This window comes from uncultured Marivita sp., from assembly GCF_947488135.1.
Classification (GTDB): domain Bacteria; phylum Pseudomonadota; class Alphaproteobacteria; order Rhodobacterales; family Rhodobacteraceae; genus Marivita.
The window spans coordinates 1-111,832 of the sequence record NZ_CANKYW010000007.1; the positions used below are offsets into that span (position 1 = coordinate 1).

Annotated in this window: 119 protein-coding genes, 2 tRNA genes and 2 pseudogenes (1 of these 123 cut by a window edge); 49 read left to right on the plus strand and 74 right to left on the minus strand. The window is 61.0% G+C overall.

Annotation, left to right across the window (positions count from 1 at the left end; translation table 11 throughout):
* Positions 1-358: 358 nt before the first annotated feature.
* From Q1B16_RS17115 to Q1B16_RS17135, 5 genes are all read right to left on the minus strand, one after another.
* Positions 359-1,516: a hypothetical protein gene (locus tag Q1B16_RS17115; protein ID WP_299791632.1), complete on the minus strand. Its 1,158-nt coding sequence runs from the start codon at positions 1,514-1,516 to the stop codon at positions 359-361.
* A 38-nt stretch (positions 1,517-1,554) separates the two neighbouring features.
* Positions 1,555-1,935, minus strand: a complete 381-nt coding sequence (locus Q1B16_RS17120) for a hypothetical protein (protein WP_299791635.1) — start codon at positions 1,933-1,935, stop codon at positions 1,555-1,557.
* Between the two features lie 358 nt (positions 1,936-2,293).
* Positions 2,294-3,199 carry a restriction endonuclease gene (locus tag Q1B16_RS17125; protein WP_299791638.1) on the minus strand — a complete coding sequence of 302 codons (906 nt, stop codon included), beginning with the start codon at positions 3,197-3,199 and terminating at the stop codon, positions 2,294-2,296.
* 12 nt (positions 3,200-3,211) lie between these two features.
* Entirely contained in the window at positions 3,212-4,138 is a 927-nt protein-coding gene (locus Q1B16_RS17130; protein WP_299791642.1) for a GIY-YIG nuclease family protein, read from the minus strand.
* Positions 4,139-4,146: 8 nt separating this feature from the next.
* Positions 4,147-7,605, minus strand: a complete 3,459-nt coding sequence (locus Q1B16_RS17135) for a DNA methyltransferase (RefSeq protein WP_299791645.1) — start codon at positions 7,603-7,605, stop codon at positions 4,147-4,149.
* A 159-nt stretch (positions 7,606-7,764) separates the two neighbouring features.
* On the opposite strand from Q1B16_RS17135, the gene Q1B16_RS17140 reads away from it, so the two are divergent.
* The 3 genes from Q1B16_RS17140 to Q1B16_RS17150 are packed head-to-tail and all read left to right on the plus strand — an operon-like array spanning position 7,765 to position 11,347.
* On the plus strand, positions 7,765-8,385 hold the full coding sequence (locus Q1B16_RS17140; protein WP_299791648.1) for a hypothetical protein: 621 nt from the start codon (positions 7,765-7,767) through the stop codon (positions 8,383-8,385).
* Positions 8,382-9,329 (plus strand): metallophosphoesterase, encoded by a 948-nt coding sequence (locus Q1B16_RS17145; RefSeq protein WP_299791651.1) that lies wholly within the window; start codon positions 8,382-8,384, stop codon positions 9,327-9,329. Before Q1B16_RS17140 ends, Q1B16_RS17145 begins: the two co-directional genes overlap by 4 nt.
* 2 nt (positions 9,330-9,331) lie before the next feature.
* Complete coding sequence (locus Q1B16_RS17150; RefSeq protein ID WP_299791654.1) at positions 9,332-11,347, plus strand: SMC family ATPase; 2,016 nt, start codon at positions 9,332-9,334, stop codon at positions 11,345-11,347.
* 349 nt (positions 11,348-11,696) lie between these two features.
* Here the strand turns inward: Q1B16_RS17150 and Q1B16_RS17155 are convergent, their stop codons facing one another.
* Complete coding sequence (locus tag Q1B16_RS17155) at positions 11,697-13,403, minus strand: patatin-like phospholipase family protein (RefSeq protein ID WP_299791657.1); 1,707 nt, start codon at positions 13,401-13,403, stop codon at positions 11,697-11,699.
* Between the two features lie 263 nt (positions 13,404-13,666).
* On the opposite strand from Q1B16_RS17155, the pseudogene Q1B16_RS17160 reads away from it, so the two are divergent.
* From Q1B16_RS17160 to Q1B16_RS17170, 3 genes and pseudogenes are all read left to right on the plus strand, one after another.
* Positions 13,667-13,828, plus strand: a pseudogene (locus tag Q1B16_RS17160) (IS5/IS1182 family transposase); the annotation flags it as partial.
* 417 nt (positions 13,829-14,245) lie between these two features.
* Positions 14,246-15,145, plus strand: coding sequence for a zincin-like metallopeptidase domain-containing protein (locus tag Q1B16_RS17165; protein ID WP_299791661.1), 900 nt, complete (start codon positions 14,246-14,248; stop codon positions 15,143-15,145).
* A gap of 95 nt (positions 15,146-15,240) precedes the next feature.
* A complete protein-coding gene (locus Q1B16_RS17170; protein ID WP_299791664.1) occupies positions 15,241-15,522 on the plus strand; it encodes a hypothetical protein in 282 nt (93 codons plus the stop codon).
* A 162-nt stretch (positions 15,523-15,684) separates the two neighbouring features.
* Here Q1B16_RS17170 and Q1B16_RS17175 read toward each other — a convergent pair whose 3' ends face one another.
* The 3 genes from Q1B16_RS17175 to Q1B16_RS17185 all read right to left on the minus strand — a co-directional run bounded on the left by Q1B16_RS17175 (position 15,685) and on the right by Q1B16_RS17185 (position 18,063).
* Positions 15,685-16,038 carry a hypothetical protein gene (locus Q1B16_RS17175; RefSeq protein WP_299791667.1) on the minus strand — a complete coding sequence of 118 codons (354 nt, stop codon included), beginning with the start codon at positions 16,036-16,038 and terminating at the stop codon, positions 15,685-15,687.
* A gap of 286 nt (positions 16,039-16,324) precedes the next feature.
* Positions 16,325-17,278, minus strand: a complete 954-nt coding sequence (locus Q1B16_RS17180; RefSeq protein WP_299791670.1) for a hypothetical protein — start codon at positions 17,276-17,278, stop codon at positions 16,325-16,327.
* Complete coding sequence (locus tag Q1B16_RS17185; protein WP_299791673.1) at positions 17,275-18,063, minus strand: hypothetical protein; 789 nt, start codon at positions 18,061-18,063, stop codon at positions 17,275-17,277. Before Q1B16_RS17185 ends, Q1B16_RS17180 begins: the two co-directional genes overlap by 4 nt.
* 46 nt (positions 18,064-18,109) lie before the next feature.
* Here Q1B16_RS17185 and Q1B16_RS17190 point away from each other — a divergent pair, with 46 nt between their 5' ends.
* The 3 genes from Q1B16_RS17190 (at position 18,110) to Q1B16_RS17200 (ending at position 20,773) form a co-directional block, all read left to right on the plus strand.
* Positions 18,110-18,298 (plus strand): hypothetical protein, encoded by a 189-nt coding sequence (locus Q1B16_RS17190; protein ID WP_299791676.1) that lies wholly within the window; start codon positions 18,110-18,112, stop codon positions 18,296-18,298.
* A gap of 977 nt (positions 18,299-19,275) precedes the next feature.
* A complete protein-coding gene (locus Q1B16_RS17195) occupies positions 19,276-19,887 on the plus strand; it encodes a hypothetical protein (protein WP_299791679.1) in 612 nt (203 codons plus the stop codon).
* Positions 19,888-20,581: 694 nt separating this feature from the next.
* On the plus strand, positions 20,582-20,773 hold the full coding sequence (locus Q1B16_RS17200; RefSeq protein WP_299791682.1) for a hypothetical protein: 192 nt from the start codon (positions 20,582-20,584) through the stop codon (positions 20,771-20,773).
* A gap of 328 nt (positions 20,774-21,101) precedes the next feature.
* On the opposite strand, the gene Q1B16_RS17205 is transcribed toward Q1B16_RS17200, so the two are convergent.
* From Q1B16_RS17205 to Q1B16_RS17215, 3 genes are read right to left on the minus strand one after another with little or no spacing between them, the layout of a single operon-like run.
* Complete coding sequence (locus tag Q1B16_RS17205; RefSeq protein WP_299791685.1) at positions 21,102-22,700, minus strand: phage/plasmid primase, P4 family; 1,599 nt, start codon at positions 22,698-22,700, stop codon at positions 21,102-21,104.
* Positions 22,693-23,202 (minus strand): bifunctional DNA primase/polymerase, encoded by a 510-nt coding sequence (locus Q1B16_RS17210; RefSeq protein WP_299791688.1) that lies wholly within the window; start codon positions 23,200-23,202, stop codon positions 22,693-22,695. The genes Q1B16_RS17205 and Q1B16_RS17210 overlap by 8 nt, the downstream gene beginning before the upstream one ends.
* Positions 23,195-23,416 carry a helix-turn-helix domain-containing protein gene (locus Q1B16_RS17215; RefSeq protein ID WP_299791691.1) on the minus strand — a complete coding sequence of 74 codons (222 nt, stop codon included), beginning with the start codon at positions 23,414-23,416 and terminating at the stop codon, positions 23,195-23,197. The genes Q1B16_RS17210 and Q1B16_RS17215 overlap by 8 nt, the downstream gene beginning before the upstream one ends.
* A gap of 347 nt (positions 23,417-23,763) precedes the next feature.
* On the opposite strand from Q1B16_RS17215, the gene Q1B16_RS17220 reads away from it, so the two are divergent.
* From Q1B16_RS17220 to Q1B16_RS17225, 3 genes are all read left to right on the plus strand, one after another.
* Positions 23,764-24,087, plus strand: a complete 324-nt coding sequence (locus Q1B16_RS17220; RefSeq protein ID WP_299791694.1) for a hypothetical protein — start codon at positions 23,764-23,766, stop codon at positions 24,085-24,087.
* Positions 24,088-24,235: 148 nt separating this feature from the next.
* Complete coding sequence (locus tag Q1B16_RS22370) at positions 24,236-24,514, plus strand: excisionase family DNA-binding protein (RefSeq protein WP_366140161.1); 279 nt, start codon at positions 24,236-24,238, stop codon at positions 24,512-24,514.
* Positions 24,415-25,383 carry a site-specific integrase gene (locus Q1B16_RS17225; RefSeq protein WP_366140168.1) on the plus strand — a complete coding sequence of 323 codons (969 nt, stop codon included), beginning with the start codon at positions 24,415-24,417 and terminating at the stop codon, positions 25,381-25,383. Before Q1B16_RS22370 ends, Q1B16_RS17225 begins: the two co-directional genes overlap by 100 nt.
* A 60-nt stretch (positions 25,384-25,443) precedes the next feature.
* On the opposite strand, the gene Q1B16_RS17230 is transcribed toward Q1B16_RS17225, so the two are convergent.
* The 7 genes from Q1B16_RS17230 to tgt all read right to left on the minus strand — a co-directional run bounded on the left by Q1B16_RS17230 (position 25,444) and on the right by tgt (position 31,018).
* A tRNA-Val gene (locus Q1B16_RS17230) sits at positions 25,444-25,519 on the minus strand.
* A 117-nt stretch (positions 25,520-25,636) separates the two neighbouring features.
* Positions 25,637-25,711: transfer RNA gene (locus Q1B16_RS17235), tRNA-Val, on the minus strand.
* 19 nt (positions 25,712-25,730) lie between these two features.
* Positions 25,731-26,126 carry an HU family DNA-binding protein gene (locus tag Q1B16_RS17240; RefSeq protein WP_299791700.1) on the minus strand — a complete coding sequence of 132 codons (396 nt, stop codon included), beginning with the start codon at positions 26,124-26,126 and terminating at the stop codon, positions 25,731-25,733.
* A 170-nt stretch (positions 26,127-26,296) separates the two neighbouring features.
* Positions 26,297-28,702, minus strand: coding sequence for an endopeptidase La (lon, locus tag Q1B16_RS17245; RefSeq protein ID WP_299791703.1), 2,406 nt, complete (start codon positions 28,700-28,702; stop codon positions 26,297-26,299).
* A gap of 233 nt (positions 28,703-28,935) precedes the next feature.
* Positions 28,936-29,100 carry a hypothetical protein gene (locus Q1B16_RS17250; protein WP_299791706.1) on the minus strand — a complete coding sequence of 55 codons (165 nt, stop codon included), beginning with the start codon at positions 29,098-29,100 and terminating at the stop codon, positions 28,936-28,938.
* Positions 29,101-29,203: 103 nt separating this feature from the next.
* The gene (locus Q1B16_RS17255; protein ID WP_299791709.1) at positions 29,204-29,755 is read right to left on the minus strand and encodes a hypothetical protein; all 552 of its coding nucleotides are present in this window, start codon (positions 29,753-29,755) and stop codon (positions 29,204-29,206) included.
* Positions 29,756-29,890: 135 nt separating this feature from the next.
* Positions 29,891-31,018, minus strand: a complete 1,128-nt coding sequence (gene tgt / locus Q1B16_RS17260; RefSeq protein WP_299791712.1) for a tRNA guanosine(34) transglycosylase Tgt — start codon at positions 31,016-31,018, stop codon at positions 29,891-29,893.
* 99 nt (positions 31,019-31,117) lie between these two features.
* Between tgt and Q1B16_RS17265 the strand changes: the two genes are divergently transcribed.
* Genes Q1B16_RS17265 through Q1B16_RS22375 form a run of 6 tightly spaced genes read left to right on the plus strand, consistent with a single transcriptional unit; the run spans position 31,118 to position 34,140 of the window.
* On the plus strand, positions 31,118-31,480 hold the full coding sequence (locus tag Q1B16_RS17265) for an SUF system Fe-S cluster assembly protein (RefSeq protein ID WP_299791715.1): 363 nt from the start codon (positions 31,118-31,120) through the stop codon (positions 31,478-31,480).
* Between the two features lie 3 nt (positions 31,481-31,483).
* Positions 31,484-31,804 (plus strand): TfoX/Sxy family protein, encoded by a 321-nt coding sequence (locus Q1B16_RS17270; protein WP_299791718.1) that lies wholly within the window; start codon positions 31,484-31,486, stop codon positions 31,802-31,804.
* 45 nt (positions 31,805-31,849) lie between these two features.
* Complete coding sequence (locus tag Q1B16_RS17275; protein ID WP_299791721.1) at positions 31,850-32,485, plus strand: MarR family transcriptional regulator; 636 nt, start codon at positions 31,850-31,852, stop codon at positions 32,483-32,485.
* A gap of 49 nt (positions 32,486-32,534) precedes the next feature.
* Positions 32,535-33,269, plus strand: a complete 735-nt coding sequence (locus Q1B16_RS17280) for a DUF3307 domain-containing protein (RefSeq protein ID WP_299791724.1) — start codon at positions 32,535-32,537, stop codon at positions 33,267-33,269.
* 30 nt (positions 33,270-33,299) lie between these two features.
* Positions 33,300-33,698, plus strand: a complete 399-nt coding sequence (locus tag Q1B16_RS17285) for an iron-sulfur cluster assembly accessory protein (RefSeq protein ID WP_299791727.1) — start codon at positions 33,300-33,302, stop codon at positions 33,696-33,698.
* A 34-nt stretch (positions 33,699-33,732) separates the two neighbouring features.
* Positions 33,733-34,140, plus strand: coding sequence for a GFA family protein (locus Q1B16_RS22375; protein WP_366140162.1), 408 nt, complete (start codon positions 33,733-33,735; stop codon positions 34,138-34,140).
* 296 nt (positions 34,141-34,436) lie between these two features.
* On the opposite strand, the pseudogene Q1B16_RS17295 reads toward Q1B16_RS22375, so the two are convergent.
* Positions 34,437-35,078: pseudogene (locus tag Q1B16_RS17295) on the minus strand (2-oxoglutarate and iron-dependent oxygenase domain-containing protein); the annotation flags it as partial.
* A gap of 126 nt (positions 35,079-35,204) precedes the next feature.
* Here Q1B16_RS17295 and tpiA point away from each other — a divergent pair.
* The gene (gene tpiA / locus Q1B16_RS17300; RefSeq protein ID WP_299791733.1) at positions 35,205-35,945 is read left to right on the plus strand and encodes a triose-phosphate isomerase; all 741 of its coding nucleotides are present in this window, start codon (positions 35,205-35,207) and stop codon (positions 35,943-35,945) included.
* Positions 35,945-37,114: a cytochrome P450 gene (locus Q1B16_RS17305; RefSeq protein ID WP_299791736.1), complete on the plus strand. Its 1,170-nt coding sequence runs from the start codon at positions 35,945-35,947 to the stop codon at positions 37,112-37,114. The genes tpiA and Q1B16_RS17305 overlap by 1 nt, the downstream gene beginning before the upstream one ends.
* An 18-nt stretch (positions 37,115-37,132) precedes the next feature.
* Here the strand turns inward: Q1B16_RS17305 and Q1B16_RS17310 are convergent, their stop codons facing one another.
* Entirely contained in the window at positions 37,133-37,588 is a 456-nt protein-coding gene (locus Q1B16_RS17310; RefSeq protein ID WP_299791739.1) for an Lrp/AsnC family transcriptional regulator, read from the minus strand.
* Positions 37,589-37,738: 150 nt separating this feature from the next.
* Between Q1B16_RS17310 and cobA the strand changes: the two genes are divergently transcribed.
* The 6 genes from cobA to Q1B16_RS17340 all read left to right on the plus strand — a co-directional run bounded on the left by cobA (position 37,739) and on the right by Q1B16_RS17340 (position 42,623).
* Positions 37,739-38,515: a uroporphyrinogen-III C-methyltransferase gene (gene cobA, locus Q1B16_RS17315; RefSeq protein WP_299791742.1), complete on the plus strand. Its 777-nt coding sequence runs from the start codon at positions 37,739-37,741 to the stop codon at positions 38,513-38,515.
* Entirely contained in the window at positions 38,515-38,817 is a 303-nt protein-coding gene (locus Q1B16_RS17320) for a DUF2849 domain-containing protein (RefSeq protein ID WP_299791745.1), read from the plus strand. Before cobA ends, Q1B16_RS17320 begins: the two co-directional genes overlap by 1 nt.
* On the plus strand, positions 38,817-40,490 hold the full coding sequence (locus tag Q1B16_RS17325) for a nitrite/sulfite reductase (protein ID WP_299791748.1): 1,674 nt from the start codon (positions 38,817-38,819) through the stop codon (positions 40,488-40,490). Before Q1B16_RS17320 ends, Q1B16_RS17325 begins: the two co-directional genes overlap by 1 nt.
* Positions 40,487-41,254: a phosphoadenylyl-sulfate reductase gene (locus Q1B16_RS17330; RefSeq protein ID WP_366140164.1), complete on the plus strand. Its 768-nt coding sequence runs from the start codon at positions 40,487-40,489 to the stop codon at positions 41,252-41,254. Before Q1B16_RS17325 ends, Q1B16_RS17330 begins: the two co-directional genes overlap by 4 nt.
* The gene (locus Q1B16_RS17335; protein WP_299791751.1) at positions 41,251-41,646 is read left to right on the plus strand and encodes a DUF934 domain-containing protein; all 396 of its coding nucleotides are present in this window, start codon (positions 41,251-41,253) and stop codon (positions 41,644-41,646) included. Before Q1B16_RS17330 ends, Q1B16_RS17335 begins: the two co-directional genes overlap by 4 nt.
* Positions 41,647-41,762: 116 nt before the next feature.
* Entirely contained in the window at positions 41,763-42,623 is an 861-nt protein-coding gene (locus Q1B16_RS17340) for a ferredoxin--NADP reductase (protein WP_299791754.1), read from the plus strand.
* 156 nt (positions 42,624-42,779) lie between these two features.
* Here the strand turns inward: Q1B16_RS17340 and Q1B16_RS17345 are convergent, their stop codons facing one another.
* Entirely contained in the window at positions 42,780-43,514 is a 735-nt protein-coding gene (locus Q1B16_RS17345; protein WP_299791757.1) for a translation initiation factor 3, read from the minus strand.
* Positions 43,515-43,719: 205 nt separating this feature from the next.
* On the opposite strand from Q1B16_RS17345, the gene infC reads away from it, so the two are divergent.
* On the plus strand, positions 43,720-44,265 hold the full coding sequence (gene infC / locus Q1B16_RS17350) for a translation initiation factor IF-3 (RefSeq protein ID WP_366140169.1): 546 nt from the start codon (positions 43,720-43,722) through the stop codon (positions 44,263-44,265).
* A 73-nt stretch (positions 44,266-44,338) separates the two neighbouring features.
* On the opposite strand, the gene Q1B16_RS17355 is transcribed toward infC, so the two are convergent.
* The 5 genes from Q1B16_RS17355 to dksA form a co-directional block, all read right to left on the minus strand.
* On the minus strand, positions 44,339-44,755 hold the full coding sequence (locus Q1B16_RS17355) for an Hsp20/alpha crystallin family protein (protein ID WP_299791760.1): 417 nt from the start codon (positions 44,753-44,755) through the stop codon (positions 44,339-44,341).
* Between the two features lie 110 nt (positions 44,756-44,865).
* Positions 44,866-45,864: a molybdopterin-binding protein gene (locus Q1B16_RS17360; protein ID WP_299791763.1), complete on the minus strand. Its 999-nt coding sequence runs from the start codon at positions 45,862-45,864 to the stop codon at positions 44,866-44,868.
* On the minus strand, positions 45,861-46,829 hold the full coding sequence (locus Q1B16_RS17365; RefSeq protein ID WP_299791766.1) for an XdhC family protein: 969 nt from the start codon (positions 46,827-46,829) through the stop codon (positions 45,861-45,863). The genes Q1B16_RS17360 and Q1B16_RS17365 overlap by 4 nt, the downstream gene beginning before the upstream one ends.
* A gap of 76 nt (positions 46,830-46,905) precedes the next feature.
* Positions 46,906-48,084: an FAD-dependent oxidoreductase gene (locus tag Q1B16_RS17370; protein ID WP_299791769.1), complete on the minus strand. Its 1,179-nt coding sequence runs from the start codon at positions 48,082-48,084 to the stop codon at positions 46,906-46,908.
* A 73-nt stretch (positions 48,085-48,157) separates the two neighbouring features.
* Positions 48,158-48,580 (minus strand): RNA polymerase-binding protein DksA, encoded by a 423-nt coding sequence (gene dksA, locus Q1B16_RS17375; protein ID WP_299791772.1) that lies wholly within the window; start codon positions 48,578-48,580, stop codon positions 48,158-48,160.
* Between the two features lie 167 nt (positions 48,581-48,747).
* On the opposite strand from dksA, the gene Q1B16_RS17380 reads away from it, so the two are divergent.
* Positions 48,748-49,590, plus strand: coding sequence for a MoxR family ATPase (locus tag Q1B16_RS17380; protein ID WP_299791776.1), 843 nt, complete (start codon positions 48,748-48,750; stop codon positions 49,588-49,590).
* Between the two features lie 88 nt (positions 49,591-49,678).
* Here Q1B16_RS17380 and Q1B16_RS17385 read toward each other — a convergent pair whose 3' ends face one another.
* Positions 49,679-50,797, minus strand: a complete 1,119-nt coding sequence (locus Q1B16_RS17385; protein WP_299791779.1) for a class I SAM-dependent RNA methyltransferase — start codon at positions 50,795-50,797, stop codon at positions 49,679-49,681.
* 286 nt (positions 50,798-51,083) lie between these two features.
* On the opposite strand from Q1B16_RS17385, the gene Q1B16_RS17390 reads away from it, so the two are divergent.
* The 8 genes from Q1B16_RS17390 (at position 51,084) to Q1B16_RS17425 (ending at position 56,672) form a co-directional block, all read left to right on the plus strand.
* On the plus strand, positions 51,084-51,536 hold the full coding sequence (locus Q1B16_RS17390) for a GNAT family N-acetyltransferase (protein ID WP_299791782.1): 453 nt from the start codon (positions 51,084-51,086) through the stop codon (positions 51,534-51,536).
* A gap of 3 nt (positions 51,537-51,539) precedes the next feature.
* Positions 51,540-52,910: a DUF2927 domain-containing protein gene (locus tag Q1B16_RS17395; protein WP_299791785.1), complete on the plus strand. Its 1,371-nt coding sequence runs from the start codon at positions 51,540-51,542 to the stop codon at positions 52,908-52,910.
* Positions 52,907-53,074: an apolipoprotein acyltransferase gene (locus Q1B16_RS17400; RefSeq protein ID WP_299791788.1), complete on the plus strand. Its 168-nt coding sequence runs from the start codon at positions 52,907-52,909 to the stop codon at positions 53,072-53,074. The genes Q1B16_RS17395 and Q1B16_RS17400 overlap by 4 nt, the downstream gene beginning before the upstream one ends.
* 157 nt (positions 53,075-53,231) lie before the next feature.
* Positions 53,232-54,416, plus strand: coding sequence for a VWA domain-containing protein (locus Q1B16_RS17405; protein ID WP_299791791.1), 1,185 nt, complete (start codon positions 53,232-53,234; stop codon positions 54,414-54,416).
* Positions 54,413-54,772: a hypothetical protein gene (locus tag Q1B16_RS17410; RefSeq protein ID WP_299791794.1), complete on the plus strand. Its 360-nt coding sequence runs from the start codon at positions 54,413-54,415 to the stop codon at positions 54,770-54,772. The genes Q1B16_RS17405 and Q1B16_RS17410 overlap by 4 nt, the downstream gene beginning before the upstream one ends.
* Entirely contained in the window at positions 54,769-55,395 is a 627-nt protein-coding gene (locus tag Q1B16_RS17415) for a DedA family protein (RefSeq protein ID WP_299791797.1), read from the plus strand. The genes Q1B16_RS17410 and Q1B16_RS17415 overlap by 4 nt, the downstream gene beginning before the upstream one ends.
* A gap of 74 nt (positions 55,396-55,469) precedes the next feature.
* Positions 55,470-55,901, plus strand: coding sequence for an OsmC family protein (locus Q1B16_RS17420; RefSeq protein ID WP_299791800.1), 432 nt, complete (start codon positions 55,470-55,472; stop codon positions 55,899-55,901).
* A gap of 78 nt (positions 55,902-55,979) precedes the next feature.
* Positions 55,980-56,672: a M48 family metalloprotease gene (locus Q1B16_RS17425; RefSeq protein ID WP_299791803.1), complete on the plus strand. Its 693-nt coding sequence runs from the start codon at positions 55,980-55,982 to the stop codon at positions 56,670-56,672.
* A gap of 66 nt (positions 56,673-56,738) precedes the next feature.
* Here Q1B16_RS17425 and Q1B16_RS17430 read toward each other — a convergent pair whose 3' ends face one another.
* Positions 56,739-57,881: a hypothetical protein gene (locus Q1B16_RS17430; protein ID WP_299791806.1), complete on the minus strand. Its 1,143-nt coding sequence runs from the start codon at positions 57,879-57,881 to the stop codon at positions 56,739-56,741.
* Positions 57,882-57,884: 3 nt separating this feature from the next.
* Complete coding sequence (locus Q1B16_RS17435; RefSeq protein WP_299791809.1) at positions 57,885-58,664, minus strand: SDR family oxidoreductase; 780 nt, start codon at positions 58,662-58,664, stop codon at positions 57,885-57,887.
* Between the two features lie 136 nt (positions 58,665-58,800).
* On the opposite strand from Q1B16_RS17435, the gene Q1B16_RS17440 reads away from it, so the two are divergent.
* The 4 genes from Q1B16_RS17440 to Q1B16_RS17455 all read left to right on the plus strand — a co-directional run bounded on the left by Q1B16_RS17440 (position 58,801) and on the right by Q1B16_RS17455 (position 64,483).
* A complete protein-coding gene (locus Q1B16_RS17440) occupies positions 58,801-59,268 on the plus strand; it encodes a hypothetical protein (protein ID WP_299791813.1) in 468 nt (155 codons plus the stop codon).
* Positions 59,269-59,331: 63 nt separating this feature from the next.
* On the plus strand, positions 59,332-60,939 hold the full coding sequence (locus Q1B16_RS17445) for a peptide chain release factor 3 (protein ID WP_299791816.1): 1,608 nt from the start codon (positions 59,332-59,334) through the stop codon (positions 60,937-60,939).
* 83 nt (positions 60,940-61,022) lie between these two features.
* On the plus strand, positions 61,023-62,777 hold the full coding sequence (locus Q1B16_RS17450; RefSeq protein ID WP_299791819.1) for a glycosyltransferase family 2 protein: 1,755 nt from the start codon (positions 61,023-61,025) through the stop codon (positions 62,775-62,777).
* Between the two features lie 224 nt (positions 62,778-63,001).
* The gene (locus Q1B16_RS17455; RefSeq protein WP_299791822.1) at positions 63,002-64,483 is read left to right on the plus strand and encodes a DEAD/DEAH box helicase; all 1,482 of its coding nucleotides are present in this window, start codon (positions 63,002-63,004) and stop codon (positions 64,481-64,483) included.
* Positions 64,484-64,542: 59 nt separating this feature from the next.
* Here Q1B16_RS17455 and gph read toward each other — a convergent pair whose 3' ends face one another.
* From gph to Q1B16_RS17645, 38 genes are all read right to left on the minus strand, one after another.
* A complete protein-coding gene (gene gph, locus Q1B16_RS17460; protein ID WP_299791825.1) occupies positions 64,543-65,199 on the minus strand; it encodes a phosphoglycolate phosphatase in 657 nt (218 codons plus the stop codon).
* Positions 65,196-66,863, minus strand: coding sequence for a ribonuclease J (locus Q1B16_RS17465; protein WP_299791828.1), 1,668 nt, complete (start codon positions 66,861-66,863; stop codon positions 65,196-65,198). The genes gph and Q1B16_RS17465 overlap by 4 nt, the downstream gene beginning before the upstream one ends.
* A 3-nt stretch (positions 66,864-66,866) precedes the next feature.
* The gene (locus tag Q1B16_RS17470) at positions 66,867-67,640 is read right to left on the minus strand and encodes a type III pantothenate kinase (protein WP_299791830.1); all 774 of its coding nucleotides are present in this window, start codon (positions 67,638-67,640) and stop codon (positions 66,867-66,869) included.
* Between the two features lie 11 nt (positions 67,641-67,651).
* Positions 67,652-68,404 carry a biotin--[acetyl-CoA-carboxylase] ligase gene (locus Q1B16_RS17475; protein WP_299791833.1) on the minus strand — a complete coding sequence of 251 codons (753 nt, stop codon included), beginning with the start codon at positions 68,402-68,404 and terminating at the stop codon, positions 67,652-67,654.
* Positions 68,405-68,511: 107 nt separating this feature from the next.
* Positions 68,512-69,954, minus strand: a complete 1,443-nt coding sequence (nuoN, locus tag Q1B16_RS17480) for an NADH-quinone oxidoreductase subunit NuoN (protein ID WP_299791836.1) — start codon at positions 69,952-69,954, stop codon at positions 68,512-68,514.
* A gap of 12 nt (positions 69,955-69,966) precedes the next feature.
* Complete coding sequence (locus tag Q1B16_RS17485) at positions 69,967-71,511, minus strand: NADH-quinone oxidoreductase subunit M (RefSeq protein WP_299791839.1); 1,545 nt, start codon at positions 71,509-71,511, stop codon at positions 69,967-69,969.
* Positions 71,511-73,583 carry an NADH-quinone oxidoreductase subunit L gene (gene nuoL / locus Q1B16_RS17490; protein WP_299791842.1) on the minus strand — a complete coding sequence of 691 codons (2,073 nt, stop codon included), beginning with the start codon at positions 73,581-73,583 and terminating at the stop codon, positions 71,511-71,513. Before nuoL ends, Q1B16_RS17485 begins: the two co-directional genes overlap by 1 nt.
* Before the next feature lie 219 nt (positions 73,584-73,802).
* Complete coding sequence (gene nuoK, locus Q1B16_RS17495; RefSeq protein ID WP_072777106.1) at positions 73,803-74,108, minus strand: NADH-quinone oxidoreductase subunit NuoK; 306 nt, start codon at positions 74,106-74,108, stop codon at positions 73,803-73,805.
* Between the two features lie 103 nt (positions 74,109-74,211).
* Positions 74,212-74,814 (minus strand): NADH-quinone oxidoreductase subunit J, encoded by a 603-nt coding sequence (locus Q1B16_RS17500; RefSeq protein ID WP_299791846.1) that lies wholly within the window; start codon positions 74,812-74,814, stop codon positions 74,212-74,214.
* Positions 74,811-75,221, minus strand: a complete 411-nt coding sequence (locus tag Q1B16_RS17505; RefSeq protein ID WP_299791849.1) for a carboxymuconolactone decarboxylase family protein — start codon at positions 75,219-75,221, stop codon at positions 74,811-74,813. Before Q1B16_RS17505 ends, Q1B16_RS17500 begins: the two co-directional genes overlap by 4 nt.
* Positions 75,218-75,712, minus strand: coding sequence for an NADH-quinone oxidoreductase subunit NuoI (gene nuoI, locus Q1B16_RS17510; protein WP_299791852.1), 495 nt, complete (start codon positions 75,710-75,712; stop codon positions 75,218-75,220). Before nuoI ends, Q1B16_RS17505 begins: the two co-directional genes overlap by 4 nt.
* A gap of 11 nt (positions 75,713-75,723) precedes the next feature.
* Positions 75,724-76,752: an NADH-quinone oxidoreductase subunit NuoH gene (gene nuoH / locus Q1B16_RS17515; protein ID WP_299791855.1), complete on the minus strand. Its 1,029-nt coding sequence runs from the start codon at positions 76,750-76,752 to the stop codon at positions 75,724-75,726.
* Positions 76,753-76,759: 7 nt separating this feature from the next.
* Complete coding sequence (locus Q1B16_RS17520; RefSeq protein WP_299791858.1) at positions 76,760-77,161, minus strand: hypothetical protein; 402 nt, start codon at positions 77,159-77,161, stop codon at positions 76,760-76,762.
* A gap of 5 nt (positions 77,162-77,166) precedes the next feature.
* Positions 77,167-79,191 (minus strand): NADH-quinone oxidoreductase subunit NuoG, encoded by a 2,025-nt coding sequence (gene nuoG, locus Q1B16_RS17525; RefSeq protein WP_299791861.1) that lies wholly within the window; start codon positions 79,189-79,191, stop codon positions 77,167-77,169.
* Between the two features lie 197 nt (positions 79,192-79,388).
* Positions 79,389-79,784 carry a DUF5333 domain-containing protein gene (locus Q1B16_RS17530; protein WP_299791864.1) on the minus strand — a complete coding sequence of 132 codons (396 nt, stop codon included), beginning with the start codon at positions 79,782-79,784 and terminating at the stop codon, positions 79,389-79,391.
* 90 nt (positions 79,785-79,874) lie between these two features.
* Entirely contained in the window at positions 79,875-80,207 is a 333-nt protein-coding gene (locus Q1B16_RS17535; protein ID WP_299791867.1) for a hypothetical protein, read from the minus strand.
* 190 nt (positions 80,208-80,397) lie between these two features.
* Positions 80,398-81,696 (minus strand): NADH-quinone oxidoreductase subunit NuoF, encoded by a 1,299-nt coding sequence (nuoF, locus tag Q1B16_RS17540; RefSeq protein ID WP_299791869.1) that lies wholly within the window; start codon positions 81,694-81,696, stop codon positions 80,398-80,400.
* 3 nt (positions 81,697-81,699) lie between these two features.
* A complete protein-coding gene (locus Q1B16_RS17545; protein WP_366140166.1) occupies positions 81,700-81,936 on the minus strand; it encodes a DUF5337 domain-containing protein in 237 nt (78 codons plus the stop codon).
* Positions 81,937-82,785: an endonuclease gene (locus tag Q1B16_RS17550; RefSeq protein WP_299791872.1), complete on the minus strand. Its 849-nt coding sequence runs from the start codon at positions 82,783-82,785 to the stop codon at positions 81,937-81,939. It lies immediately after the preceding gene.
* An 85-nt stretch (positions 82,786-82,870) separates the two neighbouring features.
* A complete protein-coding gene (locus Q1B16_RS17555) occupies positions 82,871-84,112 on the minus strand; it encodes an NADH-quinone oxidoreductase subunit E (RefSeq protein WP_299791875.1) in 1,242 nt (413 codons plus the stop codon).
* 8 nt (positions 84,113-84,120) lie between these two features.
* Entirely contained in the window at positions 84,121-84,429 is a 309-nt protein-coding gene (locus Q1B16_RS17560; protein WP_299791878.1) for a hypothetical protein, read from the minus strand.
* The gene (locus tag Q1B16_RS17565) at positions 84,426-84,713 is read right to left on the minus strand and encodes a hypothetical protein (protein WP_299791881.1); all 288 of its coding nucleotides are present in this window, start codon (positions 84,711-84,713) and stop codon (positions 84,426-84,428) included. The genes Q1B16_RS17560 and Q1B16_RS17565 overlap by 4 nt, the downstream gene beginning before the upstream one ends.
* Complete coding sequence (locus Q1B16_RS17570) at positions 84,710-85,939, minus strand: NADH-quinone oxidoreductase subunit D (protein WP_299792339.1); 1,230 nt, start codon at positions 85,937-85,939, stop codon at positions 84,710-84,712. Before Q1B16_RS17570 ends, Q1B16_RS17565 begins: the two co-directional genes overlap by 4 nt.
* A gap of 2 nt (positions 85,940-85,941) precedes the next feature.
* Positions 85,942-86,115 carry a hypothetical protein gene (locus Q1B16_RS17575; RefSeq protein WP_299791884.1) on the minus strand — a complete coding sequence of 58 codons (174 nt, stop codon included), beginning with the start codon at positions 86,113-86,115 and terminating at the stop codon, positions 85,942-85,944.
* Complete coding sequence (locus Q1B16_RS17580; RefSeq protein ID WP_299791887.1) at positions 86,115-86,726, minus strand: NADH-quinone oxidoreductase subunit C; 612 nt, start codon at positions 86,724-86,726, stop codon at positions 86,115-86,117. The genes Q1B16_RS17575 and Q1B16_RS17580 overlap by 1 nt, the downstream gene beginning before the upstream one ends.
* A complete protein-coding gene (locus Q1B16_RS17585; RefSeq protein WP_299791890.1) occupies positions 86,723-87,256 on the minus strand; it encodes an NADH-quinone oxidoreductase subunit B in 534 nt (177 codons plus the stop codon). The genes Q1B16_RS17580 and Q1B16_RS17585 overlap by 4 nt, the downstream gene beginning before the upstream one ends.
* A complete protein-coding gene (locus Q1B16_RS17590) occupies positions 87,247-87,612 on the minus strand; it encodes an NADH-quinone oxidoreductase subunit A (RefSeq protein ID WP_299791893.1) in 366 nt (121 codons plus the stop codon). The genes Q1B16_RS17585 and Q1B16_RS17590 overlap by 10 nt, the downstream gene beginning before the upstream one ends.
* Before the next feature lie 255 nt (positions 87,613-87,867).
* Complete coding sequence (locus Q1B16_RS17595; RefSeq protein ID WP_299791897.1) at positions 87,868-88,260, minus strand: VOC family protein; 393 nt, start codon at positions 88,258-88,260, stop codon at positions 87,868-87,870.
* A gap of 34 nt (positions 88,261-88,294) precedes the next feature.
* Positions 88,295-88,666 carry a hypothetical protein gene (locus Q1B16_RS17600; RefSeq protein ID WP_299791900.1) on the minus strand — a complete coding sequence of 124 codons (372 nt, stop codon included), beginning with the start codon at positions 88,664-88,666 and terminating at the stop codon, positions 88,295-88,297.
* Positions 88,663-89,439 carry a crotonase/enoyl-CoA hydratase family protein gene (locus tag Q1B16_RS17605; RefSeq protein ID WP_299791903.1) on the minus strand — a complete coding sequence of 259 codons (777 nt, stop codon included), beginning with the start codon at positions 89,437-89,439 and terminating at the stop codon, positions 88,663-88,665. Before Q1B16_RS17605 ends, Q1B16_RS17600 begins: the two co-directional genes overlap by 4 nt.
* Complete coding sequence (locus Q1B16_RS17610; protein ID WP_299791906.1) at positions 89,436-90,287, minus strand: hydroxymethylglutaryl-CoA lyase; 852 nt, start codon at positions 90,285-90,287, stop codon at positions 89,436-89,438. The genes Q1B16_RS17605 and Q1B16_RS17610 overlap by 4 nt, the downstream gene beginning before the upstream one ends.
* A gap of 47 nt (positions 90,288-90,334) precedes the next feature.
* Positions 90,335-91,009 carry a glutathione S-transferase family protein gene (locus tag Q1B16_RS17615; protein WP_299791909.1) on the minus strand — a complete coding sequence of 225 codons (675 nt, stop codon included), beginning with the start codon at positions 91,007-91,009 and terminating at the stop codon, positions 90,335-90,337.
* Positions 91,006-92,946: an acetyl/propionyl/methylcrotonyl-CoA carboxylase subunit alpha gene (locus Q1B16_RS17620; protein WP_299791912.1), complete on the minus strand. Its 1,941-nt coding sequence runs from the start codon at positions 92,944-92,946 to the stop codon at positions 91,006-91,008. The genes Q1B16_RS17615 and Q1B16_RS17620 overlap by 4 nt, the downstream gene beginning before the upstream one ends.
* A 65-nt stretch (positions 92,947-93,011) precedes the next feature.
* Complete coding sequence (locus tag Q1B16_RS17625) at positions 93,012-94,613, minus strand: carboxyl transferase domain-containing protein (protein ID WP_299791915.1); 1,602 nt, start codon at positions 94,611-94,613, stop codon at positions 93,012-93,014.
* A gap of 1 nt (position 94,614) precedes the next feature.
* Entirely contained in the window at positions 94,615-95,103 is a 489-nt protein-coding gene (locus tag Q1B16_RS17630; protein WP_299791918.1) for a lysozyme inhibitor LprI family protein, read from the minus strand.
* Positions 95,100-96,647 carry an AMP-binding protein gene (locus Q1B16_RS17635; protein ID WP_299791921.1) on the minus strand — a complete coding sequence of 516 codons (1,548 nt, stop codon included), beginning with the start codon at positions 96,645-96,647 and terminating at the stop codon, positions 95,100-95,102. The genes Q1B16_RS17630 and Q1B16_RS17635 overlap by 4 nt, the downstream gene beginning before the upstream one ends.
* 11 nt (positions 96,648-96,658) lie before the next feature.
* Positions 96,659-96,958, minus strand: coding sequence for a hypothetical protein (locus tag Q1B16_RS17640; RefSeq protein WP_299791924.1), 300 nt, complete (start codon positions 96,956-96,958; stop codon positions 96,659-96,661).
* 4 nt (positions 96,959-96,962) lie between these two features.
* Positions 96,963-98,126 (minus strand): isovaleryl-CoA dehydrogenase, encoded by a 1,164-nt coding sequence (locus Q1B16_RS17645; RefSeq protein WP_299791927.1) that lies wholly within the window; start codon positions 98,124-98,126, stop codon positions 96,963-96,965.
* Between the two features lie 140 nt (positions 98,127-98,266).
* Here Q1B16_RS17645 and Q1B16_RS17650 point away from each other — a divergent pair, with 140 nt between their 5' ends.
* Positions 98,267-98,737, plus strand: a complete 471-nt coding sequence (locus Q1B16_RS17650; RefSeq protein WP_299791930.1) for a pyridoxamine 5'-phosphate oxidase family protein — start codon at positions 98,267-98,269, stop codon at positions 98,735-98,737.
* 9 nt (positions 98,738-98,746) lie between these two features.
* Entirely contained in the window at positions 98,747-99,202 is a 456-nt protein-coding gene (locus Q1B16_RS17655) for a CreA family protein (RefSeq protein ID WP_299791933.1), read from the plus strand.
* Here Q1B16_RS17655 and Q1B16_RS17660 read toward each other — a convergent pair.
* Complete coding sequence (locus Q1B16_RS17660; RefSeq protein WP_299791936.1) at positions 99,199-99,861, minus strand: HAD-IA family hydrolase; 663 nt, start codon at positions 99,859-99,861, stop codon at positions 99,199-99,201. The genes Q1B16_RS17655 and Q1B16_RS17660 overlap by 4 nt on opposite strands.
* Before the next feature lie 105 nt (positions 99,862-99,966).
* Here Q1B16_RS17660 and glmU point away from each other — a divergent pair, with 105 nt between their 5' ends.
* From glmU to Q1B16_RS17675, 3 genes are read left to right on the plus strand one after another with little or no spacing between them, the layout of a single operon-like run.
* Complete coding sequence (gene glmU / locus Q1B16_RS17665; protein WP_299791939.1) at positions 99,967-101,316, plus strand: bifunctional UDP-N-acetylglucosamine diphosphorylase/glucosamine-1-phosphate N-acetyltransferase GlmU; 1,350 nt, start codon at positions 99,967-99,969, stop codon at positions 101,314-101,316.
* Between the two features lie 9 nt (positions 101,317-101,325).
* Complete coding sequence (gene glmS / locus Q1B16_RS17670) at positions 101,326-103,143, plus strand: glutamine--fructose-6-phosphate transaminase (isomerizing) (protein WP_299791942.1); 1,818 nt, start codon at positions 101,326-101,328, stop codon at positions 103,141-103,143.
* Positions 103,140-103,823, plus strand: a complete 684-nt coding sequence (locus Q1B16_RS17675; RefSeq protein ID WP_299791945.1) for a DNA alkylation repair protein — start codon at positions 103,140-103,142, stop codon at positions 103,821-103,823. Before glmS ends, Q1B16_RS17675 begins: the two co-directional genes overlap by 4 nt.
* Here the strand turns inward: Q1B16_RS17675 and Q1B16_RS17680 are convergent.
* Positions 103,812-104,297, minus strand: a complete 486-nt coding sequence (locus Q1B16_RS17680; RefSeq protein WP_299791947.1) for a hypothetical protein — start codon at positions 104,295-104,297, stop codon at positions 103,812-103,814. The two genes, Q1B16_RS17675 and Q1B16_RS17680, sit on opposite strands and share 12 nt — an antisense overlap.
* An 80-nt stretch (positions 104,298-104,377) precedes the next feature.
* Here Q1B16_RS17680 and moaA point away from each other — a divergent pair, with 80 nt between their 5' ends.
* A complete protein-coding gene (moaA, locus tag Q1B16_RS17685; RefSeq protein ID WP_299791949.1) occupies positions 104,378-105,382 on the plus strand; it encodes a GTP 3',8-cyclase MoaA in 1,005 nt (334 codons plus the stop codon).
* A 328-nt stretch (positions 105,383-105,710) separates the two neighbouring features.
* On the opposite strand, the gene Q1B16_RS17690 is transcribed toward moaA, so the two are convergent.
* Positions 105,711-106,805, minus strand: a complete 1,095-nt coding sequence (locus Q1B16_RS17690; protein ID WP_299791951.1) for an anhydro-N-acetylmuramic acid kinase — start codon at positions 106,803-106,805, stop codon at positions 105,711-105,713.
* Between the two features lie 54 nt (positions 106,806-106,859).
* Here Q1B16_RS17690 and tyrS point away from each other — a divergent pair, with 54 nt between their 5' ends.
* Both tyrS and Q1B16_RS17700 read left to right on the plus strand, forming a co-directional pair.
* Positions 106,860-108,110, plus strand: coding sequence for a tyrosine--tRNA ligase (gene tyrS, locus Q1B16_RS17695; protein ID WP_299791953.1), 1,251 nt, complete (start codon positions 106,860-106,862; stop codon positions 108,108-108,110).
* A gap of 69 nt (positions 108,111-108,179) precedes the next feature.
* Entirely contained in the window at positions 108,180-109,061 is an 882-nt protein-coding gene (locus Q1B16_RS17700) for a GNAT family N-acetyltransferase (protein WP_299791955.1), read from the plus strand.
* Here Q1B16_RS17700 and Q1B16_RS17705 read toward each other — a convergent pair.
* From Q1B16_RS17705 to Q1B16_RS17715, 3 genes are all read right to left on the minus strand, one after another.
* Positions 109,019-109,984 (minus strand): DUF3179 domain-containing protein, encoded by a 966-nt coding sequence (locus Q1B16_RS17705; RefSeq protein ID WP_299791958.1) that lies wholly within the window; start codon positions 109,982-109,984, stop codon positions 109,019-109,021. The two genes, Q1B16_RS17700 and Q1B16_RS17705, sit on opposite strands and share 43 nt — an antisense overlap.
* A gap of 247 nt (positions 109,985-110,231) precedes the next feature.
* The gene (locus tag Q1B16_RS17710) at positions 110,232-110,780 is read right to left on the minus strand and encodes a peptidylprolyl isomerase (RefSeq protein WP_299791961.1); all 549 of its coding nucleotides are present in this window, start codon (positions 110,778-110,780) and stop codon (positions 110,232-110,234) included.
* Positions 110,773-111,279, minus strand: coding sequence for a peptidylprolyl isomerase (locus Q1B16_RS17715; protein WP_299791964.1), 507 nt, complete (start codon positions 111,277-111,279; stop codon positions 110,773-110,775). The genes Q1B16_RS17710 and Q1B16_RS17715 overlap by 8 nt, the downstream gene beginning before the upstream one ends.
* Before the next feature lie 126 nt (positions 111,280-111,405).
* On the opposite strand from Q1B16_RS17715, the gene Q1B16_RS17720 reads away from it, so the two are divergent.
* Positions 111,406-111,832, plus strand: partial view of a phosphoglycerate kinase gene (locus Q1B16_RS17720; protein ID WP_299791967.1) — the 5' end (the start) only. Its footprint extends 749 nt past the window's final position; the window shows 427 of its 1,176 coding nt (coding positions 1-427); it begins with the start codon at positions 111,406-111,408; the stop codon falls past the right edge of the window.

Here is a 111,832-nt window from a genome sequence, read left to right on the forward strand (position 1 = left end):
GTTGATAAAGTCGGACATAAGGTCGGACTTACCATCGGATCGATCCCGAAATCAGACGGCCGCCGCCGGAGGCTTACAATGGGTCGAACGGTTGCAGCCTGAATTAATGCGACCATTTCTACTATGCCGCCCGCGCCGCACAGGACACACAGGCCAATCAGCGGACCGCATAAAACTCACCGCGTCAGAAAGGACCAATTTTCCATATACCAGTGAGCCTCCATTTTGAGAGGGAAAGACTCTCTTTACCGCCCGGTGACGAGTGAGCAAAAACCTGCGTGGTGGTTGCAATCGCGAAGTTAAAAAATGCGACCTGAGGACACGTCGCAGAGAAGCTCTGGATCCCCAAAAGTTATAGTCAGTTGGAGGCTTCAGTCTTCGCGAAGATAGCGGCAGCACTATCACAGTTCATGATGTCGCGCCGGGACCGGCTAAAGATAGTACCGTGAGCGCGCATTATATTACCTGTCTGGAAGTGCTCCATAGCCTTCATCTCCGCAAAGTCTTCAGCGCTAAAATTGCACCTGACCTCATTCGTCCCAAGGACCTTGATAACCACATTCAACGTCCCCTCGTTTATGATAGAGATAACACCAGTTACAAACTGAGGCTTTTCGAAAAACTTTCGATGCGCCTCTTTAAGTTCTTCTGTATCATTACCATCAAACTTCAGCGTTCTCCAAGAGCCATCTACCTCGCCAGAAAACTCAATATCCGAGAAAGCATCTCGCCGATCCGGAAATATAGAGGATATATCCCTAATTAAGAACGCATAGTTAGAAACTGTAGAGTCATCGAGTTGCCCGAGATCAAGGGCGTTTTTGAGCTCTCGCAAGTTGTTCAGCGTCTTACCCTTGGTTTCCCAAAAAGCCTTGCTCAGCTCATCTTGGCTGATAGCATCGCCCTTGAAGTAATTTGATACAATTTCTTGCCTTGGAAGCTTAGGCCTCTCAATATTTATTATAAGAGATCCAAACTCTGGCTCGGTAATTTGAAAATCATACACTTGGCTCTTGGATGACTTAACTTCCGCTGGCGCCAAGAGTTTACGGGCAACAACATAAGCATTATCCACCATTTTTTTGAACTGGTGAAAAGCCATACTTTCGTGATTCAACGTGCCGCCGGAGAGACGGATTGAGAAGTAGCTCTTCGCTTGATCTACAGTATCTGCAACACCATCAATTTCCAATGACAATGCAGCTCCAGGATCGGGCAATAGTGATTGATCGAAGCGGTCAATGTCAATTGGCCAATACCGGCGGACAACATAATCTGAAGCGCATTCCACCACGATAAAATCGCCCGAGCGCAGCGCGCCTAAAATGGAAAGCTTATTGCCCTTAAGAAGAGATATAGCCTCTTCGGTTATGGAAGAAGCTACAAATATGAACCCGTCTTCAAGGTCCATAACGTTCAGGAATAAATAATCCTCGAACCCGACCTTTGAAGTGAAAAGGATAGGGTCGTCATGCTTCTCAAGAACCTCCGTGGCTCTGATCTGCATGTTTGCCATGTCAGCTAGCGCCGGATCGTCTATACTCCACATTTCTCTCACGACATCACCTTGCAAGACGGAACAACATCCGCCCCAACATATTTCCAAAAGTCGCGGTGCCCACTTCCTTGGTTTACTACACCATGATGAGTTTGCAATTGCACTTCCAGCCACAAGCCTTGCTGGCGGAACTTCTTGTATCTCTTCATCATAGCTTCAGCAGACCGCCAGCTGTCAAAGATTGAACATGCCCATGAGTCACATTTTTCAGGTGGGCGCAGAGGTTTTTTATTTGTCTTATAGTCCGACTCAAAATCGTCGTTAGTCCAGGATGGGCCGGGAACGTGGCGATAGAAGGTGCCATCGGCAGCTTGCGCATCGTCTGGAGGGCATTGCTCGGCAACGTAGTTCGGAATGTCCGGGTCAAAATGAGGCATTGGTCTTCTTTTAATCGACTACGTCTTAGCCGTTTTTAACGTTAAGCGTGTGATGTTTCAATAAGTTCTAGAGAGGGTTGAGTCAGAAATTTCCTCTTGATTACAAAATGAGTTTATTGGCCCACATTTTGAGATTTTTGGAGCAATATGTGTTTCATGACTTGCCAGTAGTCAGGCGTCGTGATCATGTCACTTAGTAACCGCGCTGCTGATGCCGATTACCTAGAGCGGGTGTCTTGATCGCACCATTCACAAGCAATTCGGTGATCTGGTCGCGTCGCGGCGGTAGGATCGTGTCGAGCCGGAAGTGACCAACAGCAGCGCGTAGCTCGAATGACCGCTTTTGGCTGTAGTCACCTCACAACCCATCAAACCAGTCCGCCTGAATACTAACCTCCTCAATCATCCTAGTCTCGACGCCCAACTTGTTGTCCTTGAGTAGCTCGCAAAGCCGATCCCCATCGATCAGATCAATGGCGATGGCCCCGTCTCGGGTCGCTTCATCAGACGCCTGGCTGGTGAAATGGCCGGTTGTTATGAACAGACCCTTGTCCGCCCTGCCCTGCAACGCTCCTCGGAAGTCACGGATTTCCTTTGACCCCACGCTACCCTTCCAGCGCTTGCATTGGAAATACACCTGGAACGAGACAAGGTTGACCCGCAGAACGCCCACCCCGTCAATACCGCCGTCGCCGGACTTGCCGCGCACCTCCACCTTGGTGAAGCCAGCTTCTCGCAGCAACCGCTGGGCCAAGCGCTCGAACGCATCCGGGGGCATCTTGCCGAGGACCGCCAACAGAACGGATTTCCAGTCTTCCTCATCTTCCGGCCCGTCATCGGCTAAGACCTCAACCTCAGAAACCTTATGTGCCTCAGCCAACTTTGCGGCCAACCGTTTCTGGCGGGCGCGCTCTCGCTCTTCCTGTGTCACTTGGTCATAGATGGCTTGGGTGCCGTCCAAACTCGAAATGCCTGATCCGGTTTCGGTCAAGGCCCAGACACCTCGGGACGAATTGTCCAACGCTCCACCACGCTTCAGGTAGGTGCGCGCCCAAGCGAGGTAGTAGTTGACCCGTGTCCGGTTCTCATCGCGTGGCATGGTGAAGGCCTGTTCAGCCTCGGTCACACCTTCAAGCTCGATGACCTTTTCATCCAACTCCTGAATAGTTGCGGACCCGCCGAGGTCTTTCAGCGCCTCGACCGTCACCAACATCATGCCGGGAAGGTCAGGGAGAGTGTCTGCATCGATTTCAAAACGTCTCACCAAGTCCTCCAATCAAAACCGTGAAACGTTCGGGATCGACGAAAACAACAAAACCGCATCCATGCTGTCACCCCAGAAAAACTCTCCACCCAAACTCTCCAGTTTGTAAGATTTGTCTTTGAACATCTGTTCTGCGGCCTCTGCTCGTTTGCGATCTGCGAAGGAAGCCTGCAATTCGATCTTCCATCGCCCCTTGGCAGCAGGTGGAATGCCTGCATTCAGTTGATCGCAGCGCGCTACTGGATCGTTGGAAACACCGATCTTCAAGGCAACCGACTTGATCGCCACGGCCTTAGGACGACCAAGCAGCGCGGCACCATCGCCATCGAATTTTGCGAGATACAGAAACGTCTGGCCATCCGTGTAGGAGGACGTGCGTTCGCCGCTCGCCCCCGGAAACGCCTTCGACGGAAAGAACTCCTCCCCGAACGCAGTGCCGGTCCGTCCGCTCTCGGACACAGGCTCTTCACCGAAGACGTTGACCTCTGTCACCCTGATCTTCAGCGCCGTCTCTATTTCGTCAGGCGTCAAAGCACGGCCCCATGTACCGATACCCTGTCCCGTCTTGCTGTCGTAGGTGTCCGGCGCAATGCGCTCTATCGACATGTTGTCGAGCGCCCGCCACGCCCGGCGGATTGGCAGGCCATAGGTCCACTTTCCGCCATCACCATTCGCCATCTTTGCTTGCTGCGCGGCTTCAGAGGCCTTCTCGTCATCGCGGATCGGGCGCGCCTCGATCTCGACGAACCCGAGGACGTGCGAGCGCATGGCCTTTTTCGTCTGACCCGATGATGCGCCGTAGATCATCATCAGGTCGCCGTCCTTCAGTTCTCGCAGGGCGCGGGCCTGACCGCTTTCCATGGTCCAGCCAACATAGCCTGCCTCTTCAGGATTGAAGTCGTAGAAGGCACGAATCCACATGTTGCGCCCGTCGAGCAAACCTCGGGTCACGTCGCATACCTCCCCTCTTCAACCTTCTCGGCCTGTCCCAGTGCGGCAAGGCTATCCAGCAGCGGTTGCACGCTCGTCGTTCTCGCCCGCATGAACCGTCGGGCAATCTGGTCGGGGCTTGCTTCGCCCATCTCGGCCAAGGCCTCGCGGACGGCGGCGATCTGGTCGGGGAGGGTTTTGGGCCAGGGGGCTTTTTCGACCTTGGCGGCGGGGCCGACGTCCAACTCGGCCTGCGTGCCCTTGGTGGTCTGGCGGCCTTCGGGGTTCTGGTAGTCGGGGCGGAGCCAGCGGATGTGGCCGCGCGCCTCTTCCTCGGCGCGTTCCTTGTTGAGGGCGACAAGACGAATGAGGATGTCTTCGTCACTCAGGTCGACGGGCCAGCCATAGGCCTCGGCCACGGCGGCGTCGATCTGGTCGTGCAGGTCCTTGAGGATGCCGATCAGGCCCTGGTCGTAAATCTCGCGGTCGTTGCCTTCGATAATGTCCCCGGCGCGGAGCTTTTCCAGCACGTTGTACATCTGGGTCAGGGTCAGCTTGGGGTGGCTGGCTTGCTGGCGCTTGCGGTGGGCGTCGAGCTCTTCACCCAAGGCGCGAAGGCGGGTGCGTTGTTCGTCGGTGAGGTTTGGGAAGGGGAAGGGGTCGAAAGTCTTGGTCTTCGCATAAACTGAATCATTCCCGACACCTAGCCAGCTTCCCGCGGCAAGTGACCAACAGACATGCAGTCGAGACGATAGGATTGCCAAGCGTTCGGGTTCCGATATGCAAAGCACGATAAGCTTGTTGTCTGGCAATACCGAGGCGTCGAGGAATTGGAAAATCCGGTGCTTCATTGTCTCTACGGTTGCGATGTATCGCGGCAAACCGTCGAGAGCGGGTCTCATATCCCGTCTTGGTTCGCCGTGAATCCACCAGTTTTTGCGATAGCCTTCACGGTTATTTTGGTCCCGCTCCGGTTTCACATTGTCCAAGACATGCTGAAAAATAGCCGGGAAGCGCTGCTTCGCTTGGACTTCGGATAGTCCGAATAGGTCGATCACCATGACACCGCGCGGGCTGGCCGTCAGGTCGCGCCCGTTGCGATATTCTCGGATGTGTCGATCTGCGCCGTCGATGGTGCCGAGGCCCAGTTCGTGGGCCTTTTCAGGCGACACAATAAAGCCAGAGCCGATGACTTGAACGCCACGATAAGCAAGTCGTTCATTGGCCAGCAAAGGCTTCGCCCCCGCAACATCCGCTCCGATCTGCAAGTTCGCAAAGACCTTCCCGATCTGGTGATCAAACGTCACTTGCCGCCCATCCGCCTCGCTCTTTTCCCTGCTTTCCGTTGCCACGGTCAACAGCCGCCCGGCCCGATTGCCCGCCGCCCCCACGGTCATGGCGATCCGCACGGCGGCGCCGTAGAGCGTATCGACCCAAGGGTGATCCGGGATCGCGAAGACGAGGGAGAGCGGCTTTTTCGGGTCGTTCAGATGCGGCTCCAGCACCCGACGGTTGAAGGTCTGGCGCAGGGAATTGGTGGTGATCAGGCCAAAGCGGCGGGTGCCCTTGCCCGTCTTGGCATTGTAGGCCCTGGCAGCCAGCGCCGCCTTTTCCCACCAGAACATCACCAGATCGGCGCTTTGCGGCATCTTCGGGTAGGCTTTCCACAGCGCCTCGACATAGCCGTCGCCCAGATTGTCCCGCAGGCGTGACGCCCCGATGAAGGGCGGGTTGCCAACGATGAACTCCGCGCGGGGCCACTGGGTCGGTTTCGGCTTGGCATAGTCAAAAACCTGCACCCGCGCGGCGGGGTCCGGCACCTCCTCCCCCGTCACGGGATGGCGCATGGTGGTCACGCCGTCCCAGCGGGTGACGGGGTTGCCGCCCTCGTCTATGCGCGGGGTGCGGTCGGACCATTCCAGCACCGCATCGGCGTTGCGGATGTTCTTGAAGTCGCGCAGCACCGGCTCGGACGGGGCGGCGGTGCCGTGAGTGCGGTAGTGCCATTGCAGGTAGCCGATCCACAGCACCAGCTCGGCCACGTTGGCGGCCCAGGGGTTCAGCTCGATCCCCAGAAACTGGTGCGGGTCCACGGTGATCAGCGGGCGCGTGTCGCCGAGTTCGATCATCAGCGATGTGACCTCGCCTTCGAGGCGCTTCATCATTTCGAGTGCGACATAGAGGAAGTTGCCCGAGCCGCAGGCTGGGTCGAGCACTGTGGTCTCGCAGAGCTTGTGGTGGAAGTCGCGGACCAGCTTGAGCGCGTCGTCGGTCTTGCCATCTTCGGTCAGGCGCTGCACGGCGGTCTGCACATCGCGCCAATCCTCGCGCAACGGTTCGATGATCGTAGGCGTGACCAGCCGTTGGACATAGGCGCGGGGCGTGTAATGCGCGCCCAGCTTGTGGCGCTGGCGTTTGTCGAGCGCGCGTTCGAGGAGCGTGCCAAAGATGGCAGGTTCGACCTGCTTCCAGTCGGCCTCCGCCGCTTCGATCAGCAGGTCCAGTTGCAGGGTGTTGAGGGGGAGCGCGTCGGCCTCTTTGAAGAGCCCCCCGTTGAAGCGTTTGAGGTCCTGCATGAGCACTTGGGAAAATCCGCCGGTGTTCATCGTCTCCCACAGCCCCTTGAGCGCAGGCTGGGCGTGTTCGGGATGGCCGCTCAGCTTGTGCAAGAGTTCGGTGAAACTGCCTTGCGGGATCAGATCAACGTCTTCGGCGAACATGGAGAAGAGGCAGCGCATGAGGAACCGGGCCACGGTTTCGCTGTCATGCCCCTGCCCTTCGAAACTCTTGCCCAATTCGGCGAGGTGGGCGGCGATGTCTCGTGTGACCTCGGCTGCCTTGAGCGATGGATCAAGGCTATAAGGTTCGGTCCAGATGGTGCGCAGGAGATCGCGTGTTTCCTCTCTGCGCAGATCGTCCAACGTGATCTGGTAGCGGTTGCCATCCGGGAACTGGTTGTAGCCCTGCCCCTGCTTTGAGAAGTCGGCATAGACCTCGATCACGTGGCCCACGTCCACGATCAACAGGAAAGGCGGCCAGCCGTCTTCCTTGGCCACAGCACGGGCGTAATTGTCAGCCTGGTTGCGCGCCTTGAGCATCGTGTCGTCAAAGCCCCGCGTGCCCCGGCGTCCATGCCCCTGTTGTTTCCGTGCTTGGTCGTCGGTCAGTAGGGCCAGTTGGTCCTGGTCTTCGCGACCGGGTTTGTGGCTGCCTTGTTTGGCCTCTAGCACACAGCATCCACGGCGGTAGAGATCGATCCGCCCCCGGCGGTCCCGGCCGGTGTGAGTGAAAGTGACCGGACGCTCGAAACGGTAGTCGTTGTTTTGACCCTCAGCATCGGCGACCTTGACCGGCTCTACACCGAGGAGCTGAACCAACTCACTGGCAAAACTCTGAAAATTCGCCATCTCGTTGCCGCCGGACGCACTCCAACGGGAGATGAACTCGTCCAAGTGTTCCGATGTAACGGTCGTCAACGCCTACAGCCCCACAACTTTTGAGAGAACCCTAGTCCGGCTCTTTGGCTATCACAACGGGGTTTTTCAATCGCGTCACACAGAACCGGATCAGCCAACGCCGTTCTTGGAAACAGACCACTCAATCCCTCTCACCTCCACCTGAAAGTTCCCAAAAAAATGACCCACTCCCCTGACCAAGGGCCGAAGCCCCCTGCCCTGACGAACGGCCACGACCGGTCTGCTCTACCACCCGCCGCACCTCTGACTGTCGATGACATGCTGATGGGTGGGCTGGCCATCGATGCCTGGCTCAAGGTATCCAAATTCGGCATGACCTTCGGCGAGGACGCAACCATCTTCGACAGCATCCCGGTCGAGTTGCACTTCGCGGAGGTGCAGTATTGCTTCGGCGTCCGCTACGGCAACCCGGCTGTCTATGCCCGGACCTATGACCACGTGACAGACACCAAGGGACGGTATTGGCACGAGGTCCTTCGCTTGGCCCGCGACGTCGATCCGGAGGCGGCAGAGTTCCCGACGGCGGACGTGCCGTTTGTCGTCTTGTCAGACCTGCGCGACCGCAGAGGCGATCTGCTGGCCGAGACCGGTAACGTTCTGGGCCATTCGATCTCGATCACCGGCTGGAAGTTCTTCCAGCGCTTCCTGCGCACGGCTCAGCGATCCGGGATCGACATCCATGTCGGTGCGGTTCGGCTGGACCTTGGCTTCGAGGCACAATCGAACCAGAAAGGCGACTGGGGTGTGCTCACCTTCACCAATATCCAGAGGCTCAAATGACCTACATCGACATCATGGGGGACCCGCACCTCGGAAAAACCTTTGTCCACGGCGTTCCCCTGCACCGCCGTGGCGACCGTGAGGCCATGGTCTGGGAGGCGTTCAGAGCCAATCTGGAGGCCGCTGAGAGCGATCTTCATGTCTGTGTCGGCGATCTTTTCGAGCGCCCTATCGTGCCCTATGACGCCATTCTGAAGGCCGCAGACATCTATCGGAAGGTGGCGTCCGACAAACCGCAAACCAAGTTCGTCATCCTGAGGGGCAACCACGACTGCCTTGTCCGTGATCTGGAGCGCGCCTCCGCTTTCGATCTCTTCGCCCGACTGGTCTCCGACGTACCCAATATCATCGTTGTCTCGGACGTGGTGATGATCGACGGGTATCTCTTCGTCGGCTACGACCCGGTCACACCTCTGGCAGATCGCATCACCGAAGATCACCGAGCGGCAAAGGCGGCCTTTTTCCATGCCGAGACGGAAGGCTATGGCAAGGACTTCAATGTTATCCCCTTCGAGAGGCTCGCTGAGCTGGACATCCGGCAGGTCTACAATGGCCATGAGCACAAACCGGCCCGGTGCATCAAACATGGCGTGGACGTGACTGTGGTCGGCTCTCTCCAGCCATATGCCCACGGCGAGGAGATCGATGACACGCTTTATGTCACACTCACCCTGTCCGAGTTGGCAACAGCCGGTGACCTTTCAAAAAAATGCGTGCGCATCCTGTTGGAGCCAGGAGAGACGCTCGACCAGGAGATCGATTGCCTGCAGCTGACCATCAAGCGCAATGCCGATGTCGAAGCCGAGGTCGGCGAGGTCACGCTGGGCGAGTTCGACATCGACGCCCTCTTCAAACAGGCTTTTGCGGAGGCCAATGTCTCAGAGGACCTGACGAATACCATGCTTCAGCGCTTCCATGAGCGCCGTCTGGCTGGAGAGGTGTAGCCATGCTAAGCGCCGTCTCCTATTCCGTCACCTTCGCCACCACGGGCCGCACTTTGGAGGAAGACATCACCTTCCGGTCTGGTTTTGGCATTCTCACCGGGGCCAATGAGACCGGGAAAAGCTTCGCCGTCGAGATGATCCGCTGGTGCCTCTTCGGTTCCGCCGCGCTCAGGGGCAAGATCGGCGACTACAAGACGGCGAAGGCCCGTTTGACATTCTCCTTGAAAGGCGATGCCTACGCCGTCGAGCGGACAGCCTCCAATGCCATCCTGTGCCGGGGGGAAGACGAGATTGCGGTCGGAACCACGGCGGTCAATCGCAAGGTCTGCGAGCTCTTCGGCTTTGGCCTCGATGTGTTTGACGCCTCCTGCGTGGCTTTGCAGGGCGAGATCGAAGCCCTCGGGCTGATGAAGCCTGCCGAGAGGAAGCGGCTTGTGGACAGCGTCATCGGTCTGGGGGTCATCGACGAGCTGGGCAAGTCCGCGGGCGACGAGGCAAATGCCCTGAAACGGCGCGCCCGTGATCTCAGCCAGAACCTGCGGGAGCCGGAACCGCCCGCACGACCTGACGGCTACCGACCGCTCTCAGAATTGGATGGCGAACTTGCAGAGCTCAAAGCTGCCAAGACCCGATTGGACCAGCTGCGCGGTCAGACCGCCGAGCATCGCGACCCACCCACGCCGCCAGTGGAGACGATCACAACGCCCGCCGAGGAGCTCGGCAGGCTGGCGGAGGTACAAGACCAGCTGACAGCGCGTCTCAAGTCCGCCGAGCTGGAACTGAAAGCCTGTCCCGAGCCCTCGCCCTACAGCGAGGTAGAGCTGGCGCAGATGGAGGCGCAGCATGTGGCCCATCAGAGATGGGTCGAAAAGGAGCGCCTGCTGGCACGCGCCCCTGATCCGGGTGTCTCGGTCGAGACCGTCAAAGCCGCCATCGCCTATCAGGACGCGGAACACCTGCGAGTACGGATTGCGGAGCTTGAGGCCAAGGGCGTGCATGTCTGCCCGGCCTGCGCACATGAATGGCCCATGGAGGCCTCGACCATCGACCAGCTCAAAGCGGAACTGGCCCCCTTGGCCGATGTCACAAAGCCTGCCGATCTTCCCGAGGATAAACGGGCCTTGGCAGCGCTCCTGCGGGCCGCTGAAGCATGGTCTGACAACCAGGCAGACCTCCTGCCCTTCGCAGACGTCACGCACTGTGAGAGGCCTTCCCTTGGCGCTGGCGAGATCGAGAGGCACCGCCACCGCAACAGCTTTGCCGACCGTCGGAAGGCTCTGTCGGCCGAGATCGCGCAAGTGCGGGCCGAGCTGGAGGGCCAGCCAGACCACCGGTCGATGCTGCGCGAACGCCAGCGCTACGAGGACCAGCTGGCTCACTACGACACGCAGGTCGCGGCTTATGCGGACTGGGAAAAAGCCCAGCAGACTGCCAAGGCCGAGATCTCGGAGCTCGACCGAGCCGTCATAGGCTTCGATGCGCTGTTTGAATTGCGCAATGCGGTCGCCATCTACGACACGTTGCGGACCCGCTATGAGCAGGACCTCAAGACCTATACCGAGGCCATGGAATCCGTGTCAGACCTTCTGGAAGACGCCGAGGACTGGGACCGGGCGCGGGCTGCGCTGACAAACCTCCGGTCCAAGGTAAAGCAACATCTGATCCCCTCGTTGAATGCTGTCGCAAGCCAGTACCTGTCACAGATGACCGGTGGCGAGCGTTCGATCATTCATGCGGATGAGGACTTCACCATCACCGTGGATGGGCAGGCCCTCAACACGCTCTCGGGGTCCGGAAAGGCGGTTGCGTGTTTGGCTCTTCGTCTTGGCCTCGGTCAGGTGCTCACTCAAGGCGTCTTCCCGGTCTTCATCGGCGACGAGATCGATGCCAGCATGGATCAGAACCGCACGGCCAACACGGCTGCCCTGCTCGACAGCCTGAAGAGCCGGTTGAGCCAGATACTGCTGGTCACACACAAGAGGCCGGAGGCGGATTATGTGGTGGAAGTTGGAAAGTAATGGCTGTTTATGGCGGGAAAATTCGAGGAAAAACTCAGCCGCTTGAGCCAAACTTTGTGAACTCGTCGGTTTGAGCTCGAAACCGGGCAAAGGTTGCCCTCTCAAAATGAATTGTTATGCATCCCACTTGGATCGACTGTTTGTATAATAAAATTATCCAAGGCGTATCGACTTATCAAGGCCTGTGCGAGGCCGGATTGGACGTGACATTTATCGTAAATCGGATTCTCCAATATTGCGAACCGTAGATTTCGTTCGCTCAACTGAACAAATGCGAGAGCGCAATGAATTGCTCATCACTGAGGTTACTCCCGCACCATAGACCATCTCTGGAACCAGCTGGCATTGCTCAAGGTGATACGCGTTCCTTTATAGAGAATCCCGCGATGTCACCTTCGTACACCTCTTCTGTAGAACACCACCTTACGGTTCTGAATCCCTGGGGTGTCGAAGACCCACCATGATAGTTATTTGTAATTTCACCTGATATTATTCGACGCGCCTCATATTCTTCCTCTAGACCAATAAGTGGCACAAAATCACAACGCTCATAAACTTGATCAGGTATATGAACGGAACAAATGACGCGCTCAAATCCTGGGTAAGAACAAAAGACAGCAACTGGCTCTTCGTCTTTGCCGCTATTTCGACTTGACATCATGAACTTTGGTAAATGATCACGCGATTGATCAAGGTGAGAAATAGTTATATTCGCGACTTCTTCTGCAGTGCCCCTCAGGTCAATAAAAAGAAAAACTGGAATCAGAAAATCATCACCAAATACCTCGATTTCCCCGATCAGTGGATCATAAGGAATGGCCCGACCCTGATCGTCAAACACGAAGACTTCGTTCAAGGTCAGATCTATTTTGTCCGTTAACGAACAAAGGTTAATTCGCATCACAAGTGAATCCGACCCTTGCGGTCGCTGAATTGTATAACTACGCCATGACTCGTTATAATCAACTGAACGTCGATCTAAGCTAGACAAAAGAGAAAACAAAGTCCACTCAAACTCCGCTAAGACAATTCGAGGCTCTTTCGTTCTATATTTATCAAATATTGACGCTGCCGATTTTTTGACATTAAAGGTCTTCGAAAACTTGCTTTGAGTTTTCTTACTGTATTCTTGATCTTTTTCTCGGCTTATTATGTCCTCAAGCTTACTGTATGTAGCCATCCGAACTGAGTCATAAAAATCTTGCAGACCGTCTGTCAAAGCAGCATCAAAGTCGAGAGTTTCGAATCTACACGGTAGCTTAATGATGTTATCCGCTGGTATGAAACGTGAGCTACTGTCTATGTTCGAGTTGATCATTGCTGAAAGAACTGAGCCCAAGTATTTTTTTGGTGTATTAATATTTCTCTCAGAACTCTTCTCAAACGAAAATCCAATTACTCGATTCGCGGGAAAACCGTCGGTCAACTTCTCAAGTGGAAAATTCTCAACTAAACCACCATCTACAAATTGAATACCCAGCGTACCATTAAAGCTCTTGAAGATTAACGGAATTGCGCAGCTGTTTGCAACAGCACGCGCAAGATAAATCTGGTCTCTCGAATGCTTATTAGACTCTTCACAAGAACGCCAATATACTACACCACCCTCGGAAAGGTCGCTATTGGTTAAAATCAAAGGAACACTTACTTCTGAAAGTTTAAAATCTTTTCTAATTTTATCTCTGTTGTGCAAACCATTGATAAACTCTTCCAACTTCTCAAACTCGAAAAATGGGTGCCCACCAATCATTGATAAAATCTTGACGCCCCACTTTCCAATTTTCACAATACGCCAGTCATCGTCTTTAGCAGGCATCACAATAATATCTTCAAGTGCAGACTTACCGTGATCTGCCAGATGATCCCTAATCAATTCAGGATCAGTCTTAATTGCTAAAATACTTGCTACAATTGACCCAGCACTTGTGCCCGCGAGCTTATCCAGCCGAATCGTGTCTTTATGGTCGTCCATTATGTCATGGACTGCCTTTGCGGCTGCAAGTAGCGTGATGAAGTTTGCACCCCCACCTTGAAAGGCAAATCTAAAGCTTATCATAGTATTTCTACCGCTGTCTGGTGCAACTTCAATCTATAACTGAAACCTGATCCATTGCAATAGTTGCCGCCTTGATTCACGCAGTAAAGTACCGGCCTCTTACGACGTCGAATACGAAAACGTCTTGAGGCTTAAGATGCATAGATTTCCATCGCTTCGAGACACAGCAGAGACATGAGCGACCGTTTTGGGCTCATCAATGTTCAGATGATCCGCGTGGCTTATTTCTTTCTCAAGTCGAGTGGCGGCCATGAGATCACTGCTTTGATGCCGAGTGATTCATAGAAGCGTTGAAAGACATCAGGATACGCGCCTGTATCCCGGATCGAAAGCGGCGCAAGCTAGCAGTGAAATACGATAAGTGCCGAAATAAACGGCGCAACCGCATCGAAATCATGTTCGGCAGGTTCAAGGATCGTCGCCGCTATCGGCCGCGGCCTGCCTGATCCATTCATGAATCGTCGCCGCACAGGGCTCATACTGCCGCGTCAGGGCCTCAGCACTGCGCTTTCTGCGGACCAGCGCAACACTCTTTTTCTGAAATTCCGTCCGGTGCGGGTTCCTCGGTCTCGGCATGAAAAACACTCTCCTTCCTCAAATGAAAAGTGTCCATCAAACCGTGGGAACTCCAGTATCCTAACCCTAAGGAGCTTCGACAATTTCATGTTCCCTCCCTTCCAGACAAAGGAGAGAATGATGAAAATTTTCAGGACGACATCTAATCGCAAGGAAACTCCCCTGAGATAGTTGATTTCATCCCTGACTATACCATCCCCAAAGCCCAGCGAATGCAGATCCACTGGGCTTTTTTCCTCAAACTGATGCAGAGAAAGGACCGGCCCATGACAGGGACCGCTGCGAGACCTGACGTGTACGCACAAGTGACCAACCACATTCTGAACGCCATGGAGACCGCTGGTGACTTCCAGCTCCCGTGGATCACTGACACTGGAGCGCGATGTGGCCGTCCGGTGAATATTGCGTCCAAGCGCGCCTATCAGGGCGTCAACGTGCTGAGCCTTTGGATCACCTCACTGGCAAAGGAGTACCCGTCCCACATCTGGGGTACATACCGCCAATGGCAGGCAGCCAGATGCCAAGTTCGCCGAGGCGAGGAAGCCTCGGTGATCGTCTTCTACCGACGGCTGGAGCGTGAGGACGAAGAGCAAGAGCGCTTCGTCGCCAAGGCCAGCTGGGTGTTCAATGCGGCCCAAGTGGATGGGTACGAACCGCCCATCGCCGACCTGCCCGACGCCGCAGGGTTTGACCCCTTGAAACAGGCTGAGGGCTTTGTCGCAAAAACCGGGGCCAAGGTCGAAGAACGCGGCGACATGGCCTGCTACATACCGAGCCGAGACGTCATCCTGATGCCAGAGCGCCGACGGTTCCTGAGGACACGCTCTGCGTCGCCGTCTGAGGCCTTCTACGGAACCCTCTGCCACGAGCTCATCCACTGGTCTGGCAGCAACACCCGTCTCGGCCGAGACCTCACGGGCCGCTTCGGCGATAAGGCCTATGCCATGGAAGAACTGGTTGCGGAGTTGGGGGCCGCCTTCCTATGCGCTGATCTCGGCATCTCCCGAAAACCGCGTGAGGATCACGCCGCCTACATCAAGTCGTGGCTCGCCGTTCTGAAAGCGGACAAGCGGGCCATATTCACAGCCGCCTCAAAAGCTTCACAGGCAACGCAGTGGTTGCAGTCGCTTGGGACGACAGAATCTCAAACAGCCAACGCGGCTTAACGTTTGCGTCCTCTGACCTGCTGCTTCGCACCATTCCGTGCCCACTGACTAAAGCTTCAAATCTCGGCCCCGCCGAAAATCACAAAGGAAAAATCATGAATAAGCTTGGTCTCATCATTCTTCTTCTGAGCTTCCTGAGCGCTTGCGGCGGTACGGTCGCGAAAAACATTGTCCTAACAGCAAGCCCGACACGGGTGAGCCAGAAGACTGTGTCGGACATGAAGGCCGACACACTCGGCCGTTTGAAGGACCCGGGCTCCGTCATCTGGGACACTCCAACCGCATTCACACTGCAAAATGGCGCAACGCTCACTTGCCTTCCCTATAATGCCAAAAACTCTTACGGCGGATATGTCGGTATGACGCGTCTTGGATGACTGTCAGACCAACATGGCGTCTACTGGAAGACAAACGATCTATGTGAACCAGCCGCCTATCGCGGTCGCGTCGAGCACTGGGACATTTACCTTAGCAGGCAGACGTGATGATAGCCGTAGATGTACGAAAATAGCTGCCTTCGATAATGAATTTATTGGTTATTAGGTCAACTCATGCGCCCGAACGATGCTGATGAGCCGTCGAAAATCGTCGTCATCCGAACTACCTTTCCAGAAGTTCGCGAAACGGCAAACAACCTGAAGATTTCCGGGTTCGTAGTGTCCACTGCTATCGATGCGATCCAAGGACGCGAACATCGCGGGGTCTCCATTAACCTCATCCAACTCAAGGGGAATCCCTGTAAGCTCGCAGCAATATTCCTGAGCCTCCATTAGTTCCTTGATGTAGTCCTGCAATGCTATGGTCGACGGGAACTTGAGGTCCTTCTTTTTCACAACGCGCTCCACCGTCTGACCATTGGCCGAATTGGTTGTAGCAACAGCGGTACGGGCCATGCGTTCGGCGGCATCTGCCGCTTCGAAAAGCTCGAAAGCTCTTTCGTATGCTATCTTGTCCGCTTGTGTCCTGTATTTGATCGGCGCGTAGCCCTTCTTTGCGGTTTCGCTTCGTTTCGACCAAAGTGGAGTGTCGTGCCACTGGGTCAGATCATCTCCGGCTGACCGCTTTCCCTCTCATTAAGCAATTAAGAAAGGCCGATGGTCTCTGTGAATTGCGCTCAGACCGAACGGAATGCCCCACCCTTCGACATAGTCAAGTGATGGGGCATCAACTGAATATAGTCTAGCCGAGGTGATTTAAGTCTTCTTGAGTGTCCGTCTCAAGCGAGAGGATGTATCTGATACCTGAAGCGACAAACTCGGGTTCTGGCTGACCGAAAGTCCGCGCCATGCCTCTTAAGGCAGACAGATCGGGCTGGACCATAGCACCTTGGATCAATGTCGAGAGCCATCCATGGTCAACGCCAGCTCGCTCAGCGAACTTTGAAATGTCCAGTTCGAGCAGTTTGGCGGCCAGATCAATACGTGTATTGAACTGGACACTTTCGTCCGACAGCAAGTCTGCGAGCTTCTGCTCGGCGTTCTCTTCCTCGGGCCATTCCCGCTGAGGGATAAATCCTCGACGGCGCGAAAGCCATTCCCTTGCATCTGCCTCTTTGAGGCGAAAAGCCTTGTCGTCAGGTCGATCTTTTTGCGTTGTTGGCACCCGCTCTAATTTGAACCCCTCTTTGCTCAAGGATGTTCGTACAGCCGGGACAGTCATATTTGAAAGCAAGGAAAGTTCACGGATGGTCAGATCACCACCAATCGCGTCCTCCCCGAACAACGTATACCTGGCAAAAAACGTCTCCAGCATGCGGCGCAAGGGAAAGTCATGCAGGAGTGAGAATGGTGAGAGTTCTCCTTGTGCATCAGTTTGAGGATAGCCTTGCAGCATCCCATTGACCTCATGCCAGACCTCAATCGGGCATTCCCACCAACCATCAAGTTGATAAGCATAGAGGTAGGCGTACCGCACCTGACGATAAAGCGAATGGCGTTCAAGGTTGACTTCATCGAAGTCAGTGGCTTGTTTACACTCATACTCTTCCAGAGATACGCCGAGAAACTCGGATACCAGGCGCCCATCTGCCCAAGGCCCATAGGTCTCTAATATGCTCGCCTGACAGATGATGGCATCTTTGATCTGAGCTTCCATTTCTTCCCACGTGTAGGGCACTTCGCCAGCCTTGCTCATGCCAGAGCTCCTTCAAGGTCTGCGATTTGTTGTCTGAGGCGGGCCAGTGCTTTGAGAAGTGCCGCCGAATTGGTCCGGCTAGAGGCAGCTTCAGGACGTTTCCTACCAAGAAAGACCGCTACTCGCTCGGCATTTGCTCCGCTAGGATGCGGCATGCCAGCCAAAACGCGTCTCGGGTCCAAGCGACCTTGGCGGACCAAGTACGTCAGAGCAGTGTTTGCCTTGGGTCCAAGAGGCAACCATATCGCCCGCGAGAGCGCCCTTGCCTCCTCGGTAAGATGAGTGTCTAGCTGGGAGCGCAGAATGCCGGTTTGCACCATATCAGGTGTGCCGTTGTAGTTCTTGCCATTTACGAAAACTGGGTAACGAAGTGCTGACGTGAAATGCACGTCTGTCGCGCCGGGACGGAACATAACGTCTGTACTCGGTACACCAAAGTGCTTTGCGACCCCGATCGTGTCTAGCATGGCCACCAAGTTGTTTCTGATGGCGCCGCCGGAGAACGATGCTGTGAGCTTTGCCACTGCTAGGCACTCTTCGAGAGTTGCGCCCTTTTCCAAGCTCGCTGACGCCGCATTGAGAGCATTCACTGCTTGGGTCATCCCCGGCGTAATACCGACGACGACAAGTTTTGCACGTGTCTCGATATAGTCAAATGGCGCATAGACCACACGGACAGGTCCATCGGCGCTCAACGTCAGGTCAGGACCTGACAGCAGGTTCGAAAGGGTTTGCGAATTGATGCGTGGAAGCATGGCTTTGGCGATGGTGAGATTTTGGTCCAAGGTTTGGAACTCCAAGATTGAAGGAAGAAATTGATCAGCAGGATGAGTGTTTGCGAAACGCGCGCCGGAACCCGCCCCTCCTGAACCGCCGAAGTCGGCGAGCAACTGTCAGAACGTTGCCATCATCACCGACAACAGCGAAGCAGCCTTTGTACCTTTCGAGGCGAGCCCGAATACGACGATCATCCTCGCTGGCGAGCATGATCGCTTGCTCGTCGAGTATCAGCGTCTCTGATGAGGCTGAACGAGCGGCAGTGCCGTAAGTCTGCAAGTATTTAAGTACATCGACGGGAATGCCCCGCTGCTGGCGACGACGACTGGCATGACGTGAGAGTTGCATAGCGATTCCTCCAAGTGATATGCATATTATACTCACATCACTTTAAACACTTCAAGATAAAAATGATACTGATATACCATTTAGATCATCTTTAATGTAAGATACTGTTTTCTTTGAATTAAATAATGCCGACCCGAAGATCACTCTTTGTTTGTTATCTCAGCGTCACGGCCCCAAAACCAACTATGATAGCGGTCCAAAACCCTCAAAATCGCCCCGATTTTGTCTGACCCCATTTAACCCAAGTCCCCGATTTACCAGCCAGAAAATGGTATACACCCTCCATCGACCCTGCGGTGTCCTGACAACAGAGTAGACCCATCGAGAGGCACATACCGCCCCTCGGTGGGGCCACCTGAGGTCCACGCGGAACAAGCGCTCGCTAACCCTCTGTGATGGGGTGTTCAGGCCATAGCTCTGCCCTGTTGTAGACAGGGTGAAACAAGCCGGATTGGTGGGGTTTGGCGTCACCTCCAATCAGAAAGTGCCGTAAGTCTTGATCTACGGGATCAAGGGGGACAGTCCGGCCAGAGATAGCGAAGAGACAGGCCCTCTGTCAGCTTCTGCAGGCACGTTTCTATCGGTTCCTGACGGTCCGAGACCGGACAGCCTGCAGCGGGCGGGTGGGCCCTTGTCTCACGACCCAAGCGCGCTTGGGCAGGTCTGACACACCTGCGCGTTCAAAGTCCGGTCTCCCCGGCCATCGACACGGCACATGTGACAACAGTCGATGAAATTCTCCAACGGCAACACCCCGGTCTACGTCCGGCCAACCGGACCTGAGCCCTGAGCTCTGTGACCTGAGGGTGTTGCCTGACATGGGCCACCAGCGCGTGACCCATGACGGCAACATCCCCCTTTGGAGACGCAACATGACCCGCATCAATTACAACAAGCTCGCCCTTGCCAACAACGACGATCCGTTCCTGGCCGCCATCGCCTCGATCCAGAGACGCGGTGAGACCGTCCAGCTCGACATCCACCTGTTCCTGGTGGCTGTGGCCTCGCGGTGGGCCAGCACGGGCGATGTCCGACCCGCCATCAAGATGGTCAACAAGCTGATCGATGCCCTGCCCCTTGGCATCCGGTCCAACGCCATCAAGGCATGGGTCGAGACCCATCTCGGGTTCAAGTGGGACCCGGCAGGCATGTTCAAGCCCGGAGACCTGAAACATGCGGACCTCTCGATCAAGAAGCTCGCCAATATCCGCTGGTGGGAGTTCAAGCCAGAGCCCGACTACAAGCCAATGGATTTCACTGCCACGCTGCTCACCTTGATCAAGAAAGCCGATGAGCGCGTTCGCAAGAACGATCCACGTGATGCCATCAATAGCGACACTCTGCGCGCGGTGAAGTTCGCGGCCTCCGGAAAGACGCTCGGCGTGGCAGACCTGCTGAGCGCCATCCAGGCACTCGACCCTCAGGACATGGCCCACCTCATGATCGAGCTCTCGGGCCCTCAGGAACAGCGTCAGGCGGCCTGAGAGGTCGCCCCTGACATGGGTGGAGCGGGCGTTGTGTCGTTTCCGCCTTTCCATCTGCAATCACATTCAACAGCGAGGACACGACATGCTGAACATGTACTCGGATCATTACAGGCTCACCGCCAACCATGTCGACGGGGCCAGGGCACGACGGTTTCGCATCGGTGCGAAGCGCAAGCCCCGAGCGCCGATCACGACGACCGGACCAGCGAGAGTCCCGAAGGAGCCGCGGGCGCTCTTGGACCTCCTCAAAGAGAGCTGCGTCGAAGCTGAGCGGGTGGCACTTACAACGGGGTTTCAAAGACATCTGAGACTTGCTGAGCTCGCGCAAGAACGGGTCGAAGAATTTCGTAAGACCATGTGACCGGTGTTGATGGGCCGTTGACTACGGATGATGATGTTCCGTCAGGGCTTCTCCTGGCTCGATTAAGAATTTTAGATTTTTTCGAAATCGACGGCTCACCAATTTTTTATACCCTCTATATTAGTTTGATTTCGTACTTCTTGAGGCAGGGAACTGAATTGGGGACGTACAGACGTCTTGGTCAACAACACGCGGCCAGGCGAAAAACGGTGGAGAATCTGCCGATGCCCATAGGGTTAACGCATTCTCCAACTTTTCTGAGCCTCGTGGATCGACCAAGTCATATGGCGAGGCGAAAGCCCTGAACCCAAATGCAAGTACGGAAACACAATGACAGATTTGCAATTCGCTCGGAGCATGCTGACGAAGATGATCGAGAAGTATGCGCTCGACTACGCAGTGAGTTTCATCGATGCCGCGCGTGAAATCACCAATCGGAATGAGAACTTCTACCTTGTTGCGACGGCCTACGGCAAGTGGTGGAAGCCCGGGGCGCTGACCTACGCCAAGCTCATTGTCTGAGAGACCGCGACAAGTATGAGATGTCGAAGAACTTCGAAACTTTGAGCCCGGAGCTGCTGCTGGAAGTCCAGGCGTACCTCCCAGTCAAACAGCGCATGGAGCGGACAACCTGAAACATGAAAGCGCCCGCCATAACTGGCGGGCGCTTCTCTTTGGTCAAGTGGCGAGGAGGCGGCAGTTTCGGGAAAAGGGCAAAACGAGATCGGAAGATGTATGTAGTGTAGGTGAAATCATAAAATGGTAGAAAATAGAGAAAGGTTTTACAGGGTAACTGGAGAGACTACACATCCTACACGCCTCCCTCCGGCTAGGTCTTCGTTTCGAAGCTCTAGCTCTTCTTGATCCCGACGCCTCCCCAAAACTGCCCCTTGCTGCTTCGCTTCTGCAAAGCCCCAGTCTTGTTGGCAAAGTCCGCTTTGAAGACCGGCATACTCATCGGCTGCAGCCCGCGATCGATGCACCAGAAACGGTATTCAAGGTACAAATCCCGCGCTCCTGTTTCCTCTTCGGCCACAAGGCGACACCGATCTTCAATGAACTGACCCATAAGGTCAGATTCTTTCACATATGCCTCGGCGGCATCGATCACCGACTGCGGGCGGCGAAGCTTCCCGTCACTAAGGTAATCCCGCATCCCAGCGAGCAAAAGATTCAGGATGCCGGAGCGTTCTTCCCAAAGCTTCTCAGGAAGGCGAGGGTCGCGATCCTCCTTCGGAACAATCTTCTGGAACGGCACTACGATGATCCGCGCCGCAAGTGCTTCGTCTCCCCCGTTGATGACGGGGAGTGCATTGGTGACGAAGAGAGGGACCACAGTCGGCTTGTACTCAATCTCTGTCTTGAAGAGAAAACGGGCGGTGATCTTGTCATTACCAACCAATTGTTTCAGCAGCGGGGCATCCATGACCTGGCCACTGCCGAACTCACTCGACACGGCCAGTCGCGCTCCCTTCAGGCCCGCCAGATCGGTGCGAATCTGACCTGCCCGAGCCTGAAGAAAGGTAGATGTCTCTACGTTTATTGCGTACCCGCCGAGGATGTCCTGCACCACGTTGACAATCGTCGACTTTCCATTCGCCCCCTTGCCGTAGAAGATCGCATAGACCCGCTGATTGGCGTGCCCTGTGGCCGAATAGCCAAAATAACGCATCAGGAACTGTCCCGTGTCTTCATCGAGTGCAAATGACAAGAGCTTCTTGAACAGTGGAGCCTCAGCTTTCGGATCGTATTCGACATTCGCGCACATGGTCAGGTAGTCGCTGGGTTGATGGTCCCGGAACACAATCTCTCCACTGCCAAACTCGATGGTCCCGTTAAGAACATTCAAGATGTCCGGCTTTGCATCGAAGCGTTCAGGTTCAAGTATCAGGTTGGGATCGCTGGATGCCATCTGGATCAGATTGTTCACCTTCGCGGCCTTCAAGCAAGCCTTGATAGCTTTCAGGAGGTCCCCGTCAGATGCAGAGTTGCGGGAGGTGATGGCCTCAAAGAGCGAGAGAATGAAGACCTTCACACGCTCTTGTACCCGTTTGTTCTCCACGTCGGCGACCCAATGACGGCCGTTGTACCACATCCAGCCGCGCCCGAGGCCGAAGCAGAACTCGCCCTGCAGTTCGCCCGCCAAGACCTTTGACAGATGAAGCTCGTCGACCTTGTCGACCGGGCTGCGGTCGTAGCTCGCAATGCTGCGGGCAATACTGGCAACCTCGTTTTCAGGCAGCGGAGAGGCCTGTTCGGAGCTGATGGACTGCAACATGCGGAACAGTTCACGATCATCCGCACCGGTCATGCGATAGATCGAACCAGCAAGACGGGTCAGATCGTTGTTGCGGCGGCCTTCAGCCATGAAAGCGCCGGGGGCGGAGGTCTTCCGTCCATCGTTCAGAATGTCGATGAAGAAGCGGGGGAATGGTGCCAGTTCAGACATGGGTGTTCTCCACAGAGTAACGGTTTCCAGTGATGTGCAGGGAGGGTGGTGCAACGACGAGGCCTCCTTCCGCGCGAATGTCGAGGCCTTCACCAAGATGGCCTACGCTGTTTTTCAGAGGGGTCGAGGATGCTGCGAAGTAGAAGTGGTATCCACCGCTCCCGGTCCGGACAGTCATCGTCGTGGGCAGCTTACCGTGCTTGTGCTCGATAGCCTCCAAGCTCGCCAACCCGTTCTTAGTCGGCGAGATGTCAACATCGAGAACCACGATCCCGGACCGCGATCCGGTGGCGATCCCGATATTTGCCCAGGGACGCTGATGCCACCAGTGTGTGATTGCCGCGGGGTCGGAAGTCGCGATCTCCTGCCAGCCCGCGAAGATTGGGTGTTTCGCGGGCGAGTGGCAGTTCGGCTTCCCACAAGTACACTGGCCATTCGAGACACCGTGCATCGGGAAAACATGCCAGCCACGGCTGGCATAGCCCAAGGCTGAATCAAGCATGTCCATTGGGGCCTCCTGAGAAAGTGCCCTGAGGGCGGGTCTCATTGGCCTTCAGCCAATCGAGGATTGCATCGATGCGGTAAATGACCTTGCGGCCAACAGCGATGCGAGCTGGACCTTTGCGAATGGTATGCCAGCGAGCGAGCGTCCGCTTGGACACACCCAAAAGGTAGGCTGTGTCAGTTAACGACAGATAGTCTTCTTTGAGAGGCATCGAATTTACTCCTTTGGGCTTTCGATGCCGCTGATGTGTGGGTGCGTCCGTGAATTACAAATCGTGGCATGACTCAAAACGAACCGTTTTGAATCAGATAGTTAGTTCAGTTTGAAGAGTGACAGACAAGCAGTTCCAACCACCAAGCTTGCGGCGCATCCCGCGATACAATTTCGCCCACGAGGGTAGAAGTTAGGTCAGGCCTGGCAGGTCAAACGCGCTCTTCCTCACGAGCTTAAAACCGCACTTCGGCACATAAACCAACGCCCAAATGGCTTGGAAAACGCCCCTCCGCCCAGTCTGGGAAACCGGATTACCGGATTGATAAAGGACAATTAGGAGAACCTATGAACGCACCCACACCAGCGGACTTTGCGCGTGAACTTGCCACGCGGTTTGGCCCGAAACCCGATCCGACCAATCCGTTCTTCCAACCTGTAGAGATCGCCACACATCGACTCCTCATTCAAGCTGTCTCGGAGGTCTTCGGGCCGAATGATCCGTTTGCACAATTTGCCAAGGCTTATGAGCGGGCCTACCGCTTGATGGTGCCTGTTCATTGGTCCGAGGCCACGGCGGAGCGCCTCGACGCCAGTTTGGAAGACATGCGTGCGGCTTGGGAGGTCATCGAACGCGACACCATGACGGCCATCAAGGAGATGCAGGGGTAGGCAGCCCAAAAATTCTGCGGATGCCTGATAGACTTCCGCACGCGGAGGGTCGCGGTGCGGGCAAGAAGAGCATTAATGGGAGCGAAGTCCATGTTCGCCAAGAACATTCCCAAGGAACAACACAGTCTCGAACCGAGGAGGCAACGCCGTGCTGCCCGACCCGCCCTTCACTCCCGACACTCTGGCAGCCCGCTGGGGCTGCTCATCGGAAACCATTCGACAAATGATCAATCGCGGTGAGCTTCAAGCGTTCCGCTTGGGACGCTTGTACCGCATCCCCAATCACATCGTGGAGGCCTACGAATGCCAGAACTCAAAATCGGACGCCTGCGCGGAGGTCGCTCCGTCGCTTGGTACGAAAACGGAAAACGCAAGCGTCATCAGCTTAAGTCACGTGACCTCAAGGAAGCGGAAGCAGAAGCCATAGATGTCTACAAAAGGAAAACTTCGAGCCCGTTGGCCCCGACGGTTTCAGACCTTTGGCAAGAATACGTCGAGGACCGAAAAGGCCGCCCTGTCGCGGAAACGATGATCTATACAGGAAAATCGGTGTTGAAACACTTTGGTGCCCTGCGTGCCGATCAAATCGAGGCAAAGTGCTGCCGCGACTACGCGGGCATTCGAGACAAGGCAGGTGTCAAGCCTGGAACAGTCTGGACTGAACTTGGGCATCTCACGACCGTTTTGAACTGGGCCAAGAACACACGGCTTATCGATCACGTCCCGAGCATTCCCCGGCCACAAAAACCGGCACCAAAGGATCGGTATTTGACCCGACAGGAAATTAACCGTCTCTTGGATGCGGCCTCCCAGCCGCATATCAAGCTGGCCATTCTTTTGATGCTGTCGACTGCAGCACGGGTTGGTGCAATTCTGGAATTGACGTGGGATCGTGTCAACTTCGACCGCAACCAGATTGACTTGCGCAAGTCAGCATCCGGGCCTCGAAAGGGGCGCGCGGTGGTACCGATAAATCCAGGGCTACGCGACGCCTTGTTGAGTGCGAAGGAGGCCGCGCTGAGCGACTACGTAATCGAATGGGGAGGTCAGCCCATCAAGAAGATCACGCGCGGGTTTTCGGCGGCGGCAAAGGCCGCCGGGTTGGAGAACGTCACACCACATGTTCTACGGCACACCAGCGCAGTGCATATGGCCGAGGCGGGCATTCCGATGTCTGAGATCAGTCAATACATGGGACACTCGAACACCTCGATTACAGAGCGTGTGTATGCGAGGTTCTCGCCGGATCATTTGCGCCATGCCGCCGACGTTCTGGACTTCACGCAACGCGATTAGATGCTTAGGTTCAATGAACCAGAGCCAACTTCGCAAAACCGGGCTAAATCATTGATTTCATGGTGGGTGATGAGAGACTCGAACTCCCGACATCTTCGGTGTAAACGAAGCGCTCTACCAACTGAGCTAATCACCCGCTGGCGTGTCGTTTAGCCAAGCCGCCCCTTCCGCGCAAGGGCTTTTTGCCCCTCAATCGATGACATCCGTAAAAAGCAAAACACGCGGCTCTTTCGAGACCGCGTGTTGCAATTCATGGTGGGTGATAAGAGATTCGAACTCCTGACATCTTCGATGTGAACGAAGCGCTCTACCACTGAGCTAATCACCCGTTGGGCGGCGTCTTAGCGTCACTCGGCGGCCTGTGCAAGAGGGTCCGGCGCGTCAGTCTGGTGCTGTTCGTTGCGACGCAGACGCGTCGTGATGATATGCGCCTTAGTGGTTCGCTTCATCCGCGTGATCTTCAGTTTCCCCATCGGCGCGAGGTTCAATTCGCGGCCATCGGCGATCGTTTCGCCGAGGATGGCAAGCATCGCTTCGACCACCGGTTTCGCATCGCGCTTCTTGACGCCGCTGCGTGCGACCACGGTTTCGATCAGCTCTTTTTTCTTGAGTTCCGGCGCGGTGATCTTCGGTGTCTCGTTCACCACCACTTCCGGGTCAGGCGTCTGCGCGGCGGCTTTTGCAGCGGTTGCGGTCTTGGTGGTCTTGCGCGGTGTGGTCGGCGCTTTCTTGGTCGTCGCCATTGTGTTCATCCTTTGTCTGCTCTGACTATTCTTGGCGAATGTCCGCGCAGCATAACAAGACTGCGTACTTTATCCAGTGTTTTGACGTAACGCGGCCACCAAATACAGCGGCGGAACTAAAAACGCCGCCCCGGTGAGGGCGGCGTTCGTTGGTGCAGTTTCGGAACCCGTCAGTGCGCGATGGCCGATGCGCCGCCACTTTCCTTCGCCATCGCCTGGGCCGCCGCCTCTTCGGCCGCCTCGTCCCATTCGATGGGTTCCGGCTCTTCCACCAGTGCCAGTTTCAGAACTTCGGACACATGCTCGACCGGGATGATCTCCAAGCCGTTTTTCACATTGTCCGGCAGCTCAACCAGGTCCTTTTCGTTTTCCTTCGGGATGAGGACCGTCTTGATCCCCCCCCGCAGGGCCGCGAGCAGTTTCTCCTTCAGTCCCCCGATCGGCATCGCATTGCCGCGCAGGGACACCTCGCCGGTCATTGCAATATCGCGTTTGACCGGGATGCCGGTGAGCACGGACACGATGGATGTCACCATGGCCAGACCAGCCGATGGACCATCCTTGGGAGTCGCCCCGTCGGGCACGTGGACGTGAATGTCCATCTTGTCGAACTTCGGCGGCTTCACCCCGATCTGCGGCGAAATGGACCGAACATAGCTGGCGGCCGCATCGATGGATTCCTTCATCACGTCGCCCAGCTTGCCGGTGGTCTTCATACGACCCTTGCCCGGCAGTTTGAGGGCCTCGATGTGCAGAAGGTCCCCGCCGACCGACGTATACGCCAATCCGGTCACGACACCGACCTGGTTCTCGTCTTCGGCAAGACCGTAGCGGTATTTCCGTACGCCAAGGAAATCGTTGAGGTTGTCCGGAGTGATGACCACCTTCTCCTCTTCCTTCTTGACGATCTTGGTCACCGCTTTCCGCGCCAGCTTCGAGATCTCGCGTTCCAGATTCCGCACGCCCGCTTCACGGGTGTAATAACGGATCACGTCCGTGAGCGCCTCGTCCGTCAGCTCGAACTCACCTTTCTTGAGGCCGTGGTTCTTGACCTGCTTGGACACGAGGTGACGCTTGGCGATCTCTGCCTTTTCGTCCTCCGTGTAACCGGCGAGCGGGATGATCTCCATCCGGTCCAGAAGCGGTCCGGGCATGTTGTAGCTGTTCGCCGTGGTCAGGAACATCACGTTCGACAGATCGTATTCCACCTCGAGATAGTGGTCCACGAATGTCCCGTTCTGTTCCGGGTCCAGAACCTCGAGCATCGCCGACGCCGGGTCGCCCCGGAAATCCTGGCCCATCTTGTCGATTTCATCGAGCAGGATAAGCGGGTTCGTCGTCTTCGCCTTCTTCAGCGCCTGGATGATCTTGCCCGGCATGGAGCCAATATACGTCCGGCGGTGACCGCGGATCTCGCTCTCGTCACGCACGCCGCCCAACGAGATGCGGATGAATTCGCGCCCCGTGGCCTTGGCGACCGATTTGCCAAGCGATGTCTTACCGACGCCCGGAGGGCCGACAAGGCACATGATCGGACCTTTCAGCTTCTTCGACCGCTGTTGCACGGCAAGGTATTCGACGATGCGTTCCTTGACCTTCTCGAGACCGTAGTGATCGGCGTCGAGGATCTTTTCGGCGTTGCCCAGGTCCTTTTTCACGCGGGATTTGGTGCCCCACGGGATCGACAGCATCCAGTCGAGATAGTTGCGCACAACGGTGGCTTCGGCGCTCATCGGGCTCATGTTCTTGAGCTTCTTGATCTCCGCCTCGGCCTTCTCGCGGGCTTCCTTGGACAGCTTGGTCTCATTGACCTTGGCTTCCAGTTCCGCGACCTCGTTCTGGCCGTCCTCGCCGTCGCCCAACTCCTTCTGAATGGCCTTCATCTGCTCATTCAGATAGTACTCGCGCTGTGTCCGCTCCATCTGGGATTTGACGCGTGTCTTGATCTTTTTCTCGACCTGCAACACGGACATTTCGCCCTGCATCAGGCCATAGACCTTCTCAAGCCGTTCGCTGACGGACAGCGTTTCCAGCAATTCCTGCTTCTGATCGACTTCAATGCCAAGATGCCCGGCCACGAGATCGGCAAGTTTAGCCGGTGCGTCGGCATCGGATACGGCGCCCAGCGCTTCGTCCGGGATGTTCTTCTTGACCTTCGCATACCGCTCGAATTCCTCACCGACGGTGCGGATAAGCGCGGCAATGGCCGCCGGATCGCCCGGCATCTCGGTCAGGTACTCGGCGCGCGCCTCGAAGAAGTTTTCGTTCTCGAGGTATTCGGTGATGCGCACACGGCTCTGACCTTCGACAAGCACTTTCACGGTGCCGTCGGGAAGCTTGAGCAGTTGCAGCACGTTGGCGAGAACGCCGGTGCGGTAAATTCCGTCGGTTTGCGGATCATCCTCCGCAGGGTCCATCTGGCTCGCAAGCAGGATCTGCTTGTCGTCGGCCATCACCTCTTCCAGCGCACGTACCGATTTGTCGCGCCCGACAAACAGCGGCACGATCATATGCGGGAAGACAACGATGTCCCGCAGAGGCAGCACTGGGTAAGATGCGTTGAGAGGCTCTTGCATGCTCGTATCCTTATCATTGGCAAGATGGCACCGGCCCCGCTTTGCGGCAGCTCCGACCATCTCCGTTCAGGAGTATAAAGTGGGTCTCACCCCTATAGGTTTCAACCTCGCTCCGTGTGTTGCCACCATATCTTGATGTGCCGAGCCTGCAAGGTGGCTTTTCGGCATAGGGTTAAGTCACACGAGAACATACCGGGCTGAAATCCCGCCGCCTGGATCACCGGCGGTGCGGCTCACGCCTCCGAAGATTTCGACGCGGCCGCTTTCATCCGCGCAAGCAAAGCGTCTTTGCCGGGGCGGTCTTTCGACGCCGAACCGGCTTTGGCAGGTGTCTTGTGGGCATCAAATCGTGGCGCGCCTTTCTTGGCTTTGGCTGCACCGGTCTTTCCGTAGTCCATGTCTGGCTCCATGCCCGAAACGGGCGATAGGACAGCATTGACCCAAGCCACGCGTCGCCGCAAGGCCTGCCGTTTGGGAACACGGCCCTGGACCAGCTCTCCTTCAGTTGGCCGCTCTTTGCATCATCATCTGATGAACGGCATGCATCCCCTGCTCGACCATCGCTGTCACCTCGGCAGCATGGGCATGCATCGCGGCAACCACCTCGGGATCGTCCGATGTCTGGATCACGATCAGCCCCTCGTCGGTGACATCGACCTCGGACAGGATCTTGTCGCCCCGCAGAAAGAACAGATCGAGCGTCGGACTTTGGATCAAGATTTTCGGATCGTCCTTCCGCCCCACCCTGTCGATCATCCCCACCGCATGGTTGACGAGCGCATCCATCACCTCCGGATCGCTGGATCGTGTGACGGTGCGAATACCGTTGGGGAGGTTTTCGACCTCGCGACTCAGTGTCTGGAAGCGCTGGAACAACAGCGCGAGTTCTGCGCTTTCTTCTGCCGTTGCGTTCTCACCGCGCAGGCCCGGCATGGCGGCCATGTCATGCCCGGCCCCATCCGCGCCGTGCATGTGACCATGACCCTGCATCTGTGCCGATAGGGGCCCGGATGCCAAGACGCTGAACAGAACCATGCCAAGAACGTACCGCATCTCCGACCTCCTCACGCTCACTATCAACACCCGATGCCTCGTTCGATGCAGAACAAAGCGTCAAAACCACCTCACCTGCTTCATCTTGCCAGATAACCTCCGGGGGTTCGGGGGCTGGCCCCCGATCCGTCCATCTCAAAGCGGTGCGATATCGCCTTCGGCGCGCTGCGCGTGAAACTGCGCTTCGAACGCGGCAAACTCACCCGCCGAGATCGCGTCGCGCATCCCCTGCATCAACTCCTGATAATAATGCAGATTGTGCCAGGTCAGCAGCATTCCCGAGATCATCTCCTGCGCGCGGAACACATGGTGCAGATAGGCCCGTGAGTAATTCCGGCAGGCTGGACAGGTGCAGTCCTCATCCAGCGGGCGCGGGTCGTCCTGATGCCGTGCGTTCTTGATGTTGACCTGCCCGCGTCGCGTCCAAGCCTGCCCCGTGCGCCCCGAGCGCGAGGGCAACACGCAGTCCATCATATCAACCCCGCGCTTGACCGCGCCCAGGATGTCATCCGGCTTGCCCACCCCCATCAGGTAGCGCGGCTTGTCCTCGGGCAGTTGACCGGGCGCGAAATCGAGGCAGCCGAACATCGCCTCCTGGCCCTCGCCCACGGCGAGCCCGCCGATGGCATAACCATCGAACCCGATGCTTTTCAAAGCCTCCGCCGACTCGGCCCGCAGATCTTCCTCCAAACCGCCCTGTTGAATGCCGAACAGCATGTGTCCCGGACGGTCGCCGAACGCATCGCGTGACCGCTCCGCCCAGCGCATCGACAGACGCATTGACTCCGCGATCCGGTCGCGGTCTGCCGGCAATGCAGGGCATTCGTCGAAACACATCACGATGTCCGACCCCAACAGCCGCTGGATCTCCATCGACCGCTCGGGCGTCAATTCGTGGCGCGAGCCGTCGATATGGGATTTGAAGGTCACGCCCTGTTCCGTCAGCTTGCGCAGATCGGCAAGGCTCATCACCTGAAATCCACCTGAATCCGTCAGGATCGGCTTGTCCCAGTTCATGAACTTGTGCAGACCGCCCAGCCGGTCGATCCGTTCCGCCGTGGGCCGCAGCATCAGGTGATAGGTGTTGCCCAGCAGGATATCCGCCCCTGTTGCCGCGACGCTTTCCGGCATCATCGCCTTGACGGTCGCCGCCGTGCCCACCGGCATGAAGGCCGGTGTGCGGATTGTGCCGCGCGGCGTTGTGATCGCTCCGGTGCGGGCGGTGCCGTCGGTGGCGTGGAGGGTGAAGGATGTTGTGCTCATGACGCGCACCCATGCCGCAGCGGATGTGATTTGCCAACCCTTTACGCTGCCCGCTCCATTCCCTATATCTTTGCTCAGGAACTCACGGGAAGGACCGACATGGACGACGCCAGCCCCAAAATCGAAGGTGCGCCGCTGATTGCACCCTCCAGCACCGATCACCCGCTCTACGATCAAGTGGTCGAGGCGTGCCGCTCCGTTTATGACCCCGAAATTCCGGTCAATATCTATGATCTCGGCCTGGTCTACACGCTCGATATCAACGATGAGAACGAAGTACGGGTCATCATGACCCTGACAGCCCCCGGCTGTCCGGTCGCTGGCGAAATGCCCGGTTGGGTGGCCGAGGCGATCGAGCCGCTGCCCGGCGTCAAGCATGTCGATGTGGAACTCACCTGGGAGCCGCCCTGGGGCATGGACATGATGTCCGACGAAGCCCGGCTCGAACTGGGCTTTATGTAAACGATGGCTGTCACGGACGAACAGATCGCTTTCGTCCGCGACCTTTTCTGCGACATTCCTGCCCTGACCACCCGCAAGATGTTCGGCGGTCTGGGCATCTATTCCGAAGGCACGATCTTTGCCCTGATCGGTCCCGGTGACGCCATCATGGTGAAGGCCAAAGGCCCGTTGGCCGAAGACCTCGCCGCCGAAGGGTCAGAGCAGTTTCGCACCTACGAGGGCAAAACCGTCAACATGCCCTATTGGACCCTGCCCGACGCCGCGCTCGATGATCCGCAAGAGGCCTGCGCCTGGGCACGGCGATCTCTGACGGAAACCAAGTGAACGAACGTCAAGCAAAATCAGCTTCTTTTGCCGAAGGAAAGTGATATGGCTTGCGCTATGACAGCCTTATGCGTTCTCACCGGCGACCTCGTCGCATCCTCCGACCTCGCCCCGGACGCGGTCGATGCCGTATTAAGCACAATCGACGGTGCAACAGCCACGATGGCGCAGTGGTCCGCGTCAGATCTGCAAACGCGGTTCGCCCGCAGGGGTGGCGACAGTTGGCAGATCGCGCTGACCCGCCCGGAACTCGGCCTGCGCGCCGCACTTTTCATCCTCGCGCTTTTGCGCCGCGATCATGACCTGACCGAAACCCGCATCGCCATCGCCACAGGCGACGGCACCTTGCCGGACACCGGCGATTTGAACGCTGCGCATGGGGCCGCGTTTACAGCCTCCGGGCGACTGTTGACCGGCATTTCCGGTCACGGGCGCATGGCCCATGCCCAGGGCGGGGCGCTTCACGCCGCGACTCGTCTGGCGGATCACATCGCGTCCGGATGGACCCAGGCACAGGCCCGCGCCATCGCCGCCGCCCTGCCGCCGGACGCCCCATCCCGCGCCGAGATCGCCAAGTCCTTTGGCATCACCCGGCAGGCGATCAACCAAGCGCTCTGGTCGGCGGGCTATCCCGCGCTCGACGAGGCAATGAGGGCCATAGAAGACGAGGGACGCAAGTGAAACTCATGTCTTTGCACCAAAGAAAGCGCAAACGCTTGCGGAGGCCCTCATGCTAGATGTGTTCATCGCCCTGCTCCTGGCCCACGTCATCGCGGATTTCCTCGCGCAGCCCGACGTCATGATCCGCCGCAAGGCGGAACCGGCAATCCTCTTGCTCCACATCGCAATCGTCTTCGCCCTGTCATGGGCCGCGCTGGGCGGCGACTGGCGGCTCGCCCTCGCGGTCGCCGGTGCGCATCTCCTCATCGACGCCATCAAGACCTGGGCCGTGCCCGAGCCGTGGCGCGACACGCTACCCGCCTTCATGGGCGATCAGGCCGCCCACATCGCCACACTGATCGCTGCGGCGATTCTGGTGCCAAGCGCGGTCAGCGCCGGATTATGGGCGGACCACGTCGAAACCCTGCGCGCCCCGGTTATCCTGATGTCCGGCGCTATCGTCTCGATCTGGGCCGGGGGCTATGCCGTTGGATTGCTGATGCGACCCTATCTCGTTCAATTCGGCGCAGAAGACGGCGGCCCCGGGGCCGAGGGCCTCGACAATGCCGGACGCATCATCGGCAAACTGGAACGCGGGCTGATCTTCCTCTTCATCTGCGTCGGTCAGACAGCGGCCACTGGCTTCCTGATCGCCGCCAAATCGGTCCTGCGCTTCGACACCGCCTCCAAGGGGCAAAAGGCAGGCGAATACGTCATCATCGGCACGCTTGCCTCCTTCGGGTGGGGCCTTGCCAGCGGCTACGCGACATTGTCTCTCCTTGAGATCGCGACGGCGATCCCCTAGATAGAGCGTGTAAAGGAAAGTGAGAGAGTCATGTTTGGCATTCCCGGCAAACAAGCCGTCACCCTGACCCCCAAAGCCGCCGCACAAGTGCGCAAGCTGATGGACGCCAAGGGCCATGCGGGCCTGCGCATCGGCGTCAAGAAAGGCGGCTGCGCGGGGATGGAATACACGATGGATTACGTCGATGACGCCGATCCACATGACGAGGTTGTCGAACAGGACGGCGCGGTCGTCATGATTGCCCCGATGGCGCAGATGTTCCTCTTCGGCACCGAGATCGACTACCAGACCTCGCTCCTGGAATCTGGCTTCCATTTCAACAATCCCAACGTGGCCGATGCCTGCGGCTGTGGAGAGTCCATCAAGTTCAAGGACGTGGACGAGCTGGCCACCGAACACGCGAACGGCGCACCGAACCTCAAGGCCTAGGCAGAGCCTCCGTGCGCATGTATTGGTCGATCTCATGCCCGAGGTGAAAACCGGACAGTGCCTGTGTGGCGCCGTGACGTTCCGCATATCGGGAGAATTCGACAGGTTCTACCTGTGTCACTGCGCACGATGCCGAAAGGCCAGCGGCTCGGCCCATTCGGCAAACCTGTTTTCAACCACAGCCCAGATCGTCTGGTTGTCGGGCGACGAAAGTATCCGGCGCTTCAGACTGCCCGCGTCACGGCACGAAAAATGCTTCTGCACAAACTGCGGTTCTGCGCTGCCGTTCACTCAAGCGGACGACGGCATGCTTGTCGTCCCAGCGGGATCACTGGACAGCCCAATCGATATCCGGCCCAACGCGCACATTTCCCATGCCAGCCGCGCAGATTGGGACAATGACCTCGACTCCATCCAAAGGATCGACGGGCTTCCCGGTTGACTGGTGATCTGAAGGTAGGTCGCGGAGAAGATTACCCCGTCCCCTGCAAATGCACATAGGTCTCGGCGTAGCGCCGGGACAAATGATCCCCCGCCCGGATAAGTTTTCCCGATCCAAGCGGCGCGACGTTGGTCTCTACGTTTGGATTGAAGAACAACGGCACCGAGATGCGCTCCTCCGCCCCACCTTTGACCCGGTGCAGGGTGGCGACGACGCGGCCTTCGGTCCACATCTCCAGCACCGAAATTGATGATGAACTCACCGGTAGGCGCTTGCACCGGCAGCCAACCATCCTGCCCGCGTGGCTGCACCTCAAGCCCCGACTGACCGTCAGTGGCCAACAAGGTAAGACAGCCGTAATCCGTATGTGCGCCGATCCCGAAATCCTTGGCCCCGGCCCAATCCGGACGCGGGGGATAGTAATTGCCCCGCAACAGCGCCATCGGGCAATCGAACTTGTCCTCAAAGAAATCCGCATCCGCGCCGATCGACATCGCGATCCCCCGCAGGATGCCGCGCGCCACGTCCAGCGCATCGGTGTAGTACGCCCGGATCACCTGTTCGAACCCGGCGGGGCGGTCCGGCCAGTGGTTCGGCGCATAGACGGGCAGCGCCACCCGCATATCACCGTCCGGCAGGGTGTAGCCGCAATCGAAGACCTCTTTGTAATCGGGGTTCGCCTCGGGATCGACCTGTTCAGACTTCGGCGCGCCCCAGCCGCGGTTCGATCCGGTACGCGCCATGTTCACCTGGTCCTTCACCTCGACCGGCAGGGCGAAGAACGCGCCATAGGCCGCCAGCACGAACCGCATCCGTGCCGGTGAAAACACCGTGTTGTGCACCGTGGCGAACCCGACCTCTTCGGCGGCGATCCGCATCTGTGCCAGCGTGTCCGGGTCTCCGGCCGCCAGTGCCGCCGCGTCCAGTCTCGGGATCATGGCTCAACCCTCCTTGTCTTGCGCAACGACTTCTGACAGCACCAGCCTCCCCGCGCAACGGCCCTTGACGTCACCCCCACGCCCGCGATGATGCCAGCCACACTTGCCAAGGACAGGAGCCACCCCATGCGCCGCAAACTCGCCGCCGGAAATTGGAAAATGAACGGGGCCCTCGCCGCGCTGAGCGAACTCGACGCGCTGCAAGAGGCCGCCAGCGGTGACGCCGAGGTGCTGATCTGCCCGCCTGCGACCCTGATCGCGTCGGCCGCCGCGAAGTCCGGCAAGGTCGCCATCGGCGGTCAGGATTGCCACGCCGCGGCGTCGGGCGCGCATACCGGCGACATTTCCGCCCCGATGCTGCGCGAGGCGGGTGCGACCTACGTGATCCTTGGCCATTCGGAACGCCGCGCCGATCACGGCGAAACCGACGCTGTGGTCGCGGCCAAGACGCAGGCCGCATGGGACGCACGCCTCATCGCCATCGTCTGCGTCGGCGAAACGCTGGATGACCGCGAAAGGGGCAAGACGCTCGACGTGATCGGGGCGCAACTCGCGGGGTCCCTCCCCGACGACGTCACCGGCGCAAACACCGTCGTCGCCTACGAACCCGTCTGGGCCATCGGCACCGGCAAGGTGCCCACCACCGACCAGATTGCCGAGGTTCACAACTTCATCCGCGCGACCCTTATCCAGCGCTTCGGCAACGAGATCGCCAGCGCGGTCCGGCTGCTCTATGGCGGCAGCGTCAAGGCGTCCAACGCGACTCAAATCTTTGCCGTGCCCGACGTGGACGGTGCGCTGGTTGGCGGTGCCAGCCTCAAGGCCAGCGATTTTGCCCCCATCGTGGACGCGCTCAACGCCGCGTGATGCACCACTTCCAGCAATCGCCAACGGAGCCGAACTTCGTCCAGAATCCCTACCCGTTCTACGACCGCCTGCGCGCAGCGGGCGATTTGGCATTGTGGGACGACTACGCCATGCCCTGCGCCACGAGCCACCGCGCCGTGCACGCCATCCTGCGCGATCGCCGCTTCGGGCGCGAAGTCCCGGCGGAATTGGCAACCGACCCACCCGACCACCTCGCGCCCTTCTACGCGGTCGAGGCGCATTCCATGCTGGAGCTGGAACCACCCCGCCACACCCGCCTGCGCGGTCTGGTCCTGCGCGCCTTCACATCGCGCCGGATCAAGGCACTGGCCCCGGAAATCGCCGCCTTGGCACATAACAAGATCGACGCCTTCCCGACCGATGCACCTTTCGACATCCTGAGCGCCTTCTGCCAGCCGATCCCCGTCATCGTCATCGCCCGCCTTCTGGGCGTGCCCGACGACATGGCCCCGCAACTCCTGCGCTGGTCCAACGCGATGGTCGCCATGTACCAGGCCAGCCGAACGCGACAAACCGAAGAGGCCGCGGCGACCGCCGCCTCCGAATTCTCGGACTTCCTGCGCCGCTATATCGACACGCGCCGTACCGATCCCCGCGATGACCTGATCACCCACCTGATCGCTGCCGAGGAAGACGGCAGCACCCTTTCCACCGACGAGTTGATCACTACTTGCATCCTGCTGCTCAACGCCGGGCACGAGGCGACCGTCCACACGCTGGGCAATGGCATCAAGACCCTGCTTGAGACCGGCACACGGAAGATCGACGACGCCACGGTCGAGGAAATCCTCCGCTACGACCCGCCGCTGCATATGTTCACCCGCTACGCTTACGAAGAGATCACCCTTTACGACCACACCTTCCAGCGCGGCGATCAGGTGGCCCTTTTGCTGGCCTCGGCCAACCGCGACTCGGCGCACTGGCCGGATGCCCATCGTTTCGACCCGACCCGCCCCGTTACGCCAAGCACCAGCTTCGGCGGCGGTCTGCATTTCTGCGTCGGCGCACCGCTGGCCCGGCTCGAGCTTCAGGTCGCCCTGCCGATCCTCTGGACGCGCTGCCCGACCCTACGGATCGCAGAACCGCCCGTCTACGCCAACACCTACCACTTTCACGGCCTTGAGCGTCTCATGGTGCAGTCCTCCTGACGCGCGCCGCCGTCACCGTCAGAGCGGCAGCGCCGTGGTCGACTTGATCTCTTCCATCGACAACAGCGCCGTCACGTTGTGCACCCGCACCTCGGCGATCAGGGCCTGGTAGAAGGCGTCATAGGCGCGCGCGTTCTTCACGCGGACCTTGAGGATGTAGTCGATATCCCCCGCCAAGCGATGCGCCTCTTGCACCTCTGGGCGGTCCTGCAACGCCTTGAGAAACGCACGCTGCCAAGCCGCATCGTGTTCACTCGTACGGATCAGCACGAAGAAACACGCCTCGAACCCCAGCGCATCGGCATCCAGCCGCACCGTCTGCGCGCCGACGATCCCGGCCTCGCGCATCTTGCGAATCCGGTTCCATACGGGCGTTTTCGATGATCCGACCTTGCGGGCGATATCGTCCAGCGACTGCGCCGCGTCGGTCTGCAACTCCACAAGGATTTTCCGGTCCGTGTCGTCAATCTTCATCGCTGTTCTTCTTTCTGCCGGTTTGAAGGATCACCTGTCCTGCCCCTCGCGCCACATAGAACAGATTTCCTTATTTCTGCAAGGGACTAGCCGAATACCGGAACAAAATTCTATTTTAGGAACAAGAAACGCGGTGAAGAGGACGACCCGATGCCACGCGACCTGCACAAGACAGAACCCCATCCCGTCGCCTTCGTCGGCGCCGGACCGGGTGATCCGGACCTGCTGACCGTCAAAGCCCTGCGCGCGCTGCAAACAGCCGACGTCGTCATCCACGACCGCCTTGTCAGCGCCGATATCCTCGCGCTGGTCGGAGCCCATACCCGCCTGCGCAATGCAGGCAAAGAAGGATTCGGACCCTCGCTGACCCAAGACGCGATCAACTCGATGATCGTGGACGAAGCCCTGACCCGCGCGCGCGTGGTGCGTCTCAAATCCGGAGATCCCACCGTGTTCGGACGTCTCGACGAAGAGCTGGATGCCGTTACCGACGCGGGCCTCAACTACACGGTCCTACCCGGTCTCACCTCGGCCTCCGCCGCCGTCGCCGCGCTTGGCCAATCGCTCACGAAACGAGGGCGCAACACCGCCGTGCGGCTCATCACCGGGCATGACATGCAAGGCTATGCCGATCACGACTGGCGCGCCTTGGCCCGCGACGGCGAAGTGGCGGCGATCTACATGGCCAAGAAGGCCGCGCGCTTCATCCAGGGACGTCTGTTGATGCACGGCGCATCCCCGGCCATCCCGGTCACCATCGTCGAAAACGCTTCGCGCCCGGATCAGCGCATCGTCGCGGCCACTCTGGCCACGTTGCCCGCGGCCATCGCCGACGCCGCGATGACAGGCCCCGCGCTGCTCATGTATGGCCTGGCCCCGCGCGACGCAGCAATCACCGCCCTTCCCCACGTACAGGAGATGATCTGATGCCCGCGATCTTTACCCCCAAGGTCATCACCGCCAACGCGCTCATCGAAGGCGACGTTGTCTACCTCACCGAAACCGACACCTGGTCGCGCCGGTTGCAGGACGCCGAGGTGCTCACCGACGAGGCAGACGCCCAGATCCGGCTCATCGACGCCAGCGCCCGCACCGACGAGGTGGTCGGTGCCTATCTGGCGGATGTGAAACCCGGAAAGCCCGGCCCGAAACCCGCCCATTTCCGCGAAAGCTACCGCGCGAAAGGCCCGTCCAACTATCCCCACGGCAAACAGTCCGAGGCTCTCTGATGTACCGCTACACCGATTTCGACGCCGCCTTCGTGGCGGAACGCAACGCCCAGTTCCGCGCCCAGGTCGAGCGCCGCATCGACGGCAGCCTGACCGAGGACGAATTCAAACCGCTGCGCCTGATGAACGGCCTTTATCTGCAACTGCACGCCTACATGCTGCGTGTGGCCGTGCCTTATGGTACTTTGAACAGCACCCAAATGCGGCAGCTCGCTTACATCGCGGACACTTGGGACAAGGGCTACGGCCATTTCACCACGCGCCAAAACATCCAGTTCAACTGGCCCAAGCTGCGCGACGTGCCGGATATGCTCGATGCCCTGGCCGAGGTGCAGATGCACGCGATCCAGACCTCCGGCAACACGATCCGCAACGTGACCGCCGACCATTTCGCAGGCGCTGCGGCGGACGAGATCGCCGATCCACGCCCCGTGGCCGAGCTGATCCGCCAATGGTCCACCGACCACCCGGAATTCCAGTTCCTGCCGCGCAAGTTCAAGATCGCCGTGACCGGATCGCCCAACGACCGCGCGGTCACGAAGGCGCATGACATCGGCCTGCGCATGGTGCGCAATGACGCCGGAGATCCCGGGTTCGAAGTCATCGTGGGCGGTGGGCTTGGCCGGACACCCATGATCGGCAAGGTCGTCCGCGACTTCCTGCCCGAAGCCGACCTTTTGCCCTATCTCGAAGCCGTGGTCAGCGTCTGGAACCTGCTGGGCCGCCGCGACAACAAGTACAAGAGCCGCATCAAGATCACCGTGCACGAGCACGGGCTGGACGACATCCGCGCGCGGGTGGAGGAGCGGTTCGCGCTGCTGAAGCCCGCCTTCACCGGGGTAGATCAACAGCTCCTCGCCAGCATGAAGGCAGATTTCGCCCCACCCGCCTTCACCGACCGCGACACCGGGCCCTTCGATCTGGCCTATGCCAATGACCCGCTGTTCCGCTCCTGGGCCGACACCAACCTCAGCGCCCATCGCGCGCCCGGATACGCCATCGCGCAGATCAGCCTGAAGGCGCATGGCGCGACGCCTGGCGACGCGACCTCCGACCAGATGCGCCTGATGGCCGATCTGGCCGAACGCTACGGCCATGACGAATTGCGCGTGAGCCACGAGCAGAACATCGTCCTGCCCCATGTGCACAAGGCCGACCTGCCCGCGATCCATGCGGCGCTGAAGGACGCTGGCCTCGCCACTGCGAATATCGGCAAGATCAGCGACATCATCGCCTGCCCCGGCATGGATTACTGCGCGCTTGCCACCGCCCGGTCGATCCCCATCGCGCAGGAAATCGCCACACGGTTCGACCAGCTCAAGCTGGAACACGAAATCGGCGATCTGAAGATCAAGATCTCGGGCTGCATCAACGCCTGTGGCCATCACCATGTCGGCCATATCGGCATCCTCGGCCTCGACCGCGCGGGAGTGGAGAACTACCAGATCACGCTGGGCGGCGATCACACCGAGACAGCCGCTATCGGCCAACGCACCGGGCCGGGCTTTGCGGCGGACGAGATCGTGCCTGCGATCGAGCGGATCGTGGACACCTACCTCTCCGAACGCACCAGCGCCGAGGAGCGGTTCATCGACACCTTCGCCCGCGTCGGCATGACTCCGTTCAAGACCGCGCTTTACGGCGAAGCGGACAAACGCGCAAAGGCCGCATGATGCTGCACCTGAACCATCACACACGCGAAGAAAGCCAGATCCCGCTGGACGCGCGTATGGCCGCGCAGGATCGTGTCGCCGACCTCAACGCGCGCTATCGCCATTTCGGCACGTCCTACCTGCTCGAAGCGGTGCTGACGCGCGGGATTTTCGACCGGATCGCGATGGTGTCCAGCTTTGGCGCGGACTCTGCCGTGTTGCTGCACCTGATCGCACAGATCGACCGCGCGCTGCCGGTGCTCTTCATCGACACGCGTCTGCTGTTTCCGGAAACGCTGTCTTATCAGCAACAATTGGCGGACCATCTCGGCCTGACCAACGTGCAGGTGATCCGCGCCGCCGACCGTACGGTTGATGCGGTCGATCCGTACGGTGCGCTGCGCCTCAGCGATCCCGATGCCTGCTGCAATCTGCGCAAGACGCGGCCGCTCGACACCGCGCTCAAAGGCTATGATGCATGGATCACCGGGCGCAAACGGCATCAGGCGCAGACTCGTGCCGGGCTTGGTTATTTCGACCTCGACGGTGCCACCACCCGGATCAAGATCAATCCGCTGATCGACTGGAAACCGGCGCGCATCGCGGCGCATCTCGACACCCACAAACTGCCCCGTCATCCTTTGGTGGCGCGCGGCTATCCGTCCATCGGCTGCGCGCCGTGCACGACGCGTGTCAATCAAGGTGAAGACAATCGCGCAGGGCGTTGGCGCGGCTTGGAAAAAACAGAATGCGGCTTGCACAGACCCAATGGAGCAACGACATGACCGTTCTCATCAACGACACCGGTTTTCTAACCGAAGATCCGACCCGCTGGATCGACCCCGAAGCGCGCATCGACCTCGCGTCAGACACCGATCCCGCGCATCTGAGATCGATGCTCATCGGCAAGGAACTGGTGCGCATCGCCTTCCCAAGCTTCGCCGACGGGCGCGGTTTCACTCTGGCGCGGCTGATCCGGCAGCAGGGCTACAAGGGCTGGCTCCGCGCGCAGGGCCACGTCATTGCAGATCAATACGCAATGGTGCGCCGCTCGGGCTTTGACGATGTCGAAATCGACGACACTCTGGCGCAACGCCAGCCCGAAGACCAATGGCTGGCCCGCGCGGACTGGCAGGCGCATGACTACCAAACCCGCCTGCGCGGCATCGCCGCCTGACACGCCAGCACCAAAGAAACGCACCCGCCCGGCCCCTGCGACCTTGGGCGGGTTTCGTCTGATGTAAATCAAAGATAGATGTAGAGGACCGGTTTACAGCAACCGGGATGGAAAACATGACAGAGTTGACGCCCGTGACCGAAGCCACAGCCACCAAAGCGCCTGCCGCCAAAACCCTCGCCGTTCCCGATGCGCAGACCGTAACCTCGGTCACGCACTGGACAGACCGGCTGTTTTCCTTCCGGGTGACGCGGCCTGCATCCTTGCGGTTCCGCTCCGGTGAGTTTGTCATGATCGGCCTGATGCAGACGGACGAAAAGACCGGCCGCGAAAAGCCGCTCTTGCGCGCCTATTCGATCGCCTCGCCATCCTGGGACGATGAGTTGGAGTTCTACTCGATCAAGGTACAGGACGGCCCACTCACCAGCCGCTTGCAGCATATCCAGCCGGGCGACCAAATCATCCTGCGGCCAAAACCCGTGGGCACGCTGGTGCATGACGCACTTCTGCCCGGCAAGCGGCTCTGGCTCTTTGCCACCGGCACCGGGATCGCGCCCTTCGCGTCCCTGCTGCGCGATCCGCAGACTTACGAGGATTACGACGAAGTCATCCTGACCCACACCTGCCGCGAGGTCGGCGAACTGGCCTATGGCAAGGAATTGATCGACACGATCCGCTCGGACGAAATGCTGGAAGAGCTGATCGGCGAAGGCTTCGCCGACAAGCTGCGCTACTACCCGACCACCACGCGCGAAGACAGCCCGAAGATGGGCCGCATCACCGATCTCATGCGCTCGGGCGAATGCTTTGCCGATCTGGGTGTGCCGGAACTCAGCCCGGAAACCGACCGCGCAATGGTTTGCGGCAACCTTGCCTTCAACCTTGAAATCAAGGAGATGCTCGAAAGCTACGGGCTGGAGGAAGGGGCCAATTCCGATCCCAAGACATATGTCGTGGAAAAGGCGTTTCTGGATTAAAGTATAGACTTAAGAAACACCTGCAAATTACGAAATTTATTTACTTTTCAGGAATGTTCAACTGCGACCTGACCACAGCCTAACGACCCGTCGCGTCATACAAAAGCCGCGCAAGGATATTCCTGCGCGGCTTTGTAGGTTGACGCTTCGACGGCGTTACAGGTCCAGCTGCTCCCGCAAATTCGCAAGCAGGGCTTCCAGCTGCTCGGGGCTGTTCTGTGCCTGCTCCAACGCTGCCTTGGTCGACGATTTGATGAGCATCGACAGGTCGGAATTGTCGATATACTCGGCGACACGATCGTAATCGAAGCCCTCGACGGTCAGCAATTCCTCGATATTCGCGGCCGCGTCGCCCGCGGCGTCGGTCGTGGCTGCGGCGGCGTTTTCGGCGGTCGTTTCCACGGCGTCGGCGGCCTCTGCGGCACCCTCTTCGGTCGCCTCGACGGCGCTTGCGGCCGTGTCGTTGGCGGCATCAGCCGCTTCGCCTGCGGTTTCTGCTGCCTCATCGGCGGCGGTCGCGGTATCATCAAGGGCGCTGTCCGCTGTCTCGGCTGCATCGTCGGCGGCACCGGTCGCGGCGTCCAACGCATTGTCGAGCGCTTCGACCGCTTCGGATGCGGCTTCGTTCGCTGTCGCGACGGCCTCGTCCACAGCTTCACCAGCGGAGTCCGCCAGGTTATTGGTCGCATCTGACGCCTCCTCGGCTGCGGCATCGGCTGTGGTCGCAACATCCTCAGCCGCGTCCGACGCGGCGGACTCGGTCGCTTCCTCGGCATTCGTAACGGCCTCTGTGCTGGTTTCAGCCATTTCCGGTGCTTCATCGGATTGCGTGAACAGCCAGACACCCAGGCCGGCAGCGACGACAATCGCCAAAATGATCAGGTTTTTCATCGGATCCAGGACCCCCACTTTCATACTCTACGGTGCCACACCCTCGCAGTGTGGACTGACTAGGGGCATGTGCGCTTCGCATTGGGGGACATCAAGGGGGAAAGCCGTGTTGATCGGCCCATATCCGCCGAAAAGTCGCTTGAAAGGCGAGTGTATGGCGTCTACTTTACACCCCTGATTTGAACTGCACCAAAGGAGCAACACCATAGCCCGCAGACCTCATAACGCGCCTCCTACGCGCGACACCGGCCCCCGAGTCAACGAACGCATCCGGGCCCCGGAGATTCGCCTGATCGGCGCAGATGGCGAAAACGTAGGTGTCGTCACGCCAGAGCGTGGCATGCAGCTCGCTGAAGAAGCCGGGCTCGATCTCGTCGAGATTTCGCCGAACGCGAACCCGCCGGTCGTCAAGATCATGGATTTCGGCAAGTTCAAGTACGAACAGCAAAAGCGCGAATCCGAAGCGCGCAAGAAACAGAAGATCATCGAGATCAAAGAGGTCAAGTTTCGCCCGAACACGGACAAGAACGATTACGACGTGAAGATGCGAAATGTTTTCAAGTTCCTTGAAAACGGCGACAAGGTGAAAGTGACATTGCGGTTCCGGGGGCGCGAGATGGCGCACCAGAATCTCGGGCGCGAACTGCTCGAGCGGGTGGCGGAAGACACCAAGGAATTCGGCAAGGTCGAAAACATGCCCAAGATGGAAGGCCGTCAGATGGTCATGATGATCGGGCCGTTGGCGAAATAACTGCGCCACAAATGTAGATTCGATATGAAAGCGGCCCGGTTCGGCCGCTTTCTTTTTTGTCTTCAGGGCTAAGTCAGGCTTTCTTGACCGGAATGGATTTCGCCTGCCCCGCCTCCGGTTTCCGACGCGGGACCGAGAGTTCGAGAACACCGTCCTTCATATGCGCCTCGATCGCGGCTTCGTCGGCATCCGCAGGCAAACGGAACGACCGCCGGAACGACCCGTATTGCCGTTCCGAGAAGTACCACGTGTCACCCTTGTCCTCGCGCTCCGAGGTCTTTTCGCCCGCGACCACCAACATGCCCGCTTCTGCGGTCACGGTGATGTCGGTTTCGGACACGCCGGGCAATTCGATCGAGATGCGATAGGCGTCCTTGTCGGACGATGCGTCCGAGGCCGGAGACAGCCAATCGGCGATGCGGCTGCCCATGCCTTGCAAAGGTTTGTAGAGGCTGGGCCAAAAACCGGATGTCTGGTTCGTTTCCACCATATCAACTCCTCCTGTTGCTGAGGGTAGGAACAGAACGACTCTATCGCTTTAGATGGCGGCAGGCGTTGACATATCTCAATTCCCGAACGTGTTGCAGCGAAGATTGACGGTCACGCTTCACGCGGGCGCGGACGGCTGGGCGGTTCTTTCAACAGCCCCCCCACGCCCATCGCCATGATATCGGCGGGTGTCACCGTCACATCGCACAGCATCCGATCAAGCACCCAATCGGCACCATTAAGCGCAGGCGACCGCGCGCACCCGGGCAGCCCGATCACCGGGACGTCGCCAAGATGCCCCCAGAAGAGCAAGTTGCCTGGGTCCACCGGCATGCCGTAATGCACCACCTCTCCGCCCGCCGCGCGCAGGGCTTCGGGGGCGACGTCGTAGAGGTCCGATGTGGCCGACCCCGTCAGAACACAGACCACATCATGCGCCGCGACGCCTTCCGTCAACGCCTCTTGCAACGCGCCGATCTTGTGCGGGACAACGGTTTTCGGCCCGAGCGTCACGCCCAGGCGATCGAACCGCGTCGCCATCGCGCGCTGGCCTTTTGCCCCGTCCTCGTGCCCTCCGACACTGGTCTGGATGAGCAGCGCCCGGTGGCGCGTGACGGGTTTTACGGCCAGTGCATCCCGCCCCGCCTCGCACGCAGAAAAGACCGCGTCTTCGGGTGCGCCGTAGGCGATGATCTTCACCGTCGCGACCATGCCGCGGGCGGCCATGCGGTGCCATTCCGGAACCGTCGCGACCGTGACCATCGGATGAACGGCATTCACCGCATCGATCTTGTCGGCGTCGATCGCTGCCACTCCGGCCTCGGTGGCGTAGATGTTCACCCGTCCGGTGCTGGCCGGTGCCACGCGCAGGTTCACGCCAGCCGGATCGGGCACAAGGGCCCGCGCCAACCGCTCTGCCGCGCGGTCCTCGTGCACATCCTCCGGGTCGAGCCGGGCAACCGTTACGTCGGTGATTCCGGCCGCCTGTAGCTTGTCCAACGCCGCGCGGTCCAGCGTCACGCCCTTCCGCAGCCGCCCTTTTGGCAAGGCGACGGAATGCGCGAGGATCGCGCCTTCTGCCTGCGCCAGGGGAACAGGACCGAACTTCATGCGCCCTTCCGCAACACGCGCGTCATTTCGGCGAGGATCGACACCGCGATTTCGGCCGGGCCAGAGGCCCCGATATCCAGCCCGATGGGCCCGTGGATCTGCGCGATCTCGGCCTCGGTGAAGCCCGAGGCGGTCAGCCGCTCCACCCGTTTGGCGTGGGTGCGGGTCGAGCCCAGCGCACCGATGTAAAAGCAATCCGCCCGCAGCGCCTGTTCCAGCGCCGGATCGTCCAGTTTGGGGTCATGGGTCAGCAGGACCAGCGCGGTCCGGCTGTCCAACCCCAGCTGCGTGATCGCCTCGTCGGGCCAATCGTGCAGGATCGTCTCGCCGGGGAACCGGCTGTCCGAGCCGAAGGCTTCGCGCGGGTCGATCAGCGTCGGATCATAGCCCGCGATCCGCGCCATCGGCACCAGCGCCTGCGCGATATGCACCGCCCCCACCACGATCAAGCGCAGCGGCGGGTTGTGGATGGCGACGAAGGTGCGGCTGTCTTCGACAAAGCCGGACCGGTCCATCCGAAACGCATGATCGTGGCCGTCTTGCGTGAGTGTCCGGGTATCGCCTTCCAGATCGACCACATAAGCAACGGGCGTCCGCGCGGCGCGGAATTTTACCAATTGGTCCAAAATCTCTTCCGGCAAGACGCTGCCCACCGGTTCCACGAGCACGCGGATGGTGCCGCCACAGGCAAGGCCGACGGCGAAGGCATCCTGATCGCTGACCCCAAACTCGAGCTCGCGCGGTTTGCCGTCTTGCAACGCGTCCATCGCCTCGACCACGACCGCGCCTTCGACACAGCCGCCCGAGACCGAGCCCTCGATCTCGCCCTCGCCGGAAATCGCCAGTTGCGAGCCGACCCGCCGGGGCGCGCTGCCCCAGGTTTCGATCACGGTGGCCAACACGGCACCCTTGCCCGCGCGATGCCAGGCGAGCGCCGTTTCCGGACACTTGTCAAACCGCTCCATTGCCGTGGTCTCCTCCCATGACTGGCGTGACCATATCACGCCGCGCGACACTGTCTCCCCCTGCGATGGTGCTAGGTCAACCTTCGGATTGCGTCACGTCGTGAGCGTAGAGCCAGTCGAAGCGCGCCAGCATCTGCCCCGGTGACACCCGGCTAAGCAGCCCCAGCGCGGTATGCGCCGCAAACCGGACCGGTCCGGGCGCCAGGTGGTAATTGCGCGCGTTCTTGCTGGCGGCGTCGATCACGCGGATGACACGCGCCTTGCGACGTGCCTGATAGGCCGCCAGCCCGCTGTCCGTGTCATCGGCCCGCGCCAGGGCATCGGCGAGAACCCACGCATCTTCCATCGCCATATTGGCCCCCTGCGCCAGAAACGGCAGCGTGGGGTGCGCCGCATCGCCCAAGAGCGCCAGCCCTTTGCCGTACCACCGCGCCGCCACCGGGTGCCGGAACAGCCCCCAGACACCCGGCGCTTCGGCCTGCGAAAGGATCCGGTGCACTTCCGCGTCGAACCCGGCAAAGGCCCTGCGCAAATTGTCGGCATCATCCGTTTGCGACCAGCTTTCCGCCGCCCACTCGGCGCGCTCCTCGACGGCGACGACGTTCAGCGATGTGCCATCGCGCAGAGGGTAAGTCACCATGTGACGCCCCGGCCCCATTTGCACCCGCGCATGTGCCGGATGCCCCGTGCTGTTCGGAACGATACAGCGCCACGCAACCTGGCCGGTGAAAAACGGCTTTTGCGCGGCGTTCAGCAACGGCCGCACGGAGGAATGGATGCCATCGGCCCCGATGGCGAGGTCGGTCTCGCGTGTGTCGCCGGTCGCCAGAACGATGCTCGGGCGCGTGCCCGGCACGACCGTATCGACCCTTTGCAACAGGCGCACCGTCACACCCAAATCACGCGCGGCGGTGGACAGCAGATCGACCAGGTCGGCGCGATGCACAAAGAAATAGCGCTGATCGGCGGGCAGACGGGTCAGATCGAGCCGCGCCACCTCGGCACCGGTGCCACCGTTGCGCAGGGACACCGCCCGCGCCTGAACGCTTCGCGCGGCGAGGTCACCGGCCAGCCCCAGAGCCTCGATCACCCGCAGCCCATTGGGCGACACCTGGATGCCCGCGCCCACCTCGGTGATCGCTTCGGCTTGCTCCAGAACCGTGACCTTGGCCCCGTGACGCCGCAGCGCCAGCGCACAGGTCAGACCGCCGATGCCGCCGCCGATCACCGTGATGTCCAAAGCACCCAGGTCCACGCCTCACTCCCTCAAAAGCAAACGCGCCAGAGCACGGCCCCGGCGCGTCACATCAGATCATGCATGTCGCGCATCAATCGTCGCGATGTACCTTTTCACGCCGCTCGTGACGTTCCTGTGCCTCAAGGCTCAGCGTCGTCGTCGGACGCGCCACAAGACGCTTGAGCGAGATCGGCTCACCGGTTGCCTGGCAATACCCGAATTCGCCTTCGTCGATCCGGCGCAGTGCGGCGTCGATCTTGGACACCAGCTTGCGCTGACGGTCGCGGATCCGAAGTTCCAGCGCACGGTCGGTTTCCTCGGACGCGCGGTCGGCCACGTCGGGAATATTGCGCGTGCCGTCCTGGAGACCGGCAATCGTGGATTTGCTGTCGCTCAGAAGTTCGCTCCGCTGTTCGAGCAGTTCGCGGCGGAACCACTCCAACTGGCGTTCGTTCATGAAAGGCTCATCCTCGGCGGGTCGGTAATCATCGGGCAGGAAAGTTTCGGCTTTCATCTTGGTCCCCTTGTCTACGCCAGTATCTGTCATAGAAATTCCCTTAGATATCTGGCACCCCTGAGCGCAGCACTTAACGGAAGGCCAAATGGTTGTCACTACCGAATAGCAGCACAAAACAGTGATTTCCTTGAGCTGAGACAAAGACACAAGAAAGCAGGACAGACATGAAATTTGAAGGCACCGACAGCTATGTGGCCACCGACGATCTGACCATCGCAGTGAACGCCGCCGTGACGCTGGAACGGCCGCTTCTGGTCAAGGGCGAACCCGGGACGGGCAAGACCGAACTGGCCCGACAGGTGGCCGCCGGGCTGGGCCTGCGGATGATCGAGTGGAACATCAAGTCCACCACGAAGGCGCAGCAGGGGCTGTACGAGTATGACGCGGTTAGCCGGTTGCGCGACAGCCAGTTGGGGGATGAGCGGGTCAACGACGTGCGCAATTACATCCGCAAGGGCAAGCTTTGGCAGGCGTTCGAGGCGGATGAAAAGGTGGTGCTGCTGATCGACGAGATCGACAAGGCGGATATCGAGTTCCCGAACGACCTTTTGCAGGAACTCGATAAGATGGAATTCCATGTTTACGAGACCGGCGAGACCATCAAAGCAAGACAGCGCCCCATCGTCGTCATCACCTCCAACAACGAGAAAGAGCTGCCGGACGCGTTTCTGCGCCGCTGTTTCTTTCACTACATCCGCTTCCCCGACCCCGACACGCTGCGCCAGATCGTCGAAGTGCATCATCCGGGCCTGAAAGAGGGGCTGCTGACCACCGCGCTGACGCAATTCTATGAACTGCGCGAACAGCCGGGGTTGAAGAAGAAGCCGTCGACGTCAGAGGTGCTGGACTGGCTCAAGCTGCTTTTGGCCGAGGACATGACGGCTGACGATCTGAAACGCGATGGGGTGAATGCGCTGCCCAAGCTGCACGGGGCCTTGTTGAAGAACGAGCAGGATGTGCATCTGTTCGAACGGCTGGCCTTCATGGCCCGGCGCGAACGGCGGTAGGGGGTGGGACAGATGCGTCAACGCATCTGTCCGTTTCCGTTGACGGAAACGATTGGGGGTCAGCCCCCGCGTCCATCGCTGACAGATGCTATTTCAGAGGGCCGGTCTGAAACAGTTGAACCTTGAGACCGCCATGCGGGATCGGCGCGCTGACATGGCGAAAGTGCAGCCCGGTCGCCCGCGCGAGGCCCTTGTCCGACGTGACGATGCCGACCCGCCAGCCTTTGAAAAGCTCTTTCATCACCGTGCCGAAACTGCCGTAAAGCGCGAAGAGCAGCTTTCGGTTGCCGATCCGCGCGCCGTAGGGCGGGTTCACAATCACCAGTCCCGGTGGGCCCTGCGGCGGGGTCAGGTCGGCCACGGCCTGATGTGTGAAATGGGCGATGTCCGCGACCCCTGCCCGCTCGGCATTGGCGGTCGCATTGGCGATGGCCCCTGCGTCGCGGTCGAAGCCGAAAAAGCGCAGGTCAGTCGTCTGCGGTTCAGGCAGAGCGGACCTGAGTGTCGCCCAGCGATCCGCGTCGAAGGACGCCAGATCCTCGAACCCGAAGTGCCGCGCGCGCCCGGGAGCCAGGCCAAGCGCCATCTCCGCCGCTTCGATCACGAAGGTGCCGGAGCCGCACATCGGGTCGAGCACCGGCTCGGACCCGTCATACCCGCAGGCGCGCAGGAAGAGCGTGGCCAGCGTTTCTCGCATCGGGGCCTTGCCGATCGCCTGCTTGTGCCCGCGCTTGTGCAGCCCCTCGCCCGAGGTATCGAGGCTGATCTCGCACAGATCGTCCTCGATCCGCACCCGCACCACCAGCCCGCCCTTGTCCACCGGCGGCTGCCCCAGCGCGTCAGCAATGGCATTGGCGACACGTTCCGTTGCAGCCCCCGCGTGATAGATTCGCGACTTCCGGCAGGTCGCCTCGACCCGGTATGGCACATCTGGGCGCAAAAGGCCCGTCCAGTCGATCTTGCGCGCCCGCTTGTCGAGCTGCGCCAGGTGCATCGCCCGGAACCGCGCCACCCGTGCGAGCACCCGCCCGGCCCCGCGCAGCATCAGGTTGGCACGCCACACCTCGGGCCAATCGCCCTCGCAGGTGACGCCTCCGGGCACGACTGTCGGGTTGGCAAACCCCAGGGCAGCGGCCTCGTCGCGCAGAAGCGGCTCGAGCCCCGGTGTGCCCGACAGGAAGATCTCAAGGGGTGCCATGTCAGTCATGCCCGCGACTTAGCCTGAATTTCCGTCGCCGGACAGCGAAAGGCGAACGCCCGGCCGATGGATTGAACGGAGCAGAGCGCTCTGCCTCCACCTGTTGCGCCATTGCACAACCTAAAGCTTTGAAAACAAACGCGCGCACCCGCCTGGATGAGTCTTGGCGAAAAACGACACAGTCCGAATCGTCGGATCTAGGCAAAAACCACCGTTTCGCCGTAAGCTATCCTCACAGAGGACAAAATAATCGCGGATCACAAAAGCATCCGCATCGAGCAGGCAGGCTTCAGACGTGTCCCAAACTGATCTCACCGTGCGCGGTTTGCGTGCGACCGACTACGAGTCGTGGTGCGCCCTATGGCGTGGTTATCTGGCGTTTTACGAAACCTCGGTTCCCGAGGCCGTCTACGACAGCACCTTCGCGCGCCTTCTGGGGGACGACCCGCAGGATTTCCACGGGCTGGTCGCGGAACGCGATGGCCGGTTGATCGGCCTGACGCATTATCTGTTCCATCGCCATTGCTGGAAAATCGAGAACGTCTGTTACCTGCAAGACCTCTACGCCGACCCGAATGCGCGCGGAATGGGCGTCGGGCGCGCCCTGATCGAGGCGGTGTATGCAAAGGCGGACGCAGCGGGGTGCCCGTCGGTCTACTGGATGACACAGGACTTCAACCACACCGCCCGACAGCTTTACGACCGCATCGGTCAACTGACCCCGTTCATCAAGTACCAGCGGGGCTGAGAGATGCGTCGTTTGCTCTTGCCGCTCTACCTGCTTCTTGGCGCGTGTATGCCGGTGGCGCAGTCCGAACCGGCGACCCGGGCCGCCTTCGTGGACAGCAACCTGCCCGCGATGAAGGTATTTTCCGTCCCACGGCCTCAACCCGTGCGAACATCCAATGCCGATCTGGTGCGGGACTTCATGGATTTGTCCATGGGGCTTGAGTCGGGTCGCGCACTTGACGTTTTTACCCGGTTCGAAGGCCCGATCACCGTCCGTCTGGTGGGCAGTGTCCAACCCACGGTGCCCAGCGATCTGGACCGCCTGCTCTACCGTCTGCGCACCGAGGCCGGGATCGACATCACCGCCACCACCGCCGCGGACGCCAACATCACCATCAACGCCGTCAGCCGCGCCGAGATCCAGCGCTTCCTGCCGCAAGCCGCCTGTTTCGTGGTGCCGAATGTCTCGACCCTTGGGGAATACCGGCAGGCGCGGCGGTCCAATCGGGTGAATTGGGGACGGATCACGGAGCGGTCGCGCCTCGCGATCTTCCTGCCCAACGATTCCAGCCCGCAAGAGGCGCGCGATTGCCTGCACGAGGAACTGGCGCAGGCCTTGGGGCCGCTCAACGACCTCTATCGGCTGTCGGATTCGGTCTTCAACGACGACAATGTGCACACCGTTCTGACCGGCTACGACATGCTCGTCCTGCGCGCCTATTACGATCCGAGCCTGCGCAACGGCATGACCCGCAACGAGGTGATGAGCCGTCTTCCAGGCATCTTCGCCCGGCTCAACCCGCAGGGCGAAAACCTGCCGCCGCGTCGTGCATCGCGCACGCCCCGCCCCTGGATCGACGCGATCCAGACGGCGCTTGGCCCTGGCGCTTCCCCCGCCGCGCGCCGTGCCGCAGCGACCGAGGCGCTGAGCATCGCATCGGCCATGGGATGGCAGGATCACCGGCGCGGATTCACGCATTACGCCATGGGACGCATCCTTCAGCCCACCGACCCCGACGCGGCACGGGCGCAGTTTCTTCAGGCCGATATCTATTTCGCGCGAACTCCGAACACCGACCTGCACCGCGCCTATGTCGCGTCGCAACTGGCCGCATATGCACTGACCGAAGGGGATCCCGACACGGCGCTGAACCTCACCGGCCTGTCCATCGACCTCGCCGTCCAGCACGAAAACGCGGCACTTCTGTCGACCCTTTTGATGTTGCGCGCTGAAGCGCTTGACCTTGCCGGGCGGGTGTCGGCGGGCGCGGATGTGCGTCTGGACAGTCTGGGATGGGCACGCTACGGGTTCGGCTCGGACTGGTCGGTGCGGGCGAAGCTGCGCGAGATCGGTGCGCTGAACCCACTCAACAGGGCAAGAAACAGGCTATGATCGTACTTGCAGGCGCCCTTCTTGGGGCCATCATCGGCGCGATGACCGCCAGGAAGCGCAAAGGCAACCGCGCGGATATGTGGCAATACGGGGCGGTCTACGCCATCGCCTTTTCGCTAGTGGGGCTGATCCTGACCATCGCGATCGAGAAACTGGTGTTCTGAGCCGGGACACGATGCGTCAACGCATCGCGTGTTTCCGTTGACGGAAACACTTGGGGCTCCGCCCCCGCCCGCCTGCGGCGGTCTCCCCCGAGGTATTTTGCGCCCAAAGAAGCCGGGACGGCTGGTCAGCCCCCGGCGCGCTTGCTAGATCAGGGGCATGTTCGTTCCCTTCTTCGACACCTTGCGCTCCACCGGCGTTCCCGTCTCGCTGCGGGAATATCTAAGCTTTCTTGAAGCCATGCGCGCGGGTCTGGCGACCTACGACCCGGAGGCGTTCTACTACCTTGCCCGGACCGCGATGGTGAAGGATGAGCGCCACATAGACCGGTTCGACCGCGCCTTTGCGGAGGCGTTCAAGGGGCTTGAAAACCTTGGCGTTGAGGGTGTTCTCGACGCGCTCGACCTGCCCGAGGACTGGCTGCGCAAGATGGCCGAAAAGCATCTGAGCGACGCAGAAAAAGCCGAGATCGAGGCGCTTGGCGGGTTCGACAAGCTGATGGAAACGCTGAAGGAGCGGCTCAAGGACCAGCAGGGTCGCCACCAGGGCGGCAACAAGTGGATCGGCACGGCAGGCACATCGCCGTTCGGGGCCTACGGCTACAACCCCGAAGGCGTGCGCATCGGCCAGGACAAGAGCCGCCACCAGCGCGCGGTCAAGGTCTGGGACAAGCGCGAATTTCGCAACCTTGATGACAGCGTCGAGCTGGGCACGCGTAACATCAAGGTGGCGCTGAAACGCCTGCGCCGCTGGGCGCGCGACGGCGCGGCGGAAGAGCTTGATCTTGACGGCACCATCCGCGCCACGGCCGAGCATGGCTATCTCGACGTGCAGACGCGACCCGAAAAGCGCAATGCCGTCAAGGTGATCCTGTTTCTCGACATTGGCGGGTCGATGGACCCGCATGTCAAAGTGGTGGAAGAGCTGTTTTCCGCCGCCCGCGCCGAGTTCAAGCATCTGGAGCATTTCTACTTTCACAACTGCCTTTACGAAGGCGTGTGGAAAGACAATCGCCGCCGCTGGGACGCGCAGACGCCGACGATGGAGGTGCTCAACACCTACGGGCCGGATTACAAATGTATCTTCGTCGGAGACGCCAGCATGTCGCCCTACGAGATCGCCTATGCCGGTGGCGCGAACGAGCATTGGAATGCGGAAGCGGGCCAGGTCTGGCTGCACCGCGCACGGCAGCAATGGCCGCACAATCTCTGGATCAACCCGACGCCGGAACGGCAATGGGCCTACACCCAGTCGATCCAGATGATCCGCGAGATCTTCGAGGATGCGATGGTGCCCATGACGCTCGAAGGCATCGGCCAGGGGATCAAGGCGCTGGCGAAATGACCTCGGCAGTCCGGGCACTCTGGAAAGATCACAAGGTGCTTCTGGCGGGATTCGTCCTTGCATTGGCCGTGATGCTCTTCTTCGCGGTCCGCTCGGTCCTGTTCTGGGTCTACTGGGCCGATCCCGCGCATCGCGAAGAGCCGATCGCGGGCTGGATGACCCCGCGCTACGTCGCGCATTCCTGGGCCGTGCCGCCGACCGTCATCCGCGAGGCGCTGGCCATCCCGTCCGACACGCGGCGCATGACTGTCAGCAGTCTGGCGGACGAACGCGGCATGACCACCGAGGAGGTCATCCTCCAGATCGAAGCGGCCATCGCCGCCTTCCGCGCACAAAACCCGCAGGCGGACCGTTGACCGATACACTTTTCGCGCTGGTGGCTGATTACGGGGTCTGGATCATGGCCGCCTCGTGTTTCCTGTCCTGCCTTCTGATCCCGATCCCCTCCTCTCTCGTGATGTTGGCCGGCGGTGCGTTTGTCGCCTCGGGCGATCTCGACGGCGGCACAGCCCTTGCGGGTGCGTGGCTTGGTGCGGTGTTCGGCGATCAGACGGGGTTCGCCATCGGACGACGCTTCGGTCCACATCTCGAACGTTTCGCAAGCCGACGCGCGTCGCGGCAGCGGCTTTACGGTCAGGCCTCGGACACCGTGCGCCGGAAGGGCGAAATCGGCGTCTTCTTCAGCACATGGCTCTTCGCGCCCCTGGGACCGTGGGTGAACATGGTGGCCGGAGCGACCGGCCTGACCTGGCTGCGCTTCACGCTGTGGGACGCCGCCGGTGAAGCGATCTGGGTCTTTGGCTATATCACCCTGGGCTACAGCTTTGCCGGGCAGTTGACCCTCGTGTCCGATCTCACCTCCAGCATTTCGGGCTTCCTTGCCGCCGCGGCTGTAGCCGCTTTGCTGGGGTGGCTGCTGATGAAGATGCTGAACCGCACGCCAGCGGAAAGGCGCGGAACGGATCGAACGCGCCGGTGATCCAAGACGACACGGAACTTGCGCCCCTGCCCGTCGTTGACCTCGGGAACGTAACCGACAACGGGAGAGACATCATGATCAAGAAAACAGCGACAGCGCATTGGTCCGGCGGTCTGAAAGACGGCAAGGGTCTGATTTCCACTGAATCAGGCGTGCTGGATGCGCAGCCCTACGGGTTCAACACCCGCTTCGAGGACAAGCCCGGCACCAACCCCGAGGAACTGATCGGCGCGGCCCATGCGGGCTGTTTCTCGATGGCCTTTTCCATGATCCTCGGAGATTATGACGCCGTGGCCGAAGACATCGACACCAAGGCAACCGTCGGTCTGGAAGAAATGGACGGGGGCTTTGCCATCACCAAGATCCATCTCGACATGACGGCGAAAATCCCGGGCCTGAGCGAAAGCGATTTCCAGAAGGCCGCGACGACGGCCAAGGAAAATTGCCCCGTCTCCAAGGTTCTGGCCGGAGCCGAGATCACGATGGACGCAAAGCTGATCAGCTGACCAATTCGTGACAGACAAGCGCGGCGCGACACGAGCGTCGCGCTTGCCGCGGGCGCCCCAAGGCCCCATATCTTGGGTATGTTGAAACTCACCCCGATCCTTCTCGCGATCCTCTATGCGTTGGCCATGTACCACTTCTCGGTCTGGCGCACGAAACGCGAGCTTGACGCGCGCTCTACCGAGCTTGCCGATCCACGTCTCAAGGCGTTGACGGATCGCCTGGCCGCAGCACTCGATTTGGATCGGATCCGGGTCCATATCTACGAGATCGACCCGGTGAACGGGCTGGCGGCCCCCGACGGCCGCATCTTCATCACCCGCGGTTTTTATCGCAAATACCAGAACGGCGAGGTCACGGGCGAGGAATTGGCCAGCGTGATTGCGCATGAGCTGGGCCACGTCGCGTTGGGCCATACGCGGCGGCGCATGATCGACTTTTCGGGCCAGAACGCCCTGCGCACAGCCCTCGCGATGGTGCTCTCGCGCTTTCTGCCTGGCATCGGTGTGTGGATTGCCAACGGCGTTGCCACGCTCCTCGCCGCGCGCCTGTCGCGCGGGGATGAGTACGAGGCCGACGCCTATGCCGCAGCTCTGCTGCACAAGGCGGGGATCGGGATCACGGCGCAGAAATCACTCTTCACCAAGCTCGACGCGCTGACCCAGTCGCGGTCTGGCGTCGTTCCCGCGTGGTTGATGTCACACCCCAAGACATCGGAACGCATCGAGGCGCTGGAAAAGCTTGAATCCCGCTGGTCCAACGCCACGCCCTGATCTTCTTCTCTCTCCAAATACGCACCTGTGACGCCTCCGCCCATGGCGGCGTCTGGCGAAGGCACGTCAAACAAAATCAACGACACCCTCAGCCCGGTCCTGCCCGTTCACCTGAACCACCACCCGGTGCGGTCCGGGATGCAGGGTAAAGGTCGACGCCCCACCCTTCAGCCGATGTCGTTTCGACAGGGTTTGCGGCTCCCCTGCACGCAAACGCGCGGTCTTGAGCTTGAAGACCTTTTGCCCGACCCGACCGTTCGGGCGATGGAAGGTGATGCGGTAATCCACAAGCACAGGCAGGTCCTCTTCGGCCTCCAGCGTGACCGCGATGGTCAGCATGTCGCCGATCGCCACCGGGTTCGGGCTCAGGTCGAGAGATACGGAAAGTTCGCGGTCCTGCGCGTATCCCAGCAGCGCCAAGGCGTCCGCGTCACCTCGTTTCACCGCCGTGCGCAGCGCGTGGCGGGTCATCCAGTCCACTTCCTTGGGCGATTGTCGCCCCGCTTTTGACCAGGCTGCCAGATGATCCACGACCAGATCCGGGGCGTGCCGCGTCAGATCGTTCATATGGTTCGCGACCGACCGCGTGACATAACGCGTCGGATCGGCGTGCAGCGCGTCGAGAAACCGCACAGGCACACGCGGATCAAGGGTGATGTTCGCGGCCCAGGGCAGTCGCGGCCGGGTGCCTTCGCTCACCAACCGACGGACATGGTAATTGTCGTGGTCCACCCAGCGATCCAGCCGCGCCAGGGTCTCGTGCGGCCAGCGGTTCAGAAAAGGCCGGATGTAGAACTCCATCGAAAACCGCTGCGTCGCAGCCTCGATCAAGTCTAGCGCCCGGTCGCGGTGGTGCTCAAGGCCGTGCCGCACGGCAAGAATGCCGGGTACGGCGTGGATGAAGCGGCCGAAATCATTGTCCGTCAGGTTTGGGTCGAGCGGCGGAGGCATCGCCGCCTCCAGCGCATCGACCATCTCGGGGAATGGCCGCGGCAATTGCGCGTCTACGCAATCCGCCAGCCAGTCCAACCGTTCGAGCAGCCCCCGCGAGTCCATTCCCGCGAGGGCCTCTGTCTTGAACCGCGCGGCGTCAAAGCCGGGCAGAACAGCGTATTCTGCGGCCAGATCGCCGATGGTCCGGGCGTTGAACAGCTGATCTCTCAGGGAAAACCCCTGCGTCTGCCCCACACCGTCCGGTCCGCGCGCCACCGATCAGATCGTCGCGTTGGTTCCGCCGCCGTCGATCAGGATGTTCTGGCCCACGATGAATCCGGAATGCTGCGAGCAGAGGAATGCGCAGGTCGCGCCGAATTCCTGCCGCGTGCCATAGCGCCGCGCGGGAATCGTCGCCTGGCGGTTCTTGCGGGCTTCCTCGACCGAGATGCCCTGCGCCTTGGACACGCCGCCGTCCAGCTGGTCGGCCCGGTCGGTCGCATGGATACCGGGAAGCAGGTTGTTCACGATGACGCCGTGTTCGGCCACCTGCCGCGCGGTGCCGGCGACATAGCCGGTCAAACCTGTGCGTGCGGCGTTGGACAGACCCAGTGCCGGGATCGGGGCCTTGACCGATTGCGACGTGATGTTGACCACCCGGCCCCAACCACGCTCCATCATCCCGGGCATCAGCGCCGTCATCAATGCGATGGGCGTCAGCATGTTGGCATCGAGCGCCTTGATGAAATCTTCGCGCCCCCAATCCGACCACAGCCCCGGGGGCGGGCCACCGGCATTTGTCACAAGGATATCAACGGCCCCCGCCGCATCGAGCACCTTTGCGCGGCCCTCTTCACTGACGATATCGGCGGCGACCGTGATCACCTCCACGCCGTAGGTCGTGCGAATCTCGTCCGCCGTCGCTTCCAGCGCCTCGGCGCCCCGTGCGTTCATCACAACGTTGACCCCTGCGGCCGCCAGTGCCTCGGCGCAGCCGCGTCCCAATCCCTTGCTCGACGCGCAAACAAGCGCCTTCTTACCGCTGATCCCGAGATCCATTCCATCACTCCCAATTTGCCTAAAATCATCCGTGAAAAGACACGGCCCGTCCATAGAGGTGACACATTTCTCCACGATCTTAAAGGCATGACAGATTTAGACCATCTGTTCCCGACTTCAGAATGAGTGACCTTGTATGACTGCCCGCCCTGTTTCAGAACCCGACCGGTTCACGGTCTGCTCCGCAGACTCGGTAAGGACCGAATTCGGTGTCTGCTGCGGCGAACCGCTCCGGCAGGTCAACGACCTGATCCTGGGCGATGTCTACAAGGTCAAATCGGACGCCACGTGGTCCGAAGTGCGCGCGGACGACTCCGATAGAACGGCGTTCTCGCTCGACCTTGCGGCGAACTTGCCGACCATCACCATGCGCACATTGGCGCATCTCATCTTCATGACCACCACGGGACGCCGCACCGATGTCTATGCGGCGGCCAGCGGCGGCAGGCTTCATTTCATCTCGGAAACCGGGTTCGTGCCGGGCAACGAATATGTCCTGATCGACATACAGACCCGCCCCTACGATATCCGCCCCGTGGTCCAGCCGACGCCAGTGACCACCCCTGTGGCGCAGCCTGCATCCACCTTACGCCTGCACGGGTGATCCCGTCTCGCGCGGGCGTGGCACTTATGGACAACCCGCCCCGCGCCGCCTATATGCGCGGCCATGCTGGACACCGTTTCAAATCGCCCTGACCTGCCCGCCGAAATCGCCCGGCGGCGCACCTTTGCCATCATCTCGCACCCAGATGCCGGCAAGACGACCCTGACCGAGAAATTCCTGCTTTACGGTGGCGCGATCCAGATGGCGGGTCAGGTGCGCGCCAAGGGCGAAGCGCGGCGCACGCGATCGGACTTCATGAAGATGGAGCAGGACCGGGGCATTTCTGTCTCGGCCTCGGCAATGTCGTTCGATTTCAAGACCTTCCGCTTCAACCTTGTCGACACGCCCGGCCACTCGGATTTCTCCGAAGACACCTATCGCACGCTCACGGCGGTGGATGCCGCCGTCATGGTGATCGACGGCGCAAAAGGCGTGGAAAGCCAGACACAGAAGCTGTTTGAAGTGTGCCGCCTGCGCGACCTGCCGATCCTGACCTTCTGTAACAAGATGGACCGCGAAAGCCGCGACACGTTCGATATCATCGACGAGATTCAGGAAAACCTCGCCATCGACGTGACCCCTGCAAGCTGGCCCATCGGCGTCGGGCGCGATTTCCTGGGCTGCTATGACCTGATCCGCGATCGACTGGAACTGATGGACCGCGCGGACCGCAACAAGGTCGCCGAAAGCATTGCCATCGAAGGCCTGGACGACCCCAAGCTGGCCGAGAACATCCCCGCGCATTTGCTGGAAAAGCTGCGCGAAGAGGTCGAGATGGCGCGCGAATTGCTTCCAACGCTGAACCCGCAAGCCGTGCTCGAAGGGCATATGACCCCGATCTGGTTCGGCTCGGCCATCAACAGCTTCGGCGTCAAGGAATTGATGGACGGGATCGGCACCTACGGCCCCGAACCGCAACCGCAAAAGGCCACGCCGCGCCAGATTCTTCCTGAGGAAACAAAAGTTTCCGGCTTCGTCTTCAAGGTGCAGGCAAACATGGACCCCAAGCACCGCGACCGTGTGGCCTTCGTCCGGTTGGCCTCGGGCCACTTCAACCGAGGCATGAAGCTTACCCATGTGCGCTCCAAGAAACCGATGTCGATCACCAATCCGGTGCTCTTTCTGGCGTCAGACCGCGAACTGGCGGAAGAGGCCTGGGCCGGCGACATCATCGGCATCCCCAACCACGGGCAATTGCGCATCGGCGACACGCTGACCGAAGGCGAGGCGCTCAAGGTGACGGGCATCCCGTCCTTCGCACCCGAATTGCTGCAAACCGTACGCGCGGGCGATCCGATGAAGGCCAAGCACCTGGAAAAGGCGCTGATGCAATTCGCCGAAGAAGGGGCCGCCAAGGTGTTCAAACCGATGATCGGGTCCGGCTTTATCGTCGGCGTCGTCGGCGCGTTGCAATTCGAGGTGCTGGGCAGCCGGATCGAGCTGGAATACGGCCTGCCCGTGCGGTTCGAGGCGTCGCAATTCACATCGGCCCGATGGGTACATGGCGACAAGGCCGCGGTAGACAAGCTGGTCAACGCCAACAAACAGCACATGGCCGAGGACAATGACGGCGACGTCGTCTACCTCACCCGCCTGCAATGGGACATCGACCGCATCGCGCGCGACTACCCGGACGTGACCCTGTCGGCGACCAAGGAAATGATGGTCTAGGGCAAACGGCTGCGAAGCCGCTTCGACAAGGCTTTTCGAAAAGCCTTGTTGATTGCGCTGGAACGACACGGCACTCTGCGCAGATGAGCAGTGACACCCCGCCCGCGAACCCCGCCTATCCGAACGGGCTGCGCGGCATTCTGGACCAGATGAACGCGCGCCGTGCGCCGCTGGGCTTTGCCAAGGGTGAAGCACTGCCGCCGCTTGACTGTGACCTCGTCGTACTGTCCAGGACCCGGGTCACGGTCCCCGCCGACAGCACGCGCACCAAATCGGACAACGCGCGCAAGATCTGGGAGCTGTCCAGGGAACTCAAAGGCCAAAACGCCCTTCTTCTGCTCAACGCCCTGCTCATCGCCCATCTGCGCAAGCGCAGCCAACCGGCGCATACCGCAGACCTGTTCCTGCGTCTTTGGACCGAACACTCCGACCTGTTGATCCAGGAGATGGATTTGCGCTGGAAAGTCTCGAGCCTGACCACCTTCGGCGATCACGGCGCGACCGCCGCACAGCGCAGCGCCGGGCTCGCGCTCTCGACGCTCTTCGGGACGATGAAGCTCTACGAGAGCGAACGGCTCTACTCCGGTCGCGATGCCGACCGTCCCTTCACGCTCGACGGTCGGGCGACGTCGCCGTTGCCGCTCGAAATGAATGCCTTTTCCCTGACCAATGGCGGGCTGGACGTGAACATGGTGGGCCGGCTTTGGGAAGAAGCCGACAGCGATCCCGTCATCCGGCCACTGGCCCACGATATGCTGCACCGTCTGATCGACGATCCGCGCACCGTTTTCCGCCGCCTGCACCGCCTGCGCGTGCGCAAAATGCGACGCATGGATCAGGCGACCGGGACGGAGGCACAGCAAGGCGTCACGGTTCCAGTGCCGAACGCGCCCACCGGGACCCCGCGCTGGGGGCTTGTCTGCACCACGAATGCAGGCCTCCTGGATGTCGCGCGCTTTGTCGCGCACCATCTCGATATCGGCGCGACCCATATCTACCTCTACCTTGATGCGCCTGATCCGGAGGTCACTGGATTGCTGAAGGGAAATCCGAAGATCACCCTGACGGTCTGCGACAGCGCCTATTGGAAGAAAGCGGGCAAGAACCGACCCGAGGCGCATCAGCTGCGCCAGACCTTCAACGCCACCCGTGCCCTGCGCGCGGCCGAGGGCACGGTCGACTGGCTTGGTCATATCGACACGGACGAATTCATCCTGAGCGACACCAAATTGTCTTCGGCGCTGAAAGCGGTCCCCAAGGACATGGCCGGCGCACGGCTTTACCCGGCCGAGGCGCTTGCCACTCCCGTGCCGGGCGAAATGCCCCGCCACTTCAAACTGCGCACAACTGCGGACGGTGTCGCGGCGACCGCCGTGACCGAGATCTACCCGACCTTCGGCAGCTACATCCGCGGCGGTTTCCTGAGCCATCTCGCGGGCAAGGTCTTCGCGCGCACCGGCCTCGGCAATATCCGCCTCGCCATCCACCGGCTGCGCATCAAGGGCGAGGACGTGCTCAACACCGCCACTCTGAACAACGCGGTGGTCGGTCACCTGCACGCGCCCGATTGGGAAAGGTTCATCACCAAGCTCGATTTTCGCCAGACCAAGGGCTCATACCGCATCAAATCCGACGACGCGCTCAAGAATATCGGGCATCTTCTGCAATACCTGCGCAACGAGGAAGGCGAGGACGGTCTGCGGCAGTTCTTCGACGAAGTCTGTCTGGATTCGCCAGACCTGCGCAAAGGCCTGAAAAAGCATGGTTTGCTGCTCTCGCCGCGCTTTGATCCAGACGCCGCCGTCGAACGTGTCTTCGGTGTGCAGCTCAATCGTTGACGAACCGGAAACAATCGCCGCATCGCCCCTTGGTTTGTTGCGACACCGCCACCATATCTGTGTCGGCCAAGGCACATCCGCGCAGGCATGTGCAGCCTCATTGACCCGCCCCACTTCCGCGAGTACATACGCGGGCAGATCGTGACTGTGGATAAACACAGGGCCATACGGGCCGGATCGCAACAGACGCGCGGGCGCAGTCAGTCCGTGAATAACGGATACACATGACAAAATTCTCTGAGTTGAACCTCAACCCGAAAGTTCTGAAAGCTGTCGAAGAGGCGGGTTACGATACGCCCACGCCCATTCAGGCAGGCGCCATTCCTCCCGCCCTCGAAGGGCGCGACGTTTTGGGCATCGCCCAGACCGGAACCGGCAAGACCGCCAGCTTCACGCTGCCGATGATCACGCTGCTCGCCCGCGGGCGTGCCCGCGCGCGCATGCCGCGCAGTCTTGTGCTGTGCCCGACGCGCGAACTGGCCGCACAGGTGGCGGAAAACTTCGACACCTATGCCAAGCATGTGAAACTGACCAAGGCGCTGCTGATCGGCGGGGTCAGCTTCAAGGAACAGGACCTGCTGATCGACAAGGGCGTCGATGTTCTCATCGCCACACCCGGCCGCCTGCTCGACCATTTCGAACGCGGCAAGCTGCTGTTGACCGGCGTGCAGGTCATGGTGGTGGACGAGGCCGACCGGATGCTCGACATGGGGTTCATCCCCGATATCGAACGCATTTTCAGCCTTACGCCCTTCACCCGTCAGACGCTGTTCTTCTCGGCCACCATGGCGCCCGAGATCGAGCGCATCACCAACACCTTCCTGTCGGCCCCGGCCCGCATCGAAGTCGCCCGTCAGGCCTCGGCCTCCGAGACCATCGAACAGGGCGTCGTGATGTTCAAGGCATCCCGCCGTGATCGCGAAGGCACCGAAAAGCGCGCGCTCCTGCGCAAGCTGATCGACAACGAAGGCGACAAGTGTTCGAACGCCATCGTCTTCTGCAACCGCAAGACGGATGTGGATATCGTCGCCAAATCGCTCAAGAAGTACGGCTACGACGCGGCCCCGATCCATGGTGATCTGGACCAGTCGCAGCGCACCAAGACGCTTGATGGCTTCCGCGATGGCAGCCTGCGGTTCCTCATCGCGTCCGACGTCGCCGCACGCGGCCTCGACGTGCCAGCGGTCAGCCACGTCTTCAACTTCGATGTGCCCAGCCACGCCGAGGACTACGTGCATAGAATCGGCCGAACCGGCCGTGCCGGGCGCGATGGCAAGGCTCTGATGATCTGTAGCCCGCGCGACGAAAAGAACTTCGACGCCATCGAACGCCTGCTGCAAAAAGACATCCCTCGCGTGGACAATCCTCTGGGCCAAGCCGCGCCGGAGGCGTCAGACGCGACACAGGACGACAAGAAAGACAGCAAGCCCCGCCGCAGCAGTCGGAGCGGACGCGGTCGTAGCAAGCAGACCGAGGCCGAAGCGGTCCAGGTTCAGGACACCAAGCAGACAACCGTTGAAAAAGACGCTCCTGCGCGGACACAGCCAGAACCGAAGGTGCAGCAAGACACGTCTCAAGTTGGGTCCGACAAGGGCAACCGCAACCGCCGCAATGACCGCGGCGGACGCGATAACAACGTTGTCGGCATGGGCGACCACATGCCGTCCTTTATCGCCAAAAGCTTCGACGAACGCCGCGCTGGCTGACGGTTCAGGGCAGAGTTTCCGGCACCGGAAACGCGGCGATGCGTCGACGCATCGCCCGCCTAGATCGGCCGCATCAAGTCCCGACAAATCGACGGCACATCCTCGAACCGTTCGAACGCACGGTCATGCGGGATTTCGTCGACGGATTTCGTCCGGATGCCCTCGGTAAAGAAGGCAAACGGCACCCCTGCCCGCTGCGCGGTCTCGGCATCCACATCGCTGTCGCCGACATAGACACCCTCGGTCGCGCCCATGCGTTCGAATGCCAATCGCAACGGCGCCGGATCCGGTTTGCGCACAGACAACGTGTCGCCCGCGATGATCGCATCGAACCATCTGGTCAGGTCCACCGCGTCCAACACCGCGGCCAAAGGCCCGCCCGGCTTGTTGGTGCAAATGCCCACCTTGATCCCCTCGGCTCGCAGCGCCTGAACCGCCTCGATGGCACCGGGGAACACGCGCGTGCGCCCCGTGCTGGCTTTGTAATGCGTGATGAACTCTGCCAAAAGCGGGTCGAACTGGTCCGCCTCCAACGCAGTCGCCGCGATCAGGCGGTCAAGGAACACCCGTTCGCCCATGCCGACAAATCCACCGATCTGTGCCTGCGGCAACGGATCAAGCCCGTGATCGGCCAGAAGCGCATTCGCCGCCGCCGCGATGTCCGGCAGACTGTCGATCAGCGTTCCGTCGAGGTCAAAGACAACGCCCCGCGTCATGCCAACCTGCTGATAACCACAGTGACCTCGGGCTTCTTGCCGATCTCGTTCTGCGTCGTCTGACGCGCGATCCGGCGCAACCCTTCTTCAAGCTTGTCATCGTCCGTGATGGTTTTCTCACCGGCTCGCCCGATGAATTGCGACAGGTCTTCCTCCAGCGCATCCACCAGCGGCGCATTGTTCCGGCCCATTTCCGGCAGCCCCATGATCTCGCACCACGGCTCACCCAGCATGTCGTCCTGTTCATCAAGGATGACCGTCACGATCACATGCCCATTGAGCGCCATGCGGATCCGGTCGCGCACGATCCCGTCCATCGCACCGATCTTCACCGACCCGTCCAGATAGGTGCGACCCGTCTCGACATATTCCGCGACCGTGGGCTCGTTGCCCGACAGATCCATCATCATCCCGTTCACGGCCAACACGCCCTTGCGACCGCCCGCACCCGCGACCTTCACATGCTCGCGCAGGTGGCGGTGTTCGCCGTGCATCGGAATGACAAGCTGCGGATTGACCAAGCCGTGGATGGTCTCGAGATCGGGCCGATTGGCATGGCCCGACACGTGATACTTGCCGCTGCTGTCATCGACCACATCCACACCCTGCTCCGAAAACGCGTTCATGATGCTGATCACGCCACGCTCGTTGCCGGGAATGGTCTTGGAGGAGAACAGGAACAGATCGCCCTCGGCCATCGTCAGGCCCTGGTACTTGCCCCGCGCCAGCTGCGCCGAGGCCGCCCGGCGTTCGCCCTGGCTCCCCGTCACGATGAGCATCAGGTTCTCGCGCGGAATCTGCGTCGCCTCTTCCGGGCTGATCACGCTCGGGAAATCAGAGAGGACACCTGTGGTGATCGACGCCTCGATCATCCGCCGCATCGCCCGCCCCAGCAGACAGACCGACCGACCGGCCCGCACCGCAGCCTCGGCCAGCGTCTTGACCCGCGCCACGTTGGACGCGAACGTGGTGGCCACAACCATCCCGGTTGCCTCGCGCACCAGCGTTTCGATCTCGGGTCCGACCGTCGCTTCCGACCGCCCTTCGTGCAGGGAAAACACGTTCGTGGAATCGCAGACCAGCGCCTTCACACCCGGCTTGCCCACCTCTTCCCAAAGCGCGCGGTCGAACGGCTCTCCCACCACGGGGGTTTCGTCGATCTTGAAATCCCCCGAATGCACCAAACGTCCCTTCGGCGTGTCGATCACGAGCCCCGAGCTTTCGGGGATCGAATGCGAGATCGGCACGAAACCCACCTTGAACGGGCCCGCCTCGATGGTTTCGGGCCAGGGTGACACGGTGCGCACGGTTTCAGGCGACTGCCCCGCATCCTCCATCTTCAACCGTGCGATATGCGCCGTGAAGGCCCGCGCGTAGATCGGCGCGCCAAGCTCTTCCCAAAAATGCCCCACCGCACCGACATGGTCTTCATGCGCGTGGGTGATGAAGATCGCCTCGAGCTGGTTGCGCCGTTCTTTCAGCCAGGTGATGTCCGGCAGGATCAGATCGACCCCCGGCGTGCTGTCCATGTCCGGGAAGGTCACGCCCAGATCGACAAGGATCAGCCGCTCTTTCCCCGGTTTGCCGTAGCCATAGACATAGGCATTCATGCCAATTTCGCCGGCCCCGCCAAGGGGCAGGTAGATGATCCGTTCACCGCTCATGATTTATCCGTTTTCTGTGTTGTAAGAGTGGATGACCGTCAGACCGTGCATGGTCAGGTCATCTTCAATCGTGTCAAATAGCAGCTCACCCTGTGCAAACAAGGGAGCAAGCCCGCCGGTTCCAATGACCTTCATCGGTTTGCCGTATTCAGCCTTTATCCGCGTGGTGATCCCCTGGATCAACCCGACATAGCCCCAGAACACCCCGGACTGGATACAGGCCACGGTATTGGTGCCGATCACCTTCTCGGGCTGGGAAATGTCCACATGCGGCAGCGCCGCCGCCCCCTGGTGCAGCGCCTCGAGCGACAGGTTCACCCCCGGCGCGATCACCCCGCCGACATAGGCGCCGTCCTCGGCCACCACGTCGAAATTGGTCGCGGTGCCGAAATCCACCACCACCACGTCACCACCATGCCGATCAAAGGCCCCCGCTGCATTGGCAAGCCGGTCCGGCCCCACCCCGGTGCCCGCATCCACACGCGGCGCATGGGGCAACAGGCACTCGGGCTTGCCGACCACGATGGGCCGCACGCCAAAGAACCGGTCCGAGAACACCCGCAGGTTCCACACCACGCGCGGCACGGTGGACGAAATGATCACATCCGAAATATCCGCCTCGATGCCGTAATGCTTGATCAGGGTCGAGAACCACGTGAAATAGGCATCCGCCGTGCGCCCGTGATGGGTCGAAGTGCGCAGCGTACACAGGAACCGCTCCCCGTCCCAAATGGAGAACACGGTGTTGGTGTTGCCGCAATCAATACACAGAAGCATCGCCCTGCCCCTCAAAAGAAGATATCCGCCGCCGCGATGGCCTGGCGGGTTGACCCGGTGTTTAGGACGATCCGCCCCTCGGCGTCCACTGTCTCGAAACGTCCGGTGATCTCGGTCTCGCCCATGCGCGCGGTGACGCGCTCGCCCAACCGCGCCGCCCGCGCCAGCCACGCCTCGCGAATGGGTCCGAACCCGTAGGTCACGAACTGCGCCTCGTGCCGCGCGAAAGCCGCGGCCAGCATGTCCAGGAACACTTCCGGCCCCACTTCGACACCCAAGGCCGACAGCACCGATACGGGCGGCACCGCCCGCGCCTCGACCTCCGAAAGGGCGGGTGCGGCAACCAGGTTCACGCCGATCCCGATGGCCAGATGCGACCCAAGGCTTTCCAGCAGGATCCCCGCCACCTTGCCCCCGGTCAGAAGCACGTCATTCGGCCATTTGAGCGCAAGCCCGTCCACCCGGCCCGACACCGCCACCAGCGCATCGTAAAGGGCCAGCGCCGCGACGAAACTCCGCAGCGCCCGACGGTCGGGCGCGTCCGACGTCGGCATCACCAGCGTGGCCGCGAAATTGCCGTCCGGGTTCACCCAGGCCCGTCCGCGTCGCCCGCGCGCCGCCGTCTGCCGCAGCGCACAAATCCAAGTCGGCCCCGAAAGCCCCGGCGCCTGCCGCGCCGCCTCGAGCATGGTGCTGTCCACCTCGGCCAGCACCTGCCGCCCGTATCCCGCAGGCCAGTCAACCAAGGCACACTGCTCCTTCATCTTGCCAGATAAACTCCCGCCGGAGGCTTTGCGACCCGCGCAGCGGGGCGCAAAAAACAAAGCGACGCGCCAGAGGCGCGTCACATTGTTTCAACGGTGTCAGAGGCTTAGTTGACAAGGGTCGCCGCTGCCGCTGCCGCCGCGCCTTCGATCCCGAAGAGGTTGACGACACCGACCACCATGATCACCGCGCTGGCCATCAACATGCCCCAGAGCACCGGCGACTTGTTGCCGTCCAGCGCGTCATCCCGCTCTTCGCCGAAATACATGTAGAACACAATCCGCAGGTAATAGAACGCGCCGATCACCGATGCGATCACGCCGGCAATCGCCAGCCATGCCAACCCGGCCTCATACGCCGCGCGCAGCACGTAGAGCTTGCCGAAGAAGCCCACCAGCGGCGGCACACCTGCCAGGGAGAACAGCAACACCAGCATCGCCAGCGCCTTGCCCGGCTCACGCTTGGAGTACATGTTGAGCGACGCGATGTTGGACACCGGCTGCCCGTCCCGCTGCATCGACAGGATGAAGGCGAAGGTGCCCACATTCATCGTCACGTAGATCGCCATGTAGATCAGCATCGCCTGAACGCCGAACGCCGTGCCGGCCGCCAGCCCCATCAGTGCGTAGCCCATATGCGCGATGGACGAGAACGCCATCAGGCGCTTGATGTCGGTCTGACCAATCGCGGCAATCGCGCCAAGGAACATGGACAGCAGGGACAAGAGCGCGATCACTTGGCTCCAATCGCTCACGGCACTTCCGAAGGCGTCATGCATGACCCGCGCAAACAGCGCCATCGCCGCCACTTTCGGAGCGGTGGCGAAGAACGCCGTCACCGGCGTCGGAGAGCCTTCGTAGACATCCGGCGTCCACATGTGGAACGGCACAGCGGATACCTTGAACGCAAGGCCGGAGATCAGGAACACCAAACCGAAGAGCAGGCCCAGCGACACGCCGCCCTCGCTCGCCGTCTGGATGATGCCCGAGAACAGCGTTGTGCCGGAATACCCATAGACGAGCGACGCGCCGTAAAGCAGCAGCCCCGACGACAGCGCGCCCAGCACGAAATACTTGAGACCGGCTTCGGTGGATTTCAGGCTATCGCGCCGCAGCGACGCCACGACATAAAGCGCCAGCGACTGAAGCTCGAGCCCCATGTAAAGCGCCATCAGGTCGCCCGCCGACACCATCATCATCATGCCGACCACGGCCAGCGCGATCAGCAGCGGGTATTCGAACCGCAGCAATCCGCGACGCGTCATGTAGGCCTCGGACATCAGCAGCACCGCCGCTGCCGACACAAGGATGACCACCTTGGCGAACCGCGCAAACCCGTCGTCGATGAACATGCCGTTGAAGGCGACGTTGGTGCCACCCCCGTTCAGACCGATCCACACGGCAAGCGCCAGGAACAGACCGCTCGTGGCCCAGACCAGCAGCGATGCCACGCCGTCCTTGACGGTGTAGACCGCACCCAGAAGTGCGACCATCGCGTAGACCGCCAGCACGATTTCCGGCAGGATGATACCCAGATCAGCCGAGAGCATAGCCCAGCCCCCTTATTCGCTATGCGCGACCTGCGTGGCGAGATCCGCCTCCGCAACCGCGACTTGATAGTTTGAAACCAGCGCCTCGACCGACGGCCCGATCGTGTCGAGGATCGGGGCCGGGTACACGCCAAAGAGGATCGTCGCCACCACCAGCGGCGCGAAGATCGCCCGCTCGCGGCGCGTCATGTCGGTGATGGTCTTGAGGCTTTCCTTGATGAGATCGCCAAGCACCACCCGGCGGTACAGCCAAAGCGCATAGGCCGCCGACAGAATTACACCCGTTGTCGCCACCGCGGCGATCCAGGTGTTGACCTGGAAAATCCCCATCAGCGTCAGGAATTCCCCGATGAAGCCGGAGGTGCCCGGCAATCCGACATTGGCCATCGTGAACAACATGAAAATCAGCGCGTAGGCCGGCATCCGGTTCACCAGGCCGCCATAGGCGTCGATCTCGCGCGTGTGCATCCGGTCATAGATCACGCCGACGCAGAGGAAGAGCGCGCCCGAGATGAAGCCGTGGCTGATCATCTGGAAGATCGCCCCATCCACACCTTGCTGGTTCGCTGCGAAGATGCCCATCGTCACATAGCCCATATGGGCGACCGACGAATAGGCGATGAGCTTTTTCATGTCTTCCTGCACCAGCGCCACCAGCGACGTGTAGACGATGGCGATCACCGACATCCACAGCACCAGCGGGGCCATGACATCGGACCCGACCGGGAACATCGGCAGGCTGAACCGCAGGAAGCCGTAGCCCCCCATCTTCAGAAGGATCGCCGCCAGAACCACCGACCCCGCGGTCGGCGCTTGCACGTGCGCGTCCGGCAACCATGTGTGGACCGGCCACATCGGCATCTTCACCGCGAAGCTGGCGAAGAAGGCTAGGAACAGCAGCGTCTGCAACCCGCCGACGATCTGCACCCCGAGGATCGAGAAGCTCTCCGACCCGAACTGGTGCACCAGCAATTGCTCTATATCCGTGGTGCCCGCGTCCGAGAACATCGCCACCATCGCCACCAGCATCAGCACCGAGCCGAGGAAGGTGTAGAGGAAGAACTTGAACGACGCGTAGATGCGGTTCTTGCCGCCCCAGATCCCGATGATCAGAAACATCGGGATCAGACCCGCCTCGAAGAAGAGGTAGAACAGCACCAGATCTAGCGCCATGAACACGCCCAGCATGAGCGTCTCGAGGATCAAGAACGCGATCATGTATTCCTTGACGCGGTGGGTCACGTCCCAGCTTGCCGCGATGACCAGAGGCATCATGAAGGTGGTGAGCATCACGAACAGCACAGAAATGCCGTCGACCCCCATCTTGTACTGCATGCCAAGCAGCCATTCGCCCTGCTCGACCATCTGGAACCCGGTGTTTTGCGGGTCGAACTGGAACAGGATGAAAAGCGAGATCAGGAACGTGGCCGAGGTCGCGATCAGCGCCAGCCACTTGGCATTCCGGTTCGCCGCCTCGTCGTCTCCGCGGAGGAACACGAGCAGGATCACCGCTGCCAGGGCTGGCAGGAAGGTGACGATGGACAGAAGGTTATCCATTATTCAACTCCTCCGCTCAGCGTCATCCAGGTGACGAGTGCGGCAATGCCGATCACCATGAAGAAGGCGTATGTGAAGATGTACCCCGATTGCGCCCGACCGGCGAGCCGCGTCAGCATCGGAATGAACCCCATTGCCAGCCCGTTGATCGACCCGTCAATCACATTGCCGTCCCCGCGCTTCCAGAAGATGCGCCCGACCATGCTGGCGGGTTTCACGAAAAGGAAGTCGTAGATCTCGTCGAAATACCACTTGTTGAGCAGGAACAGGTACAGCGGGCGCTGGTTCTCGGCCAGTCGCTTGGGCAGCGACGGGTTCACGATGTAGAACCAGTACGCCGTCGCGAGGCCCAGAAGCATGGCGATGAACGGGCTCAGCTTGACCCAAGTGGGCACGTAATGCGCTTCATGCAACACGGTGTTCTCCGGTGCGATATAGATCGCTGCCTCGCCCGGCGCGCTTTCCATGACATAATGCAACTCGGACGCCTTGGGGCTGCGTTCTGCCACCTGCTCGACAAGCTCTGCTGTCGGCTCGCCATAGGCACCACCGAAGAAGCTGATGACCTCGTTGGGCTTGCCAAAGAAGCTCGAATACCAGATGGCCCCGGCAAAGATTGACCCAAGGCTCAGGACACCCAGCGGGATCAGCATGATCATCGGGCTTTCATGCGCGTGTTCATGCGTGTGCTTGTCGCCGCGCGGCTTGCCGTAGAAGGTCAGGAACATCAGCCGCCAGCTATAGAAGCTTGTGAACAGCGCCGCGATGACCAGCAGCCAGAAGGCATAGCCCATCGGACCGGCGGCATAGGCGCTCTCGATCACCGCATCTTTCGACGCAAACCCGGCGAAACCGATCCAGCCAGTGAGCGGAATACCCACACCCGTGATGGCCAGCGTGCCGATCATCATCGCGGCGAAGGTATAGGGGATCTTCTTGCGCAGACCGCCGTAGTTCCGCATGTCCTGTTCGTGGTGCATCGCGTGGATGACCGACCCGGCCCCGAGGAACAGCATCGCCTTGAAGAACGCGTGCGTGAACAGATGGAACATCGCCACGCTGTAGGCCCCGACGCCGGCGGCCACGAACATATAGCCCAGCTGCGACATGGTCGAATAGGCGATCACGCGCTTGATGTCGTTCTGCACCAGACCAATGGTCGCCGCGACAAAGGCCGTGGACGCGCCCAGCACGGTCACGAACATCATCGCTTCGGGTGCAAATTCCATCACCGGCGACATCCGGCAGACCAGGAACACCCCCGCCGTCACCATCGTCGCCGCGTGGATCAGCGCCGACACCGGGGTCGGGCCTTCCATCGCATCCGGCAGCCATGTGTGCAGGAACAACTGCGCCGACTTGCCCATCGCCCCGATGAACAGCAGCACCGCGATCAGGTTCGCTGCGTTCCATTCCCCCCAGAGGAAGGTCAGCTGCGTTTCCGCCAGTGTGGGCGCGGCCGCGAAGATGTCGTCGAAGCGGATGCTGTCGACAAGGAAGAACAGCGCGAAAATGCCAAGCGCGAAACCGAAGTCACCGACGCGGTTGACCACGAACGCCTTGATCGCGGCGGCATTTGCCGACGGCTTGCGGTAGTAGAAGCCGATCAACAGGTAGGACGCGACGCCCACGCCTTCCCAGCCGAAGAACATCTGGACCAGATTGTCAGACGTCACCAGCATGAGCATGGCGAAGGTGAAGAACGACAGATAGGCAAAGAAGCGCGGCTTGTAGACCTCGCCTTCTTTCCACTGCGGATCGTGGTCCATGTAGCCGAAGGAATAGAGGTGCACGAGCGCCGACACGGTGGTCACGACGATCAGCATGATCGCCGTCAGCCGATCCAGCCGGATCGCCCACTCGGTCGACAGCGTGCCGCTCTCGATCCAGCGCAGGATGTTGATGGTCTCGGTGACGCCGTCATGGGTCAGGAAGACGATCCAGGACAGGACGCAGGCGAAGAACAGAAGCCCCGTCGCCACCCATTGCGCGGCGGTCTCGCCAATGAACTTCCAGCCGAACCCGCAGAGGATCGCGCCGACAAGCGGGGAAAACAGGATGAGCGTTTCCATTAGTTATACTCCAGTCCCGGTTGTCCGCTCTGGCACGCAGGGCATTTTCTCAAGTGAAGATCAGATCCGTTTGCGCCATAGACCGCACCGCATTCTGAGCAACCAACTTGATAAACCTTTTGATTGTGGTCGTTGCCATCCAAGTCCGTTTTTCGGATTACAACCTGCCCATTTCGATTAACCGAACCGATTTGTGTAGAGTAGCCAGCCTGCATTGGGTCAGCCCTTCATCACGTTGACGTCTTCAACCGCGATGGAGCCACGGTTGCGGAAGAAACAGACGAGGATGGCAAGGCCAATCGCGGCTTCGGCGGCGGCCACGGTGAGAACGAACAGGGTAAAAACCTGCCCCACCAGATCGCCAAGGAAGCTCGAAAACGCGACAAGGTTAATGTTCACCGCCAAGAGCATCAGTTCGATGCTCATCAGCAGGATGATCACGTTCTTGCGGTTCAGGAACAGCCCGAAAATCCCGATCACGAACAGCACCGCTGCCACTGTCAGGTAATGCTCAAGTCCTATCATCACGTCCCCCGGGGCCTTGCGCCCTCTGGTTCTTTCGACGGGTTGGCGGATACCAACCCCTTGTTTTCACTCATGTCCCCACGGGGACACGCTTAGGTTGTGCCTAAAGCCCCTGCCCGGGCTTCACGTCTTTCAGTTCCATCGACTTGGCCGGATCGCGGTACATCTGCGCCAGCACGTTCTGGCGCTTGACGTCCGAACGATGGCGGAGTGTCAGCACGATCGCGCCGATCATCGCCACCAGCAAAATCAGCCCAGCAAGCTGGAACAGCAGGAAATACTGATCATAAAGAATGAGCCCCAAGGCTTCGGTATTGTGCCGATCCACTGGCGCCACCTGAGCGCGCAACCCTTCGGCCGCCGCGTTGCTTTCCCATGCACCGAAGGCCAGCGCGAATTGCATCAGGATGATGACCCCGAACAGCAGCGCCAACGGCACGTAACGCGCCATCTCGGCCTTCAGCTCGGCGAAATCCACGTCGAGCATCATCACCACGAACAGGAACAAAACCGCCACCGCGCCGACATAGACGATGACCAGAAGCATCGCCACGAATTCGGCGCCCAGAAGCACGAACAACCCGGCTGAAGACAGGAAGGCAAGGATGAGCCACAGCACCGAATGCACCGGGTTCCGGCTGATCACAGTGAACAGGCCACCGGCAATCGTGCACAGGGCAAAGAGGTAGAAGGCAAAGACACTCATGTCTCGTCATCCTTTTTGTCGTCTTCCATGACATCCCGCGCAAGTTCCATTGCGCGCGTCATGGCGGGGATACCGGCGAACATCGACATCTGTGCGATGGTCTCGGCAATCTCGTCTCTGGTGGCACCGGCAGCCAAGGCGTGACGCACGGTCATGCGCACCTGCGTATCCGCCTGCGCGCCCTGCATCGTCAGACCGGCCAGCGTGAGCAAAAGCCGTGTCTTGGCATCCAGCCCATCCTTGCTGATGCCCTTGCCGAACCACATCTCCATGGCGTCTTTCGGCATGGTGGGCCACATCTTTTCAAACCCCTTGGGGTCAAACGACGACAGAGCGGGATTGAAAGCCTTCGCCATCTCCTGCGCCTGCTGCATCATCAACTCGAACGGGGTTTTCGGATCGCTCATCGGTACGGTGCATCCAGTTCGAGGTTGCGCGCGATCTCGGCTTCCCAGCGGTCGCCGTTGTCCAGAAGCTTGGCCTTGTCGTAGTACAGTTCTTCGCGCGTTTCGGTCGAAAACTCGAAGTTGGGACCTTCGACAATGGCATCCACCGGGCACGCCTCCTGGCAAAAGCCGCAATAGATGCACTTGGTCATGTCGATGTCATAGCGCGTGGTGCGGCGGCTTCCGTCGTCACGCGGTTCGGCATCAATGGTGATCGCCTGCGCCGGGCAAATCGCCTCGCACAGTTTGCAGGCGATGCAGCGTTCTTCGCCATTGGGATACCGCCGCAGCGCGTGTTCACCGCGGAACCGCGGGGACAAAGGCCCCTTTTCGTGCGGGTAGTTGATGGTGGCCTTGGGCGCGAAGAAATACTTGAGGCCCAGCTTCATGCCTTGCCAGAAGTCCTGAAGAAGGAAGTACTTGGCGGCGCGTCCGTAGTCGATCTGCGTCATCTCTACTCTCCTTATACCCAGCGCGCGAATGCGCCCCAGAACCAGTCGAATTTCGCTGCAAAGGCCACGAAGACCACCCAGACCAACGAGAACGGCAGGAACACTTTCCAGCCAATCCGCATTAGTTGGTCATAGCGGTAGCGGGGCGTGATCGCCTTCACCATCGCGAAGATGAAGAAGAAGAACGCCATCTTCGCCACCATCCATAGTGCGCCGTCCGGCAGACCGGGGATCGGCGACAGCCAACCGCCGAAGAACAGCAGAGACATCAGCGCGCACATCAGGAAGATCGCGATGTACTCTCCCGCCATGAACAGCAGGAACGGCGTGGACGAATATTCCACCTGGTAGCCCGCAACCAGTTCGGATTCCGCTTCGGGAAGGTCGAAGGGCGGGCGGTTGGTCTCCGCCAAGGCGCTGATCAGGAACAGGAAAACCATCGGGAAATGCGGCAGCCAGTACCATGAGAAGAAGCCGAAATCACCGTCTTGTGCGCGCACGATATCGCCGAAATTCATCGACCCCGTCGAGATGATGATGCCGATGATGATGAGGCCGAGCGACACTTCATACGAGATCATCTGCGCAGCAGAGCGCAGCGAGCCAAGGAACGGATATTTGGAGTTCGACGCCCAGCCACCCATGATCACGCCGTAAACCTCAAGCGAGGACACGGCGAAGACGAACAGGATCGCCACGTTGATGTCGGACAGAACCCAACTGTCGTTGAACGGGATCACCGCCCACGCGACCATGGCGAGCACGAAGCTTGTCATCGGCGCCAGCATGAAGACCGGACGGTCCGCACCGGCGGGAACAACGACCTCTTTGACCACGTATTTCAACGCGTCGGCTACAGTTTGCAGCAGGCCATAGGCCCCCACGACGTTGGGCCCGCGCCGCATCTGGACGGCCGCCCAGATCTTGCGGTCGCCGTAGACGAGGAACAGGAGGCTCACCATCACAAAGCCCAGTACCGCAAGGCACTGTGCCACGATGATCACGCCGATCCCCAGGGGGGTGGTAAAGAAGTCAGCCATCACGTCCTCAAACCATCGGTATTCCGTTTTCAACGCAGGAGGCGGTCACGACTTCGGCGTCGATGGTCCGCACCCCACGGGGCAGCGCCGGCGAGATGGTGTAAACCGCATCTCCTCGCCAGAGGCCAGCCTCTTCGTATACATTTGTGCGCAAATGCCGCGCAAATCCGTAACCCCGAATGAGCGCGTATTGCGCCGCCGCACATTCGGCGTAGTCCTCCACGTCCGACGGCCCGCGCGCCCCGCGCATCGCCACATCGAACTTGACCAGGTCGCCATCCAGCAATGTGGTCTGCACCCCTTCGTAATTGGGCGCGAACCGCGCGGGCGGCGTCGGCGCTGCCTCGCAGCCGGACAAACCGCCCACCATCGCAAGAGCGACAGATGTTATGACCGCCGGGTGGCGCATTCCGCTCACTCCGCCGCGATCTTGGTGTCCTTGCGGGCCTTCGCGCCCGCTGAAAGCTCTGCCATCAGGCTGCTGGCCCGGGCAATCGGATTGGTCAGCCAGAAATCCCGGATCGGGTTGCGGAAATCCGCGTCGCCCAGCTTGCCTTCGGCCTCAAGCTGCCATTCGTTCTCCGGCACCTGGTCGATTTGGGCGAGATGCGGGACATCGGCCACCAGTTTCTGACGCAACTGCGCAAGACTGTCGAAGGGCAAAGTTGCCCCCAGTTCCGCAGACAGCGCGCGCAGGATGGCCCAGTTTTCCTTGGCCTCGCCGGGTGCGAAGCTGGCACGCAGCGCAAGTTGTGGACGCCCTTCGGTGTTGACGAAAAGCCCCTGCTCTTCCGTGTAAGCCGCCCCCGGAAGGATGATGTCGGCGCGGTGTGCGCCCCGGTCGCCGTGGCTGCCTTGGTAGATCACGAACGGACCATCGGCGATTTCCACCTCGTCCGCGCCGAGGTTGTAGATCACCTCTGCGCCGTCGATCGCCTTCTCCATGCCGCCCTCGGTGGTGCACCCGGCATCCATCGCGCCGACGCGACCCGCTGCGGTGTGCAGGACCAGAAGTTTGGAGCCTGAAATCTCGGCCATCTTTTGCGCTGCCGCCAGAACCGCCGCGCCATCCGCCTCGCGCAAGGCGCCCTGGCCGACGATGACGATGCTATTCTTGTCGTCGCGCGTCTCGTCCGACACGCCCTTGTCGATCATCGCCTGCAACGCGGCACGATCGGTGCCAGCGTGGTGATAATCATACGTCAAATCAACGGCTTCGCCGATCAGAGCGACATCGGCGCCCGCGGCCCACGCCTTGCGGATGCGGGCATTCAGCACCGGCGCTTCGTCGCGCGGGTTGGTGCCGATCAGCAGGATCATACCCGCCGTGTCGATCTCTTCGATGGTCGCCGTGCCGACATAGCCGGAGCGGTTGCCCGCAGGCAGCTTCGCCCAATCGGTGCGGCATTCGACCTGTCCACCCTGCCCCTCGATCAGAACTTTCAGCGCATAGGCTGCCTCGGTCGGGACCAAATCGCCGACGAGACCGGCGAGTTTCTTGCCCTTCATCGCCTCGGCGGTCTTGGTCAGCGCTTCGGGCCAGGTGGCCGGGCGCAACTTGCCGTTTTCGCGCACGTAAGGCTTGTCCAGGCGCTGCTTGCGCAGCCCGTCCCAGACAAAGCGCGTCTTGTCGGAAATCCATTCCTCGTTCACGCCGTCATGGTTGCGCGGCAAAAAGCGCATGACTTCCCGACCCTTGGTATCGACGCGGATGTTTGACCCAAGCGCATCCATCACGTCGATGGATTCGGTCTTGGTCAGCTCCCACGGGCGGGCGGTGAAGGCGTAGGGTTTCGACACCAAAGCGCCCACCGGGCACAGGTCGATGATGTTGCCCTGCATGTTGCTGTCGAGCGTTTCGCCCAGATAAGCGGTGATCTCGCTGTCTTCGCCCCGACCCGTCTGGCCCATCTGGGTGATGCCCGCGACCTCGGTCGTGAAGCGGACGCAACGGGTGCAGGAAATGCAGCGCGTCATATGGGTTTCGACCAGCGGGCCAAGGTCCAGATCCTCAACCGCGCGCTTGGGTTCGCGGAAGCGGCTGAAATCCACACCATAGGCCATCGCCTGATCCTGAAGATCGCATTCGCCGCCCTGATCGCAAATGGGGCAATCGAGCGGGTGGTTGATGAGCAGGAACTCCATCACCCCTTCGCGCGCCTTTTTCACCATGGGCGAGTTGGTCTTGACCACGGGCGGCTGGCCTTCCGGCCCCGGACGCAGATCCTTGACCTGCATCGCGCAGCTTGCCGCAGGTTTGGGCGGTCCGCCCACAACTTCGACAAGACACATCCGGCAATTGCCGGCGATGGACAGACGTTCATGGTAGCAGAACCGCGGCACCTCGATCCCTGCCTGTTCACAGGCCTGAATCAGCGTCATCGCGCCGTCCACTTCAATCTCGTTTCCATCGATGTTGATCTTGCGCAAGTCAGACATGCCCGAGCCCTTTGTTCCCATTTGGCTGGCGCAGTCGATGCCGTGGCAACAGGCTATCGGCTGACGTCGCCCGCCTTCTAACCCCAACGCATCAAATAGGCCAGATGTTCAGGCAAAAAGAAAACGGGAAATATCGACGCGGGCGCAGATTTTTCTGCACCTGCATCCTATGACGCAAAGTCAGGCAATAAACAGGTTTATCTCAGCAACTGGCCGATTTCGGTTTGCGACTCGATCTGCCGTTGGCCGAAGCGGCACAGCGCGGGGATGTCATCCGCACGCACGCCGTTCTCCGCCAAAAATTGCTCGGCCTTGGCTTTCATCCGCGCCTTTTCCTCGCGAGAGGTGACATAGCGTTCCACCTCTTTTTCGGTGTAGCCCATATCCCGCGCCAAGGCTTTCAGGCGGTTCAGTTCGGAATAGGCCCGGATGAGACGCGCGTTGATGTTGTCGCAGGATTTGCGGATCGCATCGGCGATAGCGACGTTCATCAGGCCATTGTCGATGGCGGGCACATCCCGCAACGGTGTCTGGGCCGAGACCACGGAGCCCAGGGTCAGCGCAAGGATCAAGGCCGGGGTCAGCAATCGCATCTTTTCATCCAATACCATCCGCCCTCAATATGGTGACGGAGACCGCGGTTATTCAATATCACCCTTTACAACTTTTGGAGACCGGAGGCGTCAGGGTTCGATACAACGTCCCGACAGCACCACTTTGTTGTTGTCGATGGTCAAGGCGGTGTCGTCCGTGTCCGGTCCAACGGTCCAGGCGATATCCGAACTTCCCAGATAGGCGATGCAATGCTGAACCGCCTGATAGGCCGCCGCCCGCTTCGAGCCCTCGAGGCTCACCGAGGCCGGGCCACCAGTTGCAACGAACGCCGCCCTGTCACCGCGTTCGGACCGCAGATCGCCGCTAAACCTGGCACCTTCGTAGGTGACGGTTTCCAACTCGCCCCGGCCACATGCCGCGAGTGTCAGTATGATTGCGCCTGCTGCCCATGCCGATTTCATGGTGATACCCCTTCGAAAATGCTGGGCGCACATTGCGCTTAGACGCGATACGCTTGCAACCCCTGAGACACGTCCACCGCAATCGGCATGAAAAAAGGCGCGAAAACGCGCCTTTATCCAATTTTGTGCGAGCGGCCTTCAAACGCGATCTATAAACCAAGCCAAAGAGCCGTTTTGAGACGGTTACCGCCTACTCGGCCGCAACCGCGCTGACCCGGCCGCTTTTCTGAGCCTTGATCCGGTCCTCGATCTCATCGCGGAAGTTCTTGATGAGACCCTGGATCGGCCAGGCCGCCGCATCGCCAAGGGCGCAGATGGTGTGGCCTTCGACCTGCTTGGTCACGTCGAAGAGCATGTCGATTTCCTCGACCTCTGCCTCGCCGCGCACCAGACGGTCCATCACGCGCATCATCCAGCCGGTGCCTTCGCGGCAGGGCGTGCACTGACCACAGCTTTCATGCTTGTAGAAAGCCGACAGCCGCCAGATCGCCTTGATGATATCGGTGGACTGATCCATCACGATCACCGCCGCCGTGCCAAGGCCAGAGCCCAGTTCACCGCGCAGGTAGTCGAAATCCATGATCGCGTCCTTCATGTGCTCACCGCGCACACAGGGCACAGACGATCCGCCGGGGATCACGGCCTTCAGGTTGTCCCAACCGCCGCGAATGCCGCCGCAGTGCTTTTCGATCAGTTCTTCGAACGAGATCGACATCGCCTCTTCGACCACGCAGGGGTTGTTCACATGGCCCGAGATCGCGAAAAGCTTGGTGCCAGCGTTGTTCTGACGCCCAAAGCCCGAGAACCATTCGCCGCCCCGCCGCAGGATCGTCGGCACCACGGCGATGGATTCCACGTTGTTCACGGTGGTCGGGCAGCCATAGAGGCCCGATCCCGCCGGGAACGGCGGTTTCATGCGGGGCATCCCCTTTTTGCCTTCGAGGCTTTCAAGAAGCGCCGTTTCCTCGCCGCAAATGTAAGCGCCTGCGCCGTGATGCAGGTAAAGATCGAAATCCCAACCGGATCCGGCAGCGTTTTTGCCGATCAGCCCGGCGTCATACGCCTCGTCGATGGCGTTTTGCAGCGCCTCTTTCTCGCGGATGTATTCGCCGCGAATGTAGATGTAGCAGGCATGGGCCTGCATCGCGAAAGACGCGATCAGGCAGCCCTCGATCAGCGTGTGCGGATCGTGGCGCATGATCTCACGATCCTTGCAGGTGCCCGGTTCGGACTCGTCGGCATTCACCACCAGATAGCTGGGACGCCCGTCGCTTTCCTTGGGCATGAAGGACCACTTGAGACCCGTCGGGAAGCCTGCGCCACCCCGGCCCCGCAGACCCGAGGCTTTCATCTCGTCGATGATCCAGTCACGGCCTTTCTTGATGATATCCGCCGTGCCGTCCCAATGGCCACGCGTCTGCGCGCCCTTGAGCGTCCGGTCGTGCATCCCGTAGATGTTGGTAAAGATCCGGTCCTGATCGGTCAGCATCGTTCATTCCTTGTCAGCTTGGCGCGCACGCCAAATTTGAATTGATTTCCAAATCCCCACGCCGAAACCGGCCAGTACGACAAGATCGAAAAACGCGCGTGTTCGGATTGACCAATCATACGCGTCCCCGATGGCGATGATCAGCACCCAGAAAATCGCGACGCCTGCAATCAAGAGGGCGATCCGTTGCCCCTGTCGTTTCAGCTCTGCGTCGCGGTTTATGTCCGGGTCCGATCCCACTTAGTAAACGTCGCCCTTGTCCACTCGTTTCGAGAACTCGGTATCCCCGCCAGACGCGAGGATTTTCGCTTGTTCGACCCAATTATCGCGGGTCACGCGACCCTTGAACCCCTGAAGATTGGCATTCACCCACGCCACCTCTTCAGCCGTCCAATTGGCAATCTGGTCGAAATGGTAAAAGCCCATGGAGTGCAGAAGCTGCTCCAGTTTCGGGCCAACACCCTTGATTTCCTTCAGGTTGTCCGGCCCGCCTTCGCGCGCCTGCGACAGTGTTTCGGGCTTTTTGCCCTCGGCATCGCCTTCGAGCGCGCCGTCGCCGTCATAGTCCGGCGTCGCTGAGGCCGCGGCGGGTTTGGCTTTGGTGGGTTTCTCGCCCTTGCCGCTCTCGTATTTCCATTCGCCCTTGCGCGATGCAAGCTCGTCCTGACCGGCAAGCTTGGTCGACGGCTTTACCTGTGCGCCCGCTTCGGCATCGGCGGTCGCGGTTGCGGTCTGAACATCGGGAAGTGCGTCGGACGACGGTGTGTCCTTGGAGGCATTTGCGTTCGGCGTATCGGCCTTCGGTGCCGATGTCTTGGCTTCTGACGTCTTGGCCGCCGGGGCCGAAGCCGCCGGAGCGGAGGCCGTGGGCGCAGACGCGCTTGGCGCGGCGGCGGAGGTGTCGCGCGCGCGGGAGGTGTCAATATTGCCCGGACCGCGCGCTTCGGGAAGATCGCGACAGAAAAGCCAGCTGAACACGGCGCCCAGCACCACGAATGCAAGACCGGCCATGAAGATCGACCCGATGATGCCCCAGTCGCCGACCACGAGCAGCAGGACAAAAACGAGCAGACCTACGCCAGCGGCCATAGCCCATGACCCTAGCTGGCAGCCCATGCCTGATTTCTGTTGTTGCATTCGTACTCTCCCTGTCCGTGTTCAGATGTTAGGTGATTTAAGCATCACCGTTCTTGACACGTGCAGAAAACTCTGTCTCGCCGCCTGAGGCAAGTGTCTTGGCCTGTTCGACCCAATTATCGCGCGAAACCCGGCCCTTGAAGCCTTCGAGGTTCTGATCGACCCAGGCCACTTCTTCGGCGGTCCAGCTTGCGATCTGGTCGAAATGGTAAAACCCGAGGCTGTTGCACAGTTCGGCGAGTTTCGGCCCAATCCCCTTGATCCGCTTGAGATCGTCGCCCTTGCCGTCCTTCGGTGCATCGAGCGTCGCGGGCTTGAGGCCCGGTGCCGCGTCGGCTCCGGACGCGCCGGGCGCTGCGGTGGAGGAGGCCGGGGCACTTGCGGGCGGCTTCGCCTTGGCTTCGACGTCGGGTGCTTCGCCCGGCACTTCCGAGCGTTTGTCCGACGCTTCGCCCACATCGCGCGGCGCGGGCTTGTCGCCCTTGGAGCGTCCCCCCTGCGTTCCGTCCGGCCCGTCTGGCGGCATCATGTCGTCCGGTCCCGGCTTGGGCGGTGTGCCTGCATTGGCCGCATTGGCCTGCCACGGTGTGATCAGCGGCACTTCGGTGCCGTCGATCCGCTTGACGGTGTCGCCGATATCCATCGCAAGCTGCACCGAGGCGTTGTATTTGTACTGGCCCGAGTCAAAGTCGGTCAGGCTGGTCAGCCCGGATTTGGGCTCGGATGTGAAACGGCCATTTTGCGGCCCGGGAACAGGCACCTTGCCCGCTGCCAATTCGTCGATGATCTCGGCAAAGCGTTCGGCGGTCAAATCTTCGTAGTAGTCCTTGCCGATCTGCGCCATCGGAGCGTTCGCACAGGCGCCAAGGCACTCGACCTCTTCCCAGCTCAGCTTGCCATCGTCAGACAGCATATGCGGCTTGGGCGCGATCTTTTCCTTGCAGACCGCCACAAGATCCTCGGCCCCGCAGATCATGCAGGACGTGGTGCCGCAAATCTGGATATTCGCTATGCTGCCAACCGGTTGCAGCTGAAACATGAAGTAAAACGACGCCACTTCCAGCGCCCGCATATACGCCATGCCCAGCATGTCGGCCACGTGTTCGATCGCCGGACGGCTCAACCAGCCTTCCTGTTCCTGCGCACGCCACAAAAGCGGAATGATCGCGCTGGCCTGACGGCCCTCGGGATACTTGGTGATCTGCGCTTCGGCCCACGCCCGGTTGGCGTCGGTGAAGGCAAAACTGTCGGGTTGCTCGGAATGGAGGCGTCGTAGCATATCAGATCCTATTGCGTCATCACGCAGACAACGGGAATGTTCGGAATGGTGCGGGTGTCAGCCGCGCCTTGCAGTTCAGCGATCAAGGCGCTTTGACGGGCGGACTGATCCTCGGGCGTGTCGAGGAGGAAGCACAGATAAATCTCCGCCCCATTGGTCATGCCAAAAAGCTCGCGCGCCGCGCCGCCGGTGCCGAAAGGCGTGAACCCACGCTCGGACAACTCGGACACGAAAACATAGTCCGACGTTCCGACCTCGACGGCATGAGCCATCGGCGCGACGGCCAGCAGCGCGGTTATGGCAGCGGCCCGGATCATGCCGGCGCGCAGGCCCCGGTGATCAGACGCACACCGCCGCCTTCGAGGGCCACGGCCTGTTCGGAGGCCAGACGGAACTGCGCCACTTCAACCACCTGTTCGCGGGTCAAGCCCGTTTGCAGCTCAACCGGAAGATAGTCGCTTTCGCTCACCAGATCGCATCCGATCGACGCCACCGCCTCGTCGAACGCGACAAGGTCCGCCTCTGACACACCTTGCGGCGGCAGAGCACAGGCGGTCAGCAGGCCAAGACCGGACAGGACAGCAAGCGGGCGTGCATTCATCGGTCGATCTCTCCGAAGACGACGTCCATCGTACCGATGATCGCCGCCACATCGGCCAACTGGTGGCCGCTGGCAACATGGTCCATCGCCTGAAGATGCAGGTAGCCCGGCGCGCGCAGCTTGGCGCGGTAGGGTTTGTTCGTGCCGTCCGCGACGAGATACACACCGAATTCGCCTTTCGGCGCTTCGACACAGGCGTAAACCTCGCCTTCAGGCACGTGGAAGCCCTCGGTGTATAGTTTGAAGTGGTGGATCAAGGCCTCCATCGAGGTCTTCATCTCGGACCGTTTCGGCGGCGTGATCTTGCCACGGGCGAGGATGTCGCCCTGCCCTTCGGGCGCGCGCAGCTTCTCGATGCATTGCAGCATGATCTTCACGCTTTCGCGCATCTCCGCCATGCGAACGAGATAACGGTCGTAGCAATCACCGTTCTTGCCCACGGGGATCTGGAAGTCGAACTCGTCGTAGCATTCATACGGCTGTGCGCGGCGCAAATCCCAGGCGAGACCCGATCCGCGCACCATCACACCCGAGAAGCCCCATTCCTGGATTTCCTCTTCGGTGACGACGCCGATATCGGCGTTGCGCTGTTTGAACACGCGGTTCTCGGTCAGCAGCCCGTCGATATCGTCGAGCACCGCCGGGAATGTCCCGCACCATTCCTCGATGTCGTCGATCAGGTCAGCCGAGAGATCCTGATGCACACCGCCGGGGCGGAAATAGGCCGCGTGCAGACGCGCGCCACAGGCCCGTTCGTAAAAGATCATCAGCTTTTCGCGCTCTTCAAAGCCCCAGAGCGGCGGGGTCAGAGCGCCCACATCCATCGCCTGCGTCGTCACGTTGAGCAGGTGCGACAGGATACGTCCGATCTCGGAATACAGCACCCGGATCAGCGACGCGCGGCGCGGCACCTCGACACCTGTCAGGCGTTCGATGGCCAGACACCAGGCATGTTCCTGATTCATCGGCGCCACGTAATCCAACCGGTCGAAATACGGCAGGTTTTGCAGGTACGTGCGACTTTCCATCAGCTTTTCGGTGCCACGGTGCAGCAAGCCGATATGCGGATCGCAGCGTTCCACGATTTCGCCGTCCAGCTCGAGCACCAGACGCAAAACCCCGTGCGCCGCAGGGTGTTGCGGGCCGAAGTTGATGTTGAAATTGCGGATGCTCTGTTCGCCAGAGACCGCGTCGATGCTTCCATCGTCGAATTTGGAGCCGTCCATCATCAGCGTTTCTCCAACTCTTGCAGCTTCATCGCCATGACCCAGAGCAGCACCAGAGCGCCGAACGGGATGATTGCGCCGTAAGCCCAATTCTTGTTAACCCCGAAATGGGGCAGAAGTTTCAGCATCGGGATGACCGTGGCCGCCGTGATGGCGAGCCAGACGAGGAATTCCATCAGCCTGCCTTCTCTTCCTGCTTTTCATCCCCCGGAAGCACATATTGCGCGCCTTCCCACGGGGACATGAAATCGAATTGCCGGTATTCCTGAACAAGGCTCACCGGTTCGTAGACCACGCGCTTCTTCTCTTCGTCGTACCGCACCTCGGTATAGCCCGTGGTCGGGAAATCCTTGCGCAACGGATAGCCGCGGAAGCCGTAATCTGTGAGGATGCGGCGCAGGTCCGGGTGGCCTGAGAACAGGATGCCGAACATATCGAACACTTCGCGTTCGAACCAGTTGGCGCTGGGATGCACATCTGTGATCGACGGAACCATCTCATCCTCCCGGATACTCACCCGCAAGCGGATGCGGTGGTTCTGGTACATCGACAGGAAATGGTAGACCACGTCGAACCGCTTGGGCCGTGCGGGGTAATCCACCGCCGTGATATCCACCAGCGACGAGAACTTGCACGTGCTGTCGGTCTTGAGGAAATCGACGAAGCTCGCGATGTTCGACGGGGCCACGTCCACGTTCAGCTCGCCATGGGTCACGTCCCACCCGATCACACATCCTGGGCGTTTCAGCTCGAGATGCTGGCCAAGTTCGTTCAGCGCTTCACTCATCGTACGATCGTCCCTGTCCGGCGGATTTTTCGTTGCAACGCCATGATACCGTAAAGCAGCGCCTCGGCCGTGGGCGGGCAACCCGGCACGTAGACGTCGACCGGCACGATCCGGTCGCAGCCGCGCACGACGGAGTAGCTGTAGTGGTAATACCCGCCGCCATTGGCGCAGGACCCCATCGAGATCACGTAGCGCGGTTCCGGCATCTGGTCGTAGACCTTGCGCAACGCCGGGGCCATCTTGTTCGTCAGCGTGCCGGCCACGATCATCAGGTCCGACTGGCGCGGGGACGCGCGCGGCGCGGTGCCGAAGCGTTCCAGGTCATAGCGCGGCATCGAGGTGTGCATCATCTCGACCGCGCAGCAGGCAAGCCCGAAGGTCATCCAGTGCAGCGACCCGGTGCGCGCCCAGTTGATGATGTCTTCGGTCGAGGTGAGCAGGAACCCCTTGTCCGCAAGCTCTGCGTTCAGAGCCTGCGTTGCATGTTCCTTGTCCGCCTCGGCGGTGTTGACGCCTGTCATCACTCCCATTCCAAGGCTCCTTTTTTCCATTCATAGGCAAAGCCGATGGTCAGAACGGCGAGGAACACCATCATCGACCAGAACCCCACCATGCTGATATCCGAAAACGCCACGGCCCACGGAAAGAGGAACGCGATTTCCAGATCGAAGATGATGAAGAGGATCGACACGAGGTAGAACCGCACGTCGAACTTCATCCGCGCGTCATCGAACGCGTTGAATCCGCATTCATAGGCCGACACCTTTTCAGGGTCCGGATTGCGCACCGCGATGACCACGGCGGCCAGGATCAGAACAAGGCCCAACCCGATGGCGATGGCCAGAAACACGAGGATGGGCAGATATTCCCGCAGCATGTCTTCCAAGACGAGGCTCCTTTTCCCATCGCACACCGACACGCATCGTCAATGGGCGAGGTTGACTTGGCGCATGATGTACTCCTGCCACCCGGCGGGGTCAACCTTACCCCCCTACTCTGTGAACAGCTAAAAAGCGTGGGATTCCAGCGCCATGACGTGAATTCGCAAGGAATTTCCGTCACATGCGGCAATCGGTCAGACCAGAGCCGACGTTGCGTGCGTTACCGCAAACAGTTTTGGCCTATGCGATGTGCCCGGAGTTCAGGCATATTCGATCAGGTCCCACAGGTTGCCGCAGTGATCGCGGAAAACCGCGACGGTGCCGTAAGGCTCTTTCTTCGGTTCCCTGACGAACTCGACCCCGCGCTCGCGGTACAGCGCGTAATCCCTTGCGAAATCATCGGTTTGCAAAAACAGGAACACGCGCCCTCCGGTTTGATTGCCGATCGCCGCGATCTGCTCGAGGGTAGACGCCCGGGCCAGCAGGATCGCGGCCTGTCCGGCGCCTTTCGGTTTGACGACGACCCAGCGTTTGTTCTGGTCCGGCTGGTCAATATCCTCGACCAGCTCGAACCCGAGGACACCGCAGTAGAACGCGATAGCGTCGTCGTAGTCGCGGACGACCACGCTGACGAGAGCAAGCTGTTGCGACATGCGATCCCCTTTAGACCAGACACCAACTCGGATGTTACGCCGTCAGCACCGCCAGTGCCATCACCGTCATGACCAGCGTCACCGGCCCCCAGACGGCACGTTCCGGTTTCGACGGTGTGATCCAGTTGAGCACCGTTGTCACCGCCTGCACGGCGAAGGCCACCCACCCGGTCCAGACCGGCCAGTCCAAGCCCGGAAATCCCGCCGCCGACAGGATCGCCAGCGCCTGAAACAGAACCACGGGGATGGAGACAGCCGCCACTATGCGGCCCGACAGCGGCAACGCGCCTTCGTGTTTGCCGCCTTGCGTATAGGCCCCCAAAGGCACGCCCGCGATCAGCGCGATCTGGAAGAACACGATGGCCAGACAGGCCGTGCCGTAAAGATGCGCAATCTGGACGATCACTGCCAGCCGGGCGCGCGCTTGTCGAAGAAAGCGGCTACACCCTCGCGCGCCTCGTCCGATTGCCAGCGCATTGCAAGCGCGTCGATGGCCATGTCCACCTGCGCGGGCGTCACGCGACCCGCAAGATCGCGCATCAACGCCTTGGTCTCGGCCACCGCTCCCGGCGCACAGGACAAATAGGGCCGGATCTCCGCCTCGATCGCGGTATCCAGGGCGTCTGGCTGCACCGTACGGCTCAGCAGGTTCAACCGTACGGCCTCGTCCGCGTCGAACACCCGCGCCGACATGAATACCTCTGACGCCCGTGTGGCCCCCATCCGTTTCAGGACGTAAGGCCCGATATTGGCCGGGATCAGCCCCAGCCGCGTTTCCGTGAAGCCCAGCTTCGCTCCGCTAACGCCGATGGCCACGTCACAGACCGACACGAGGCCCACACCACCGCCCAACGCATTGCCCTGCACCCGCCCGATCAGCGGTTGCGGCAGATCATAGAGCGCGCCCAGCACCGTCGCGATCCGGCGGCTTTCGGCCTTCCGCGTCTCGGCATCCATGTCGAACTGCGCCCGCATCCACGCCAGATCTCCACCCGCGCAGAAGGTCTTGCCCTCAGCGGCCAGAACCACCACGCGCACGGTCCGGTCCTTGGCCAGATCGCGTGCGGCTTGCTCCAACTCGGTCATCATCTCGGCCGACAGCGCGTTGTGCTTGTCCGCCCGCGCCAGCGTCACCGTCGCCACGCCGCGCGCATCCATCTCGACCGTGATCAGGCTCATCCCCGCATCCTCCGTGCCATGTCTGCGGCCTCTTCCACCACCTGCATGTCCAGCCCATGATCGTATCCCAAGGCGGCGACCCGTTCGGCCACCGCCTCGGTCGCCACGTTGCCCGCGGCCCCCGGCGCGTAAGGGCAGCCGCCCAGACCACCGACGGCGGCATCGAAGACGCGCAAGCCAAGTCCAAGCGACGCCTCGACGTTGTCGCAGGCCAATCCACCGGTGTCATGGTAATGCCCCGCCAGCTTGTCCGCAGGCATCTCGTCCAACACCGCCTTCAGCATCGCCACGATCCCCTCGGGCGTCGCGCGCCCGATCGTGTCGCCCAAGGACACCTCGTAGCAGCCCATGTCACGCAACGCCGCAACCACGCGCGCCACCTGCGCAGGGGCCACCGGCCCGTCATAGGGGCATTCCACCACACAGGACACGTATCCCCTGACCGGAACGCCCGCCGCCCTGGCCGCCTCCGCCACCGGCGCGAACCGTTCGAGGCTTTCGGCAATCGTCGCGTTGATATTGGCCCTGGAAAACCCCTCTGAGGCCGACCCAAAGATCGCCACCTCGTCCGCCCCGGCGGCCATCGCATCCTCGAACCCGCGGAGGTTCGGCGTCAGCGCGGCATAGGACACGCCGGGCATGCGTGTGATGCCTTTCAAAACCTCCCCCGACGCCGCCATCTGCGGCACCCATTTCGGAGACACGAAACTGGCGCATTCGATGCGTCGGAACCCGGCGCGCGACAGGCAATCGACCAGCGCGATCTTGTCGTCCACCGGAATGAGCCGCGCCTCGTTCTGCAACCCGTCGCGTGGCCCCACCTCGAAGATCTCGACCCGTTCACCCAAGGCGCCGTCCCCCTGCTTATCTCTTCTCAAATACGCGAAAACCGCGCTCAGCCGCTGCTTTCCCAGGCCGGGTAGAAGTCCTGCGTGTAAAGCCGCGCGCCCCCTTCGTCAGGCAGCGCCTTCTGAAATTCCGGCCGCTCGGTAATGCGTTCGTACCAGTCGGCCACCGCCGGATGATTGTCGAGCTTGGCAAAGTGCCGTGCCATATAAACCGCCTGCCCAACCGACACGTCCGCCGCCGAAAACCCGCTGGTCAGCAGGTAGTCCCGGTTCTCCACCGGCGTCGAAAGCCGCGCCTCGAGCGCGTCATAGCATTTCCCCAACCGCGCCGCCTCGAGCTTCATCACCACGGGGCTGCGCATGTGATCCTCGTAGAGCATGATATGCTGTTGCGTCAGCGCCGCCGCGTGCTGGCTGATGGTTTCGGCGAAATGCACCCAGACGAGCCAAGCCATCCGGTCCGGGTCGTCCGGCCCGCGCCCCATGTTCGCTTCGGGGAAGCGTTCGCACAGGAATTCCGTGATCGCCCCCGTCTCGAACATGCGCTCCCCGTCAATCTCCAGCGCAGGCACGCGTCCTGCCGGCGACAGGCTGAGATATTCCGGCGCGCGAAGACTGCGATCGAAGGCGTGCAGCACGACTTCGAACTCCACCTCCAATTCGTAAAGCAGCCAGAGCGTGCGCATGGAGCGCGTCTGCGGACAGTGATGCAATCGGATCATGCGTTTTCCTCCTCCAGCCGGATCAGAACCGCCCCGGCCTCGACCTGCGTTCCCGCAGCGGCCATCACTTCGGCCACGGTGCCGTCGCGCGCGGCAAGCAGGCTGTGCTCCATCTTCATCGCCTCGAGCACGGCCAGCCTGTCGCCACGGGTGACAGCCTGGCCTACCTCGACAAAGACCGACCGCACCATGCCCGGCATGGGCGCTTCGATCAGATCGCTTGACGCCCCGGCCCCGGCGTCCACATCCAACGGGTCGACATGATCGACCACAAGCGTCGGATCGCCAAAGACTGTCGCCCTTCCGTCCGCCACGAACACGTCCCGAGCCGGTTGCCCGTCATAGCGCCAACCATTGGCCCCGAACCGGGCGGGGACCGTTGTCCCGCCAAGCTCGACATCAATCTCGCCCGGCGCATGGCAGATGACGCGGCATGTCGATACGTCTTCGCCAATCCGCACCGTCACATCCTGCGCCACCGGCCCCCAGAGGGCAAACCCGTCGAGCGGTCGGGGCGCGCGGTCCAGCCCCTTCAGCGCCAGCACCGCCTGAGCCATCGCGGCAGGTGCGGGATCGGGCACCGCTGTCAAAGCCTCAAGATCGCGCCCGATCAACCCGGTATCGACCTCACCGCGCGAAAACCCGTCATGCCGCGCCAGCGCACCCAGGAAGGCCAGATTGGTGACGGTCCCGGCGACCTGCGTACCCGAAAGCGCCCGCCGCAGTTTGCGCAGGGCCACGTCGCGGGACGGGCCGTGCACGATCACCTTGGCGATCATCGGGTCGTAATGCGGGCTGATGGCGTCCCCGGACCGCACGCCGGTATCGGCCCGTGCGTCCTCCGGGAAGGCCAGATGCGCCAAGCGCCCCGTCGAGGGCAGGAATCCGGCGGGAACGTCCTCGGCGTAGAGCCGCGCCTCGAATGCGTGGCCGGTGATCGTCAGGTCCTCTTGCGCACAGGGCAACGGCGCACCCGCCGCCACCCGCAACTGCCATTCCACCAGATCCACGCCGGTGATCGCCTCGGTCACGGGATGTTCGACCTGCAACCGCGTGTTCATCTCCATGAACCAGAACCCGTCCGGGTGCAGCCCGTCCGAGCCGTCCACGATGAACTCCACCGTCCCCGCGCCCTTGTAGCCGATGGCCTCTGCCGCGCGCACCGCAGCGTCCCCCATCGCGGCGCGCATCTCTGCCGTCATGCCGGGGGCTGGCGCTTCTTCGATCACCTTCTGGTGCCGACGTTGCAGCGAACAGTCCCGCTCGAAGAGATGCACCGCGCGTGTCCCATCGCCGAACACCTGCACCTCGATATGGCGCGGGCTGGTGATGTATTTCTCGATCAGCACATGCGCATTGCCGAACGCCGTCCGCGCCTCCGACTGGGCCGAGGCCAGCGCATCGGCAAATGCCTTGGGCGCCTCGACCAACCGCATCCCCTTGCCGCCGCCGCCCGCCACCGCCTTGATGAGCACCGGGTAGCCGATCGCTTCCGCCTCGCGCGCCAAATGGTCCGGCGCTTGCTCCGCGCCCTGATACCCCGGCACCACCGGCACGCCCGCTTCCGCCATCAGCGCCTTGGCCGCATCCTTGAGCCCCATCGCGCGGATCGCCTTGGCCGACGGCCCGATAAAGACCAGACCCGCCGCCTCGACAGCTTCCACAAAATCGGGATTCTCGGACAGGAAGCCGTAGCCCGGGTGTATCGCCTGCGCGCCGGTGGCCCGTGCCGCCGCGATGATCGCATCCCCGCGCAGATAGCTCTCGGCCGGTGACGCCCCGCCCAGCGACACCGCAACATCCGCCATCTCCACATGGCGCGCCTGCGCGTCCACATCCGAATGCACCGCGACCGTCCGCACACCCAAACGGCGGCAGGTGTCGATCACGCGGCACGCAATCTCTCCCCGGTTGGCTATCAGGATCGTGTCAAACATCTTGCAACACCGCTTCTCTTCATCTTGCCCCTAAACTCCGGGGGTGTGGGGGCAGCGCCCCCAGGTTACATCCGAAACACACCGAAGCGCGTCTCTTCAATCGGCGCGTTCAACGCCGCTTCCAGTGACAGTGACAGCACCGAGCGGGTCTTGCGCGGATCGATGATGCCGTCATCCCAAAGCCGGGCCGAGGCATAAAGCGGATGCGCCTGTTCCTCGAACATCTCGACCGTGGGCCGCTTGAACGCCGCCTCGTCCTCCGCCGACCAGCTTTCACCGCGCTTTTCCATCGCGTCGCGCTTGACCGTCGCCAGCACGCCCGCGGCCTGTTCGCCGCCCATCACGGAAATACGGCTGTTGGGCCAGGTCCACAGGAAACGGGGCTGATAGGCCCGCCCCGCCATGCCGTAATTGCCCGCGCCGAAGGAACCACCGACCAGCATGGTGATCTTGGGCACAGACGTACAGGCTACCGCCGTGACCATCTTGGCCCCGTGCCGCGCGATGCCCTCGTTCTCGTACATCCGGCCCACCATGAAGCCGGTGATGTTTTGCAGGAAGACCAGCGGGATTTTGCGCTGCGAGCACAACTCCACGAAATGCGCGCCTTTCTGAGCCGCCTCCGAGAACAGCACGCCATTATTGGCCACGATCCCCACCGGCCAGCCGTCGACATGGGCAAAGCCCGTCACCAAGGTCTCGCCGAAGCGCGGTTTGAACTCGTCGAAGTAGGACCCGTCCACCACCCGTGCGATCACCTCGCGGATGTCATAGGGCGTGCGCAGGTCGCCCGGCACGACGCCGAAAATCTCGTCGGGGTCATAGGCCGGATCCTCCGCCGCCTGTCGTAGGGTGGGCATCACATGCCCACCAAGCGACCCAACCGCCCGCCGCGCCAAGGCCAATGCGTGACCGTCATCCTCCGCGAGGTAATCCGCCACGCCCGAGAGCCGCGTATGCACATCGCCGCCGCCCAAATCCTCGGCTGTCACGACCTCGCCCGTCGCGGCCTTCACCAAGGGCGGACCGGCAAGGAAGATCGTGCCCTGTTCCTTCACGATGATCGTCACGTCCGACATGGCAGGCACATAGGCCCCGCCTGCCGTACACGACCCCATCACCACGGCGATCTGTGCGGTGCCTTTCGCGCTCATCCGGGCCTGGTTGTAGAAGATCCGGCCAAAATGGTCGCGATCCGGGAAGACCTCATCCTGATTGGGCAGGTTCGCGCCGCCCGAGTCGACAAGGTAGATACACGGCAAATGGTTTTCCTCGGCGATCTCCTGCGCGCGCAGGTGCTTCTTGACCGTCATCGGATAATACGTGCCGCCCTTCACCGTCGCGTCATTGCAGACCACCATGACCTGACGGCCCATCACCCGTCCCACCCCGGCGATCACCCCGGAAGCACGCGCGGCCCCATCGTAAAGCCCGTGCGCCGCCGTGGCCCCCACCTCAAGGAAAGGCGATCCGGGATCGAGCAGGTTCGCCACGCGGTCGCGGGGCAGCATCTTGCCGCGCGACACATGCCGTTCGCGCGCTCGCTCGCCCCCACCCGCTGCGGCCAGATCGGCGGCTTCTCGCACAACACGCAATGCCTCTTCATGCGCGGCGCGGTTCGTCTCGAACTGCTCGGACGACGGGATCGCTTGTGATCGAAGTTTCATCTTACTGTCCCCGCATGTCGCGTAATTCGATGGCCCGCCCAGCCGTCATGGTCAGGTGGCAATTCGCGCCAACGATGGTGCGGATCGTGCCGTCCTGCCACATCGCGTAGCGCGCCGCACAATCGGCATCACGGAAGGCGATCCAGGCCCGCTGCGCATCGCGCAAGGCATCGGTCCGGTCCATCACGGTCGAGTACCCTGCCGCGTCGGCCTCGGCATTGACCGCTTGCGTCGCCGTGTATTCTTCGTTCAGGATCGCGTCCCATTCCGCCGTTTCGGCCTGAATACACTGGGCAATCCCGATTGTGGTTGAGCCGTCGGGCAGATCCTGACACTGGCCTGCCGCCTGGCCAAGACAGGGCGGATACATCGCGCCGATCTCGGTGGTGTCAAAGCAATCGCGGACGATACTCTTGTCGATGGCGAATTCCTGCGCAGGCGCAATCTGCGGTGCCAGCATCAGGCAAAATGCGATGGGAGCGTATCTCATGACAATCCTTCCTGCCGCGCCCGGGCCTTCAATTCCTTGCGGATCACCTTGCCGGTGACAGTCATCGGAAGCTCTGACAGAAATTCGATTTCCCTTGGATAAGAATAGCTTGCAAGTCGATCTTTTACCCATGACTGAAGATCCGTAACCGAGGTGTTAACCCCGTCCTTCAGCACCACGTAGGCCTTCACGATCTCGGTGCGCAGCGCGCAGGGCTTGCCGACGACGCCGCAGGTGGCGACCGCCGGGTGGGTGAGCAGGCAATCCTCGATTTCCGCCGGGCCGATGCGGTAGCCGGACGAGGTGATGACGTCGTCCTCGCGTCCGACAAAGCGGATCGTGTCGCCATCCATCACGCCGCGATCCCCGGTCAGCATCCAGTCGCCACGATACTTCGCCGCCGTTTCCTCGGGTTTGCGCCAATATTCCAGCATCATAGAAGCGGATCCACGGCGTACCGCGATGTCGCCTTCACCCTCGCACGGCAAACCAGCCTCGCCGATCACCGCCACCTGATGCCCCGGCACCGCGCGCCCCATTGCGCCCGGCACGGAGTCGAAGGACGCGCCGCAAGAGGACACGATCATGTTGCATTCCGTCTGGCCGTAAAATTCGTTGATCGTCACGCCGAACGCGTCACGCCCCCAGGACAGCATCTCGGCCCCGAGCGTCTCACCCCCTGACGCGACCGAGCGCAGCCCGTCGATCCGGGCGTCTTCCGCCTTGAGCATCCGCAGAGCCGTTGGTGGGAAAAAGACATTGCGCACAGATGCTTCTGTGCAAATCCTTACGCACTCTTCGACCGAGAATTTGGGCATCCGCGCCGCAACCACCGGCACGCCAAGCGCCAGCCCGGGCATCAGCACGTCAAACAACCCGCCGATCCAAGCCCAGTCAGCGGGTGTCCAGAGCACGTCGCCCTCCTGCCCGAGGAAATCATGGCTCATCTCGACACCCGGCAGATGGCCGGTCAGCACGCGGTGCCCGTGCAACGCGCCCTTGGGTGAACCTGTGGTGCCGCTGGTATAGATCAGCACCGCGGCATCATCCGGCCCGGTATCGACCATCGCGCGGGTGCCGGAGGACGCGCCCAGATCGCTGCGGGTGATGGTGGCCACGCCCAGCCCGGTCATTTGCACCACGCCCTCCAGATCGGTCACGACCACGCCCAGCCCCGCATCCTCGATCCGGGTTTTCAATGCGTCCGTGCGGAAGAGCTTGAACAGCGGCACGGATATCGCGCCCAGCCGCCATGCCGCGATATGCGCGGCGGCGCAAAGCGGTGATTGCGAGAGCAGCACGCCAACCCGGTCGCCCTTCATCACGCCACGTTCGATCAGCGCGACCTCGACCTGACGCGAGCGATACCAGAGATCGCCATAGGTGATCCGGCGGGTCACGTCCGGCGTCACCTCGATGATCGCCACGCGGTCCGGTTCTGTCGCCGCCCAGCCGTCACAGACCTGGTGCGCCATGTTGAGAGATGGCGGCAAATCCCAGTCGAACCCCTTGCAGAGGGCGTCATAAGACTTCGGTCTGAGCATTGGGCGCGCCGTCATGTCGATGGCCGTCCCGACACGGCCCCGACCGAAATCAGGCTGCCGAAGCGATTTACGTGATAGAGGATGTCGGCACAGCGCACGGTGATCCACGCGCCACCGACCTGCCCCGCCAGTCCGACGCAATCGGACACCCGCGCGTCGGCGCTGCCGTCCTGCGTCACGTAGCGATGGGTCATTGCATTGATCACATCCGTCTCCGTTATCGTGGCGGCGATCCATCCGTAGCGAAACGCCAGCAACGCCCCGACCAAGGTGGCAAGGCCCAAGGGCACCCACCAGACCCAGCGTGGCACAGCTCTAGCCCATCGCCGCCATCATTTCTCGTCCGACGAGCATGCGGCGGATCTCGGACGTGCCCGCGCCGATCTCCATGAGCTTGGCGTCGCGGAAGATCCGCGCCACGGGCGCGTCGGATAGGAACCCGGCCCCGCCCATCGCCTGCACCGCTTGATGCGCCTGCACCATCGCCTGTTCGCTGGCATAGAGACAGCAGGCGGCGGCGTCCTGACGGGTGACGTCACCCCGGTCGCAGGCCTTGGCGACCTCGTAGACATAGGCGCGGGCGGAATTCATCGCCGTGTACATATCGGCCATCTTGCCCTGCATCAGTTGGAAGCTGCCGATGGGCTGGCCGAACTGCTTGCGCTCGGCCATGTAGGGCATGATCTCGTCCAGGCAGGCAGCCATGATGCCAAGGCCGATCCCAGCCAGCACGACACGTTCGTAATCGAGGCCGGACATCAGCACGCGCACGCCCTTGCCCTCTTCGCCCAGCACGTTCTCGAACGGCACTTCGACGTCATCGAAGATCAGTTCCGCCGTGTTCGACCCGCGCATCCCCAGCTTGTCGAAATGCGGGGAGGTGGAGAATCCTTTGAACGTCTTTTCGATCAGGAACGCCGTGATGCCCTTGGACCCGGCATCGGGATCGGTCTTGGCATAGACCACCAGCGTGTCGGCATCGGGGCCATTGGTGATCCAGTATTTGCTTCCGTTCAGCTTGTAATGATCGTTCCGCTTTTCCGCGCGCAACTTCATGGAGACCACGTCGGACCCTGCCCCCGGCTCGGACATCGCCAACGCACCGACATGTTCGCCGGAAATCAGACCGGGCAGGTATTTCGCCTTCTGATCGGCATTTCCGTTCAACTTGATCTGGTTCACGCAGAGGTTGGAGTGTGCACCGTAAGACAGCGACACCGAGGCGGACGCACGCGCAACCTCTTCCACTGCCACGGTATGCGCCAGATAGCCCATTCCCGCGCCGCCATATTCCTCGTCCACGGTGATGCCCAGTAGGCCAAGCTCACCCATCTCGGTCCACAACTCGGGCGGAAAGGCGTTCTTCTGGTCGATCTCGGCCGCCATCGGTTTGACCCGCTCCTGCGCCCAGCGGTGCACCATCTCGCGCAAGGAATTGACGTCTTCACCCAGATCGAACTGCATGGTCGCGTTGAACATTCGCCTCTCCCCAAGAGCGGACTTATTGAACACTTGTTCAAATCCTAGAGGAAACCCCCACGTCAGGTCAAGCGCAAGGAACCGCCGGACCCGGCCCGCGTTGAGCGACTGAACCGCATTTCAACGCGAAAGGACACGCAATGACCGCGACACTCACCGAAACATTCTGGAACAACATGAGCAAGATCCACGTCGTCCTTCTTGGCGCGGGCGGCGGCACACCGGTGCCGATGTCCCCTCTCGCACGGAAAGAAGACACCGCCATCTGGTTCATCACCTCCGCCGATCACGACACGTTCAAGGCTGCGAAGGCTGGCGAAGGGGCTGACATTTACCTCTGCGATTCGGCCGGGAAAATGTACGGCACCATCAAGGGCCGTCTTTCGGTCTCGGACGATAGCGAAAAACTGGACGAGCTTTGGTCGCCGATGGCCGCCGCGTGGTTCGAGAACGGCCGCGAGGATGACTCGGTGCGATTGATGAAATACACTCCGACCGAAGCCGAGATCTGGGCCACCGACGGCACCGCCAAATACCTGTTCGAGACGATCAAGGCGAATGTCACAGATTCCAAACCCGATACCGGCGAATACGGTATGATTCACTTTTAAGGACCGCACATGAAACGAGTTGGAACCGCCTGCCTTCTGGGCTTGCTCTGCCTGTCCCCCGCCCAAGCCGAACAGATCGGTGAGGTCGGCGTGGATTGGGTCGGCAACGATATCATCATCGAAGCCATCGCAGACCCGGATGTGGCAGGCGTGACCTGTCATATCGCCTATTTCGAACGCGGGCTGATCGATCGTTTGAGCAAGGGAAACTGGTTCGAGGACCCATCGAACGCGTCAATCTCTTGCCGTCAGACCGGACCCATCGAAATTGGCGATATCGACCGTGATGACGATGGTGAGGATGTCTTCCGCGCCTCGCGGTCGATCATCCTCAAATCATTGCGCGTGAAGCGGATCTTCGACGAAAAGAACCAGACGCTGGTGTATATCGCCCATGCGGCGGAATTGACGGACGGGTCGGCCAAGGTGTCGATGTCGACCGTGCCGCTTTATGGGTCTGACTAGGCCAAAAGCCGCGCGGCCACGCCCGGCAGTTCATCGAAATGATGGATGATCGCATCGGGTTCGAGCGCCGCCATGTCTTCGCCGGACGGACCGAAACCGACCAGAACACAGGCAACGCCGACCGCGCGGGCTGTGTCGCGGTCGGTTTTCGTGTCTCCGATCAAACAGCTTTGCGCCACCACGCCACCCGCCCGTTCGACCGCCGCGATATAAGGCGCCGCATCGGGTTTTCGCGTGGGCAAGGTGTCTGCCCCGATCAGCGACCCGAACGCATCCCGCACGCCCAGCCGTGTCATCAGGGTTTCTGCCAGACCTTCGGGCTTGTTCGTGCAGATGCCGACGGCCATTCCGTTCGATTTCAACAGCTCCACCGCGTCCATCGCGCCCGGATACATGACGGTGTGCACATCCAGCGCATCTCCATACGCGCTCAGCAGTTCGGGATACCACTGTTCCACCAATCCGGCGGAATACTGCCCGGCGCGCTCGAGCCCGAGGGTCAGCATGGCTTTCCCACCCCGAAGCGCCGTGCCCGCATCGGTGGCGGGATCAAGCCGGGTGTCGAACCCCATACGGTCAAAGCAATGGTTGGCCGCGGCGATCAGGTCGCCGCTGGTGTCGGCCAGAGTGCCGTCGAGGTCGAATATCACTGTCCGCACCGGGTCTCTCCTGTCACAACTCGCAATCATGTGTGAAATTAGCTGCCTTGCGGCATTGGCCCAGACCGATAAAAGGACCGTGAGCAAAACACAAAGAGAAACCTGATGAGCATAGCCTTGGTGATCCTCGCAGCGGGCAAGGGCACGCGCATGGAGTCCGATCTTCCGAAAGTCCTGCACAAGATCGGCGGCGCGCCCCTGTTGCACCACGCGATGCTCTCGGCCTCGGCGCTGGAGCCGGAACGGACGGTGGTCGTCACCGGCCACGGAGCGGAATTGGTCGAGGCCGCAGCGCGGGATTTCGATGAAGACGTGCTGACCGTTCGACAGAAAGACCAGCTTGGTACGGCGCATGCCGTGGCGCAGGCGCGCGGCGCGCTGGACGGGTTTGAGGGCGACGTCATCGTGCTATACGGCGACACGCCGTTTATCACGACCGAAACCTTGGAGGCCATGATCGCCGCGCGGGTCACGCATGACGTGGTGGTGCTTGGCTTCGAGGCGACTGACCCCAGGCGCTACGGGCGTCTCATCGTCAATGGCAACACGCTGTCGAAAATCGTGGAGTACAAGGATGCATCGGATGAAGAACGCGCCGTAAAACTCTGTAATTCAGGGGTAATCTGCGCGGATTCCGAAACGCTCTTTGACCTGATCGACGCCGTCGGGAATGAAAACGCGGCGCAGGAATACTACCTGACTGACATCGTCGGCATCGCTAATGAGCGCGGCCTGAAAGCCACCGCCGTCACCTGCGACGAGGCGGAAACGTTGGGGATCAATTCCCGCGTCGAACTGGCCGCTGCCGAGGCGACATTTCAGGCCAACCGCCGCCGTGACCTGATCGAAGACGGGGTGATGATGCAGGCCCCCGACACAGTGTTTCTGTCCTTCGACACAATCATCGGCCGCGACGCGGAGATCGAGCCGAACGTGATCTTTGCCCCCGGCGTTACCGTCGAATCCGGTGCACGCATCCGCGCCTTCAGCCATCTCGAGGGCGCCCATGTCAGTCGCGGTGCGACGGTCGGCCCCTTCGCACGCCTGCGCCGCGGTGCCGAACTGGCCGAGGACGTGCACATCGGCAATTTCGTGGAAATCAAGAACGCCTCTATCGACGAGGGCGCAAAGGTCAATCATCTGACCTATATCGGCGATGCTTCGGTCGGCGCGCGCAGCAATATCGGCGCGGGCACCATCACCTGCAACTACGACGGCGTGATGAAGCACAAAACGACGATCGGACGTGATACATTCATCGGATCGAACACCATGCTGGTCGCGCCCGTGACCGTGGGCGACGAGGCCATGACCGCGACCTCAACGGTCGTCACGAAAGACGTGCCAAACGGTGCCATGGCCATCGCCCGGACCGAGCAGACCAACAAACAAGGCTTCGCGCGCAAACTTTTTGCAATGCTGCGCGCCAAGAAGGCCAAGCAATTAAAGGGATAGATTTAGATCATGTGTGGAATTGTCGGCATTTTGGGCAAGCACGAGGCTGCCCCTCTTCTGGTCGATGCGCTCAAGCGGCTCGAATACCGCGGTTATGACAGCGCCGGGATCGCCACCGTAAACGACGGCAAACTGGACCGCCGCCGCGCCGTGGGCAAACTGGTGAACCTGTCCGACCTTCTGGTGCACGACCCGCTTCCCGGTAAATCCGGCATCGGGCACACCCGCTGGGCCACCCATGGCGAGCCTAACACGAAAAACGCCCACCCGCATCAATCGGGCCCGGTGGCGGTTGTCCACAATGGGATCATCGAGAATTATAAGGACCTGCGCGCCGAACTTGCGCAGCACCAGATCACGCCGCAGACCGACACGGATACCGAAACCATCGCCTTACTGACACATCACCTGATGCAGCAGGGCTTGGGCCATGTGGACGCCGCCCGCGCCTGTTTGGCCAAGCTCGAAGGGGCGTTCGCTCTGGCCTTCCTATTCGATGGCGAGGACGACCTGATCGTCGCCGCCCGCCGTGGCAGCCCCTTGGCCATCGGTCACGGCGATGGCGAGATGTTCGTCGGATCCGACGCCATCGCCTTGGCGCCGTTGACCGACACGATCACGTATCTCGAAGAAGGCGATTGCGCCGTTGTCACCCGGCAGACGCTTGATATCTTTGACGAAAGCGGTGCGCGCGTCACCCGCGAAAGCCGCAAGATCAACACTGACGCGACCCGCGTCGACAAGGCTGGCTACAAGCACTTCATGGCCAAGGAAATCGCCGAACAACCCACCGTTCTGGCGGACGCCCTGCGCGCCTATCTCGATGGGACGACCATCGTCTTTCCGGCGGAACTGCCCGATTTCACCAAGATCGAACGTCTCACACTGGTCGCTTGCGGCACGGCATTCTACGCCTGCCTGACGGCAAAATACTGGTTCGAACAACTGGCCCGACTGCCCGTCGAAGTCGATATCGCCTCGGAATTCCGATATCGGGAACCGCCGGTAGCCCCCGGAACTGTCGCGATTTTCGTGTCGCAATCGGGGGAAACCGCAGACACTTTGGCGGCGCTGCGGTACTGCAAAGGCAAGACGGACAGCATCCTTTCGGTGGTCAATGTCGCCGAAAGCTCCATTGCGCGGGAAAGCGATGTCGCCCTGCCGATTCATGCAGGGGTCGAAGTCGGGGTTGCCTCGACCAAAGCCTTCACTTGCCAGCTCAACACGCTGTTGTTGCTGGCCTTGCACGCAGCCTCCCAGCGCGGCACGATGAGTTCCGACGATCTCAAGGACACCCTGACTCACCTGCGCGCCTTGCCGGGCCTTTTCAACGCCACGCTCGACCGCGATCCGGCGATGGCGGACGCGGCGCACAAGATCGCCGAGGCGCGAGATGTTCTGTTCCTGGGGCGTGGGCTGATGTATCCTCTCGCCCTTGAAGGCGCACTGAAATTAAAGGAAATCAGCTATATACACGCTGAAGCTTATGCATCGGGCGAACTCAAGCACGGTCCCATCGCGCTGATCGACAAGTCGGTTCCAGTGATCGTCATGGCCCCGCGCGACGCGCTTTTCGAAAAGACGGTGTCCAACATGCAAGAGGTGATGGCCCGTGGTGGCAAGGTCTGCCTCATCACGGATGCCGCCGGGGCGGAGGCCGCGGGCTCGGATGTCTGGCGCACCATCATTTTGCCCGAAGTGTCGCCGATCCTGTCGCCCTTGCTTTACGCGCTGCCGGCGCAGCTTCTGGCCTATCACGCCGCCATCGCGAAAGGCACCGATGTGGACCAGCCCCGCAACCTTGCCAAATCCGTCACCGTGGAATGAAACTCGACGACGCCATCGCGGCTCTGACGGCCAAGGCCGACCCCGGGCGCGCGGAACAGATGGCGGTCTATCACAAGGTGGACCGCCCGTATCTCGGTGTCGCCAATCCGGAAACCGATATCCTCGTACGGGAGTGGCGCCAGACGCTCGACCTCGACAACCGGCTCCGACTTGCCCGCGATCTGTGGCAAACGAATATCTTCGAGGCCCGCGTCGCGGCGGCGAAATTGCTCACTCAGGCGCGGATCAAACCCACCGACGATGACGCCTGGCATCTTATCCAATCCTGGATGCCCGATTTCGACAGTTGGGCCATCGCCGATCACGCCTGTATCGCCGGTCAGAAACGCCTGGTCGCCGATCCGTCGCGCCTCGATACTGTTGAGACGTGGACAACGAGTGATCATATGTGGACCCGACGCGCGGCGCTGGTCATCACCCTGCCGTGGACCAAGCAGAACCACCCGACACCCGACGATATTGCCGCGCGCGAACGCATCCTCGGCTGGGCCACGACCTATTTGACCGACCCGGAGTGGTTCATTCAGAAAGCGGTCGCCTGGTGGCTGCGCGACCTGTCCCGCCATGATCCGGACCGCACCCGCGCGTTCCTCGCGGAACACGGCGACAGGTTGAAAACCTTTGCCCGCAAAGAGGCCGCGCGCCATCTACCCGCCTGAAAACACCTGCACTTCGACCAAACCGGTGAGCGGCACGCCGATCAACCGCATCGCGGGCAGCGACATGCGGCTGCCGCCCCCGTCGATCGGGATCAGGTCCACCTGCGCCGACTGCCCGGTCTCGGGATAGACCACGCGCCCGGAACCTGCCGCCGACACCAACGATGTCTCGAGCCAGAACCCCGGACGGGCCGGATCGCCCAGCGACACGACGGTCGTGCCCAAAGACCGCTCCGCCGAAGCCGCCGCCGGAGCGGCCGCGGCCTCACGTTCTTGCGCTGTCGTCGTGTCGAATTCATCCACCGTGCGCGCGGTCGCAGGCGGCCGACGCGCCGCCGCATCCGTCTCCGCAGGACGCGATTGTGGCCTCACCTGCCCGTCATTCGCTCCGGGCGCGGATTGCGGGGACATCTGCAACGCGCCGCACCCGGTCAACAGCAGACAACTCCCCAGAATTCCAAGTTTCTTCAGCACCGCGTCCTCCGACTTTTGTCCCGCACATGATTGCACCGGCATACTTGCCCAGTCTGTAGCGAAAGGCTAGGCTCCCCGGCATGACACCGCTTATTGATCCCTTCCAGCGCGCGATCACCTATCTGCGCGTTTCCGTCACCGACCGTTGCGATTTCCGCTGCGTGTACTGCATGTCGGAAAACATGACCTTCCTGCCCAAGAAGGAATTGCTGACGCTGGAAGAGCTGGACCGCATGTGTTCCACCTTCATCCGGCTGGGTGTGGAGAAGCTGCGCATCACCGGGGGTGAACCGCTGGTGCGGCGGGACATCATGACCTTCTTCCGGTCGATGACTCGCCATCTCGACGCCGGCACGCTCAAGGAATTGACGCTCACGACCAATGGCTCGCAACTCGAACGGTTCGCGGACGATCTGTTTGCCACCGGTGTGCGCCGCGTGAACATCTCTCTCGACACACTGGACGATCAGAAATTCGCCGACATCACCCGGTGGGGGCGCCTGCCGCAGGTGCTCAAAGGGATCGACGCCGCGCAAAAAGCGGGGCTTCGGGTCAAGATCAACACCGTGGCACTCAAGGGTTTCAACGAGGACGAACTGTTCACCCTCACCGAATGGTGCCACAGCCGCGACATGGATCTCACCTTCATCGAGGTCATGCCGATGGGCGACATCGGCAACGAGGACCGTCTCGGCCAGTACTGGAAACTCAGTGACCTGCGCGACGAGCTTCGCAAAGAGTATACCCTGACTGACCTGCCCGAACGCACCGGCGGCCCGGCCCGCTACGTCCGGATCGAGGAAACAGGTCAGAAGATCGGCTTCATCACGCCGCTCACGCATAATTTCTGCGAAAGCTGCAACCGCGTGCGCCTGACCTGCACGGGTGAGCTGTTCATGTGCCTCGGCCAGGAAGACAACGCCGATCTCCGCTCGGCCCTGCGCAACCATCCGCAGAGCGACGCACCGCTGGAACAGGCGATCCGCGACGCAATCACGCTGAAGCCCAAGGGCCACGATTTCGACTATTCTCGCCAAACCGTCGACGGCCGCGTCTCGCGCCACATGAGCCATACTGGCGGCTGAGCCGTCGCAGCTACGAGGGGCCAGCCCCTCGCGCTCCCAGAGGTATTTTCAGCCCAAAGAAACCTTGAAGCGACGAAAAACCCGCCGCGCACAAGACGCGACGGGCGCAGAAGCGGTCTGAAGGATCAGAGGCTTCTTCGGGCACGGCCATCGGCGCCTCCGCCTGTACCGTGTCTAGAGGATAGCGCGTTAACCTTAACAAAAGGTTTCTTTGGGCCAGAAATACCTTGGGGGGAGGCGCGCAGCGACGGGGGGCAAAGCCCCCCAACCGCGTGGCGCGCCGAAGGCGTGACGCGCAAAAGCTGTGCGCCGCAGGCGCTCCTTATCGTCACACCCGCGAAATCTGCCCACCGCCAACGGGCGCACGCACGCCCGTCGTTCCCGGGGCCGAGGTCGGCAGACCGCACATTACCCGCACGGCAAGATAGGCAAAGGCCTGCGCCTCCAGCATGTCGCCGTTCAGACCCACCGCTTCGACGGGCTGTACCGGGCAATCGAGCGCAGACTCCAGCATCGCCATCATCACCGGGTTGTGCCGCCCGCCGCCAGTGACGAGCAGGCGGTCGGGCGCCACCGGGCAATGCTCCATCCCCTGCATCACGGCGGCTGCCGCCATCGCCGTCATGGTGGCCGCCGCATCCGCATCGCCAAGCTCGCGCACGAGATCGAGCATCAAGGAAAAATCGTTCCGATCCAGCGACTTCGGTGGCATCTTGCGGAAATAGCCTTCCTCCAGAAACAGCTCCAACGCGCCATCCACAACCTGCCCCTGCGCCGCCAGCGTACCGCCCTCGTCAAAGGGCAACCCGCGCCGCTGCATCATCAGATCATTGATCGGCGCGTTCGCGGGGCCGGTGTCGAAGGCCAGCAAAGCACCGGGATCCTCAGGTCTGCCCGACGCCGGATCGACCCAGGTCAGGTTGCCGACGCCCCCGAGGTTGAGAAAGGCCAGCGTCGCCTCCGCCCCGATCCACTTCGCGCAGGCCCAGTGAAAGAACGGCGCCAGCGGCGCGCCTTCGCCGCCAAGCTCCACGTCATTCGATCGGAAGTCCCAGACGACCGTGCGCCCCAGTGCCTCGGCCAAAGCCGCGCCATCGCCCAATTGATGCGTGCCGCGCCCTTGCGGGTCATGGGCCAAGGTTTGCCCGTGAAACCCGACCACATCCGCATCGAACCCGCGCAACGCCGCGATATGCGCGTCCAGCACCACGGCGGAGGCTGCCTCCAGATCGTCCCCCGGCCATTTGCCCAGAGCCGCGCGCAGCACGGTTTGCTCCTCGGCCGAATACCCGCGATAGCGCGATGGACCGAACTCGGAAATCGTCATCCCTTCTGTCAGGACCAGCGCCGCGTCCACGCCATCCAAGGACGTGCCCGACATCGCACCCAAGGCCCAGATCGGTTCTGCCAACTTGCCCTTCACCTTTTCCCCTGCCCTGCGTATAGCTGCCCCACCAATCTATAACGAGGCAACCCCATGACCTACCATCCCAAATCGGACTTCATGCGCGTCATGATGGAGCGTGGCTTTCTGGCCGATTGCACCGATTACCAGGGCCTTGACGAGGCACTGATCAACGGGGTGGTGCCGACCTATATCGGCTATGATGCCACGGCGAAATCGCTGCATGTGGGGCATCTGCTGAACATCATGATGCTGCGCTGGCTGCAAAAGACAGGGCACAAGCCGATCACCCTGATGGGCGGCGGCACCACCAAGGTGGGCGATCCGAGCTTTCGCGCGGATGAACGCCCGCTGCTGACGCCCGCGCAGATCGACGACAATATCGACGGCATGAAGCAGGTCTTCGCCAAGTACCTGACCTACGGCGACGGCGCGACAGACGCGATCATGCTGAACAATGCCGAATGGCTGGACGGTCTCAACTACCTCGATTTCCTGCGCGACATCGGGCGGCATTTCAGCGTCAACCGAATGCTGTCTTTCGAGAGCGTCAAATCCCGCCTCGACCGCGAACAGTCGCTGTCCTTCCTCGAATTCAACTACATGATCCTTCAGGCCTATGACTTCCTTGAACTCAACCGCCGCTATGGCTGCCTGTTGCAGATGGGCGGGTCGGACCAGTGGGGCAATATCGTCAACGGGATCGACCTCACCCGACGCGTGCTGGATCACGAGATCTACGGGTTGACCTCGCCGCTGCTGACCACCAGCGACGGCAAGAAAATGGGCAAGAGCCAGGGCGGCGCGATGTGGCTCAACGCCGACATGCTCACCCCGTATGAATTCTGGCAATTCTGGCGCAACACCACCGATGCCGATGTGGGCCGTTTCCTGAAGCTCTATACCGAGCTGCCGCTTGACGAATGCGACCGCCTTGGCGCGCTGGCGGGATCCGAGATCAACGACGCCAAGATCGTGCTTGCGAACGAAGTGACCACATTGTGCCACGGGGCCGAGGCGGCGCACGCGGCCGAAGCCACGGCGCGTGAGGTGTTCGAGAAAGGCGGCATCGGTGACGACCTGCCCACCGTTGCCCTCACGTCCGAGGATATCGGCGACGGCATCTCCATCGTGCAACTGATCGTCAAGACGGGTCTCGCCAAATCCGGCAAAGAGGCCAAACGCCTCATCGCGGAAAACGGCGCAAAGATCGACGATGCGCCGCTGACGGATGCAGGCCTGATGATCGACGCGGCGGCCCTTGCCTCTCCGATCAAACTCAGTGCCGGCAAGAAACGCCACGCGCTGGTCAAGTTGGACTGACCACGTTCGCGGGAGGCCCCGGACAAGTGCCGGGGCATCCTTCGCGCTGGTTTTAACCAAACCGCAACCTTGCGACGCTATTCCAGCGGGATGGTGCCCAACCCTCTGCCCCAATCCGATGAATACGCCCGAACTTTGCGCGCCCTTGGCACCGGGGTTCGCATCGACACCATCTCGGACGCCGGACGCTGTCTGATCCAGACGCGCGCTTTTCTCCTGATCGGCCAGGTGAACCTGATCTCACGCGGGCCCGTGGGCGTGACGCCGGATGACGCCGCCGCCTATCTTCACAGGCTGGACTTGAAGGGACCGCTGGTTGTCAACGCCGACAATCACGACTTCCGTGGTGCCGGGCACATCCGTCTTGCCCGCGCAAAAAGCGTTGCACTGCTATCGCTCTCCTCTCCAGACGCTATGCGAGCCGCCTTTCACCAGAAGTGGCGCAACGCGTTGAACAGGGTCGAAGATACGGGACTCCGCGTCACCAACACGCCTTACCACCCGGTGAGGCACAATTGGGTGACCGCCGCTGACGATGCGCAGCAAAAGGCCAAGCGGTATCGCAACTGGCCGCTCTCTCTGCTCAACACCTTCGCCGCCGAAAACCCAGGTCGGGCGCGGGTGATCACGGCCTTCGACGCGAAAACGCCGCTCGCCGCGATGCTGTTTCTCTGCCATCGGCCCTGGGCGACGTATCACATCGGGGTCACGCTGCCCGAAGGTCGCCGCAGAAACGCGCACAATCTGACGCTTTGGCACATGATGCTCTGGCTGGCGGCGCGGGGGTATACCACGCTCGATCTTGGCCTGCTGACCGGTCCGGACAGCCTTGACCGGTTCAAACTCCGCACCGGGGCGGCGCGCCACGATCTCGGCGGCACATGGTTGCGCCTGCCAAGGATCCGCCGTCAGTTCCCCAGCATCCAGGTCCCGTCCGGCCAGAAGGCGTGATAGGCAAAGGCAAACATCACGTCATGCGGCACGTCCCGCCCCTGCCCGTCGCGCACCCGGATAGAGCCGACATCCCGGCCGTCGCCGATCCGCGCGGTATCGAGCGCCGAAGCCTGACCGGCCCGCCAGGAAATCACGACCCCGGCCTCGCGCACCTCACCCTCGCGGGCCAGACGCGCCATCGGCCAGGCTCGGTCGCCGACGCGGATCACCCGCGCCAAGGCGTCGATCCCGTGGGGCGGCATCTCGCCGGAATAGAGGAACGGTTTGGTCGAGCTGTCATAGCCACGATAGGGATTGCGCCCGTAATCTCTGTTATATGCCGGTTCGGCCATCACCAGCCCATCGGGATGGCGGGCAGAGAACTCGGCCCAGCTTTCCATCCAGCTTGGCAAAAGTTTCAGTTCCGCCCCGGTCAGATCGCCCACAATCGCCTCGCCGATTGCTTGCTGCCACCAGCTTTCCGTTTCGCGATCATACATGATCATGTCCGAATTCCGCAGCTTCCCGGTCACGCCGAAGGTCAGAACCCGGCCATTGACCCGACGGTCGAAACTCAGGGCCGAATTGCACAAGGGGCAAAAGGTGACGGCCACAGGCACGCCCCCCACCACATCGTTCACGATCTCATGCCAGGTGAGGTAGCGGATCGGATAAGCTCGCGGCTGCCCGCCCATGTCCAAAGTGATCACGGGCTCGGCCGGGTCGAGCCCGGTCTTGCCGGAGGCGCGCACGAAATCGGGATCGCTCAGCGCAGGAATGCCATCCTTCGGCGGCCCGCCCGACAGGATCTCCACCCAATTGGGAACCGTGGTCTTTTCGAAATTCGTGTCGGGCCACTCGTTGCGCCAGAACTCCGGACTGGCCAGGGCGGACCCGACCAGAAGCATCGAGACCAGGGCGGACAAGATCGACAGGCGCATGGGACATCTCCTCCAGATGCCATCCAGCTTGACGCAAACCGCCGCATCTGCACAGCCCGCCCACGCCATTGTGACAAGGCGCGACCCCCTCGTTCTTCTTTTTGCAAATATGCAAATGCTCCGTTGCAAACCCGCAAAGCGTCATGGTTCAGCAAAGAGTTTGCAAATAGCGCCCATTGCCGATGCCGCCTCAACGCGGCGTCGGCTGAGACTGTGCGCGGTCCGAACCGGGCCGCGCACCGCAAGGTCACTCGGTGACGGTCACATCCGCCATGACATCGGGCTGACCGATGACCGCCCCGTTCTGGCCTTGGCCGCGCTTGATCGCATCGACGATCTCCATGCCCTCGGTCACTTCGCCGACGACCGTGTACTGGCCATTCAGGAAATAGCCTTCGTCGAACATGATGAAGAACTGCGAATTGGCCGAATCCGGGCTTTGCGACCGCGCCATTCCGACGACACCGCGATCGAAGGGCAGATCCGAGAACTCGGCGGGCAGGTCCGGGCGGTCCGATCCGCCGCGCCCGGCCATGCGCATGTCACCGCCGTCGAGCTTGCCGAACTCCACGTCGCCGGTTTGCGCCATGAAGCCGTCGATCACGCGGTGAAAGACCACGCCGTCATAAGCGCCCTCTTCCGCAAGCGCCGTGATCTGCGCCACGTGCTGGGGGGCCACCTCTTCGAAGAGGTCGATCACCACGGTGCCATTGGCCTCGCCCGCAACCTCGATCTGCAACCCTGTTGCCAGCGCCGGGGACGCCAGCAGCGAAAAGGCGAAAGCGAGTTTACGCATCGGCGGCCACCTTGACGGAGATCATCCGGTCCGGGCTCGCAGGCGGCTCGCCGCGGGTGATCGCGTCCACATGCTCCATGCCCGAAATCACCCGGCCATAGACGGTGTACTGGCCATTGAGGAAATGGTTGTCCGAAAAATTGATGAAGAACTGCGAATTCGCGGAATTCGGGTTCTGCGAGCGCGCCGCACCAAGCGTGCCGCGATCATGTGGCAGTTTGGAGAACTCCGCCGGCAGGTCCGGCAGGTCCGACCCGCCCGTGCCCGCACGGCGGATGTTGAAGCCGTCTTCCATGTCGCCATGCTCCACATCACCGGTTTGCGCCATGAAGCCGTCGATCACCCGGTGGAAACACACGTTGTCATAGGCTCCCGACCGCGCCAGTTCCTTCATGCGCTCGGCGTGTTTCGGGGCCACGTCCGGCAGCAGCTCGATGGTCACCGTGCCGTCCTTGAGCTCCATCAGGATCGTGTTTTCAGGGTCTTTGATCTCGGCCATGCCGCGCTCCTTCAGATGATTGGTTGCGGCAAGACTTAAAGCGCGCCCCCGCGATTGCCAAGGACGTCATTGACCTCTGCGCCCCGGAGCGCCATCACGGGGGTCAGATGGGATCAGGAGGGACAGATGGCCTGGAAAACGCTCGACGATATGGATCTTGCCGGAAAACGCGTGCTCACGCGGGTGGATATCAACGTGCCGGTGGAAAACGGAACGGTCACCGACGCCACCCGGATCACCCGGATCGTGCCCACGATCACGGATATCCTGGACAAGGGCGGTACCCCAATCCTGCTGGCGCATTTCGGCCGCCCCAAGGGCAAGCCGAACCCCGAGATGAGCCTTCGCCTTGTCCAGCCCGCGCTGGAAGAGGCGCTGGGGCGGTCCGTCACCTTCATGGAGCAGCCCTCGCGCGACCAGATCGACGCGCTGCCCGCCAATACGGTTGTGCTGGTGGAAAACACGCGCTTTTCCCCGATGGAAGAAGCCAACGATCCCAAGATGGCCGAATTCCTTGCCTCGCTGGGGGACGTCTACTGCAACGACGCCTTCT

Bases quoted from the DNA above. Each gene is read 5' to 3' on its own strand.
- Q1B16_RS17365 (WP_299791766.1), bottom strand. From the start codon at position 46,829: ATGGAGCGGTTTGACAAGTGTCCGGAAACGGCGCTCGCCTGGCATCGC.
- Q1B16_RS17140 (WP_299791648.1), top strand. From the start codon at position 7,765: ATGACCCACTCCCCTGACCAAGGGCCGAAGCCCCCTGCCCTGACGAAC.
- Q1B16_RS17580 (WP_299791887.1), bottom strand. From the start codon at position 86,726: ATGAGTGAAGCGCTGAACGAACTTGGCCAGCATCTCGAGCTGAAACGC.
- Q1B16_RS17440 (WP_299791813.1), top strand. From the start codon at position 58,801: ATGACTGCCCGCCCTGTTTCAGAACCCGACCGGTTCACGGTCTGCTCC.
- Q1B16_RS17470 (WP_299791830.1), bottom strand. From the start codon at position 67,640: ATGCTTCTGTGTATTGATTGCGGCAACACCAACACCGTGTTCTCCATT.
- Q1B16_RS17280 (WP_299791724.1), top strand. From the start codon at position 32,535: ATGCTAGATGTGTTCATCGCCCTGCTCCTGGCCCACGTCATCGCGGAT.
- glmS (WP_299791942.1), top strand. From the start codon at position 101,326: ATGTGTGGAATTGTCGGCATTTTGGGCAAGCACGAGGCTGCCCCTCTT.
- Q1B16_RS17345 (WP_299791757.1), bottom strand. From the start codon at position 43,514: ATGAAAAACCTGATCATTTTGGCGATTGTCGTCGCTGCCGGCCTGGGT.
- Q1B16_RS17175 (WP_299791667.1), bottom strand. From the start codon at position 16,038: ATGGCCCGTACCGCTGTTGCTACAACCAATTCGGCCAATGGTCAGACG.
- Q1B16_RS17455 (WP_299791822.1), top strand. From the start codon at position 63,002: ATGACAAAATTCTCTGAGTTGAACCTCAACCCGAAAGTTCTGAAAGCT.
- Q1B16_RS17395 (WP_299791785.1), top strand. From the start codon at position 51,540: ATGCGTCGTTTGCTCTTGCCGCTCTACCTGCTTCTTGGCGCGTGTATG.
- Q1B16_RS17585 (WP_299791890.1), bottom strand. From the start codon at position 87,256: ATGGGAGTGATGACAGGCGTCAACACCGCCGAGGCGGACAAGGAACAT.
- Q1B16_RS17275 (WP_299791721.1), top strand. From the start codon at position 31,850: ATGGCTTGCGCTATGACAGCCTTATGCGTTCTCACCGGCGACCTCGTC.
- Q1B16_RS17155 (WP_299791657.1), bottom strand. From the start codon at position 13,403: ATGATAAGCTTTAGATTTGCCTTTCAAGGTGGGGGTGCAAACTTCATC.
- glmU (WP_299791939.1), top strand. From the start codon at position 99,967: ATGAGCATAGCCTTGGTGATCCTCGCAGCGGGCAAGGGCACGCGCATG.
- Q1B16_RS17410 (WP_299791794.1), top strand. From the start codon at position 54,413: ATGACCTCGGCAGTCCGGGCACTCTGGAAAGATCACAAGGTGCTTCTG.
- Q1B16_RS17500 (WP_299791846.1), bottom strand. From the start codon at position 74,814: ATGAGTGTCTTTGCCTTCTACCTCTTTGCCCTGTGCACGATTGCCGGT.
- Q1B16_RS17400 (WP_299791788.1), top strand. From the start codon at position 52,907: ATGATCGTACTTGCAGGCGCCCTTCTTGGGGCCATCATCGGCGCGATG.
- moaA (WP_299791949.1), top strand. From the start codon at position 104,378: ATGACACCGCTTATTGATCCCTTCCAGCGCGCGATCACCTATCTGCGC.
- nuoF (WP_299791869.1), bottom strand. From the start codon at position 81,696: ATGCTGACCGATCAGGACCGGATCTTTACCAACATCTACGGGATGCAC.
- Q1B16_RS17170 (WP_299791664.1), top strand. From the start codon at position 15,241: ATGAATAAGCTTGGTCTCATCATTCTTCTTCTGAGCTTCCTGAGCGCT.
- Q1B16_RS17250 (WP_299791706.1), bottom strand. From the start codon at position 29,100: ATGGACTACGGAAAGACCGGTGCAGCCAAAGCCAAGAAAGGCGCGCCA.
- Q1B16_RS17330 (WP_366140164.1), top strand. From the start codon at position 40,487: ATGATGCTGCACCTGAACCATCACACACGCGAAGAAAGCCAGATCCCG.
- Q1B16_RS17615 (WP_299791909.1), bottom strand. From the start codon at position 91,009: ATGATCCGATTGCATCACTGTCCGCAGACGCGCTCCATGCGCACGCTC.
- Q1B16_RS17335 (WP_299791751.1), top strand. From the start codon at position 41,251: ATGACCGTTCTCATCAACGACACCGGTTTTCTAACCGAAGATCCGACC.
- Q1B16_RS17675 (WP_299791945.1), top strand. From the start codon at position 103,140: ATGAAACTCGACGACGCCATCGCGGCTCTGACGGCCAAGGCCGACCCC.
- Q1B16_RS17195 (WP_299791679.1), top strand. From the start codon at position 19,276: ATGACCCGCATCAATTACAACAAGCTCGCCCTTGCCAACAACGACGAT.
- Q1B16_RS17550 (WP_299791872.1), bottom strand. From the start codon at position 82,785: ATGGCCGCTGGCGTAGGTCTGCTCGTTTTTGTCCTGCTGCTCGTGGTC.
- Q1B16_RS17635 (WP_299791921.1), bottom strand. From the start codon at position 96,647: ATGCTCAGACCGAAGTCTTATGACGCCCTCTGCAAGGGGTTCGACTGG.
- nuoG (WP_299791861.1), bottom strand. From the start codon at position 79,191: ATGTCTGACTTGCGCAAGATCAACATCGATGGAAACGAGATTGAAGTG.
- Q1B16_RS17200 (WP_299791682.1), top strand. From the start codon at position 20,582: ATGACAGATTTGCAATTCGCTCGGAGCATGCTGACGAAGATGATCGAG.
- Q1B16_RS17560 (WP_299791878.1), bottom strand. From the start codon at position 84,429: ATGATCCGGGCCGCTGCCATAACCGCGCTGCTGGCCGTCGCGCCGATG.
- Q1B16_RS17385 (WP_299791779.1), bottom strand. From the start codon at position 50,797: ATGACTGACATGGCACCCCTTGAGATCTTCCTGTCGGGCACACCGGGG.
- nuoL (WP_299791842.1), bottom strand. From the start codon at position 73,583: ATGGAAACGCTCATCCTGTTTTCCCCGCTTGTCGGCGCGATCCTCTGC.
- Q1B16_RS17120 (WP_299791635.1), bottom strand. From the start codon at position 1,935: ATGCCTCATTTTGACCCGGACATTCCGAACTACGTTGCCGAGCAATGC.
- dksA (WP_299791772.1), bottom strand. From the start codon at position 48,580: ATGAAAGCCGAAACTTTCCTGCCCGATGATTACCGACCCGCCGAGGAT.
- cobA (WP_299791742.1), top strand. From the start codon at position 37,739: ATGCCACGCGACCTGCACAAGACAGAACCCCATCCCGTCGCCTTCGTC.
- Q1B16_RS17630 (WP_299791918.1), bottom strand. From the start codon at position 95,103: ATGAGATACGCTCCCATCGCATTTTGCCTGATGCTGGCACCGCAGATT.
- Q1B16_RS17535 (WP_299791867.1), bottom strand. From the start codon at position 80,207: ATGAAATCGGCATGGGCAGCAGGCGCAATCATACTGACACTCGCGGCA.
- tyrS (WP_299791953.1), top strand. From the start codon at position 106,860: ATGACCTACCATCCCAAATCGGACTTCATGCGCGTCATGATGGAGCGT.
- Q1B16_RS17595 (WP_299791897.1), bottom strand. From the start codon at position 88,260: ATGTCGCAACAGCTTGCTCTCGTCAGCGTGGTCGTCCGCGACTACGAC.
- Q1B16_RS17305 (WP_299791736.1), top strand. From the start codon at position 35,945: ATGCACCACTTCCAGCAATCGCCAACGGAGCCGAACTTCGTCCAGAAT.
- Q1B16_RS17145 (WP_299791651.1), top strand. From the start codon at position 8,382: ATGACCTACATCGACATCATGGGGGACCCGCACCTCGGAAAAACCTTT.
- Q1B16_RS17360 (WP_299791763.1), bottom strand. From the start codon at position 45,864: ATGAAGTTCGGTCCTGTTCCCCTGGCGCAGGCAGAAGGCGCGATCCTC.
- Q1B16_RS17575 (WP_299791884.1), bottom strand. From the start codon at position 86,115: ATGGAATTCCTCGTCTGGCTCGCCATCACGGCGGCCACGGTCATCCCG.
- Q1B16_RS22375 (WP_366140162.1), top strand. From the start codon at position 33,733: ATGCCCGAGGTGAAAACCGGACAGTGCCTGTGTGGCGCCGTGACGTTC.
- Q1B16_RS17475 (WP_299791833.1), bottom strand. From the start codon at position 68,404: ATGAAGGAGCAGTGTGCCTTGGTTGACTGGCCTGCGGGATACGGGCGG.
- lon (WP_299791703.1), bottom strand. From the start codon at position 28,702: ATGCAAGAGCCTCTCAACGCATCTTACCCAGTGCTGCCTCTGCGGGAC.
- Q1B16_RS17320 (WP_299791745.1), top strand. From the start codon at position 38,515: ATGCCCGCGATCTTTACCCCCAAGGTCATCACCGCCAACGCGCTCATC.
- Q1B16_RS17325 (WP_299791748.1), top strand. From the start codon at position 38,817: ATGTACCGCTACACCGATTTCGACGCCGCCTTCGTGGCGGAACGCAAC.
- Q1B16_RS17710 (WP_299791961.1), bottom strand. From the start codon at position 110,780: ATGCGTAAACTCGCTTTCGCCTTTTCGCTGCTGGCGTCCCCGGCGCTG.
- Q1B16_RS17520 (WP_299791858.1), bottom strand. From the start codon at position 77,161: ATGCGCCACCCGGCGGTCATAACATCTGTCGCTCTTGCGATGGTGGGC.
- nuoN (WP_299791836.1), bottom strand. From the start codon at position 69,954: ATGCTCTCGGCTGATCTGGGTATCATCCTGCCGGAAATCGTGCTGGCG.
- nuoK (WP_072777106.1), bottom strand. From the start codon at position 74,108: ATGATAGGACTTGAGCATTACCTGACAGTGGCAGCGGTGCTGTTCGTG.
- Q1B16_RS17445 (WP_299791816.1), top strand. From the start codon at position 59,332: ATGCTGGACACCGTTTCAAATCGCCCTGACCTGCCCGCCGAAATCGCC.
- gph (WP_299791825.1), bottom strand. From the start codon at position 65,199: ATGACGCGGGGCGTTGTCTTTGACCTCGACGGAACGCTGATCGACAGT.
- Q1B16_RS17705 (WP_299791958.1), bottom strand. From the start codon at position 109,984: ATGCGCCTGTCGATCTTGTCCGCCCTGGTCTCGATGCTTCTGGTCGGG.
- Q1B16_RS17215 (WP_299791691.1), bottom strand. From the start codon at position 23,416: ATGCCTCTCAAAGAAGACTATCTGTCGTTAACTGACACAGCCTACCTT.
- Q1B16_RS17435 (WP_299791809.1), bottom strand. From the start codon at position 58,664: ATGGATCTCGGGATCAGCGGTAAGAAGGCGCTTGTTTGCGCGTCGAGC.
- Q1B16_RS17240 (WP_299791700.1), bottom strand. From the start codon at position 26,126: ATGGCGACGACCAAGAAAGCGCCGACCACACCGCGCAAGACCACCAAG.
- Q1B16_RS17150 (WP_299791654.1), top strand. From the start codon at position 9,332: ATGCTAAGCGCCGTCTCCTATTCCGTCACCTTCGCCACCACGGGCCGC.
- Q1B16_RS17465 (WP_299791828.1), bottom strand. From the start codon at position 66,863: ATGAGCGGTGAACGGATCATCTACCTGCCCCTTGGCGGGGCCGGCGAA.
- Q1B16_RS17255 (WP_299791709.1), bottom strand. From the start codon at position 29,755: ATGCGGTACGTTCTTGGCATGGTTCTGTTCAGCGTCTTGGCATCCGGG.
- tpiA (WP_299791733.1), top strand. From the start codon at position 35,205: ATGCGCCGCAAACTCGCCGCCGGAAATTGGAAAATGAACGGGGCCCTC.
- Q1B16_RS17420 (WP_299791800.1), top strand. From the start codon at position 55,470: ATGATCAAGAAAACAGCGACAGCGCATTGGTCCGGCGGTCTGAAAGAC.
- Q1B16_RS17180 (WP_299791670.1), bottom strand. From the start codon at position 17,278: ATGAGCAAGGCTGGCGAAGTGCCCTACACGTGGGAAGAAATGGAAGCT.
- Q1B16_RS17650 (WP_299791930.1), top strand. From the start codon at position 98,267: ATGACCGCGACACTCACCGAAACATTCTGGAACAACATGAGCAAGATC.
- Q1B16_RS17115 (WP_299791632.1), bottom strand. From the start codon at position 1,516: ATGGCAAACATGCAGATCAGAGCCACGGAGGTTCTTGAGAAGCATGAC.
- Q1B16_RS17570 (WP_299792339.1), bottom strand. From the start codon at position 85,939: ATGGACGGCTCCAAATTCGACGATGGAAGCATCGACGCGGTCTCTGGC.
- Q1B16_RS17380 (WP_299791776.1), top strand. From the start codon at position 48,748: ATGAAATTTGAAGGCACCGACAGCTATGTGGCCACCGACGATCTGACC.
- Q1B16_RS17645 (WP_299791927.1), bottom strand. From the start codon at position 98,126: ATGTTCAACGCGACCATGCAGTTCGATCTGGGTGAAGACGTCAATTCC.
- Q1B16_RS17340 (WP_299791754.1), top strand. From the start codon at position 41,763: ATGACAGAGTTGACGCCCGTGACCGAAGCCACAGCCACCAAAGCGCCT.
- nuoH (WP_299791855.1), bottom strand. From the start codon at position 76,752: ATGGCTGACTTCTTTACCACCCCCCTGGGGATCGGCGTGATCATCGTG.
- Q1B16_RS17405 (WP_299791791.1), top strand. From the start codon at position 53,232: ATGTTCGTTCCCTTCTTCGACACCTTGCGCTCCACCGGCGTTCCCGTC.
- Q1B16_RS17715 (WP_299791964.1), bottom strand. From the start codon at position 111,279: ATGGCCGAGATCAAAGACCCTGAAAACACGATCCTGATGGAGCTCAAG.
- Q1B16_RS17205 (WP_299791685.1), bottom strand. From the start codon at position 22,700: ATGTCTGAACTGGCACCATTCCCCCGCTTCTTCATCGACATTCTGAAC.
- Q1B16_RS17220 (WP_299791694.1), top strand. From the start codon at position 23,764: ATGAACGCACCCACACCAGCGGACTTTGCGCGTGAACTTGCCACGCGG.
- nuoI (WP_299791852.1), bottom strand. From the start codon at position 75,712: ATGACGCAGATCGACTACGGACGCGCCGCCAAGTACTTCCTTCTTCAG.
- Q1B16_RS17485 (WP_299791839.1), bottom strand. From the start codon at position 71,511: ATGGATAACCTTCTGTCCATCGTCACCTTCCTGCCAGCCCTGGCAGCG.
- tgt (WP_299791712.1), bottom strand. From the start codon at position 31,018: ATGAGCACAACATCCTTCACCCTCCACGCCACCGACGGCACCGCCCGC.
- Q1B16_RS17605 (WP_299791903.1), bottom strand. From the start codon at position 89,439: ATGAGCCTGATCACGGTCGAGATGGATGCGCGCGGCGTGGCGACGGTG.
- Q1B16_RS17450 (WP_299791819.1), top strand. From the start codon at position 61,023: ATGAGCAGTGACACCCCGCCCGCGAACCCCGCCTATCCGAACGGGCTG.
- Q1B16_RS17265 (WP_299791715.1), top strand. From the start codon at position 31,118: ATGGACGACGCCAGCCCCAAAATCGAAGGTGCGCCGCTGATTGCACCC.
- Q1B16_RS17355 (WP_299791760.1), bottom strand. From the start codon at position 44,755: ATGGTGGAAACGAACCAGACATCCGGTTTTTGGCCCAGCCTCTACAAA.
- Q1B16_RS17425 (WP_299791803.1), top strand. From the start codon at position 55,980: ATGTTGAAACTCACCCCGATCCTTCTCGCGATCCTCTATGCGTTGGCC.
- Q1B16_RS17655 (WP_299791933.1), top strand. From the start codon at position 98,747: ATGAAACGAGTTGGAACCGCCTGCCTTCTGGGCTTGCTCTGCCTGTCC.
- Q1B16_RS17555 (WP_299791875.1), bottom strand. From the start codon at position 84,112: ATGCTACGACGCCTCCATTCCGAGCAACCCGACAGTTTTGCCTTCACC.
- Q1B16_RS17210 (WP_299791688.1), bottom strand. From the start codon at position 23,202: ATGCTTGATTCAGCCTTGGGCTATGCCAGCCGTGGCTGGCATGTTTTC.
- Q1B16_RS17505 (WP_299791849.1), bottom strand. From the start codon at position 75,221: ATGAGCGATCCGAAAACCCCGTTCGAGTTGATGATGCAGCAGGCGCAG.
- Q1B16_RS17165 (WP_299791661.1), top strand. From the start codon at position 14,246: ATGACAGGGACCGCTGCGAGACCTGACGTGTACGCACAAGTGACCAAC.
- Q1B16_RS17270 (WP_299791718.1), top strand. From the start codon at position 31,484: ATGGCTGTCACGGACGAACAGATCGCTTTCGTCCGCGACCTTTTCTGC.
- Q1B16_RS17310 (WP_299791739.1), bottom strand. From the start codon at position 37,588: ATGAAGATTGACGACACGGACCGGAAAATCCTTGTGGAGTTGCAGACC.
- Q1B16_RS17625 (WP_299791915.1), bottom strand. From the start codon at position 94,613: ATGAAACTTCGATCACAAGCGATCCCGTCGTCCGAGCAGTTCGAGACG.
- Q1B16_RS17620 (WP_299791912.1), bottom strand. From the start codon at position 92,946: ATGTTTGACACGATCCTGATAGCCAACCGGGGAGAGATTGCGTGCCGC.
- Q1B16_RS17530 (WP_299791864.1), bottom strand. From the start codon at position 79,784: ATGCGATTGCTGACCCCGGCCTTGATCCTTGCGCTGACCCTGGGCTCC.
- Q1B16_RS17285 (WP_299791727.1), top strand. From the start codon at position 33,300: ATGTTTGGCATTCCCGGCAAACAAGCCGTCACCCTGACCCCCAAAGCC.
- Q1B16_RS17565 (WP_299791881.1), bottom strand. From the start codon at position 84,713: ATGAATGCACGCCCGCTTGCTGTCCTGTCCGGTCTTGGCCTGCTGACC.